The organism is Mycobacterium sp. MAA66 (assembly GCF_041261665.1).
In the GTDB taxonomy this organism is placed as follows: domain Bacteria; phylum Actinomycetota; class Actinomycetes; order Mycobacteriales; family Mycobacteriaceae; genus Mycobacterium.
Window position 1 is genome coordinate 1 of sequence record NZ_JBGCCC010000008.1, and the last position, 115343, is coordinate 115343.

Genomic DNA, 115343 nt, shown 5'->3' on the forward strand with positions numbered 1-115343 from the left:
TACTGGACGTCGGCCAACCCCGCACCAACCAATACCACCACCCCACCCTCTACCCGATAGAAGGCAACGACGATGACGAAACAGACAGTCCCACAGGGTAATTCGGTCAGTCGTGCGTTGGAGTGTCGGCGTCTGCGTCGAGCACCTGACATCTGTCGCGGCGGTTACGGCAACTGATGTAGCGGCACTACGTCGGTCCCATGGCTACGCTGCACGCGTGCTGATCGCAATCGAAGGCGTCGACGGCGCGGGCAAGAACACCCTGACCCAGGGGTTGCGCACGCACCTTGAAGGACAGGGCAAGTCCACTGCCACGTTGGCCTTCCCGCGCTATCACCAGTCGTTCGAGGCCGACATCGCTGCTGAGGCGTTGCACGGCCAACACGGCGACCTGTCGGAGTCGGTGTACGCGATGGCGATGCTGTTCGCGCTCGACCGTGCAGGCGCCAAGGCCGACATCGCCGCGCTGCAGGCCGAACACGACATAGTGATCCTGGATCGCTACGTCGCCTCGAATGCCGCCTACAGCGCCGCCCGCTTGCACCAGGGCGCGGACGGCGCGGTGGTCGCCTGGGTGCGTCAGCTGGAGTTCGAACGGCTCGCGTTGCCGGTGCCGGATTGGCAGCTTTATCTGAACGTGCCCACCGAACTGGCGGCGCAGCGGGCCGCTCAACGTGAGCAGCACGACGCTGCCCGGTCCCGCGACGCCTATGAACGTGACGGCGGTCTGCAGCGCCGCACCGGGCAGGTGTACAGCGCGCTGGCGGCCGAAAATTGGGCTGGCCGTTGGGCTCTGGTGGCGCCGGACGTCCAACCGGCCGAGTTGGCCGCCCGACTGCTGGCGTGAATCCGGCGAGCCGCTGAACGGCGAGTTGTGACGGATGTGCAAAACACCCAGTCGAGATCACGGGTTTATCGCGATCTGGTGACACGATGGATGCCATGAGGCAACGCATTCTGGTCGTTGACGACGACCCATCGCTGGCCGAGATGCTCACCATCGTGTTGCGTGGTGAGGGTTTCGACACCGCTGTCATCGGTGACGGCAGCCAGGCGCTGACTGCGGTCCGTGAATTGCGGCCGGATTTGGTGCTGCTCGACCTCATGTTGCCCGGGATGAATGGCATCGACGTGTGCCGGGTGCTGCGGGCCGACTCAGGCGTGCCGATCGTCATGCTGACCGCCAAGACCGACACTGTCGACGTGGTGCTCGGCCTGGAATCCGGCGCCGACGACTATGTGATGAAGCCGTTCAAGCCCAAGGAGCTGGTGGCCCGGGTTCGCGCCCGACTGCGCCGCAACGACGATGAGCCCGCAGAGATGCTGTCCATCGCCGACATCGATATCGATGTGCCGGCCCACAAGGTGACTCGCGGCGGTGAGCAGATCTCGCTCACGCCACTGGAATTCGATCTGCTGGTCGCGCTGGCCCGCAAGCCGCGGCAGGTATTTACTCGTGATGTGCTGCTCGAACAGGTGTGGGGCTACCGGCATCCGGCCGACACCCGGTTGGTGAATGTGCATGTTCAGCGGCTGCGGGCCAAGGTTGAGAAAGACCCGGAGAACCCGCAGGTGGTCCTGACCGTTCGAGGAGTGGGATACAAGGCCGGACCCCCGTGATCGGCAGTGACGGCGACTGCAGGCGGCGCCGGTGATCTTTGGTACGAGGCGGCGTCTGCGTAGCCGTTTCGGTTCGGCCCCGATGTTGCGGGGTCTGGGTGCGATCGGCCGTGTCGTCGGTTACGCATGGCGTCGTTCCCTGCAGTTGCGAGTGGTCTCGTTGACACTCGGTCTGTCGCTGGCCGTCATCTTGGTGCTCGGCTTTGTGCTGACCAGCCAGGTCACGGACCGCATCCTGGAGTCGAAGGTGCGTGCCGCCACCGAAGAGATCGAGCGAGCCCGAAATGCGGTGAGCGGCATCGTCGGCGGCGAGGAGACACGCTCGCTGGACAGCAGCCTGCAGCTGGCCCGCAACACCCTGATCGACCGTAAGGCCAACACCGGCGCGGGGCTGGCCGGCGCCTTCGATGCGGTGCTGGTGGTGCCGGGCGACGGGCCACGTGCGGCGACCGCGGCCGGTCCGGTCAGTGAAGTTCCGAACACCTTGCGCGATTTCGTCAAGGCCGGCCAGGTCAGTTACCAGTACGCCACCGTGCACACCGATGGTTACTCCGGCCCAGCATTGGTGGTCGGCAGCCCGACGTCCTCGCAGGTCACCAATCTTGAGCTCTACCTGATCTTTCCGCTGACCAACGAGGAAAGCACCATCACCCTGGTCCGCGGCACCATGGCCACCGGCGGCGTGGTGCTCCTGGGTCTGCTCGCGGCGATCGCTCTGCTGGTGGCTCGGCAGATCGTGCTGCCGGTCCGATCCGCCTCGCGTATCGCGGAACGGTTCGCCGAGGGGCATCTGACCGAACGCATGCCGGTCCGCGGTGAGGACGACATGGCGCGGCTGGCGGTGTCGTTCAACGATATGGCCGAGAGTCTGCACCGGCAGATCACCCAGCTCGAAGAGTTCGGAAATCTGCAGCGGCGCTTCACTTCTGATGTCAGTCATGAACTACGCACCCCGCTGACCACGGTGCGGATGGCGGCCGATCTCATCTACGACCACAGTGAGGAACTGGAACCGGCACTACGCCGCTCCACCGAGCTGATGGTCAACGAACTCGACCGGTTCGAGGGACTGCTCAACGACCTACTGGAGATCTCCCGGCACGACGCCGGCGTGGCCGAGTTGTCGGTGGAATCGGTGGATCTGCGCGACACGGTCCGCAGCGCTCTGGACAACGTCGGGCATCTGGCCGACGACGCCCACATCGATCTGGAAGTGGAACTTCCCGGCGATGCGGTGATCGCCGAGGTCGACCCGCGCCGAGTGGAACGAATTCTGCGTAACCTCATCGCCAACGCCATCGATCACGCCGAGAAGAAGCCGGTACAGATCCGGATGGCCGCCGACGAGGACACCGTGGCCGTGACCGTGCGCGACTTTGGTGTCGGGTTGCGACCGGGGGAGGAGAAGCTGGTATTCAGCCGGTTCTGGCGGTCCGATCCGTCGCGCGTGCGACGCTCGGGCGGCACCGGCCTGGGCCTGGCCATCAGCATCGAGGACGCTCGGCTGCACCAGGGCCGGTTGGAGGCCTGGGGCGAACCGGGCAACGGAGCCTGTTTCCGGATGACCCTGCCGCTGGTCCGTGGCCACAAGGTCACCACCAGTCCGCTTCCGCTGAAACCTGTTGCGCCCGAACGTTCGCCGCGAGAGCCGCAGCCCGCCGGGGACAGCACATGACCCGTGTCCTACTGGCCTGCTGGGTGGTGCTGACGTTGGCCGTCGCCGGTTGTGCGGGGGTGCCCAGTTCATCGGCGCCACAGGCGGTCGGTACCGTCGAGCGGTCGGCTCCGCCCAGTCTGCCCACCCCGACGCCGGGCATGGATCCGGACGTGCTGCTGCGCGAATTCCTCAAGGCCACCGCCGATCCGGCGAACCGGCACCTGGCCGCGCGGCAGTTTCTCACCGAGTCCGCGTCGCGGGCCTGGGACGACGCCGGTAGCGCGCTGTTGATCGACCGGGTCGTCTTCGTGGAAACCCGTGGTGCCGAACGGGTTTCGGTGACCATGCACGCCGACATCCTGGGGTCGCTGTCGGATATCGGGGTGTTCGAGACCGGTGAAGGTGCGCTGCCCGATCCGGGTCCGATCGAGCTCGTCAAGACCACCGGCGGTTGGCGCATCGACAAGTTGCCCAATGGGGTTTTCCTGGACTGGCAGCAGTTCCAGGACACTTACAAGCGCGACACCCTGTACTTCGTGGACCCCACCGGTAAGACCGTGGTGCCCGATCCGCGCTATGTCGCAGTGGCCGACTCCGACCAGCTGGCCACCGAACTCGTGAGCAAGCTGGTGTCCGGTCCGCGGCCGGAAATGGCCAACACGGTGCGCAATCTGCTCGGTCCGCCGCTGCGGCTGCGCGGTCCGGTGACCCGGGCGGACGGCGGTAAGACCGGGGTGGGCAAGGGCTACGGCGGTGCCCGGATCGACCTGGAGAATCTCTCGACCACCGATCCACACAGTCGGCAAATGCTTGCCGCACAGATCATCTGGACCCTGTCGCGGGCCGGGGTCAACGGCCCGTACGTGATCAATGCCGACGGTGGGGCCCTGGACGATCGATTCGCCGAGGGGTGGAACACCTCCGACGTGGCGGCCACCGACCCAGGCGCCGATCCGGGGGCGGCGGCCGGGCTGCACGCGCTGGTCGGTGGGTCGCTGGTGACGTTTGACGGCGGCAACGCGCCTCGGGTGCCGGGGGCATTCGGGCAGCTGCCGGGCCAGGTGTCGGCGGCCCTGTCGCGCAGTGGCCAGGAAGCGGCGTCTGTGGTGACCGTCCGTCCCGGAGCCCCGGACATGTCATCGTCGCTCTGGGTCGGCCCGGTCAACGGCGACGCCTCGCAGGCCCTCGACGGACACACCCTGACTCGGCCCAGTTGGTCGCTGGACGATGCGATCTGGATCGTGGTGGACGGCAACAGCGTGGTGCGCGTCATCCAGGAGGCGGCGTCCGGGCAGCCGGCTCGGATCCCAGTGGATTCCACCGCGGTGGCCACCAGATTCCCCGGCCCGATTTCCGAACTGCAGTTGTCCCGCGACGCCACCCGCGCGGTGATGGTGATCAATGGCCAGGTGATCCTGGCCGGCGTCGAACAGACCCAGGGTGGCCAGTACGCACTGACTTATCCGCGCCGGCTGGGTTTCGGGCTGGGCAGTACCGCAGTGTCGTTGTCCTGGCGCACCGGCGACGACATCGTGGTGACGCGCACCGATCCGCAGAGTCCGGTGTCGTATGTGAACCTCGACGGCGTCAACTCCGACGGACCGACGCGCAACCTGACCGGTCCGGTGACGACCGTGGCGGCCAATCCGTCGACGGTGTACATCGCCGACCAGCGGGGTGTGATGCAGCTGTCCGGGTCGGCCCCCGACGGTGACCTGATGTGGGTTGACGTGCGGCCGCTGATCATCGCCGGCGCCCTCCCGGTACTGCCCGGCTGATCCGATCTCCCACGCGCGTGCGGGTCCGCACGCCGCCACGCCGGCTGTCGTACCCACCGGGCAGGCTGGCCACATGCTCGACCTGGTCCTGCCCCTCGCGTGCGGTGGCTGTGGCGCGCCGAAGACCCCGTGGTGCGATGCCTGCGCTGCTGAACTGACGGTGCGCCCGGATCACCCGCATCTCATCACGCCGCGACGCGACCCTGGTGTGCCGGTCTTCGCGCTCGGTCGTTACGCGGGCGCCCGACGGCAGGCGATCCTGGCGCTCAAGGAGCATGGCCGTACCGATCTGATGGCGCCGTTGGCACAGGCACTCTCCGAGTCGTTGGCGCACCTGCTCAGGTGGGGCGTGATCGTCGCGCCGATCACCGTGGTGCCCGCACCGACGCGGTTCTGGTCCGCGCGCCGTCGCGGCGGTGATCCGGTGGCCAGGATCGCCGCCGCGGCCGCGCCGGAACACGTCGCGGTGGTCAGAGCGCTGACCATGCGCGCGTTTGCTCGCGACTCGGTCGGCCTGTCCAGTGCACAACGTCAACGCAACGTCGAGGGTCGGATCCGGCAGCGTGCGGCCGTCGCCGACGAGGTCGTGTTGTTCGACGACATCGTCACCACCGGCGCCACCGCTACCGAGTCGGTGCGGGTCTTACGAGAGTCGGGTGTGCGCGTCGCGGCGGTTCTCGTGCTGGCGCATGCCTGAGCAATTCGCATGTATGACAAGCAATTCGGCATGCCGAGATCAAATCGACGTGAAGATCTCAAAACAGGTCTGCGAAATCGGTGGCACATGTGGGTGAACTCGGACTACCGTCGGCAGCAACCATCCGTGAAGCCTCACGGCGGCGCCACTGCATACTCCGGCGCCAATCGCTGACAGCGATAGGAGGTGAGTACTCGACACCTTGCGCTGTGTGCGGCGAACATCGCTCCTGCCCGCTCGGCGCTCTGTCCCAGAAAGACCCGCGCACGCACTGTGCGCGCGATGCGAAGAGAAACGAGTTGCATTCCATGTCAACCCATTCTGTGGAAACTGCCCGATCGACCATGGTTGTCGACACCGACGAGCCGATCCTGACCAACCAAGCCGACGTCGTAGTCAAGGGCCATAACGTCGAGGTCCCCGAACACTTCCGCATCTACGTCGCGGAGAAGCTCTCCCGCTTGGAGCGCTTCGACCGCACCATCTATATGTTCGACGTCGAACTCGACCACGAGAAGAATCGGCGACAACGCAAGAACTGCCAGCACGTCGAAATCACTGCCCGCGGCCGTGGCCCGGTAGTGCGCGGCGAGGCTTGCGCAGACAGTTTTTATGCGGCCCTGGAGGCCGCTGTCGCCAAGCTGGAGAACCGGCTGCGTCGCAGCAAGGACCGCCGCAAGATCCACTACGGCGACAAGACCCCGGTCGGGCTGGCCGAAGCGACGGCCATCCTGCCGCCGCCGGAGGCTGCGGCGACCGCTGACGAGTCTTCGATGGTCGACGACCACGTTCCCGGCCAGGTGGTGCGCGTCAAGGAACACGCGGCCAACCCGATGACCGTCGATGACGCCCTTTACGAGATGGAGCTGGTCGGGCACGACTTCTTCCTGTTCCACGACAAGGAGAGCGACCGCCCGACGGTGGTCTATCGTCGCCACGCCTATGACTACGGGCTGATCAGGCTCAACTGAGCCATCCGACTGATCCGGCTGGACTGAACCAACCCCCAATGAGCCCTCGGCGAGAACCGCCGAGGGCTCATTCGACCAGCGGTGTTTCGCGTTCCCCTACGATGGGTCACGTCTAACCAGCTGACGTGTATCCGTTCCAAACCCACAGGGGAATTAGCGTGCTGTCGAAGTTGCTCCGTCTCGGTGAAGGCCGCATGGTCAAGCGCCTGCAAAAGGTCGCCGAGTACGTCGAGTCCTTGTCCGCCGAAATGGAGAAGCTCACCGACGACGAGCTGCGGGGCAAGACCGCCGAATTCCAGCAGCGTGTGGCTGACGGAGCCGACATCGACGACCTGTTGCCCGAGGCTTTCGCGGTGGCCCGCGAGGCGGCCTGGCGCGTGCTCGGCCAGAAGCACTTCGAAGTGCAGGTCATGGGCGGAGCGGCCCTGCACTACGGAAACGTCGCCGAGATGAAGACCGGTGAGGGCAAGACTCTGACCGCCGTGCTGCCGGCCTATCTCAACGCGCTGGCCGGCAAGGGCGTGCACGTCGTCACCGTCAACGACTACCTGGCCCGACGCGACAGCGAGCAGATGGGCCGTGTGCACCGGTTCCTGGGCCTGGAAGTCGGGGTGATCCTGTCCCAGATGACCCCGGACGAACGCCGGGCCGCCTACGCCGCGGACATCACCTACGGCACCAACAACGAATTCGGCTTCGATTACCTGCGCGACAACATGGCGCACTCGGACGAAGAGATGGTGCAGCGGGGCCACAACTTCGCCATCGTCGACGAGGTCGACTCGATTCTGATCGACGAGGCCCGTACGCCGCTGATCATCTCCGGCCCGGCCGATGCCGCCTCGAACTGGTACACCGAATTCGCCCGCATCATCCCGCTGATGGAAAAGGACGTCCACTACGAGGTGGACATCAAGAAGCGCACCATCGGCGTGCATGAGCTGGGCGTGGAGTTCGTCGAGGACCAGCTGGGCATCGAGAACCTGTACGAGGCGGCCAACTCGCCCCTGGTCAGTTACCTGAACAACGCCATCAAGGCCCAGGAGCTGTTCCACCGCGACAAGGACTACATCGTTCGCGACGGCGAGGTCATCATCGTCGACGAGTTCACCGGCCGCGTGCTGGTGGGCCGGCGCTACAACGAGGGCATGCACCAGGCCATCGAGGCCAAGGAGCACGTCGAGATCAAGGCCGAGAACCAGACGCTGGCCACCATCACGCTGCAGAACTACTTCCGGCTCTACGACAAGCTGTCCGGCATGACCGGTACGGCCCAGACCGAGGCAGCCGAGCTACACGAGATCTACAAGCTCGGTGTGGTGCCGATCCCGACCAACCGGCCGATGGTTCGCACCGACCAGTCCGACCTGATCTACAAGACCGAAGAGGCCAAGTACATCGCGGTCGTCGACGATGTGGCCGAACGTTATGAGAAGGGCCAGCCGGTCCTGATCGGTACCACCAGCGTGGAACGTTCGGAGTACCTGTCCCGCCAGTTCACCAAGCGCAAGATCCCGCACAACGTGCTCAACGCCAAGTACCACGAGCAGGAGGCGAACATCGTCGCCGAGGCCGGCCGGCTCGGCGCGATCACCGTCGCCACCAACATGGCCGGTCGTGGTACCGACATCGTGCTCGGCGGTAACGTCGAGTTCCTGGCCGACACCCGGCTGCGCAGGCGCGGCCTGGATCCGGTGGAGACGCCGGAGGAGTACGAGGCAGCCTGGGAGCAGACGGTCACCGAGATCAAGGCCGAGGCCAAGAAGGAAGCCGAGGACGTGGTCGCATCCGGCGGTCTGTACGTGCTGGGTACCGAGCGGCACGAGTCGCGCCGGATCGACAACCAGCTGCGTGGTCGCTCCGGCCGGCAGGGTGACCCGGGTGAATCGCGGTTCTACCTGTCGCTGGCCGACGAGCTGATGCGCCGGTTCAACGGTGCGACCCTCGAAGCGTTGCTCACCCGGCTGAACCTGCCCGAGGACGTGCCGATCGAGGCCAAGATGGTCACCCGTGCCATCAAGAGCGCGCAGACCCAGGTCGAGCAGCAGAACTTCGAGATCCGCAAGAACGTGCTCAAGTACGACGAGGTGATGAACCAGCAGCGCAAGGTCATCTATAAAGAGCGCCGGATGATCATGGAGGGTGAGAACCTCCAGGAGCAGGCTCACCAGATGCTGGTCGACGTGATCACCGCCTACGTCGACGGTGCCACCGCCGAGGGTTACTCGGAGGACTGGGACCTGGCCAAGCTGTGGGACGCGCTCAAGACGCTGTACCCCGTGGGCATCGACTACCACGATCTGGTGCACACGGATACGGTCGGAGAGCCCGGCGAGCTGACCCGCGACGAGCTGCACGCGGCGTTGCTCGATGATGCCGAAAAGGCTTACGCCAAGCGGGAAGCCGACCTGGAGGGGATCGCCGGGCCGGGTGCCATGCGGCAGCTGGAGCGCAGCGTGCTGCTCAACGTCGTCGACCGCAAGTGGCGCGAGCACCTCTACGAGATGGACTATCTCAAGGAGGGCATCGGCCTGCGTGCCATGGCTCAGCGTGACCCGTTGGTCGAATACCAGCGCGAGGGTTACGACATGTTCACCGCCATGCTCGACGGCATGAAGGAGGAGTCCGTCGGGTTCCTGTTCAATGTGCAGGTCGAGGCTCAGCAGGCGCCCCAGGTCGCGACGATGGCGGCTCCGCAAGGGCTGGCCCAGTTCGCCGCTGACGCCGCTGCTGCGGCCGAGTCCGGCGAGGCTCCCCGCGAGCAGATACCCGCCGCGCCGGCGGCGACGTTGCACGCCAAGGGAATTGACGAGAAGGCGCCGGCGCTCACCTACACCGGCCCGTCCGAGGACGGTAGCGCCGAGGTTCGTCGCGAAGGTGGCCGCCATGCCGCACCGACCTCGCGCCGCGAGCGTCGGGAGGCTGCCCGTCGCCAGAAGCGCGGCTAGCCTCGGCTTCGGCGCGGCCGGTCAGCCCAGCTGCAACGCCACCAATTGCCAACGCCCACCGGTGTTTTCGATGCGACCGGCGGCCGCGCGGACTCGCTGTCCGCGGGTGAAGGTGGCGAACAGCTCGGCGGCGGTGGCGCGTCCAGCGGTGTGCTGTGCGGTTCGGAGCCGGACTCGCCGCAGCACGGCGCAGCCATCGGGCTGCCCGTCGCGGGCCAGTACGGCGATGGCGTCCAGTAGCGCGGGTGCGACCAGTGACCGCAACTGGCCGGACGGACGGCGCCGATCGGCCACCTCGAGCACCCGGCGCAGTGTGGTGTCGGCGAATATCAGTGCGTCCCGTGGTGGCGCGATGTCCGGCCGGGGCGCGGGGGCCGGTACCGCGTGCAACCGGCGTACTGGGACGGCATGTACCGCTGAATTCAGCGGTGGCGGTTCGTAATCGAAGATCGGACGGGTGATCGCCGCGGCGGAGATCGCCGAGGTGCAGGTCGAAATTGATGCGGTCACAACGTCTCCAGCGGTCGGTCAACACGGGCGTCGTCTGCTGGAGAGGCGCGGACCTGTTTATGATCCCACGGCTGGGTGACGCCGCCTGACGCCAATGCTGCGGGGTGCCCGGGTTGGCGACTACGGTGACGGGGTCGTAAGAAGCAAAGGGGAGACATCTTCATGGTGACCCGGTTGTCGGCGTCTGATGCGTCGTTCTACCGCTTGGAGAATTCCTCCACCCCGATGTATGTCGGCACGCTGTCGATCTTGCGCCGCCCGCGCACGGGCTTGAGTTACGAGACGCTGTTGCGGGCGGTGGAGGCCCGATTACCGCAGATCCCGCGCTATCGGCAGAAGGTGCGTGAGGTCACCCTGGGTCTGGCCCGGCCGGTATGGGTCGACGACCGCGACTTCGACATCACGTACCACGTCAGGCGTTCGGCGCTGCCGTCCCCGGGCAGCGATGCCCAGTTGCACGACCTGGTGGCGCGGCTGGGTTCGCGGCCGCTCGACAAGACCCGGCCACTGTGGGAGATGTGCCTGGTCGAAGGGCTGTCGAAGAACCGGGTCGCGATCTACACCAAGACCCACCAGGCCCTGGTCAACGGGATGTCGGCACTGGAGATCGGGCACGTCATCGCCGATCGGACGCCCAAACCGCCGGAGTTCGGCGAGGACATCTGGATTCCCGGTCGTGAACCCAGCGACACCAGGCTGCTGCTGGGCGCGGTGGGTGAGTGGATCACCCGGCCGACCGTCCAGCTGGCCGCGGTACGGTCCGCCGCCGTCGACATGATCACCAGCACCGAGCAGCTGGTCGACGCCGGTCGCCGCGTCATCGACATGGCCCGCACGTTCGCCCGCGGCACCGCGCCGAGCAGTCCACTGAACACCACGGTGTCGCGCAACCGGCGCTTTACGGTGGCCGTGCACGACCTGGAGGACTATCGGCGGCTGCGGTCCCGCTTCGACTGCGATGTCAACGACGTGGTGCTGGCCGTGATCGCCGGCGCGCTGCGAAACTGGCTGTTGTCCCGCGGTGAGCCGGCGGCGTCGGGGTCGATGGTCCGGGCCATGGCGCCGGTGTCGGTGTATCCCGACGCCGAGCTCGACGGCGCCGGCCCGGGTCAGGCCATCAGCGAGGTGTCACCGTTCCTGGTCGACCTGCCGGTTGGCGAGGGCAACGCGGTGGTCCGGCTGTCGCAGATCGCGCATGCCACCGAAACCCAGGCCACCGCGGCCAGCCTGGTGGACGCTCGCACCATCGTGACGCTGTCCGGGTTCGCGCCGCCGACGTTGCACGCCATGGGAACTCGAGTCGCCACCAGTTTTCCGGCTCGCCAGTTCAATCTGTTGATCACCAATGTGCCGGGCGCGCAGCGGCAGATGTATGTCGCCGGAACCAAGCTGCTCGACACCTACGCGGTGCCACCGCTGCTGAACAACCAGGTGCTGGCGCTCGGTGTCACGTCCTACAACGGCATGCTGTATTTCGGCATCAATGCCGACCGCGAGGCGATGAGCGATGTCGAGGTCCTGCCGAGTCTGCTGCGTGAATCGCTCGACGAGCTAATCGAGGCCGCCAAGTAGCGCGTTGCTGATGGCCCGGCCGACCGGCCGCCGCTACAGTCGCTCCCGTGCGCGTCTACATCCCGGCGACCTTGGCCATGCTGACCCAGCTTGTGGCCGACGGATCGATGCCTGCGCGCAGCGGCACCGCCTTCGCGGTGACCCCGGCGTTGCGGGAGGCCTATTCGCACGGCGACGAGGACGAGCTGTCCGAGATCGCCCTGCGAGAGGCGGCTCTGGCTTCGCTGCGGTTGCTGTCGGGGGAGGCATCCGAATTGCCGCCGCGGCGGGCGGTGCTGGTCGCCGAGGCCGAGTCGGCCACGGTGCGTCCGGATCTGGACGACGCGGTGGTCCGGTTGGACGGGCACATCTCGTTGCGCGATGTCATCGCCGTATACGTCGACAATGCCGCCGCCGAGTCGGCGGTGCTCGCCGCCGTAGGGGTGGTCGACGAAGCCGACCTGGGCGATGAGGATGCCGAGCTCACCGTCGGTGATGCCCAGGATCACGATCTGGCCTGGTACGCGCCGTCGGAGCTGCCGTTCCTGCTGGAGCTGCTCTGACCGGGCGGCAGAGAATAGTCGGTACGGGGGCGTAAGTTACGGTACCGTAGGTAAGCGACGCGCCGGTTGAAACTGATCGGCGGTGCCTACCTAAGCGGGAGTCCACGTGGCCAAGAACCACATCAAGATCGCGGCCAACGTCGCCGATACGGTGCGGCCGACCGTTGCCGGCGCCAAGGAGCGTCCGGGCTGGCACGCCCTGCGCCAGCTCGCCACCCGGATCACCACGCCGTTGCTGCCCGACGACTATCTCAAGCTGGCCAACCCGCTGTGGTCGGCCCGCGAGCTGCGGGGCCGGGTGGTCGACGTACGTCGCGAGACCGAGGATTCGGCCACTCTGGTGATCAAGCCCGGCTGGGGTTTCTCATTCGACTATCGCCCCGGCCAATACGTCGGTATCGGTGTGTTGGTGGACGGTCGCTGGCGCTGGCGCTCCTATTCGCTGACCTCCAGCCCGGTGCAATCGGACGTCGACAAGACCATCACCATCACGGTCAAGGCGATGCCCGAGGGTTTTCTGTCCACCCATCTGGTCGGTGGTGTGGCGCCCGGAACCATCGTGCGGTTGGCCGCGCCGCAGGGCGAGTTCGTCATGTCGGACCCGGCGCCGGCGTCGGTGCTGTTCATCACCGCGGGATCGGGCATCACGCCGATCATGTCCATGCTGCGCACGCTGGCGCGTCGTGAGCAGATCACCGACATCGTCCACCTGCACTCGGCACCAACTGAGTCCGACGTGATCTTCGCCGAGGAGCTGGCCACGTTCGAGCGCAACCACCCTGGTTACCGGCTCCAGCTGCGCACCACCCGCACCGAAGGGCGGCTGGACCTGAACCGGCTCGACGACGTCGTCGCCGACTGGCGTCAGCGTCAGGTGTGGGCATGTGGTCCCGAAGCGATGCTCGGCGACGCCGAGCGGCTGTTCACCAGCGCGGGTCTTCGGGATCAGCTGCACCTGGAGCGGTTCGCCGCTTCGCGTGCGGCCGCGCGCGGTACCGGCGGTGTCATCACCTTCGAGCGCACCGGCAAGAGCGTCACCGCAGATGCCGCGACATCGCTGATGGAGGCCGGCGAGCAGGCCGGCGTCCAGATGCCGTTCGGTTGCCGGATGGGGATCTGTCAGTCCTGTGTAGTGGGCCTGGTCGGCGGCCACGTGCGGGATCTGCGGACCGGAGAAGAACGTGAGCCGGGCAGTCGGGTGCAAACATGTATTTCCGCTGCGGCAGGCGACTGCGTGCTGGATGCTTGACGTTCGGGAAAATTTGGCGAAGTTTTCAAAATTAGCTTCGGCGTAACCTACGATCGCGTAGGTTACGCTACCGTAGGTAGAAGGAAGGAGGTCGGCAGATGGCAGTGACTGACGTACCGGTGTTCGCTCATCTCTCCGATGCGGACATCGAAGCTCTCGGTATCGAGCTGGACGCCATCCGGCAGGATATCGAGGATTCCCGCGGCGAGCGCGATGCGCGCTACATCCGCCGCACCATCGCCGCTCAGCGCACGCTGGAACTCTCCAGCCGGTTGATCCTGGCTGCCAGCTCCCGGCGCTGGGCCTGGTGGACCGGCAGCGCAGCACTCGGCGTGGCCAAGATCATCGAGAACATGGAGATCGGCCACAACGTCATGCACGGCCAGTGGGACTGGATGAACGATCCCGAGATTCACTCCTCGACGTGGGAGTGGGATATGAGCGGGGCGTCCAAGCACTGGCGGTTCACCCACAACTTCATGCATCACAAGTACACCAACATCCTGGGCATGGACGACGACGTGGGCTACGGCGTCATCCGGGTCACCCGCGATGCGCGATGGCGGCCGTTCAATCTCTACGGCAATCTGCTCTTCAACACGCTTCTGGCGGTCGGTTTCGAGTGGGGCGTCGGTCTGCAGCACCTGGAACTCGGCAAGATCTTCAAGGGCCGAGACAATCGCGCTGCCACGCTGGTCAGGGTGCGGGAATTCGCCACCAAGGCCGCACACCAGCTGACCAAGGACTATGTCGCGTACCCCGCGATCACGTCATTGTCGCCCGGTGCCACCTTCTCCTCGACGCTCAAGGCCAACGCGCTGGCTAACGTCATTCGCAACGTGTGGTCGAACGCGGTGATCTTCTGCGGCCATTTCCCCGACGGCGCAGAGAAATTCACCAAGACCGACATGGTTGGTGAGTCGCGCGGGCAGTGGTACCTGCGGCAGATGCTGGGTAGTGCCAACTTCAACTCGGGCCCGGCGCTGCGCTTCATGAGCGGCAACCTGAGCCATCAGATCGAGCATCACCTGTTCCCGGACCTGCCGAGCAACCGGTACGCCGAGATCTCGATCCGGGTGCGCGCACTGTGCGAGAAGTACGACCTGCCTTACACCACCGGGCCGTTCCTGGTGCAGTACGGCAAGACCTGGCGCACCATCGCCAAGCTGTCGTTGCCGGACAAGTTCCTGTCCGGCACTGTCGATGACGCTCCGGAGACTCGTAGCGAGCGGATGTTCGACGAGTTGCCGGTGGATTCGCGACGCGGTCTCAAGTCGTCCATCGCCGCGGTGCGGGCCAAGCGTCGCCTCAAGCGGGCGGTCGAGGCCTAACTGTTCTCTCGCGAGCAGAGGTAATACTGCCCCTTTTCCAGTGGAAGAGGGGCAGTTTTGCTGGGGCCACCGCCCACTGAAGGGCCTGCTCGCCAACAGGATTCAGTACGCCGGCTCGCCCAGCACCGCGAGCAACCGCCGCGCGGCGGCCACCCGGTCCATTGCCGGACCGGTCAATGCGTCCAGTGCACATTCGGGGTCGGCCGGCGGGCCCATGTGCCCGCACCCGCGGGGGCAGTCCTCGATCGCCTCGGCGAGGTCCGAAAATGCCAGCAGCACATCGTCGGGCTTGATATGGGCCAGCCCGAACGAGCGGATGCCAGGCGTGTCGATCACCCAGCCGTCGTCCAAAGACAGTGCCACCGACTGGGTCGAGGTGTGCTTGCCCTTTCCGACGCCGGACACCTCTCCGATGGCCCGATCAGCCAGCGGCACAAGGCGATTGACCAACGTGGATTTGCCGACGCCGGAGTGGCCGAGCAGCACTGTCACCTGACCGGCCAATAGCGGCGCCACTGCGTCGAGCGGATCGTCGCGGCCGGCGGTCACGATCGTCAGGTCCAGGCCGGCGAACTCGGCGGCAAATGGCTCGGCCGGCGCCAGATCGGTCTTGGTCAGACACAGGACCGGCCGCAGCCCGCCGACGTAGGCGGCGATCAGGGCCCGCTGCACCAAACCGGCCCGCGGCGGGGGATCGGCCAGGGCCACCACCATGAGCAATTGGTCGGCGTTGGCCACCACCACCCGTTCGGTGGGGTCGGTGTCATCGGCGGTGCGGCGCAACACCGTTCGGCGGTCCTCCCGCCGGACGATCCTGGCCAGCGAGTCGGGCCGGCCGGACAGATCGCCGACGATGCCGACCGAATCGCCGACGACGATGGGGGTGCGGCCCAGTTCCCGGGCCCGCATGGCGGTGACGATGTGTCCGGGATCGCCGTTCAGTGCGCAACCCCACCGGCCGCGGTCGACGGTGACCACCATCGCCTCGAGGGCATCTGCGTGGGTGGGCCGGTTCTTGGTGCGCGGCCGCGAACCCTTGCCCGAGCGCACTCGGACATCGGATTCGTCATACTCGCGCAAGCTATTTCCCTGCCAGCATGTCGGCCCACATGCCGGGGAAGTCGGGCAGGGTCTTGGCCGTGGTGCCGATGTCCTCCACCTGCACGCCGGACACCCGAAGTCCGATTATGGCGCCCGCGGTGGCCATCCGATGGTCGGCGTAGGAGTGCCAAACCCCTTGGTGCAGAGGACAGGCAGTGATCAAGAGCCCGTCGTCGGTCTCTGCGCATTGGCCGCCCAGGCCGTTGATCTCGGCGGTCAGCGCGGCCAGTCGGTCGGTCTCGTGTCCGCGCAGGTGCGCGATGCCGGAAAGTCTGGATACCGAACCGGGGGCGGCCAGGGTCGCGAGCGCGGCCATCGACGGCGCCAGCTCGCCGACCTCGTTGAGGTCGACATCGAACCCGTCGAAACCGGCTGGGCCCTGCACCACAAGGTACGAATCCTCGATGCGGACAGTGCAATTCACCTTGCCCAGCAGCTCCAGAATGGTGCCGGACGGCTGCACGCTGTGCTGCGGCCAGTGCGCCAACCGTACGGTACCGCCGGTCACCGCGGCCGCCGCCAGGAACGGCACCGAATTGGACAGGTCGGGCTCGATGGCCCAGTGTAGTGCGGCCACCGGACCGGGGGCCACGGTCCATCGGTTGGATTGCGAATCATCAACGGCCACGCCGGCATCACGCAGCATGGACACCGTCATCGCGATGTGCGGCGCCGACGGCACCGATTCGCCGGTGTGCACCACCGTCAGTCCGGACCGAAAAGTGGCGCCCGACAACAACAGTCCGGACACGAACTGCGATGATGCCGACGCGTCGATGTGCACCTCACCGCCGGCCACCCCGCCGGTCCCGTGCACGGTGAAGGGCATGCCGGCGCCGTCGATGCCGACGCCCAGCCCGCGCATGGCATCGAGCAGCGGAGTGATGGGCCGGGCCTTGGCCTGCTCGTCGCCGTCAAAGGTGACCAGACGCGCGCCGAGGGCTGCCAATGGCGGCACGAACCGCAGCACGGTACCGGCCAGGCCGCAGTCGATCCGCACATCGCCGGCCGGCGAGAGCACGCCGCCGACCGTCAGGTCGGTGCCTGCGCCGTCGATGCGGACGCCGAGCGCCTGCAGCGCCGCGATCATCAGGTTGGTGTCCCGGCTGCGCAGCGCGCCGCCGACTGTGGATACGCCCTGCGCAGTGCCCAGCGCCGCCAGGATCAGCGCACGGTTGGTCTGCGATTTCGAGCCGGGCACGGTGACAGTGGCCTGCACCGGGCCGGTCGCCGAGGGTGCGGGCCAGGATTCCATACCCCTATCCTGCCTGGTATGTGTGGGCGATTTGCAGTGACCACCGACCCGGCGCTGCTGGCTTCGAAAATCGAGGCGCTGAATGAGGCCGAGCGGTCGCGGGAGTTCGAGGCCAACTACAACGTCGCGCCGACCACAACGGTCAGCACCGTGGTCAAACGGCACGACCATTCCCGCTCGCCCGCTGCTGATTCCCCGTCGCTTCGCTCGCCCGACGCTGATTCCCCGTCGCTTCGCTCGCCCGACGCCGAACCCGATGACGAGTCCACTCGCCGAGTCCGCTCGATGCGCTGGGGCCTGATCCCGCCCTGGGTCAAGACCACCGTCGACGGAACCCCGGACACCAAGGGGCCGCTGCTGATCAACGCCCGCGCTGAAACTCTGACCACCTCACCGGCGTTTCGCGGTTCGGCGAAATCCAAGCGCTGCCTCATCCCGATGGACGGCTGGTACGAGTGGCAGCCACCCGCGACGGCTGACAAAAAGACCAAGACCCCGTTCTTCATGCATGCCGCTGACGGCGAGTTGCTGTTCATGGCGGGGTTGTGGTCGACGTGGCGGCCGAAAGGGGCGAGCGAAGCGACGGGGGAATTGGGAGCCGCTGAGCCTGACAGCGCCCCGCTGGTCAGCTGCACCATCATCACCACCGAATCGGTGGGTCCGCTGGCGGTGATCCATGATCGGATGCCGCTGACCATCAGCGCGCCGGACTGGGATCGATGGCTGGACCCCGATGCCCCGATCGACGAGGGGCTGTTGCGCGGGCACGGCGACCTGGACCGTATTGCCGTCAGAGAGGTGTCCCGACTGGTGAACAGCATCCGCAACAACGGCCCGGAGCTGATCGCACCCGTAGAGAACGAAGAGCCGGAAGCGACACTGTTTTGAGCCCATTGGACGACGCGTTGCTCGATGCGCTTGAGGCAGATCTGCGGTCGGCCGGCTACACCACGGACGGGGTGGCCGAGCTGCTGGGCCCCGACGCCAATGCCGCCCTGGGTAGGGGCGTGTGGTGGCCGGCGCTGCGTGCTACCGGGGAGGACCGGCTCTCGACCCTGATCCGGTTGTTCCTGCTGGGTACCGACGAACCCGCACCGCGCGCGGCGGCCGCGTTTCCTTCCCTGTCCCTGGAGGAGCTGTCCGCTGCCGGTGTGCTGGAGGTGCTCGACACCGTCCGGGCCATACTCGACGTCCGTCCGCACAGCGATGGTGAGCGCGACTTCTACGTGGTCTCCGATCAGGACGCGGCACTGCGTAGCGGACCGGTGCTCCGCGACCACGTGCTCGGTATCGGCGGGGCGTCGATGTCCTTGGCGCGGGCCGTCATTCGCACTCCGGTGCGGCGCGCACTGGATTTGGGTACCGGATGTGGCATCCAGGCCCTGCATCTGAACGCACATTGCGAACAGATCGTCGGCACCGACACCAACCAGCGTGCCCTGGACCTGGCTGCGGCCACGGCCCGGCTGGGCGGCATGTCGTGGGATCTGCGGCGTGGCAGCCTGTTTGAGCCGGTGGCCGGAGAGCGATTCGACCTGATCGTGTCCAATCCGCCGTTCGTGGTGGGCGCGGGCTCGCAGGATTACATCTATCGGGACTCCGGGATGGCCGGGGATGCGCTGTGCCAACACATCATCGAGAACGTCGCCGCTTACCTGAAACCCGGTGGTACCGCGCAGATCATGGCCAACTGGATTGTCCGCAGCGATGATTGGGCCGAGCGGGTGCGGGCTTGGCTCGCCGGCACCGGACTGCACGCCTGGGTGGTGCAGCGTGAGCTGGCCGACCCCGTCAGCTATGTCTCGCTGTGGCTGGCCGATGCGGGGGAGACCGCCGAGCAGACTGCTCGGCGTGGTGCGGCCTGGCTGGATTGGTTCGCCGAACAGGGCATCACCGGAATCGGCATGGGGCTGATCTCACTGCAGGTGCCGAGCGACGGCGAAGAGCCCGAGCAGATGCTGGAGGAGATCACCGACGAGCCGGTCACGGGCATCGAAGTGCAGGCCTTCTTCGCTCGACGCCGCTACCTGCGCAACACGTCCGACGAGACGTTGCTCGCCGCGCGGCTGTCGACGGCACCGGTGTTCTTGGAGGAACAGTGGTTGCCCGGCTCGGACGGCTGGCAGCAGATCGGGGCCGCTGTCCGGCGGCCGGGTGGTCCGGCCGCGGTTCTTGGCGTCGATGAGGTGATGCGCGCACTGCTGGCGGGTTGCCGGGGTGAGGTGCCACTGGGTGCGCTGATCCAGCTGCTCGCCGCCCATCACGGGGTCGACGCCGACGCGCTGGCGCAGGCCGCTCTGCCCGAGGTCCGGGACGCCATCGGCCGCGGAATCCTCTATCAGGCAACCTGATTCAGCGCCGTCGCGCGGTGATGATGGCGTAGGGTGCATCGAAGACCACAGTGCCGTCGGAACCCAGGTGCGCAGCCATCGCGTCGGTGAACGCGCCGACCAATCGGGCGCGGGTGTCGTCATCCAGATAGCTCAATGTGGTGACGTGCATCGGCGACTCGTCGGTGATGAATCGCACTGCGGCAGCCAGGGATTCGAATCGCCAGGTGAACATGCCTGGCTCGGATCGGAGGTCGTCGAAGGCGCCGGCGAACCGCGCGTTCACGGTGTTCGGTTCGCCCCACTGGTCCGGGCTCCAGGCGGCCGCCACGGGTGCACCCAGAACCTGCACCACCGGTGTGAAGAACGGGTTGTCCCCGGCCCGTACCCAGGTCGAAAAAGCCAGCACACCACCGGATTTGACCAGGCGGGCCAATTCGGCGACCATCGCCGCCGGCTCCACGAAGATGATCCCCATGTTCGACACCACCGTGTCGAATCCGGCGTCGGGCAGACCGGTGGCCGAAGCGTCCGCCGCCAGCCAGGTCACCTCGGCGCCGCCGGCCTTGGCCGCCGCGATGGCCAGCAGCTCGGGAGTGAGATCCACACCGGTCACCTGTGCGCCGGTCGCGGCGGCGGCCAAAGCGGCGTTGCCGGTGCCGCACGCCAGGTCGGCCAGCGTGGTGCCGGCGCGGGGCGCTGCCGCGGTGATCACCTCGGCAGCGATGGGGGCGATGAGCTGGGCGACGGCCTCGTACCGGCCCACTGACCACGATGTCATCGGGCCAGCCTAGCGCTGCGGCTGTCGCGGCCACGCCCACGAACCGCGAACTTCCAGGAATGCGGCCTAACATATTGCGCGACACAAGATTTCGATGTACGCGCGGTTGCGTCGGCAGAGCTTTCTTGACGAAATCGGCTGCCGTGCCCCCGAACCGCGTTACCGTGGGGTCGATATGACCGACAGGGAAAGCCAGGCGCCGGATGTCATGGGCGTGGCGCGCAAGGTGCTCAGTTTCGAGATGACCATCGCCGAGTGGATCGGGACCGCGTTGATCGTCGCGGCGCCGTACCTGCTTATCGGCTTGATCTGGGCGCTCTCCCACAGTGCTGATCGCGCGGCCGCACACGGAATCGGGTGGCTACTGTTGTTCGTCCGGGCGATCATCGCCTGGCCGGTGCTGCTGTTGGCGAATGTGTGCGTGTCATGACCGCAGCGCCGCTGCAAGACTGTCGAATCCAGATCCGCCGGCGGACCTCCCGCTGGGACGACGGCCCGGTCACCGCATCGGGTGCCTTCGACTTCTGGGTCGGTGCGGCCGGCGCCGCGAACGTGATCATGCAGCTGTCCCGACCGGGTGTCGGCTACGGGGTGGTGGAGAGCAAGGTCGACTCGGGCAATCTGCTCAAACATCCGTGGAAGCGGTTGCGCACCACCACGCAATACCTTGCGGTGGCAGTCCTGGGCAATGACGACGACCGCGCCGCCTACCGGGCAGCGGTCGACGGCGCGCACCGCCAGGTGCGCTCGGGCCCTGACAGCCCAGTGCAGTACAACGCCTTTGACCGCGACCTGCAAATGTGGGTCGCAGCCTGCCTGTTCGTGGGGCTGGAGGACGGCTATCAATTGTTACGCGGCCAGATGACCGCAGAACAGGCCGAGCAGTTCTATCGGTCGGCGCACACGCTGGGCACCACTTTGCAGGTGACCGAGGACCAGTGGCCGGCGACCCGGGTCGACTTCGACGCCTATTGGACGCAGGCCTGCGCGCAGCTCTCCATGGACGACCCGGTCCGTCGCCACCTGCTCGATCTGGTCCACCTGCGGATGATCAATCCTGTTGTGGCGCTGCCTTTTCGGCCACTACTGAAATTCCTGACCGGTGGCTTTCTGGCCCCGGTGTTCCGGGACGCGATGGGGATGAGGTGGAGCGGCGTCCGGCAATGGTGTTTTGAAAGCCTGTTCCTACTGGTGGCTGTCGTCAATCGGTTTCTGCCGGTCTTCATCCGCCAGGGCGGCAGTTACCTGTTGCTGGCTGACGTCCGCCGTCGGGTGCGTAAGCACGCGGCGTTGATCTGAGGGGAGTCCGATGCGCCGGTTTCTCAGCCGCAAGGTCAGCGTCGCGGCGATGATGGAATTCGCTCTATGGCTGGCGATCCCGTATGTCGTGGCCGGTCTGGTGTGGACTTTTCTGCATCCGGCCGACCTGCGGCGCATCGGCTATCAGTGGGACCGGGTGGTGCCGGCGGGTTCGCAGATCGTCGCGCTGGTCGAGATGACCGCGGTGTGGCCGGTCCTGGCCACGGGTGTCGAGATCTGTCCGGCGCAGGAGTGGACGCCGGTGGGCAACTGAATCGTCGCCCACCGGTCGATTCGACTACGGGCCGGTGTATCCCGGCGGGTTCGGGGTGTCGACCCACAGGTCCACGCCGAGTTCGCCGTCCTGGGAGCAGTTGTAGACGGACAGGTCGGTGACGCCGGAGGCGAGCAGCACGTCCTCACACAGCAGTGATTGACCGGTGTATTCGCGGGCCGGTTTGAGGAAAATCGCGTATGCGGCATCGGAGTACACCTCGGGGCGACGCGCCTTGGCCATCGCCTCGTCGCCGCCGAGCAGGTTTTGCACGGCGGCCGTGGCCACCAGGGTGCGCGGCCACAGGGTATTGGAGGCGATACCGGCGTCCCGCATCTCCTCAGCAATGCCCAATGCGCACAACGTCATTCCGTATTTGGCCATCGTGTAGGCGGTCGGCTTGAGCCACTTGGGCTCCAGCCGCAACGGCGGCGACAGGGTCAGGATGTGCGGGTTCTCCCGGCCTTTCATGTGTGGGATACAGGCCTGCGTCACCGCGTAGGTGCCGCGGACCTGGATGCCGTTCATCAAGTCGAAGCGCTTCATCGGAACTTCCTCGACCGAACCGAGATTGATCGCCGAGGCATTGTTGACGCAGATGTCGATGCCGCCGAACTGCGCCACCGCCTGGTCCACCGCGGCGCTCACCGAGTCGGGGTCGCGAACGTCGCCGACTATCGGCAGCGCCTGTCCGCCGGCGGCCTCAATTTCCTTCGCGGCGGTATAGACGGTGCCCTCGAGTTTGGGATGCGGCTCGGCGGTTTTGGCGACCAGCGCGATATTGGCGCCGTCGGCCGCCACTTTTTTGGCGATGGCCAGGCCGATGCCGCGGCTCGCTCCGGAGATGAACATGGTTTTGCCGGCGAAGGATGACATGGCGCCAACCCTATGACGCGGACGGTCGGCCCGTCGAGAGATGGTCAGACGGCGCAGATGTCGGCGATCACCGCGCCGGTGGCCTTGATCAGATCCGCGGGCGCCAGCGCGACCTCCACGCCGCGCCTGCCGGCGCTGCACAGCACCCGGTCCCACAGCAGCGCCTTCTCGTCGATGACCGTCGGCAGTGATTTACGTTGTCCCAGTGGGGAAATACCGCCGAGCACATACCCGGTGGAACGTTGCGCCGCTGCGGGATCGGCCATCGCGGCCTTCGGTGCGCCCAACGCGCCGGCCGCGGCCTTCAGCGACAGCTTGTTGGGCACTGGCAGCACCGCGACCGCGAGGCCGTCGGGGATCGCGATCACCAGGGTCTTGAAGATCTGCTCGGGCGAATACCCGACAGCGGCGAGCTGCGCCGCCGCATGGTCGCCGAACGAGGTCTCGCGCGGATCGTGCTGGAAGTGCAGCACGTCGTGGGCAATACCCGCGCTCAGCAGGACCTTGATCGCCGGAGTGGCAGCACTGGCCATGGCACCGAAGCGTAGCCGGGAACAACTCCGCCGCTACCGGCTGTTGTTGGGGTCGAAGCAGGCTGGAGCGATTGTCGGTCGCAGCCTCTAGGATCGCATGGAAGGGGAACATCAGGTGCCCACGGCATTTCTGGAACGTCCGGTCGAGTTGCCGGAGCTGTTGGGTGGCGCCGCAACAGAAGGGACGGGCTCGATCAGGATGACCGATGTCTACGGATCAGTCCCAGAAGTGCTGTCCGACCAGGAAGCTGGCCCGGCTGTGCACACCGAGGAGAGCGACGCCGAGCTGACGGCGCGATTCGAGCGGGATGCCATTCCGCTGCTCGACCAGCTCTACGGTGGTGCCTTGCGCATGACGCGCAACCCTGCCGACGCGGAGGATCTGGTGCAGGAAACCATGGTCAAGGCCTATTCAGCCTTCCATTCGTTCCGCGCGGGCACCAACCTCAAGGCCTGGCTGTACCGGATCATGACCAACACCTACATCAACAGCTACCGCAAGAAGCAGCGCCAGCCGGCCGAGTACCCGACGGACGAGATCACCGATTGGCAGCTGGCGGCCAACGCCGAGCACTCGTCCACCGGGCTGCGCTCGGCCGAGGTCGAGGCGCTCGAAGCGCTGCCCGACACCGAGATCAAGGCCGCGTTGCAGGCGCTGCCCGAAGAGTTCCGGATGGCGGTGTACTACGCCGACGTCGAGGGCTTCCCGTACAAGGAGATCGCCGAAATCATGGATACCCCGATCGGGACGGTGATGTCCCGTCTGCACCGCGGCCGCAAGCAGCTGCGCGAACTGTTGTCCGATGTCGCACGGGATCGCGGGTTCTTGCGAGGCGAAAGCCTCGACACTCAGGAGGTGTCGTCATGAGCGACGAATTCACCCGTCCCGAGGGGCACACGTTCACGCCGCCGATCGGTCCTGTCGACCCGGATCATCCGGAGTGCGCCGCGGTGATCGCCGAGGTGTGGACCCTGCTCGACGGTGAATGCACGACGGAGACGCGCGACAAGCTGCGCTTTCACCTGGAGGAGTGCCCGACCTGCCTGCGCCAGTACGGCGTCGAGGAGCGCGTGAAGGCGCTGATCGCCACCAAGTGCAGCGGCGAGAAGGCTCCGGACAGCCTGCGCGCCCGGCTACGGCTGGAGATCAGCCGCACCACCATCATCCGGGGCTGACGCGCTGGCGGGACCGCCAGACACCAAAAAGGGGCTGAGCCAGGCGAATGCCGGCTCAGCCCCTTTGGCTGGGTTCGGAGCGAAGCTCCGGAGCGGTCAGCGAACCGACTTCGAACCGGCGTTGGGCCGCTTGCCGTGGTTGGCCTTCGAGTGCTTACGGTCACGCTTCTTGCGGCCACGCTTGGCCATGATGGTCCTCCAAAAGGTCAATTGATTGCTCTCCAGTGTCGCACGGCCACGCCACCCAATTGCAAACCGAGGTGTTGTGGTGCAATAGACGGCGCAGGCAGTGCCTGTGTGTCGAAGCGCCCCGGGTCTTTCCTGGGTGCCTCCTGAAGACGAGTGGAGTGAAGATGGCCGAGGATGTTCGCGCCGAGATCGTGGCCAGCGTGCTCGAGGTTGTGGTTCGCGAGGGCGATCAGATCGGCGAGGGGGACACTCTCGTGCTGTTGGAATCCATGAAGATGGAGATCCCGGTACTCGCTGAGGTCGCCGGCACCATCACCTCCGTCAATGTCGCGGTCGGCGACGTCATCCAGGCCGGCGATCTGATCGCCGTCATCGGCTAGGTAGCGACTCTCCAGAATGCGCGGATAGCGCGTCATGTCGACACTCGGTGACCTACTCGCCGAGCACACCGTATTGCCCGGCAACGCCGTCGATCACCTGCACGCCGTGGTGGGTGAGTGGCAGCTGTTGGCCGACTTGTCGTTCGCCGACTACCTGATGTGGGTGCGCCGCGACGACGGCGCATTGGTGTGTGTGGCTCAGATCCGGCCCAACACCGCGTTGACGGTGTTGACCGCCGACGTGGTCGGGACCATCAACGCCGGGACCGACCTGCCGGTGGTCGTGGACGCTTTCGAATCCGGCCATATCGGCCGGGGAAGTGATGCGGCACAAGACAATTCGCTAGGTGATACCCGACTGAAGTTCGAGGCGGTGCCGATCCGGTACCGCGGCAATGTGGTCGCCGTGCTGACCCACCAGCCGTCGCAGGGCGACCGGCGCAAGGCCAGTCCATTGGAGCGGGCGTACCTGGACTGTGCCCGCGACCTGCTGCGGATGCTGGCCGAGGGCACGTTCCCCAATGTCGGTGACGTGCCGATGTCGCGGTCCAGCCCCCGGGTGGGGGACGGTATGGTCCGTTTGGACGTCGACGGCTCGGTGAAATACGCCAGCCCCAACGCCATCTCGGCCTATCACCGCATGGGGCTGGTATCCGAACTCGGGGGCCAGGATCTGGTCAGTGTCACCAGGCCACTGATCTCCGACCCGTTCGACGCCCAGGAATTGGCCAACCACATCCGTGACTCGCTGGCGGGTGGGTCGAGCATGCGCATGGAGGTCGATGCCGGCGGCGCGGCGGTGTTGCTGCGGACGATCCCGCTGGTGGTCGGGGGCAAGGCCCTGGGGGCCGCATTGCTGATTCGCGACGTCACCGAGATCAAACGACGCGACCGGGCGCTGCTGTCCAAGGACGCCACGATCCGTGAGATCCACCACCGGGTGAAGAACAACCTGCAGACGGTGGCCGCGCTGCTGCGGCTGCAGTCCCGCCGGATGAACAACGCGGAGGCCCGCGAGGCGCTGATGGATTCGGTCCGCCGGGTGTCGTCCATCGCGCTGGTGCACGATGCCCTGTCGTTGTCGGTGGACGAGGAGGTCAACCTCGACGAGGTGATCGACCGGATCCTGCCGATGATGAATGACCTGGCGTCGGTGGCCACGCCGGTGCGGGTCCGACGTGACGGCGACCTTGGGGTGCTGGACGCCGATCGGGCGCATGCCCTGATCATGGTCGTCACCGAACTGGTCCAGAACGCTATCGAGCATGCCTTCGACATCAACACGCCGCAGGGCTCGGTGACGATTCGCGCCGACCGCTCGGCGCGGTGGCTCGATGTGGTGATCCACGACGACGGTCGGGGACTACCGGAGGGCTTCAACTTGGAGAAGTCCGACCGGTTGGGGCTGCAGATCGTGCGGACCCAGGTGTCATCGGTGCTCGACGGCTCGATGGAGATGTCCGCCGCTGGTGATGGCGGCACCGATGTGGTGTTGCGGGTGCCGATCGGCAGACGGACCCGGGTCGCGCATTAGCTGCCCCGAGGGGATGAGCACCCGAAAAAGCAAACCCCGGAAGGGTATTCGCTCACCAGGGCAAAGAGAACGGCCCCAGGTTTCCCCGGGGCCGCCTTGATGCTTGGAAGCGGTTAGACGCCGGTGCGGGTCTTGGTCCGGGCGTTGCGGCGCTTGAGCGCGCGACGCTCGTCCTCGCTCATGCCGCCCCAGACGCCTGCGTCCTGGCCGGACTCCAGCGCCCAGCTAAGGCACTCGGTGGTAACCGGGCAGCGGTTGCACACGAGCTTCGCGTCAGCAATCTGCGCGAGCGCCGGACCGCTGTTCCCGACGGGGAAGAACAGCTCCGGATCCTCGTCGCGACAGACCGCCTTGTGGCGCCAATCCATGATCCCTACTCCTTACTGAGTGCGCGTTGAAGCAACACGAACTTTTCGTTGTCTGTTAACGCGTGCACACGAAATGTTTCAGCACTGTTGCATTTGATGTTTTCACAGGCTGAACAGATGTCAATAGCGACGCGATAACACGTGGGCAATGTCACTGCGGACCCGGCTACCGGGTCCCTTAATCCTTTGTACTACACTTGGGCTACTTGCGCCTTAAATAAGGCAAAATCCGGCAAATTTTCCTGGTCAACGGGATTTCGCAGGTGGGGCGACCACGCTCAGAGCCCCTGGAACGGCTGTGAACGTCATGGTTCGCCGCAACCCGATGAAATCTCCGTCGATCTGGCACGCGGCCGGTGTGTCACTGGTCACCCGTAGCCACGGCAGATCGTCTTCGCGGATCAGTTGCGCGGCTCGCAAATGTGGTGTGGGCGACAGCATTTGGCGCGCCAGCTTCAGATTGGCCCAGACATTCATGCTCGTGGTCGCGAATACACCGAGCCCGGTCTCGAAGGTCGTCGTCGGGTTGGTCCACACCGGCCGGTCGTTGGCATAAGTCCACGGGCTGGAGTTGGACACGAACGCGAAATGCACACCGGGGATCGGCTCGGAGTCGGGCAGCTGCAGGGTCAGAGTGGGTGGCTTGCGGGCATTGGCCAGCGCCTCGCGCACCGCCACCCGGATATAGCGTGCGGCAGAGACCTTCTTGCCCTTGGCCCGCTGCGCCTCCACCGCGGCCACCACGTCACCGTCGACGCCCAGGCCGGCGGTGAACACCGCCCAGCGCTCGCCACAGTCCATCAGCCCGATGCGCCGCCACGGCACGCCACGGCGGTGATCTCCGGCATCTCCCGTCGCTCCGCTCGCCCCGGTGATATCTCCCGTCGCTCCGCTCGCCCCGGCGAGCAGGTCGACGAGTTGGTTGGTGGCCTCCAGCGGGTCGGCGCTGATGCCCAACGACCGGGCGAAGACATTGGCCGAACCGCCGGGCACCACCCCGACCGCGGTGCTGGCCCGAGTCCCGTTGCTGTGCCCGAGGATGCCGTTGACCACCTCGTTCACCGTGCCGTCGCCGCCGTGCACGATCACCACGTCGGTGCCGTCGGCGGCCGCCTGTTGGCCGATCTCGATGGCATGGCCGCGATGGTCGGTGTGCACCACGGTCAGGTCCACCCGGCTTTCCAGCGCGTGGGCCAGCAGATCGCGCCCGGCCGGGGTGGTCGATGTGGCATTCGGATTGACGATCAGCACGGCACGCACGGGTGCCCAGCCTATCGAGGCTGACCCGAGGGGCAACCCGAGCGCGTGGCGCACCCTGGCAGCGTCAGCGCGGGGTGGTCATTCGACGAAGACGCCGTCCAGGTAAACCCAGTCGCCACGGTTGTCGCGCACGAACCTGCTGCGCTCGTGCAGGATGTGCCGGCTGCCGTCGCGCTGGTACTGGGCGCGGAACTGCACCATGCCGGTGACGTCGTTCTCGGTACCGGCCTCGGTGTCGACGATCTGCAGGCGGCGCCAGGTGGTGTCCTCGTCAAGGCTCAGGGTTGCCGGTCGGTGGCGTCGATCCCAAGTGGCCAACAGGTAGTCGGTGTCACCCACGGCGAAGGCACAGAACCGTGAACGCATCAGCGCGACGGCGGTCGTTGCGGTGCGCTCGCGACGGTGCAACGGTCCGCAACAGTCGTCGTACAGCTCGCCGGATCCACAGCGACACGGTTCGTTGATCGTCGGCACCGGGCAATTGTGCCTGTTTGGAGCGGCTACCGTAACAAGGTGACCGAACGCCGACTGCTGCTCCTGAACGGGCCGAACCTGAACCTGCTGGGTACCCGCCAGCCGGAGATCTATGGGTCGACCACCTTGGCTCAGATCGAACACGCGGTCACCGAACTTGCTGCGCAGTTCGGTTTCGTCGTGCGGGCGATCCAGAGCAACCATGAAGGCGATCTCGTCGACGCCATCCAGGAGGCCCGGAACGACTGCGTGGGCATCATCATCAATCCGGCCGCCTACAGCCACACCTCGGTGGCCCTTGCCGATGCTCTCATCGCCGCCGAATTGCCGGTGGCCGAAGTGCATTTGAGCAATATCCACAAGCGCGAAGCGTTCCGGCACCACTCGTATGTGTCCGCGGTGGCCGAGACCGTGATCGCCGGCGCCGGACCCCTGGGTTACCAATTCGCAGTGCAGTATTTCGCGGAACGGTTGTCCCGGTGATCCATCCGCCCGCGGTTCGCTACGCCGGATTTCTGGTTGCCGCAGAAGGATTGGTCGGTTTGATCGTGGCGGTGGTCTTTGTGGTGCGCGGGCTGGCAGGTGCCGATCAGCACATCGTCAGCGGTTACGGCAACGCGATCTGGTTGGTGTTCATCGGCGGAGCGGTGCTGGCCGCCGGCTGGGCGCTGATCAACGGCCGCCGCTGGGGCCGGGGTATCGGAGTGTTTGCCAACCTGCTGCTGCTCGGAATCGCTTGGTACGTCTTTGAGTCCGGCCGACTGCAGTACTCCATCGGCGTCGGGCTGGCCGCGGTGGTCGCACTGGGACTGTTGTTCAGTCCGTCGACCGTGCAGTGGATGTCCGGGCGCGACTGACGGTTTCCGGGCTCCGGCCCAGGGGTGCTAGTCGTCGGTGTGTGCGGTCAGTGCTCGCCGGGCGCGGGCCCGGCGGTCTTCGATGGCGCGACCGAACTCCTGCAGCAGCACCGGATTTCGCTGCACCACCCTCGCGATGTATTCCCGATCGACCTGTACCACCGTGACCTCGTCGATCGCATGCGCGTAACCCATCACCGGCTGTCGGGTCAGGGTGCTCTGGCCGAGATACCCGCCCTCGTCCAGGATTCCGATCAACGGCCCCGGTTCATCGGCGGTGCCCGCGGTCAGCTGGACGCGGCCGGACAGGATGAAGGTCATCCGGTCCGGCACCTCGCCGGCGCGCTGGATCGTCTCGTCGATTCCGTAGCGTTCCAGGGTCGCTGCTGCTGCGAGCTCGCGCTGTTGCTCCTCGTCGAGCTGTAACGTCGGCGCCACCACTTTGGCGACTGCCGCTGCCAGCCGTTCGGGCGTCGAGAAGTCGTCTTCGGCTTCGTCCAGGTGCAGGCCCGCGCGCCGGGATGCGTACCAGACCCATTGCAAGAAAAGTGTTTTCGTGTCCCCATCGTCTGCGGGGGAGTTCAGTGGAATGCTGGTCTGATATTCCAGGCCGCCCGTGGGGGTCACCTTTGCGGTGCCGTTGCGTCGCCGCAGCGGTAAGTCGGTGGCCAGTCGAGTCAGCATGGCGCACACCTGGTTTGGTGGATCATCGAGCGAAAAGATGGTCTTGACGGTGATCTTGTGTTTGTTGTCCGGGCGACTCAGATTGGTGAACGAAGCCCCGGCCAGGACCGAGTTCGGGGTGATCTGCAGTCCGGTGCTGGTCTCCAGGTGCACTGCGCGCCAGTTGACTTCCACAACCCGTCCCCGGGCCGCGGCGGTATCGAGCCAGTCGCCGATCTGGAACGGCTGCTCGAACAGCATCAGCAGACCGGAGATGATCTGGCCGACCGAGTTCTGCAACGTGAGGCCGATGACGATCGAGGTGATCCCGAGCGCGGTGAACAGGCCTCGGACGTTCGCGCCCCAGATGTACGAGAAGATCAGCGCGAGGCCGACGGCGATGAGGACGAACCGGGCGACGTCGACGAAGATCGTCGGCACACGCTTGCGCCAGGTTCCGGCGGGGGCGCCCTGGAACAGGGTGGCGTTCACCCCGGACAACAGCAAGATGAGCACGACGAAGGCGACGAGGGTGGCCACGGTCCGCACCGATGTGGCGCCCGCCGGTACCTGCCTGGCTTCGGTCAGCAGGAGTAGCAGCGCAGCCAGCGGCAGCAGGTAATTGCGCAGCAGCGTCACCGGTCGCAGCAGAAAGCTCTGCTTGCGACGCAGTGCGTGTTGCCACTCGGTGAGTACCACCAGTCCGATCGGCAAGCCGACCGCGATGCCCACGGCCCAGTAGAACCAGGACGAGGTGAAGACGTTGGTGATCACCGCGGTTCGACCAATCGCCAGATCGGCTCTTCGTGCCCGTCGACGGTGACGGTGCCGACAGACGTGAAATTCACGGTTGCCCGCAACGCCTGATAGACCCTGTCGGTGACATCGATTCCGGGCTGCGGCGAGCCACTCTTGATCTGGTAGGCGACATTCACCGCCGCGCCCCACATGTCGTACACGACCGCGTGCCGACCACCGAGGCCGCTGCTGACGGTGCCTGTGTCGATACCTGCCCGCAGACTCAGGTTGTTGTTCGTCTCGGTGTTGAACCGATCGATGATCCGCTGGCACTCCAGCGCGAAATCGACGGTCCGTCGCACGTTGTCGAGCCGTGGCACGTTCAGACCGCAGCTGCCCAGATAGCCGTTGCGGATCGCGCGGCCGCGTTCGATGCCGAGACTGGATGCCGCAGCATCGAATTGGCGCTCGATCTCGTTGGCGACCGCGAGTGATCCCTGCGAGGTCAGTTCGGCCTGCAGCCGGTCCAGCCCGATGATTTCGGTGAATATCACCGTGACGTTCTGGTGCTCTTCGGTGAGGATCTCCTCACCCTGCTGGTAGCGTTCGGCCACCGGTTCGGGCATCAGCAGCGCCAACAATTTGGCGTTCTCCGCGCGCTGCTCGACCAGAAGTTCCTCTTTGACGGTCAGGCTTCTGCTCATCTCGTTGAAAGCCTCTGTCAGATCTCCGATTTCGTCGCGCGTCACCACGGGGATGGCGATGTCATAGTCGCCGGCGCTGATCCGCTGCGCGCCCGTCTCGAGGCGGCGGATGGGCCGTACGAACAGCTGGGCAAGAAATACCGCGGCCACGCACACGGCGAAAATGATGCCGACGGTCGTCAGCACCATCGTCTTGGTGAACGACGCCTCCCTTTCGAAGGCCTCCGCGGTGTTGACCTTCGCGATGATGGACCAATGTAGTTCGGCGCCGGGTATGTCCACTGGGGCGTACGCCTGCAACGACTCGCGGCCGAGGTAGCCGATGGCGATCTGGGTGCCGGACTCACCGCGTAAGGAGTTGTGGGTGGTCTCGGGTGGAACGGGCTGCACCAGCGTCGTGCCGCCCAGCCTGATTGCCCGGTCCGCGACGTCGACCGGCGTACCCGCCTCGACGACATCGCGTTTGTATGCCTGCGGATCTTCCAGGAACAGCCGAGAATCCGAGCGCATCAGGTTGTCGGGCCCGACCAGGTAGACCTCACCGGTCGTGCCCAGACCCGACGAGGCCCAGTGCTTGTCGAATGTCATCAGCCGGTTGATCTTCGAGGCCGGGAACTGCAGGGCCAACACCCCCACCGCACGCCCGTCGGTGACGATCGGTGTGACCATCCAGGCCGTCGGATCGTTCTCGGCCGGCTGGTAGATCTCGAAGTCGGTGAATCCCACGTAGTCCAGGGCATTGGACGACAGCGCCTTTTCATACGCGGCACGGAGTTTGGAACCGCTGTAGGGACCGGTCAGGATGTTGGTGCCCAGGTCGACGTCCTTGAATGCGGTGTACACCATGTTGCCCCTGGTATCGAGCAGCATGGCGTCTTCGAACTCGAATCGGGTCACGATCTCGCGAAAGAAATCCTGGTAGCGCGCGTTGGCCGCGGACCAGACGCTGCCGTCGTGGGCATCGTCGATCTTCACGGCGGTGTCGTCGTTCTGTCGCAACGCGGTGTAGTTGGCCTGCAGGTACCGCTGCGCATTGCCCTTCGGAACCAGCTGGTCGACATCCAGCTTGTCGCCGCTGGACTGCTCTACCTGCTTGAGATAGGTGTTGTTGTAGTAGTCGGTGATCGACTGCGACTGCGCCGGACTGATGGGCTTGTCCTGCAGCGCGTCGAAGCCGGCGGTGAAGTCCGACAGGGCATTTCGGGTGGTGGCTCCGCGCGCGTAGATGATCATCGAGTTCTTCAGATCCGTCAGTTGGTCCTGTAGCGCGCGGGACTGCGACTGCCGTAATTCGGTGAGCCGGTTGAAGACCGAATCGCGAAGCGACGCACGGCCGGCCTGAAAGCCGATGACACCGACCACCGTGGCCGCCACGATGGTGCACAGCACCATCATCACGACGAGCTTCGATTGGATGCTCACTTTGGACAGCAGACGATGACGCTGGAATCGATCGCGGCGGGACAGTGTCTCCTGCGCTGCCGCCGGCACTTCAGGGGTCTGGTCGGCCCCCGCATCCGCGGCAGTTTCCTGCTCCGATACTTCGACCATCGGGCATCCCTTCGCCGGACCGGCCAGCACGGCCTGGCGGCAGATTAACACCGATGTGACAGAGGAGGTTCCCGTGTTGAGGGGGATTCGGGAAGAAATTTACGCAGACGTCGAAGTGGTGGGCGGGAAGCGTCTGAACTGGGGGAGGTTTCTGCTCCGCTCAGCCCTGAGCCAACGCGGTCAATTCCGGCCCGGACACGCGGTAGGTGGTCCACTCGGACTGCGGCTTGCCGCCGACTTCCTCATACAGCGCGATGGCGTTGACGTTCCAGTTGAGCACCGCCCACTGCAGCCGCGAATAACCCCGTGTGGTGCACTCGGAGGCCAGTGTGGACAACAACTTTCGGGCCAGGCCGCGGCGCCTGAAGTCGGGACGGACGAACAGGTCTTCCAAATAGATACCGGCAACGCCGTCCCAGGTGGAGAAGTTCAGGAACCACAGGGCTACCGCCGCCGGCTGCCCGTCCACCTCGATCAGATGGCCGTACACTGTCGGAGTCGGGCCGAAAAGTGCGGTGTGCATCTGGGTTTCGGTGACGATGCAGTCGTCGGCGGCGCGTTCGAATGCGGCCAACTCATGGATCATTGCGGTGATCTCGGCTTCGTCGCCGGGCTGGACCCGCCGGATGTTCACGGTCATCGGTCTACTCCCAGTGCCGACAGCATGGTTCGGAATTTCGTTGTGGTCTCGGCGACCTCGTCGTCGGGATCGGACTCGGCGACGATACCGCCGCCCGAGCGCGCCTCGACGGTGCGCCGGTCGGCGGACAACTGCCCACAGCGGATCGACACCACCCAGCGGCCGTCGCCGTCGGCATTGCACCAGCCGACCGCGCCCGCATAGAAGCCGCGGTCGCCTTCCAACTCATTGATGAGTGTTGCCGCGGCTGCGGTGGGGACCCCGCCGACGGCCGGGGTCGGATGTAGTGCCAGGGCGAGATCCAGTGCCGTGGTGGATGATTCACGCAATCTACCGATGATCGGGGTGCTCAGATGCCACACCGCCGAGGTGGCGGACACCTGTGGTTCGTCGGCGATCTGCAGCTCGGAGCACAACGGCTCGAGTGCCTCGCGCATGATGTCGACGACCAGTTGGTGTTCGTGGCGATTCTTGGCCGACGCGGCGAGTGCGGCACCATTGGCCGCGTCGATATCCGGGTCGGCTGCGCGCGGGGCCGACCCGGCAAATGGTTTGCAGGTGACGACGTCACCGCGGCGGGCCACCAGTAGTTCGGGACTGGCACCGACCAGGGCGCATCCGGAGTACGGCGGCCCGGCCGCGCTCAGATCGGTGAAAAATACGGTGGCCGAGTGATCTTCGGCCAGCCGGGAGATCAGGGTCGCGGGGTCCAGAGGTGCGTCGGCGGTCAGCTGCAGGGCCCGCGCCAGCACCACCTTGTGCAGGCCGGCCGCCGGGTCGCGCAGTGCTTCGATGGCGGCGGTGACCCGGGCACGGTGTTCGCCGGCGGATGGCAAGCTCGCCGAAATCTCCACCCGGGGAAGGGGCGTGCGTGGCCAGGACGGCAGCACGTCGGTGAAAGTGACTTCGGCGGGGGACATCAGCGCTACCGGGCCGGACAGGTCAAAAGGCAAGGCGCCCAATAGGATCGGTACGTCGTGATGCGTCAGCGCGGCCCGCGCGGAGGTCAGGTCGGAGAACGGCCGGACCGGGCCGTCGGCCAGCACCGCGCCGTCGGGCCCGGCCAGCGCAAAAACTGGGGTCACGCCGGCAGGCACGGGTTGGGATGGCCGGTCAACCCGAGCGCGACCAGCTGACGCTCACCGTGCTCGAACCCACACACCGCGATCGAGGCCTCGACCATTGAGATCCGGATGCCATCGGACACCGGCAGTTTCATCCAGCGGGCGATGACGCACCGCGAGAACTGGCCGTGCCCGACGAACACCACGTCGCGCTCGGCCAGGTGCTCCAAGGCAAGGGCGACGGCACGGTCGGCTCGCACGGTGACGTCGGCGACGCTCTCGCCGCCGGGGCTGCCGTGCGTCCAGACCAGCCAGTCGGGCACCTGTTCGCGGATTTGTTGGGTGGTGATGCCCTCGTAGTCGCCGTAGTCCCATTCGGCCAGCAGCTCGGTGGTTTCGGCGACGTGCAGACCGGCCAGCTCGGCGGTGACCAGCGCGCGATGACGTGGGCTGCTGATGACCAGGGGGTCTTCGAGTTTGAGTTCGGCGATCGCGTCGGCGGCCAGCCGGGCTTGATCGCGGCCGGTGTCGGTCAGGTCAAGATCGGTGCGGCCGGTGTGGCGGCCGAGCTTCGACCACTCGGTTTGGCCGTGCCGAAGCAGCAGCAATCGGTGTGCCAGCCCATCCGCCCGGGTACCCACGCCCGCGATTCTGCCCCACGGCCTGCGGACTGACTCGAGCACGTGCCAGGATGAACACCGTGACGCGGGTACTTGCGGTCGCCAATCAAAAGGGTGGGGTCGCCAAAACGACGACAGTGGCATCGCTGGGCGCAGCATTGTCTGCGGAGGGACAACGGGTTCTGCTCGTCGACCTCGATCCTCAGGGGTGTTTGACGTTCTCGCTTGGCCAGGACCCGGACAAGTTGCCGGTGTCGGTGCACGAGGTGCTGCTCGGCGACGTCGAACCGGACGCTGCGCTGGTGACCACCGACGAGGGCATGACCCTGCTACCGGCGAACATCGACCTGGCCGGGGCCGAGGCCATGCTCTTGATGCGGGCCGGGCGCGAATACGCCCTGAAACGGGCGCTGGCCAAGCTCGACGGTTTTGATGTGGTCATCATCGACTGTCCGCCGTCCCTGGGCGTGCTGACGCTCAACGGCCTGACCGCAGCCAGCGATGTGATCGTGCCGCTGCAGTGCGAGACGCTGGCACACCGCGGAGTGGGGCAGTTCCTGCGAACCGTCAACGACGTCCAGCAGATCACCAACCCGGACCTGCGGATGCTCGGCGCGCTGCCGACGCTGTACGACGCCCGCACCACGCACAGCCGCGACGTGCTGCTGGACGTCGCCGACCGTTACGACCTGGTGGTGCTGGGCCCACCGATTCCGCGGACAGTGCGCTTCGCCGAGGCCAGCGCATCCGGGTCGTCTGTGTTGGCGGGCCGAAAGAACAAGGGCGCGTTGGCCTATCGGGAGTTGGCGGCCTCGCTGCTCAAGCACTGGAAGAAGAACAAGGCACTCACGGTCTTCACGCCCGACGGGTGATCTCGGCCGCCGACTTCGGCGAGACCGCGCGCACGCCGGGCGCTACCGAGCCGGTTCGGCGCTGCCCCCGACGTGTTCGTCGACGCAACCGATGAACGCGCGGCACGGCGCGGAACGAAGGTCCGGTCGCGGCATGACGAGATGGACCTGGCGATGCATGTCCACCCCGGTAACCGGGCGCAGTGCCAGCGTGGGGTCGGCGCGAGCGCGTGCCACCGACTCCGGTAACAGCGCTACGCCGAGATTCGCGCGGACGAAGTGGATCACCTCGTCGACACGCGTGACTTCGAAGGCGACCCGTCGCTGAATTCCGGCGAAACCACGTTCGGTTTCGTGGCGCAGACCGTAGCCGGGCGGGAAATCGATGAACGGCATGGCCGCCAGGTCGGTCACCGAGATGGTCGCGCCGGCGGTGAGCCGATGATCGGCGGGCAGCACTGCGATCAGTGCTTCGGTGAACAGGTGGGTGTACGTGAGGGGATCGTCGGCTCGTGGTGCGTTGAAGCCGACCACGGCGACATCGAGTTTGCGGTCACGAACCGCCTCGACGAGGACGTCGCTGCCGCCGCTGCGCAGGGTGACGCTGACGTCCGGATACCGCGAGTGGAATGTTGCCATCAGCGTCGCGACATCGAGACTCTCCGACGGGACTTCCATCATCCCCACGTTGAGCCAGCCGGCAACCGTGCCGCTGAGGGCCTGCGCGTCGATCTTGATCTGCTCGACACCGGCCACCACCCGCTGCAGCAGCGGGAGCAACGCCTGGCCTGCGGCCGTGAGTGACACCGATCGGGTGGTCCGGTCGAACAGCGCTATGCCCAGTTCATCCTCGAAGCGGCGAACCTGCTGACTCAGCGCGGACTGGACCACGAACATCGCCTCGGCAGCCTTGGTGAAACTGCGCGTATCGGCCAGGGCGACGACATAGCGCAGTTGTTGCAGGTTCATCCGATTGATCACTTTCAACGATTAATTCGATCATATCTATTTACTGGACGCCTAGGTTGTCAGCGGAAATGATGTGGCAATGGGAACGTCTGCGAACGCGATCGGCAATGCGCCGACTGCACGCCTCGCCGTGCGTTCGCAACCGGCGCTGCTGACCAACGACTGCTCGGATGTGCAACTGCGCGATCAGATCACCGCTGAGGTGGACGCGATGCCGTTTCTCGGGGAGTTGCGCTGCTCGCACTCCCGGCTCGTGGCCGGCGATATCGACGAAGTGGTGTTCACCTACACGGTCGGCGCGTCGGGCATCGCCGACAGCGGCTGGTTGAAGCTGTGCTTTCGCTACTACTCCGATTGGGATCTGCAGACGGTCGATCCCGCTGGTCGCGATTTCGCCACGGCGACGCTGGTGCACCGGTCTCTGGACGGCGGCGCATCGGAACACGGCGCGGCCACCGTACGGACCCTGACGACACGTTATGACGTCAAAGGCGGTGAGCGGCCGTTCCAGAAGGCATTACTGGTGCACGTGACCGACGGCTACCTGCGGCCGGGTGACGTCATCGAAATCCGGTTCGGCGATCGGCGATACGGCGGTCCCGGAACGCGCGTCCAAACCTTTGTCGAGGACGCCTTCGAGCTGCAGTTGTTCGTCGACCCGCTGGGGACCTCGCGGATGGCTCGGGCCGGCGGGCTGCAGATCGCCGTGGTGCCCGGTGAGCCGTACACCGTCGTCGCGCACGGACCCCGGGTGGTGCGTGACGGCGCGCAGGGCGTCGTTCTGCGCACGCACGTGCAGGACCGGTGGGGCAACACCTGCTCGGGTATCGCGACCGGGATGCGAGCCGTCGTGGACGGAGTGACCGTGGCCCGGGCCGACACCCCGGCCACGGGCTGGGTCAGCGCGGCCCTCTCGGTGCCGGCCGTGAGCGGGCGAATCGAGGTGGTCGCCGAGACCGGCAGTGACGTGCAGCTAAGGACGGAAACGCTCGTCGACGTCGTCGACGATTTCCCTTCTCCGCGGGCCTATTTCGCCGACCTGCACGTGCACTCCAACGACACCGTCGGCACGGGAAACACCGACTGGAATCTGCGGTATGGCCGCGATATCGGTGCGCTCGATGTGTTGGGCTATACCGCCAATGACTTCCAGATCACCGACGAAGCATGGGCCGATGTGGTGCAGGCATGCCGAGAGGTGGCCGCAGACGGCGAATTCGTGTGCTTCCCGGGCGTCGAGTGGTGCGGCACAGCCGGTGTGGGCGGTGACCACAACGTGGTGTTTCTCGGCGAAGACACCACCGTCGCGCGATCGCTCGAATGGCACAGTGGGATGGCGAGTACCCGGCCCACGCCACAGACCTGGCCGATCACCCGGTTGTACGCGGCCTACGACAAGGACCCGGATTCGTATCTGCTCATTCCGCACGTGGGTGGGCGCCGGGCGATCTTGGACTGGCACCACCCGGAGCTGGAACGGCTGATCGAGGTGCACTCGACGTGGGGAGCCAGCCCGTGGTTCTACGAGGACGCGCTCGCGCGCGGGCTTCGTCTCGGCGTCAGCGCGGCCAGTGACGAGCATCGTGGACGGCCCGGCGGCGGTGCCCCGGGCGCGAACATCTTCGGTGGATTCGGCGGGCTGACCGGTGTGCTGGCTCCGGCGCTCACCGCCATCGACGTCGGTCGCGGACTGCGGGCCCGGCGCACCTGGGCCACCACCGGCGCCCGGGCGGTGGCCCTGCTTCGCAGCGCTGACCATTGGATGGGCGACGACATCGAGACCACGGCCCCGCACCTCGGTGCACAGTACGGTGTTTACGGGACTACCGGCTGGGACGAAATCGCGCTCTACGACAGTGCGGGCCTGCTGTTTCGCCGCAACCTGCATGACGAAGTGGGGTTGTCCTCGCAGCTGGTGCGTATCCGTTGGGGCGGGGCACGGCACCGTGACCGCTACCGCTGGGCAACTTGGTCGGGTCGGCTGCGCGTCTCCGGGTCGTCGATATTGGATGTAACACCTTGGGCCGCAACTCATCCCGAACAGCGAATCGACGTCGGTGGGGACACTGTCGACTGGAGTACCACCACGTTCGGAGCCGACATCGGGGTCGTCGTGCGGGTTGCCGATCTCGCTGACGCCCGCTTCGAGATCGACGCGGCCGTCCGCGAGGATGCGTTGACCGCCAACCTCACGGTCACCGGAACCGAACTGCTGAACGCCGGTTATCGCGACGCAGAGGTGGGCGGCCTGAACCTGCGTATCAGGCTGGAGCGCATCGCCGAACCGGCGGAATTGCCCGCCACCGTCACCGGAGAAGTCGACCTTGCCCTTCCCGTCGGCACCAGTTCGACGTATCTACGGGCCCGGCAGTTCGACGGTCACCAGGTGTGGACGAGTCCACTGTTCGTCACCCGGTCCGGAGCGAATCCGTGATGAAGCACCGTCGGCTCTACCTGACCCGGCGGCTGCATGTTGATCTGCAGCGTGTCACCTGTGCGTCCTGTCCGGCGTCAATCGCCCACGCCTGAATTCGCTTCTCCCGCTTCGATGTCCGCCGACACATGTCGGCGTTTTCGACATCGGACCGATCTCGACCTGAATCCCGAGGAAAAACGTGCCATCTCATCGATTCATCACCGAGGCCCTTGCGGCTTGCGCCGCCGTGGCGGCCGCTGTCGCCTTGGTCGGCTGCTCGCATCCGTTCGCCGCGACCACCACGGCCGCAACGCCTTTGCGGCTGGGCTACCTCACCCGTATCACCCATGCTTCGGCGCTGGTCGGGATAGCCGACGGGTTGTTCGCGCAGAAACTCGGACCGGCGGTGAAGCTGACCGCCCAGCCGTTCAGTCAGGGCACCGAAGAGGTGACAGCGCTGCTCTCCGGCCAGCTGGACGCCGCCTACGTGGGCCCCAATCCGGCGTTCAACGCATGGCAGAAGTCCGGTGGAACGGCCATCAAGATCGTCTCCGGCTCGGCAAGCGGTGGGACGTCCATGGTGGTCAAACCCGACATCCATTCCGCTGAGGATCTCAGAGGCAAGACCGTTGCGGACCCGGCGCTGGGCGGTACTCAGGACGTCAGTGTCCGGGATTGGTTGGCGCACAACGGGTTGAAGACCAACACTCAGGGCGGCGGAGATGTCTCGGTCAAGCCGACCAACCCTGAATCGGCAATTGTTCAGCAGTTCCTGACCAACCAGATAGCCGGTGCCATCGACTCCGCGCCGTTCGATGTGCAGATGATCAAGGCCGGCGGTGTTCGGCTGTGGACGGACCCGAACACGATCGCCGTGCTCGTGGTGCGGCAGGACTTCCTCGCCGCGCATCCCGACGTGGTGTCGGCGTTGGTCGCCGGTCAAGTCGAAGCCAACAACAAGATCGCCCGGGATCCGGCCGGGGCCGCGAAATCGGCCAACCGCGCATTGGCCGACGCGCTCGGCAAGGGACTGGACGCCGATGTGCTCAGCGCTTCGTTCCAGGAGACCAGGTTCACCAACGACCCCGGCATGTCCTCGCTACGTGGCCAGGTCAACAAGGCCGTCGCGATCGGGCTGCTCAAACCCCTCGACATCACCGGCCTGTTCGACCCGGGCCCACTCAACCGGGTGCTTTCCGCATCGGGCCAACCCGAGATCGCGCCGTGAGTTCACCCAGCGGACACGGTCAGCTCCTCATGACGCCGGTGCCTTCGACGGTCGCCGAGCCCGCGGTATCGCTCGACGCCGTCACCAAGCGGTATCGAACCAGCGCCGGGGTGATCACCGCACTCGATCCGGTGTCGCTGACGGTCGGGATCGGCGAATTCGTCAGCATCGTAGGAACTTCGGGATGCGGTAAGAGCACTCTGCTCAACTTGATCGCCGGGCTCGAGCGACCGTCGGGCGGCGAACTGAACATCCGCGGGCGGCGCGTCGCGCTGATGTTTCAGGAACCGGCGCTCTTTCCTTGGTTGACCGCGCGCGGAAACATCGAGTTGGCATTGCGGGCGCGAGGTGTGGCCCGCAAGCAGAGGGTCGCGGAGGCCGGTCGCCTGCTGGTGACCGTGGGCCTGGCCGACTTCGCGGACGCGCGTCCGCACCAGCTTTCCGGCGGGATGCGCCAGCGTGTCGCGCTGGCGCGGGCCCTGGCTCAGGACTCCGATGTGCTGCTGATGGACGAACCTTTCGCAGCATTGGATGCGATGACCCGAGATCGTCTGCACGAGGAACTTGAGCGGATCGTTGAAAAGCGTGGTCTCACTGTCATTTTCGTGACCCACAATGTCCGCGAAGCGGTCCGCCTCGCGGACCGGGTCGTGGTGCTCAGCGCTCGCCCGGGCCGCGTCGTCGAAGAGTTCCCGATCGCCGCCGCACGCCCACGTGCCATCGACACTGCCGAGGTGGCCGAACTCGCCGCCCGCATCACTGCCCGTCTGCATATTCAAGGAGGTGCTCACGATGGTCGTCGGTGACCTCGCCGCGCCGGACTTTCGGGTCGACACCACAGCCGCTTCGTGGCGAGCCGCACGAGGACTGCGCGGCGCGTTGGCGTCGTTGGGCGCCAAGTCTCTCGCCGTGGTTCTCGTCGTCGGTGCGTGGCAACTGCTCTATTTCAGTGGCTGGAAGCCCTCGTTTGTCCTGCCCAGCCCGGCCACGGTAGCGGCGAACCTATGGCAGCAGCTCGCCGATCCACTGTTGTGGGATGCGATCGCGACCACCATGGGCCGGGCGATCACCGGTTTCGGCCTGGCGGTGATCATCGGCGCCGTCGCTGGCGCGGTGATATCCCGAAAAGTATTGCTGCGAAATGCTTTTGGACCGATCATCACCGGTCTGCAGACCATGCCTGCCATTGCCTGGTTCCCGTTCGCCATCATCTTCTTCGGTCTGCACAATTCGGCCATCCTGTTCGTCATCGTGATCGGTGCGGCCCCGTCGGTCGCGATCGGCGTTATCGCTGGGGCAGACCATATTTCGCCGTTGCTGTTGCGGGCAGCGGACAACATGGGACTGCGGTCGGTGGCGTTGTATCGCCACGTCGTCCTGCCGGCTTCACTGCCCATGTTCGTCAGCGGACTTCGCCAGGGTTGGGCTTTTGCCTGGCGGAGCCTGATGGCCGGCGAGCTGGTGGTCCTGGTCACCAACACCGCGTCCATCGGGGTGCTGCTGGAGAATGCCCAGAATCTCAGCGACATGCCTTCGGCGATGGCGATCATGATGGTGATCCTGGCGATCGGGGTCGTCGTCGATGCGGTGTTCGGTTTCGCCGACCGACGCATCCGGCTGCGTTGGGGCCTGCTGGAGACCACCGAACGGTGAGCCCGCACAAGCCCTTTCGGGTGTGGGCCTTCGGGGACGCGCACGTCGGAACCGACAAGCAGCATGGGCGTGACAGCCTGTCCGAGGCGTTTTCGCAGTCGGAGTTCGGGGGCACCGAGGGTGGCCCGGCGTTCGACTGGGACATCGCCGTCGATGCCGGAGACATGTCCGGCGCACACCACAAACTGCCCGACGACGCCGAGGGCCTGGAGATCCGGCGTCAGTTCGCCACCTTGCGCAAGCACCGTCGCGAAGACGTCTACAGCGTGTGCGGCAATCACGACCGCAGCGGGCTCGATGAACCAGAGGCCTGGTGGTGGCAGAAGTGGATCGACCCACTGGGACAGCACCCGGCATTCTCCGGTGTGGATTCCGGCGCGCGGCCGTACCCGGTGGTGGGGCAGTGGTCGCACTACGCGTTCCGCACGGGAAATCTGTTGTTCCTCATGCTCAGTGACCGCAACGAGCCCAGTCAGACCGTGGGACGGGGAACCCTCGGGGGAAATCCCGGTGGTGTCGTCACCGGCGAGACCTTCCGGTGGTGGAAGCAGATGGTGCTCAGTCATCCGGACGACATCATCATCACGGTTCACCATTACGTGCTCAAGGACACCACCGTGGCTTCCGGGGAATGGGAAGGAGTGCAGCGAGGCGGCGACGGCCGACTGCTCGAGCACTATCACCGGCCGTTCGAGCAGGGCACGCCGAACGCGGCCTCCTACTTGTATTGGGTGGACGGCGAACCTGATTCAGGCGCGTTCGAGACCTTCCTGGCCGCACATCCAGGACGCGTGCAGCTGTGGATCGGCGGGCACACCCACACCAACCCCGACGACCATCACGGGGGCAAGACTCACATCGAAAAGCGCTGGGGAACTTGGTTTCTCAACGTGGCATCGCTGAGCCGTCATCACATGCCGATCACCACGTTGCCGATCAGCAGGGTGCTCACGTTTACTCCGGGGAGCCGCGACGTGCGGGTCCAGTGCTATCTGCACACCAGCCAGCACGCGAGCCAAGGTTGGTATCCCCGCGCCGAGAAATCCATCTCGCTGAACACCACCTACCGCCCCTAACGGTGCAAATCACTGGCCCAACGCGACGAGTTGACTGCCGCGCTGCTCCAGGATCGTCGATCCCGCGACGGCCGGCATCACCGCACCGTTCAGCGGCGGGCGAGACAGGGCGATGTGCGCCCGGGGGGCTCCGGTCTGTGCGTCGAAGGTGTCGTAGCCGCTGGTGACCGGTACCAGTAGCTGACCAGCCATCACGGTGGCCGGCCCGATCGGCGCCTGGTTGCCCTGCGGGCTGACGGTGTACTTGTAGTGCAGGCTGTCGGCATCCAGCACCACCACGCTGTCGCCGGTGTACCAGGTGACCAGGTCACCGGCCCGGGTCATCGCGGTCACCGGTGTCGCCGGACGGGGCAGTGCGGTGCTGGCCACCGTCGATCCGGTCTCGTCGACGACGTTCACCGCCGGGCGCGGGGTCGGCACGTATACCGCGACCTTGGTGTCGGACACCGCGATCACCTGGGCATCGGAATCCACACTGACGCCGGGCTGGGACACCCGCTTGATATCGGGTTGGTCCTCTTCTTTGGCCGGCTTGAGCAACGTCAGCTGCATGTCGGATTTCTTCGGGCAGGCCTCCATCACCGCGACCGAGGCCGGGCTGGCGGCGGCCGACACCAGTCGGCACAGGGGAGAGGCCGGCACACCCGGCTTGATCGGGGCGTCCAGATAGCCGTAGCTGATCATCCGGACCATGTCCGACCGCCACTGCTCGAGGCGACTGTCGCCGTAGGACAACACCGTGCTGCCGTCGGTGGACAGCTTCACTTCCTCGTCGGCCAGCGCGGTGCGCGCCGGTCCGCGACGGCCCGAGATGGCATCGACGGTGCTGATCTGACCGCAGCCGCGCTCATCGGGGTAGGCCGCGACCGCGTACTGGTACACGGAGGTGACCCCGCACAGATCCTTGCCTCGCGAGAAGCTCCACAGCGACTTGCCGGTGGCTGGTTCGCGGCCGTCGATCTGACGCCCGTCACCGGTGACAACTACGCCGCCGACAACCACCGGTTGGGTGGTCTTGACGCTCGCTTCGTGCCACAGCTCGTGCAGTGCAGTCGGTGCCGATCGCGCCGAGTGCAACTGCGGGACGAGGCGTTCGGCGGGCCGGCTGGTGGTCGCGCGGGCGTCGCTGTTCCACCAGATCAGCGTGGCGCCCAATGCCACGGCCATCACAATGGCCGCAGCGGCGATCAGATCGGTCTTGGTGCGTTGTTCCGGTTTGACCATCGGGTGCGGTGCGTGTGCTACTCGGCCGCTGCCGCCGGGGCGGCCTTGCGCGGACGACGTCGCCGACGTCGAGCCGCGGGTGCGGCCTCGCCGGTGGCGGCCTCGTCGGCTGCGTCGGTGGCCAGCGCTTCGACGGACGCGACGTCGGTGCCTTCGACGTGGCCAGTCGCCATCTCACCGGCGCGGGTGCGACGACGCGACCGGCTGCGGGCACGGGCCGGGCGGTCCTTGTCGGTGCTGGACTCGCGCTTGACCTCGGGGTCGACGGACTTCTTGGCGGGCTTGGCCCGCGAAGTGCCCACCGAACCGGTGACATCGGTGGGGATGTTCAGCTCCTCGTACAGGTGCGGGGAGCGCGAGTACGTCTCGGCCGGGTCGGGGCAGTCCAGGCCCAGTGCACGGTTGATCATCGACCAGCGATCCAGCTCGTCCCAGTCGACCAGGGTGACGGCGATACCCGTCTTGCCGGCACGCCCGGTACGTCCGATGCGGTGTACGTAGGCCTGCTCGTCATCGGGGATCTGGAAGTTGATGACGTGGGTGATGTCGTCGATATCGATGCCACGGGCCGCGACGTCGGTGGCAACCAGCACGTCGACAGTGCCTTCGCGGAAGGACTTGAGGGCCTTCTCGCGAGCGATCTGGCCCAGGTCGCCGTGGACCGCGCCGACCTTGAAGCCACGCTCGGCCAGTTCGTCGGCCACCTTCTGCGCAGTGCGCTTGGTCCGGGTGAAGATCATGGTGGCGCCGCGGCCGGTGGCCTGCAGGATCCGGCTGACCGTCTCGACCTTGTCCAGCGCGTGGGCGCGGTACACGAACTGCTCGGTGGACTCGTGGGTGGCGTTGGCGTGCGGGTCCTCGGCGCGGATGTGCGTCGGCTGGTTCATGAAGGTCCGGGCCAGGGTGATGATCGGGTCCGGCATGGTCGCCGAGAACAGCATTGCCTGGCGCGAATCCGGGGTCAGCCGCAGGATTCGCTCGATGTCGGGTAGGAAGCCCAGGTCCAGCATCTCGTCGGCTTCGTCGAGAACCAGGACGGAAAGCCCGCCGAGCTGCAGATGACCCTGCTGGGCCAGGTCGAGAAGCCGGCCCGGGGTGCCGACGACGACGTCGACGCCCTTGCGCAGGGACTCGATCTGAGGCTCGTACGGACGGCCGCCGTAGATGGCCTCGACGCTGAATTTGCGGTCGTCGGCGGTCAAATATTTGCTGGCTATCAGCAGGTCGCTATGCACCTGGATGCACAGCTCGCGGGTCGGGACGACGATCAGGGCGCGGGGGGTACCGGTCAGCGGGCGGGTCTGATCGGTGGAGACCCGGTTCAGCAGCGGTACGCCGAAGGCCAGGGTCTTGCCCATGCCGGTGCGGGCCTGACCGATCAGGTCGTCGCCGGCCAGCGCCAACGGCATGGTCAGTTCCTGGATGGCGAACGGGCTGTGCTTGCCGTCTTCGGCGAGGGCACGCACTATCTCCTCGCGAACGCCGAGGTCAGCGAATGTTTTTTCGGTTGTGGTCTTGGTTGTTAGTGCGGTCATGGTGGGGTGTGGATGCCTTCCAAAGTCATCGGAGTCAATGCTCGCAGTTAGTTCACGCGCGCACGAGTCTGACGAAAAAGCACTGGGGTCTTGGGGGCGATTCTCCAACTGAATCGCCGGCCGCTGAGGTCGCGGCGGTAGACGGCCCAACACGTGCACGCACATATCTACGGTCGCGGCCGGTAGCAACAAACTTCACTGAACTGGCCGCAGCCAGCCACTATTGTAGCTGGTCGGTTCGTCGATCGGTCGCCATTGCCGTTGCGGTCTACAGTTGTGCCCATGCCTTCGACGTCCCACGCTGAGCCTGAACAGACGGCAGATCCGGTAAATCCGGCAGCGGTTGATGAGCATCCCGGCGTCACCGAGCTGTTCGCGCTGCTGGCCTATGGCGAGGTTGCGGCGTTCTACCGGTTGACCGAAGAAGCCCGGATGGCGCCGAATCTGGCTGGCCGGATCAACCTGGCGCGTATGGCCGCCGCCGAGATGGGTCACTTCGATGTGCTCGGTGACGCCTTGGCGCGTCGCGGTGTCGACGTCGTCTCGGCGATGACGAAATACGCACCGGCCCTTGAGAATTATCACCGCCTGACCACCCCGAGCACCTGGCTGGAGGCGTTGGTCAAGACCTACATCGGCGACGCCTTGGCGGCCGATTTCTATTTGGAGATCGCCGACTCGCTGCCCGCTGACGCCGGCGATGTCGTGCGTGCGGTGCTCTCGGAGACCGGCCACTCGCAGTTCGTTGTCGCCGAGGTGCAGGCCGCGGTCCGGTCCAGCGACCGCCAGCGTCACCGGTTGGCACTGTGGTCGCGCCGGCTGTTGGGGGAGGCCATCACCCAGGCGCAATTCGTGCTGGCCGAGCGTGACGATCTGGTCGATCTGGTGATGTCCAGCGGGGATGGGCTGACCAAGATGACCGAGTTCTTCGGGCGCCTGCAGGAGACCCATGCCACCCGGGTCCGCGAGCTCGGATTGGGCTGAAACTCGGGATTCACACCCCAGGAATCAAAAAGCGGCGAGGAAATCCTCGCCGCTTTTTTGGTGCTGCCGCTTACTTGGTGCAGGAAGCGATCATCGCGTTGTTGTTCTGCGCGGCGAGCGGGGTTCCCGACCCGTCGGTGATCGCGCAGTTGAGCTGGGCACCGACGCTGGTGGCCGTCACCGAGCTGAGGCTGACGCCGGGGTTGAGCGTGATCGACTTGGTCCAGGGCAGCGCCACGTTGACGTCGGTCTGCAGTGCGCCCTGCCCGTCGGTGTAGATGACGGTGACCAGATCCAGCAGCTGCCGGTTGCCGGTGACCTGGTAGGTCACCGTGGGCCCGGCCGCCGCGGTCGGGGCGGCGGCCAGCGGAGGTGCGACTTCAGCCGGGGTTGCCGCCGCGGTCGGGGTCGGTGACGGTGTCACGGTGGTGACGGTCTCGGGTGCCAGGGCCGCGCTCGGCGGTACCGGGGACGGGGCCACCCGCGTCGGAAGGACCGCGGACGGCGTCGTGGGTGCGGCTGCGCTTGTGGTCGGGGCAGACGGGGTGACCGTCGCGGTGACCGGTCCGCTGTCGCCGCCACCCAGGATCACCACCGTGCAGATCACTGCAACCAGCAGGATGGCGCCGGCGATTCCGGCCACCCAGATCCAGCGCCGGTCGATCGGCTCGTCGTACTCGTAGTAGCCCTCGTCCGAGTACTCGGGGTAGGCGTCGTCGGCGTACTCGGCTTCGGCATCCTCTGGCCGGTCGGCAACGCTGGTGGCGCCGGTGCTGTAGGTGCTGGCGTAGCGCGTGCTGCTGCTGTACGAGCCTTGGGAAGGCCGGTAACCGGCGCCGCCGTAGGACCCGTCACCGGTGCCCTCGTCGGTTACCGGGTCGCCGTACCCACGGTTGGTTCCATAGGTCGGGCGGCTGCCGTTTGCCCACGGTGCCCCGGCTGGTGTTTCTGGCTCGTATGGCCTGCTCATGTGACTGTCCCCACTCCAGTAGTCAGTTACCGGCCTGATGCTAATGGGGCTTGTGTGACAGCTGAGGTTGACGCGCGGGAGTTCAGATAACGGTCGGGACTCGGATTTGTGGGGCGAGCGGAGCGACGGGATTGGTGGTCAGGAGGGGGCGAGCGGAGCGACGGGATTGGGTATTTATCGGGGCGAGCGGAGCTGATTCGCGAAGGGCGAACGTCCTGCGGCCCACCATGGCGGCCGGTCGCCCCGGGAGTCCACTAGCCTTCATGTCGTCGTCGAAAACTAATTGAAAGGGGTCGGCGTGGAGGTCAAGATCGGTGTCACCGACAGCCCGCGTGAACTGTTCCTCAACAGTGGGCAGTCACCCGAAGAGGTGGAGAAGTTGGTCACCGACGCGCTCGGCAAGGATGCCGGTGTGCTTGCGCTGACCGACGAGAAAGGTCGTCGATTCCTGGTGCAGACCGCCAAGATCGCCTATGTCGAGATCGGTGCCGCCGACGTGCGCCGGGTGGGCTTCGGCGTGGCGGCCGGCGAGTCCTAAGCCGTCAGGAGCGGGTGAGCGGGACGTGTGACAGTCCGCCCCAGGCGAAATGCACCGTCCCCTCGACCGCGGCTTCCTTGGAGATCGGCCGCTCGTTGTCGAGCCAGTAGCGGGCGCAATCCACGCTGAGCGCCACCAGGCCGACGGCAATCATGCGCGCGCGGTGCGCTTCCAGGCCCGAGTCACTGCTGATCAGTTCGAACACCGCGTCGGTACACGAATCGGTGGCGACCTTCACCTGCGCGGACACCTGCGGCTCGGTGACGTAGTCGTTTTCGAAGATCAAGCGGTAGCCCTGGCTGTCGTGTTCGACGAAGTCGAAGAATGCCCCGACCGCGGCGGTCACCCGAGCGTGGTTGTTCGTGGTGGTCCGCAGCGCCTGGCGCACGCCTGACACCAGGTTCTCCACGTGCCGCTGCAGCACCGCCAGGTACAGCTCGAGTTTCGATGAAAAGTGTTGGTACAGAACGGGTTTACTGACGCCGGCGCGATCCGCGATCTCGTCCATGCCGGCGGCGTGGTAGCCGCGGTCGACGAAGACGTCACTGGCAGCGATCAGTAGCTGGCCGCGGCGCTCGTCGCGGGGCAGTCGGTTGCCGCGACGGTTCAGGTTGGTCGCACTTTGCGAACTGTCGCCGCCGGCCGATTGCGCGTCTCCGCGGGCTGGGGTGTTGGCGACCTCGCTCATTGCGTCCTCGATCCGGATTCGTCTGGCACACCGACCGGAGTCGGCCGGCCGCGGCACCGGCTGGCCGGTCAGCGGCATTAGTTAGGTGATCGTCATTTCATGACGGTCGACCCGGCAGTTTATCCGGACGAGACTACTACCGGACATGGGTGGCGGATCGACTGATGTCCTCAGTGTGATCACGACGTAATCGCGAACGCGACCGGTGGCGTGCCCTTACCTGCGTCGGCGCTGCTCTGTGCCATTCTGGTGCGGTGACCTACGACCCGGGGCGAGGTGGCGGCCGCGTCCCCGTGGTGCGCAACGAATGGCGTGAGCCCTTGCGCGCTCAGCGCGACCCCGTCACAGAGGATTTCGGTCAGGCTCGGGCCAACCGCAATGACCGTCCGCAGTGGCGCAAACAGTCCCGGCTGGGCCGATTCATCTCGACCTACGGCTGGCGTGCGTACGCGTTGCCGGTGCTGGCCGCCATCACGGCGGTCGTGGTCTACCAAGCTGCCATCGGGGTCCGGCCGACCGGCCACGTGCAGGCGCAGGGCCCACTGGTGGGGCAACCGACCATGGACACGGCGAGCACCGCGATCGTCGGAGCCCCGCCGAAGGGTTTGACGTCGTTCGATGTCAACCTGCCGACGGGAGTGTTGCCCGACGGGGGAACGGTCACCGAGGAGGGTGCCAAGACCTGGCACGTGGTGCCGGGGACCAGCCCGAAGGTGGGGCAGGGGACCTTGCGGTCCTTCACGTACACCGTGGAGATCGAGGACGGCGTGGACACCACCGGCTTCGGCGGCGATGACGCCTTCGCACGGATGGTCACCGAGACGCTGTCCAATCCGAAGAGTTGGACGCATGATCCGCGGTTCGCGCTCACCCGGGTCGACGCGAGCTCGCCGGAGAAGCCGGATTTCCGGGTGTCGCTGACCTCGCCGATGACGGTCCGCGAGGGCTGCGGATATGACATTGCACTCGAATCCTCTTGCTACAACCCGTCGTACCACCCGGACGGCGGCGGTAAGCCGCAGGCTCGGGTGTTCATCAACGAGGCCCGTTGGGTCCGCGGCGCGGTGCCGTTCCAGGGCGATATCGGGTCGTATCGGCAGTACCTCATCAACCACGAGGTCGGCCATGCGATCGGCTACTACCAGCACGAACCGTGCGGTGAGAACGGTGGCTTGGCGCCGGTCATGATGCAGCAGACGTTTTCGACCAGCAACAATGACGATGCGAAGTTCGACCCGGAGTCGGTCAAGCCCGATGGTAAGACCTGCCGGTTCAACTCCTGGCCGTACCCCATCGCCTGAGCCGGGTGTCTTTTCCCGCGAAAGGGCCGGGAGTGTTCGGGGGCCGATTGCCGTTGAATGCGGTAGCTGATGACAATGGCGGTACCTGTTGAGATTGGTGACAGCCGGATCATCGTCGAAGGAGACTGGCGTGTCGACACCGTTGCCGCCGCTGGTGCAACCAGCGGCCGAGTTGACTCACGATGAAGTGGCCCGTTACAGCCGCCACTTGATCATTCCGAACCTGGGGGTCGACGGGCAGAAGCGGCTGAAGAACGCTCGCGTGCTGGTGATCGGCGCCGGTGGCCTGGGCGCGCCGACGCTGATGTACCTGGCTGCTGCCGGCGTCGGGACCATCGGCATCGTGGAGTTCGACGTCGTCGACGAATCGAACCTGCAACGCCAGATCATCCACGGCCAGTCCGACATCGGCCGGTCCAAGGCGCAGAGTGCCAAAGACTCCATCGCCGAGATCAACCCGCTGGTCACGGTCAACCTGCACGAGTTCCGGCTGGACGCCGACAATGCCGTCGGCCTGTTCGAGCAGTACGACCTGGTCCTGGACGGCACCGATAACTTCGCTACGCGATACCTGGTCAACGATGCCGCGGTGCTGGCCCGCAAGCCGTACGTCTGGGGCTCGATCTACCGCTTCGAGGGCCAGGTGTCGGTGTTCTGGGAGGACGCCCCCGATGGCCGGGGCCTGAACTATCGCGACCTGTACCCGGAGCCACCGCCACCGGGCACGGTGCCGTCGTGCGCGGAAGGCGGGGTGCTCGGCATCCTGTGCGCCTCGATTGCGTCGGTGATGGGTACCGAGGCCATCAAGCTGATCACCGGCATCGGCGAGACGCTGTTGGGCCGGCTGATGATGTACGACGCACTGGGGATGACCTACCGCACCATCGGGATTCGCAAGGATCCGGCGGCCCCGGCAGTTACCGAGCTGATCGACTACGAGTCGTTCTGCGGCGCAGTGTCCGACGAAGCTGCCGTCGCGGCGTCGGACAGCGCGGTGACGCCGGTCGAACTGCGGGACATGCTCGCCTCTGGAAATCCCATCGCGCTGATCGACGTCCGCGAGCCGGTCGAGTGGGAGATCAACCACATTTCCGGCGCCGAACTGATCCCGATGTCCACGCTCGAATCCGGGGCCGGACTGGCCCGTGTGCCGTCCGATCGCACCCCGGTGCTGTACTGCAAAACCGGTGTTCGGTCGGCTGAGGCGCTGGCTTTGCTGAAGAAAGCCGGGTTCAGTGACGCGCTGCATTTGCAGGGCGGAATTGTGGCGTGGGCGCGGCGACTCGAACCCGACATGGCGATGTACTGACGTCGAGTCGGCCGAGGCACGCCTTAGGCTGTGCGCTGTGACCGTCGACCGTCCCCCCGACCATGTGCTGACGGCGTTCGGCCTCAGCGGGCTTCGGCCGGTTCCGCTCGGATCGAGCTGGGAGGGAGGCTGGCGCTGCGGCGAGGTGGTGCTCTCCATGGCGGCCGATCCCGCCCGTGCAGCATGGTCGGCCAAGGTGCGCGAGACGCTGTTCGTAGACGGGGTCCGGTTGGCTCGGCCGGTGCGATCGACCGATGGTCGTTACGTGGTCGCGGGCTGGCGTGCGGACACTTTCGTCACCGGCACCCCCGAGCCCCGGCATGACGAGATCGTCTCGGCGGCCGTGCGACTGCACGAGGCGACGGCCAAGTTGGAGCGGCCGCGGTTCCTGACCCAACCGCCGGCCGTGCCGTGGAGTGACGTCGACGTGTTCATCGCCGCGGACCGCGCGGCCTGGGAGGACCGGCCGCTGCACACGCTGCCGCCCGGCGCCCAGGTGTCGTCCGGTACCACCGATGGCCAGCGTTCGGTCGAGCTCATCAATCAACTTGCCGCACTGCGTAAGCCAACCCGCAATCCGAGCCAGCTGGTGCACGGAGATCTCTACGGCACAGTGCTTTTCGCGGGTACAGCCGCACCGGGAATCACCGACATCACGCCGTATTGGCGGCCGGCGACCTGGGCGGCGGGAGTCGTCGTCGTCGACGCGCTGTCCTGGGGCGAGGCCGACGACGGCCTCATCGAGCGCTGGGCGTCGCTGCCGGAGTGGCCGCAGATGTTGTTGCGTGCGTTGATGTTCCGGCTTGCCGTGCACGCGCTGCATCCGCGGTCGACGGCCTCCTCGTTCCCCGGTCTGGCCCGCACCGCCGCGCTGGTTCGCTTGGTTCTCTAGCTCGCAATCAGAACTGGTGGCGCACGGAATCATTGCCGCGCAATGGAACCCGGCCGTCAACGGCCAGCACCCCCTCGGCGCGCAACCGCTCCAGCTGCCGCGTCGCCAGATGCGGCGCCGGCCGGCCGGACGCGCCGATCACCCGGTGCCACGGCAGGTCTGACGAGTCGGTCCGCATGATCCAGCCGACGATCCGCGGGCTGGAAAGCCCTGCGGCATCGGCGATATCGCCGTAGGTCGACACCCGGCCAGGCGGTATCGAGGCGACCAGTGCCCGCACCGTCTCCACTTGTTCGTCGGTTACCGCGGCCATGATCAGACCAGATGGCTTCGGATCACCGCGGCGGTCTCGGCGGGCATCGCCAGATTCACCATGTGATCGCAGTCGAATTCGGTCAACACGAAGTCGGCGCCGAGGCGCGATTGCAAGCCGGACAACAACTCCGGCGTCACGTACGCCGGCCGGGTCCGTTTCGCCAGCACCAACGTCGTCGGAGTTCCCTGCGGCGGCAACGCGATCGGTCGCGCCAGTTCGCTCCAGTAGGACATCATCGCCGGCATGCTGATCCGCCAACTGAACCGGCCGGACGGCAGCGCGATCAGATGCTGGTCGAGTTCTCGATCGATCACCTCGGCACCGAGCTCACCCCAGGAGCCGTGCACCTTCTCGTCGCGGGCCTGCTGAGGATCCGGATAGTCCGGCGAGCCGAACATCCCGTCGGCGATCTGCCGCATCCAGGCTCCGTCCAGTCCGGTCGCCGGATCCAGCAGCACCAGTGCCGCCACCAATTCCGGATGTGCCTCAGCAAGATTCAAAGCGACGGCACAACCGAACGAATGACCGACCACCACTACCGGACCGCCTGCCTGGGCCTGCAGCAGTGCGGCCAATTCGGCCACGTTCGCGTCGATGTTCCACGGCGCATCCCAGGATGACCGGCCGTGCCCCAGCAGATCGGGCGCCAGCATGGCGTACTCGGGCAGATGGGCGCTCGACAGTGGTTCCCACCGTTGGCCGTGCCCGGTCAGGCCGTGGATCGCCAGAATCTGTGCCGGCCGCTGTGGACCGTACCGATATACCTGCAAGCTCACCCCCCAAATGCTGCCAGCAGTGCGCACGACCGAACTTGTCGGACCCCCGTGATTGCATTCCGAGCATGGCCGCCCCGCACTCCGCACTCGCCGCGCCCGGCTCGGTTAATGCCCTGACCGAACCCGGGCAGCGCGGTGTGGTGCGGGTGCTGGGCGGCCCCGGAACCGGCAAGACCGAGCTGCTGATCCGCACCGCCGCAACACATATCGAGGCCGGTACCGACCCGGAATCAGTGCTCTTGCTGACGGGTTCGGCGCGGTTGGGCAGTCGGGTACGGGGCGCGGTCACGTCGGCGTTGTTGGGCGATTCCGGCCAGGTCACCCGCGAACCGCTGGTGCGTACCCTGCACTCTTACGCGTTCGCGGTGCTGCGGCTGGCCGCCCAGCGCGCCGGTGACCCGCCGCCCCGATTGATCACCAGCGCAGAGCAGGACGGCATCATCCGCGAGTTGCTCGCCGGTGATCTGGAGGACGGTGACGCCGCCGGCGTGGCCTGGCCGGTGCAGCTGCGTCCGGCGCTGGCCACCGCGGGGTTCGCCACTGAACTGCGAGACCTGTTGGCCCGCTGCACCGAACGCGGAGTCGACGCCGCAGACCTGCGCCGTATCGGCCGCAAAGCCGGCCGTCCGGAATGGGTGGCCGCGGGCCGGTTCGCGCAGGTGTATGAGCAAGTGATGCTGCTGCGCAGCGCCGTCGGTATGGCCGCGCCGCAGGCCACCGTGCCGGCGCTGGGGGCAGCCGAACTGGTCGGTGCCGCGCTGGATGCGTTCGCGCTGGACCCCGAGTTACTTGCCGCCGAGCGCTCGCGCATCCGGCTGCTGCTGGTCGACGATGCTCAGCACCTCGATCCGCAGGCCGCCCTGCTGGTGCGGGTGCTGGCAGCGGGCGCGCAGCTGACGGTCATCGCCGGTGACCCGAGCCAGACGGTCTTCGGATACCGAGGCGCTGACCCGACGCTGCTGTACGGCCCTGAGGATCAGCCCTCGGTGGTCCTGACCGCGTCCCATCGGTGCGCACCCGCCGTGGCCGGTGCGGTCGCCGCCGTGGCAGGGCGGCTGCCCGGCGTGGACGCCTCCCGGGCGCTGGTCGCTGCCGACACCGCGCAGGCCGGGTCGCTTGCGGTACGCATCGCCGGTTCGCCGCACGCCGAGTCCGCGCTCATCGCCGACGCCTTGCGCCGGGCGCACCTGGTCGATGGTGTGCCGTGGTCTCAAATGGCTGTCATCGTGCGGTCGGTGCCGCAGGCTGGGACGGCGCTGGCCCGGGCCCTGACCTCGGCTGGCGTTCCGGTGCGGCAGCAAGCCGGCACGGCGCCTCCGGCCCAGCATCCGGCGGTGGCCGCCCTGCTCACGGTGCTCGATTGCGTAGCAGACCGGTTGACCGGTGACCGGGCGCTGGCGCTGCTCACCGGTCCTATCGGCCGGGTCGACCCCGTGTCGTTGCGTCAGTTGCGCCGTGCCCTGCGTCGGGCGGACAGCAGCGGACGTGAGTTCGGTGAGCTGCTCACCGAGGCGTTGGGTGCCGGCACTGTGCTGCAGCTGCCCGACCAGCTGTCCCGGCCGGTACGTCGCGTGCATGCGGTGCTCGACGCGGCACGCCGGTCGGCCGCCGCGGGCCAGGATCCGCGCTTCGTCTTATGGCAGGCCTGGCAGCACAGTGGGCTGTCGCGCCGGTGGCTGGCCGCCGCCGGGCGTCCCGGTGCCGCCGGAGCGGCCGCCGGTGCCGACCTGGACGCGGTCACCGCACTGTTCGATACCGCCGAGCAGTATGTGGCGCGTACCGCCGCCGCTTCGCTCACGGGCATGGTGGACCACGTCCGCGCGCTGTCCTGGTCGGGTTCGACCTTCGAACGCGCCGAGGCCGACGAAGTCGCGGTGCTCAGCGTGCATGCCGCGCTCGGCCGTGAATGGGACTTCGTGGTCATCGCGGGTCTGCAGGAAGGGTTGTGGCCCAACACGGTTCCGCGTGGTGGTGTCCTGGGCACCCAGCAGCTGCTCGACGTGGTCGACGGTGTCGGCGACGTTCGCGGCATGTCGGCCACCGCACCGCTGTTGGCCGAGGAACGGCGGCTGTTGGTGGCCGCGCTGGGTCGAGCCCGCAGCCGGGTACTGGTGACGGCGGTGGACAGTGACAGCGGTGACGAAGCGCTGTTGCCGTCGACCTTCTGCGAGGAGCTCGCGGGGTTGGCCGGCGGCGTGGATACCGCCGGCGAGTTGGTCCATGCCCCTGCGGTTCTGTCGCCGTCGGCCCTGGTCGGCCGGTTGCGTTCGGTGACGTGCGCCCCGGACGGTGCCGTCGACGAGGATGACCGGCGCTGTGCGGCAGCACAATTGGCCCGGCTGGCCGAGGCCGGCGTGCCCGGCGCCGACCCGGCTCAGTGGTATGCCAGCACCCCACTGTCCACAGCCGAGCCACTGTGGTCCGGCGACGGGCACACCGTCACGCTGTCACCGTCAACCGTGCAGACCCTGACGGACTGCCCACTGCGCTGGATGCTGGAGCGCCACGGCGGCAATGACGGCCGCGACTTGCGTTCGGCACTGGGATCGCTGGTACATGCCCTGGTCGCGGACTCGGGCCGCAGCGAGTCCCAGCTGGAGATTGAATTGGAAAAGGTATGGCAGCAACTGCCTTTCGATTCGAACTGGTACGCGGACAACGAACTGGACCGGTACCGAGAGATGTTGGCCACGTTCACGACGTGGCGTCAGCAGAGCCGCGCCGAGCTGACCGAGGTCGGTACCGAGCTCGAGGTCACCGGCGTGATCGCCGACGCATCGGACGGGCCCCAGGTGCAGGTGCGGGGACGTATCGACCGGCTGGAACGCGACCGCGACGGCCGTTTGGTGGTGGTAGATGTCAAGACCGGCAAGAGCCCGGTCACCAAGGCCGATGCCCAGCAGCACGCGCAACTCGCGCTGTACCAGCTGGCCATCGCGGAAGGTGTTGTGCCAGAGGGTGATCAGCCGGGTGGCGGCCGGCTGATCTATCCGGCCAAGCCGGCGCGCAGCGGCGCCACCGAGCGCGAGCAGGACCCGATGGGTGAGTCCGCCCGCGATGAATGGCGGCAACGGGTCACCGAGGCTGCGTCGGCCACGGCGGGCCCGCAGTTCGTTGCCCGGCCGGGCAACGGCTGTGCCAGCTGCCCGGTGCGGGCCATGTGCCCGGCGCAGGGTACGAAGGGGGGATGCGCATGATGTACAGCCCCGTAGACCTGGCAGACGCGCTCGGGCTGTTCGCTCCCACCGACGAGCAGGCGGCCGTCATCGCCGCTCCGCCCGGGCCTTTGGTGGTGATCGCCGGTGCCGGCGCAGGGAAGACTGAGACCATGGCGGCTCGGGTGGTGTGGCTGGTGGCCAACGGCTTTGCCACCCCGTCGCAGGTACTGGGGCTGACCTTCACGCGGAAGGCGGCCGGGCAATTGTTACGTCGGGTGCGGACCCGGCTGGCGCGCCTCGCCGGGTCGGGGCTGCTGCCCGGCGCCCCGCTGGCCGACGAGCACGCCACGGTCAGCACCTACCACGCGTTCGCCGGCACCTTGCTGCGCGAGCACGGACTGCTGTTGCCGATCGAGCCCGCGACCCGGCTGGTGACCGAAACCGAGTTGTGGCAGTTGGCCTTTCGAGTCGTATCCGATTTCCCGGGGCAGCTGCAGACCGACAAGACGCCGGCTGCGGTTACCCAGTCGGTGCTGCGGCTCGCCGGCCAGCTGTCCGAGCACCTGGTCGACACCGGTGCGGTGCGCGACACCCACCACGAGCTGGAGCGGCTGATCCACGCGTTGCCGGCCGGGCCGGGCCAGCGCGGCGGACCCAATCAGTGGCTGCTGAACCTGCTGGCGACCCAGACCGAGCGGGCGGAGTTGGTACCGCTGATCGACGCGGTGCATCAGCGGATGCGGGATGCGCAGGTGATGGACTTCGGCGCCCAGATGTCCGCCGCGGCACAGTTGGCATCGCGCTTCCCGCAAGTAGGCGCGCAGCTGCGGCAGCGGTATCGGGTGGTGCTGCTCGACGAATATCAGGACACCGGACACGCTCAGCGCGTCGCCCTGTCGTCGTTGTTCGGCGGCGGCGTCGATGACGGACTGGCCCTGACCGCCGTGGGCGATCCGATCCAGTCCATCTACGGCTGGCGCGGTGCCTCGGCGACCAACCTGCCGCGGTTCACCACCGACTTCCGGCTGTCGGACGGAACGGCGGCGCCGACGCTGGAGCTGCGGACCAGTTGGCGCAACCCACCCCGGGCGCTGAAGCTGGCCAACGAGGTATCCGCCGAGGCGCGCCGCCGCAGCGTGAGCGTGCGCGAACTACTGCCGCGGCCGGGCGCCGAGCGTGGCACCATCCAGTGCGCCCTGTTGAACGATGTTGTCGCCGAACGTGATTGGGTAGCCGATCGGCTGGCGCGTAGGTACCACGGTGCGGTTGCTGCCGGTGAACAGGCGCCGACGGCCGCTGTTCTGGTGCGTCGCAACGCCGATGCGGCATCGATCGCCGAGGCGCTGACTGCGCGTGGCGTACCGGTCGAGGTGGTCGGCCTGGCCGGGTTATTGGCGATCCCCGAGGTTGCGGACGTCGTCGCGATGTTGCGACTGGTGGCCGAACCCACTTCAGGGGTCGCCGCGATGCGGGTGCTGACCGGCGCGCGATGGCGGCTCGGCGCCGCAGACCTGGCCGCGCTGTGGCGGCGCGCCTCGGAATTGGACCTGCCGGACGCCTCGCGTACCTCCGGGTCCGCCGCCGAGCAGGCAGTCGCTCAGGTCGCCCCCGACGCCGACCATGCCTGCCTGGCCGATGCGGTCAGCGATCCGGGCCCGGCCGACCGTTACTCGCCAGAGGGTCACCGCCGGCTGCTGGCGCTGGCCGCCGAGCTCAGCCAGCTGCGCGCACACCTGCATCAGCCGCTGCCGGACCTGGTCGCAGAAGTTCGGCGGGTCCTGGGCATCGACGCCGAAACCCGTGCCATCAGTGGGGTTTCCGATGGTTGGCGGGGGACCGAGCATCTCGACGCGTTCGCCGACGTGGTCGCCGCGTATGCCGCGCGGCCGGGTGGCGACCCCGACGGAATCGCGCCCGTCGTCGGGCTACTGGCCTACCTGACCGCGGCCGCCGACGTGGAGAACGGGCTGGCGCCGGCGCAGGTGACGGTGGCATCGGATCGGGTCCAGATTCTCACCGTGCACGCGGCCAAGGGTCTGGAGTGGCAGATCGTCGCGGTGCCGCATCTGGTCGCCCGGGTGTTTCCGTCCACGGCGTCGCAGCGGACCTGGCTGACCGACCCGGGCGATCTGCCACCGCTGCTGCGCGGTGATCGCGCCGAGCTGTCCGAGCACGGGGTGCCGATGCTCGACACCTCGGACGTCTACGACCGGAAGGTGTTGGCGGACAAGATCGCCGACCACAAGGCCAAGCTCGATCAGCGGCGCACCGATGAGGAACGGCGCCTGCTCTACGTCGCGCTGACCCGCGCCGAGGACACCCTGTTGCTCTCCGGCCATCATTGGGGCACGACTGCGTCCAAGCCGGCAGGACCGTCCGAGTTCCTGCTCGAGATCCGCGACATCATCGAACGCGCCGATGCGGCGGGAGACCCCTGCGGAGAGATCGAACAATGGGCGCTCGAACCGGCTGAGGGCACCGTGAACCCGTTGCGCGACAACGTGGTCGAGTGTGCCTGGCCGATTGATCCGGCCGGTGCCCGCCGGGCCGATGTCGACCGGGGGGCGGCACTGGTCACCGGAGCATTGGCTACCAGGGTCGCGGACCACGACCCCGATGATCGGCACGGTTGGGCCGCCGACGTCGATGCGCTGTTGGCCGAACGCGAGCGGTTCGCCGATCGTGGCCCGATCGAGCTGCCGCCTCAGCTGTCGGTCAGCACCTTGGTCGACCTGGGTCGCGACCGCGCCGGTGCCCTGCAACGGATGCAGCGTCGAATGCCCAGCCGGCCCGACCCGCAGGCACTGTTGGGCACCGCATTTCACGACTGGGTGCAGCGGTACTTCTCGGCCGAGCGACTGTTCGACCTCGACGATCTGCCGGGCGCGGTCGATGCCGAACTCGGTCAGGCGGTCTCGGACGAATTGGCCGACCTACAGGCCTCGTTCGCGGTGTCGGAGTGGGCGGCCCGAACCCCGATCGACGTCGAGGTGCCGTTCGACATGGTGATCGGCGACCGTGTGGTCCGCGGCCGCATCGACGCCGTGTTCGCTGACCCAGACGGCGGCTTCACCGTGCTGGACTGGAAGACCGGCGATCCACCGACCGCCCCTGATGCCTTGCGCAACAAGGCCATTCAGCTGGCCGTGTACCGACTGGCGTGGGCGGCTATCCAAGGGGTGCCGACCGACTCGGTGCGGGCGGTGTTCCACTACGTCCGCGCCGGGCAGACGGTGGCACCCGCCGAGCTACCCGACGTCGACGAGCTCGCGGAGTTAGTGCGCGCCGGGTGAGTTGCGGTACGCCTTGAGCGCCTGGGTCACCATCGGTACCTGCAGCGGCAGCCGGGCCAGCGCGATGATGCGGGCGGGCCAGCCCTTCGGCCACCACAGTCGGACCATGTTGACGTTGGCGGGGAACACCCCGATGAACAACGCGACAGCCGCCAGCGCACCCAGCTTGCGGGTGCGCGGAACCAGCAACGCAGCGCCGGTGGCGACTTCGACGACGCCCGAGGCGTACGTGTACAGCCGGGGGCTGCCGGGTAGTTCTTCCGGAATGATGCCGTCGAACGGCTTGGGGGCGACGAAGTGCAGGGTTCCGATTCCGAGGAGCATTCCTGCCAATCGATATGCGGTGGCCTGGCTGGGGGTGGTGTTCCCCGCGGTATTGGTGACGGTCATGGTTACATAGTGCTGTGCGGAGCCTTCGACAGATAGTGGGTCCCCATGGCTCGGGTTAGATTGGCGCGGCGGATGGCCGTGATCGAGCAGAATCTGACTAGCCGGCAGAATGCGGATTTGGTTGAAATCCTGCGGATTCCAGAGCGGTTCGTGAGCCCTGGCCGGCGGATTGCCCGCCGAGTCATCTACGCCCTACTGGTGCTCGCCGCGGCAGTCCTCGTCGTGTATCTCGACCGAGACGGCTACCGGGACGTTCAGGAGAACCGGATGTCGCTCCTGGACTGCGTCTATTACGCGACGGTGTCGCTGTCGACCACCGGCTACGGCGACATCACGCCGTTCACCCCGAGCGCGCGATTGGTGAACGTGCTGGTGATCACGCCGATGCGGATCGCGTTCCTGATCGTGCTGATCGGCACGACCGTCGAGACCCTCACCACGCAGTCGCGTCAGGCCTTGAAGATTCAGCGATGGAGGAGCACTGTGCGCAACCACACCATCGTCGTCGGCTATGGAACCAAGGGCCGCACCGCGGTCGCTGCCATGGTCGGTGACGAGGTCGCACCCGGAGACATCGTCGTAGTCGACGAGAGCCCGGCGGCCTTGGATCGGGCGCGGGCCGCCGGACTGGTCACCGTGGTCGGCGACGCCACCAAGTCGGAGGTGCTGCGCCTGGCGGGAGCCCAGCACGCGAAGTCCATCGTGGTGGCGACCGACAAGGACGCCACCGCGGTGCTGGTCACGCTCACCGCCCGCGAAGTGGCGCCCAAAGCCAAGATCATCGCCTCGGCCCGGGAAGCCGAGAATCAGCATCTGCTGCGGCAGTCGGGTGCGGATTCGACCGTGGTGTCGTCGGAGACGGCCGGCCGCCTGTTGGGCATCGCGACCCAGACCCCGAGCGTGGTCGAGATGGTGGAGGATCTGCTGACGCCGGATGCCGGATTCGCGATCTCCGAACGTGAGGTGGAGGCCAAGGAACTCGGTGGCTCACCGCGACATCTGTCGGACATCGTGCTTGGGGTGGTGCGGGACGGTCATCTGCTCCGCGTCGACGCGCCCGAGGTGGACGCACTGACCGCCGGGGACCGGTTGCTCTACATCCGCAACGCCGAAGTCGAACGATGAGCGACTTCACCCTTCGTAACGTTCCACTGCTGTCCCGGGTCGGCGCCGACCGGGCGGATGCGCTGCGCACCGATGTCGATGCCGCGATCGCGGGGTGGAAGGACGCCTTGCTGCTGCGGGTGGACCGGCGCAATCAGGTGCTGATCTCCGATGGGAAGGTGGTGCTCGGCAGCGCCGCCAAGCTGGGCGACAAGCCCGACGAACACGCGGTGTTCCTCGGGCGGTTGCCCGACGGACGGCACGTGTGGGCGGTACGCGCGGCGCTTGAGAGCCCCGATGATGCCGAGGCCGAGGTGCTTGACTTGCGCCGGGCCGGAACGATTTTCGACGACGCCAGCGCTCAATTGGTGTCCACTGCGACCGCGCTGCTGAACTGGCATGACAACGCCCGGTTCAGCGCGATCGACGGAGCGCCGACCAAGTCGATCAGAGGCGGCTGGGCCCGAGCGAACGTACTGGGCGGCCACGAAGAATTTCCGCGCATCGACCCGGCGATCATCTGCCTGGTGCACGACGGGCACGACCGGGCGGTGCTGGCTCGCCAGACGAATTGGCCCGAGCGGTTGTTCTCCCTGCTGGCCGGGTTCGTGGAAGCCGGCGAGTCGTTCGAGACCTGTGTGCAGCGCGAGATCGCCGAGGAAATCGGGCTGGCCGTCACCGACGTCAAGTATCTGGGCAGTCAGCCCTGGCCGTTCCCGCGCTCGTTGATGGTCGGGTTCCATGCCATCGGCGATCCCGAGCAGCCGTTCGCATTCAACGACGGCGAGATCGCCGAGGCCGAGTGGTTCACGCGGGCCGAAGTGCGTGAGGCGCTGGAGCACGGCGACTGGAACAGCCAGTCGGACTCCCGGCTGCTGCTGCCCGGCTCGATCTCGATCGCCCGCGAGATCATCGAGTCGTGGGCCGCCCTGGACTGAGTCTCGGCCCGAACGGACCAACGGGCCGCAAAGCGCGAGTAGAACCGGCCATTTCGTCGATCTCGGCGACGCCTGCCTAAGCCAGCTTGGCTTTGACCTGCTTGATGCTCGGGTTGGTCAGGGCGGTGCCGTCCGGGAACTTCACCGTGGGCACGGTCTGGTTGCCGCCGTTGACCGACATCACGAACTTCGCCGCGGCCGGGTCCAGCTCGATGTCGACCTCGGTGTAGGAGATGCCCTCGGACTTCAGCGCGGTCTTGAGCCGCGAGCAGTAGCCGCACCAGGTTGTGGAGTACATGATCAGGTCACTCATAACGCAACTCAACGTATCCGATCCGCGGGCCATACCGCTGCGAGGTGCGCGGTGTGTCACATGGTCGGGGGTGCCGACGGGGTCACGTGGTCGGGGGTGCCGACGGGGCCACGTGGTCGGCGGTGCCCACGGTGTCAGACCGCCCTGTCATGATGGGCACCATGCCAGCCGGGGCCCCACCGACGGTTCTCCTCGAGGACCTCGACGACGAACAGCGCGAGGCGGTGCTCGCCCCTCGTGGCCCGGTCTGTGTGCTGGCCGGCGCCGGAACTGGTAAGACCAGGACCATCACCCGCCGTATCGCCTATCTGGTGGCCGCCGGTCACGTCGCGCCCGGCCAGGTGCTGGCCGTGACCTTCACCCAGCGGGCCGCCGGCGAGATGCGCGGGCGGCTACGCGCCCTGGACAACGATGTCGACGGCGCCGCCGGCACCGGCGCCGTGCAGGCCGTGACTTTTCACGCCGCCGCATTGCGCCAGCTGCGGTATTTCTGGCCGCGGGTGGTCGGTGATACCGGGTGGGAGCTGCTGGACAGCAAGTTCGCCGTCGTCGCGCAGGCCGCCAACCGGGCGCAGATCCAGGCCAGTACCGACGACGTGCGCGACCTGGCCGGCGAAATCGAATGGGCCAAGTCGTCGCTGATCAGCCCCGAGCAATACGCCCAGCAGGTTGCCGAGTCCAGTAGGGACATCCCGTTGGACGCGGCCAAGGTCGCCGCGGTTTATGCCGGCTACGAGAAGCTCAAGGCCCGCCGTGACGGCAGCGCCCTGCTGGATTTCGACGATCTGCTGCTGCATACCGCCGCCGCGATCGAGAACGATGCCGCGGTGGCCGGCGAGTTTCGGGACCGCTACCGGTGTTTCGTGGTGGACGAGTACCAAGACGTCACCCCATTGCAGCAGCGGGTGCTCAACGCCTGGCTGGGGGAGCGAGACGATCTGACGGTGGTCGGCGACGCCAACCAGACCATCTATTCGTTCACCGGTGCCACGCCGCAGTATCTGCTCGACTTCTCCCGTCGGTTTCCCGATGCGGCGCTGGTCCGGCTGGAGCGCGACTACCGGTCCACCCCGCAGGTGGTGTCCCTGGCCAATCGGGTCATCGAGGTGGCCAAGGGCCGGATGGCGGGCAGTCGCCTGCACCTGGTGGGTCAGCGCGATCCCGGGCCGGCGCCGGTGTTCCGGGAGCACCCCGATGAAGTGGCCGAGGCCAATGCGGTCGCCGCCGCCATCAAGAAACTCATTGAAAGCGGTACGGCCGCTTCGGAAATCGCGGTGCTCTACCGGATCAATGCACAGTCCGAGGTGTACGAGGAGGCTTTGACCGCGGCCGGGGTGGCCTTCCAGGTGCGCGGCGGCGAGGGGTTCTTCAGCCGGCAGGAGATCCGGCAGGGCATGTTGGCGTTGCAGCGGGCCGCCGAGCGTGATGCCGAAACGGTCGGTGCCGAACTGCCGACGCTGGTGCGCGAGTTGCTGGAGCCACTCGGTCTGACCGGTGAGCCGCCGGCCGGTACCAAGGCTCGGGAACGCTGGGATGCGTTGTTGGCCTTGGTCGAGTTGGTCGAGCAGGAAGTCGCGCTGCGGCCGGATTTGGACCTGCGCGCGCTGGTGGCCGAGTTACGTCAGCGCGCCGACTCCCGGCATCCGCCGGTGGTACAGGGCGTGACGCTGGCGTCGCTGCATGCGGCCAAGGGCCTGGAGTGGGATGCGGTGTTCCTGGTTGGCCTGGTCGACGGCACGCTGCCCATCTCGCATGCACTGTCGCACGGCGCGGACAGTGAGCCGGTGGAGGAGGAGCGTCGGCTCTTCTATGTCGGAATCACCAGGGCCCGTGTGCATCTGACCATCTCGTGGGCGCTGGCGCGGGCACCGGGAGGACGGCAGGGGCGTAAACCGTCCCGGTTCCTCAATGGCCTGACCCCGCAGACCCAGCGTGAGCCCGCGTCAAAGCAGCAGCAGCGCAAGCGCGGCCCGGCCCCGCGATGCCGGGTGTGCAACTCGGCATTGACCACCTCGACGGCAATCCTGTTGCGCCGCTGCGAATCCTGCCCATCGAATCTGGATGAGGAGTTGCTCGCCGAGCTCAAGGAGTGGCGGCTGCGCACCTCGCAGGAAATGAAGGTGCCCGCATACGTGGTGTTCACCGACAACACCCTGATCGCGATCGCGGAAGCCATGCCGGCTGACGACGCGGCGCTGGTGGCGATCCCGGGGATCGGGGCCCGCAAGCTCGAGCAGTTCGGGCCGGACGTATTGGCCTTGGTCAAGGCGCGCCGCTAACGCCCCTATCGCGGTGGTCGTTGCGGCAAAACCGCTGGTCAAAAAATCGCTTGTCGGTTTGCAGTGGTAGCCTCTAACCTCAGAACCGCAAAAAAATCCGAGCATCCACCACGCGTGGATGCACGACTGAGCGCCGAGGAGGTGGCCCGAGATGATCAGTTTTGACGCGTACCCAGGCGCCGCCGTCGGCGGCGCCCGCAGTGCTGTTGTCGGCCGTGCTGACGTATCCCGTGCTGCTTTGGGTTGGCACCGTCCCGCCGCAATTGCCGCCGCCGCTATGTCGGCGGCACGTCCCGCGACGGCCGGACATGTCGCCGACCTCCCGCAGCACAAGCGCATTGCGAAGAACTTCGCGTCCGTGAATCGGGGCACTACCTAGGTAGAGCCCACGACAGCCACCTTGGCCACGGACCCGAAACTACCGGATCCGTGGCCAAAGTTTTTGGGGCACAACCAAAAACCACCACCTGGTCGCAGATCCATCAGCAACAGATGGCCCTACCGACGACAACGACCAGGAAGCAGGTGATTCGGACATGACTAGCCAGACTTGCCGACAGAGGCTGGCGGTGCCATGTCATGTCGGCGACCCCGACATGTGGTTCGCCGACAACCCCGTCGACCTTGAACAGGCCAAAGCGCTGTGCGCCGACTGCCCGATCCAGCGTGAGTGCCTGACCGCCGCGCTGGAACGTCAAGAGCCGTGGGGTGTTTGGGGTGGCGAGATCCTCGACCGGGGTGCCGTCATCGCCCGCAAGCGTCCGCGCGGGCGTCCCCGCAAGGACACCGTCGCCGCCTGAACCTCCCCGTGACTCCCGCGAGCGTGCGGGCCTGCACACCGACACGCGGTGTCTAAGTGTGCATGTCACGCACGCTCGTCGGGCGCCGACCGTATCGACGCCTACCGCGATGGCGTGTACAACGGGGCCAAGGCCCGCCTCAACCGGTGATCGGCTAGGCGGTGAAGCCCGGAACCAGTTCCACCGCCATAGCTTTCACCGGAATGTGCGCGTCCAGCTGGCAGCAGATCGCCACCGTCGAGGCGATGACGCGCAGCGGGATGGCCAGGCCCGGCGGCAGGTCGAGCTGGCGGGCTGTCTTGATCTGAGCCACCGTGTTGTCCATCTGGCCGGCCGCCATCCGCTGGATCCAGCGACGGGTGAAGTGGAAGACGTCGACCTTGATCGGCTCGACGTACTGGCGAAGCATGTCGTCGATCTCTTCGGCCGAAACCTGTTCGCCCTTCTGGATGAAACCGGCTGCTTCCATCGTGGGCAGCAGGTCGTGGTAGTTCTTGTCCCTGGCCAACGCGGTCATTCGGCCGAGTGCCTCGGGCAGACCGCCCGGCAGCGGGGCCACCGCGCCGAAGTCGATGACGCCCATCCGGCCGTCGGCTAGCAGCATGAAGTTCCCGGGATGGGTGTCCCCGTGCATGATCTGCAGTCGGGCCGGCGCGTCGAAAGTGAGCTCGTACAACCGGGTGCCCATCAGATCGCGCTGTTCGACGGTGCCGTCGCGGATGATCGCCGACATCGGGATGCCGTCCATCCACTCGGCGATGACGACCTTCGGCGCGCTGGCCACGACGGCCGGCACCTTGAAGTGGGGGTGGCCCTCGTAGGCCTTCGCGAACGCCCGCTGGTTGTCGGCCTCGAGCCGGTAGTCCAGTTCCATCTCGGTGCGCTCGATCAGCTCGTCGACCACGCCCTGGACATCGGCGCCCGGCGCAAGCTGCTTGAACACGCTGACCAGACGCTGGATGGTCTTCAGATCGGCCCGCAGCGCTTCGTCGGCGCCGGGGTACTGAATCTTGACGGCGACCTCGCGGCCGTCGGACCAGACCGCCTTGTGCACCTGGCCGATGCTGGCCGAGGCCACCGGCTTGTCATCGAACGAGGTGAACCGATCGCGCCACTTGGTGCCTAGTTGCGCATCGAGTACCCGGTGCACCTTCGCTGCCGGCAGCGGGGGAGCGTCCTTCTGCAGCTTGGTCAGGGCCTCGCGGTAGGGCTTGCCGTACTGCTCGGGGATCGCGGCTTCCATCACCGACAGTGCCTGGCCGACCTTCATGGCGCCGCCCTTGAGTTCACCCAGGACCGTGAACAGTTGATTGGCGGCTTTGTCCATGAGTTCGGCGGTGACCTCGTCCTTGGACTTGCCGGCCAACCGCTTGCCCAGACCCAGTGCCGCCCGCCCAGCCATGCCGCCGGCCAGTCCGGCCAGCTTGGCGTTCCGTGCGACACCGCCGCGTTTGATATCCGTCACGAGACCATCATCCATGACGAAAGCCAAAGGTCGACAACGAAGTGGCAACGACTGTTGTCATCGGCAGCTGCAGCGTGGATGCGGGCTCCACCGCCGGACCGTGGTGGTGCGGGTGCGGACGTCGAACTCAAGCGTGGCGTTCAGGGTGGCTGGCGGTTCGTCGCCTCGTTTGTTGCCGCGTACTGCGTCGATGACCCGGTTCACCTGATCGAGCGCGACGGCCGCCGTGGCCAGTACGGTCGCGCGGTCGGCGGTTCCGACCGCACCCTGCAACTGGGTGGCCACCGCGGGCCAGGCCGCGTCGCGGTCGCCGCGGTGCAGGTCGGCGCAGTTCAGGCAGGAGGTGACTCCCGGTAGCACCAGCGGGCCGATCAGCCCCACGCCATCGCGGATCCGCACCGGCAGGTGCGGCACCTTGGCCGCCTGCAGATCCTGGACCATCCGCGGGTCGGCCACCAGGAAATCTGACAGCACGACCAAGTCGACGGTCGCGTTGGCCACCGCAGCGTGGCCGAGCCGGGTGCTGGCGACCCGACTACCCGAACAGCGCAGCGCGCTGGACAGTAGGTCCGACAGCGGACCGCGGCCATGGATGCGTATCGATGCCGAGCGGTGCGCACGACCCGGCGAAGTGGTCTGCAGGACACCGGCGGCGCTCAGCGCGGCGGTCAATGCATCGATGTCGGTAAGGCCACGCGCCGACGCCAGCGCGTGCAGGTCCGCGGCACTGACGCCGTCCTGCATGGCCCGTAACAGCTCGGCCAGTACGGAGGCGGTCAGTCCGTCGGGAGGCCGGACCACCACGGCGCGCCGCGGATCCCAGCCCACCTGAACGGTGCCGTCGGGGCGCAGTAGCACCGGCATCGCGGGATTGAGTGTGTGGCACACCATGTCTCGACTGTGCCAACGCGACGCCGATTCGGCGAATCAGTTATCCACAGGCCCGTCTGAGGGTTTGTCACCCGGCTTGTCGCCGGTGCCGGAATTCAGGTCCCTCTCCAGATCGGCCAGGGCCTGGTCGATACCGCTGCTGTCTCCGCCGAGCGCCCGGTCGATGAATGCCGCCGGCTCGTCGAGATCCGCGGCACCGGGCAGCAGGTCGGGGTGCTGCCAGACCCCGTCGCGCTGGTCGGCACCGACCGCCTCGGTCAGGCGCTCCCACAAGGCAGCGGCCTCGCGCATCTTGCGTGGGCGAAGCTCCAGGCCCACCAGGGTGGCGAAGGTCTGCTCGGCCGGGCCGCCGGTGGCCCGGCGACGACGCAGCGTCTCGCTCAGGGCTGAGGTGCCCGGCAGTCGGTCGCCCAGCGCCGCGGTGACCACTGTTTGCACCCAGCCTTCGATCAATGCCAACAGCGTCTCCAGCCGCTCCAGCGCGGCGGTCTGCTCGGGGGTGGCCTTGGGCTCGAACATCCCCTGGCTCATCAGCTTTTCCAGCGTCGCGGGATCTGCCAGGGACATCGGGTCGAGGCCCTGTGCCATCTCCTCGAAGCCACTCAGGTCGACTTTCATGCCCTTGGCGAAGGCCTCGACCGCACTGAGCAACTGGCTCGACAGCCACGGCACATGCGAAAACAACCGGTGGTGGGCGGCCTCACGGGCGGCCAGGAACGTCAGCACCTCGCTGCGCGGCTGCTCCAGGCCCTCGCCGAAGGCGTCGATCGCCTCCGGCATGAGGGCGGCCACCCCGGATGGTCCCAGTGGCAGCCCAATGTCGGTGGAGGTCAACACTTCTCGTGACAGTGTGCCCAGGGCCTGGCCGAGCTGCGAGCCGAACGTCATGCCGCTCATCTGGGACAGCATCGACAGCAGCGGCCCGGCCATGGCCTTGGCCTCGTCGGGCAGTGCCGATACCCATACGCTCGAAAGTTGTTCGGCCACAGGGTCACACAGCCGCTTCCAGGTGCCCAGAGTGTTGTCCACCCAGTCACTGGGGGTCCAGGCGAGGGCTTTGGTGGTACCGGCCGGCAGCGGGGTCACGCCGTCGAGCCAGGTCTCGGCCAGTCGCACCGCGTCGGCGATCGCGCTGGCTGTCTGCTCGGGCACCGGCTTGACGAATCCGATCGAGTTCGACGCCAGCTGCCGGGCCAGGTCGTAGTTGACCGGGCCGCCGCCGGACGTGCCGGAACCGGCGCCGCTGAACATCTGGCCGAGCTGGGTGAAGATCTGGCCGAGGTTGGCCATGTCGAAGCTGCCGCCGCCGGCGGTGAAGCCGAACGGGTCACCCGGATCCGGGTCCTTGTTGGCCTTGTCGTGGTCGGGGTCGTCTCCGGACGAGAAGCCGAAGGGCAGGTCAGCCATACCGTCAACGGTACTGCCCCCCGTCTGTTTGGGTGGCCGGGCGGGTCACGCTGAGAGTGAACCGGGTGCAGAGCCCTACTCTGGGCGGTGTGAACAGGCGGATTTTGACGCTGGTCGTCGCGGTGGTGCCGATCATCGTGTTCGGCGTGCTGGTGTCGGCAGTGACTGTGCCGTTCGTGGCGTTGGGACCCGGGCCGACGTTCAACACCCTCGGTGAGGTGGATGGCAAGCAGGTCGTCGACATCAAGGGCACCGACATCAAGCCCACGTCGGGCAACCTGAACATGACGACGGTGGCCCAAAGCGACGGCCTGACCCTGGGCCAGGCGCTGGCGCTGTGGATGTCGGGACGCGAGCAGATGGTGCCGCGTGACCTGGTGTACCCGCCGAACAAGTCCAAGTCCGAAGTCGACAAGGCCAACAACACCGACTTCAAGAATTCCGAGAAGGACGCCGAATTCGCGGCGCTGTCGTATTTGAAGTACCCGCAGGCCGTCACCGTCGAGTCGGTGAGCAATCCGGGCCCATCGGCCGGCAAGCTGCAACCGGGCGATGCCATCGACATGGTCAACGGGATCGAGGTGGCCGACGTCGCGCAGTTCACCGATCTGCTCAAGAAGACCAAGCCGGGCGACCAGATCGTGATCGACTACCGCCGGAAGAATCAGCCGATCGGCACGGTGACGATCACGTTGGGCACCAACAAGGATCGCGACTACGGCTATCTGGGCACCGCCGTGCTCAACGCGCCGTGGGCCCCGTTCACCGTCGACTTCAACCTGGCCAACATCGGCGGTCCGTCGGCGGGTCTGATGTTCAGCCTGGCCGTGGTCGACAAACTCACCACCGGTGATCTCAACAACGGCAAGTTCGTCGCGGGCACCGGAACGATCGGTGCGGACGGCAAGGTCGGGCCGATCGGCGGCATCACACACAAGATGGTGGCCGCCAAGGAGGCCGGCGCGACGGTGTTCCTGGTGCCCGCCGGCAACTGCGCGGAGGCCGCCGCGGCGCCCGAGGACGGTCTGCGGCTGATCAAGGTCGACACCTTGGACAGCGCCGTCGATGCGTTGCACACTCTGTCCGCCGGTGGCGAACCTCCGCATTGCTGAGCGTGCGCTGCCAGCGCAATGCGTAGAGTTTGAGCTGACCGATCGACCTACAACAGACGGAGCTGACGAGTGGGGATGCGGCCGGCGGCAAGGATGCCGAAGCTGACGCGACGTAGCCGAGTCCTGGTGAGTGTCGCGCTGTTATTCGTCGGGTTGTTGTTGGTCGGCCCGCGACTGATCGACACCTACGTGGACTGGCTGTGGTTCGGCGAACTCGGCTACCGCTCGGTGTTCAATACCGTGGTGCTGACTCGCGTCGCGGTATTCGTGGTCGCGGCGGCGTTCATCGGGCTGGCGGTGTTCGCGGCGCTGGCGCTGGCCTATCGGACACGGCCGGTGTTCGTGCCGACGTCGGGACCAAACGATCCCGTGGCGCGCTACCGCACCACGGTGCTGGCGCGACTGCGGCTGTTCTCCATCGGCGTACCGGGATTCATCGGGCTGCTCGCCGGCTTCGTCGCGCAGACGTACTGGGTTCGGGTGCAGCTGTTCCTGAACGGCGGCTCGTTCGGCATCACCGATCCCGAATTCGGCAAGGACTTGGGTTTCTACGCGTTCGAGTTGCCGTTCTACCGGTTGGTGCTGAGCTATCTGTTTGTCGCGGTGTTCCTGGCACTGGTGGGGAACCTGTTGGGCCATTACGTGTTCGGTGGCATCCGACTGTCGGGGCGGACCGGCGCGGTCAGTCGGGCGGCCCGCATCCAGTTGGTGTCGCTGGTGGGAACGCTGGTGGTGCTCAAGGCAGTTGCGTACTGGCTCGACCGTTACGAGCTGCTCAGCCACACCCGTGGGGGCAAGCCGTTCACCGGTGCGGGTTACACGGACATCAACGCGGTGCTGCCGGCCAAGCTGATCCTGATGGCGATCGCGTTGATCTGCGCGGTGGCGGTGTTCTCCGCGCTGGTGTTGCGCGATCTGCGGATCCCGGCGATCGGTGTGGTGCTGCTGCTGTTGAGCTCGGTGATCATCGGCGCGGGCTGGCCCATGGTGGTCGAGCAGTTCAATGTCAAACCCAATGCGGCGCAGAAGGAACGCGACTACATCGCCCGCAGCATCACCGCGACCCGGCAGGCCTACGGGTTGACCGACGCCAATGTGACCTACCGTGACTACAGCGGTAACACGCCGACGTCGGCGCAGCAGGTCGCCTCCGACCGGGCGACCACGTCGAATATCCGGTTGCTCGACCCGACCATCGTCGGCCCGGCGTTCACCCAGTTCCAGCAGGGCAAGAACTTCTACAGCTTTCCCGACCAGCTGTCCATCGATCGGTACGACGGACCGGACGGCAAGCTGCGAGATTTCGTGGTGGCCGCGCGTGAACTCAACCCCGATCGGTTGATCGACAATCAGCGTGACTGGATCAACCGGCACACGGTGTATACCCACGGCAACGGATTCATCGCCTCGCCCGCCAACACCGTGCGCGGTATTGCCAACGACCCCAACCAGAATGGCGGGTACCCGGAGTTCCTGGCGAGCGTGGTGGGCGCCAACGGAGCGGCGATCTCACCGGGTCCGGCGCCGCTGGACCAGCCGCGGATCTACTACGGGCCGATCATCGCCAGCGCCGCTTCTGACTATGCGATCGTCGGCCACAACGGTGCGGATCGTGAATACGACTACGAGACCAATACCGAGACCAAGAACTACACCTATGGCGGCGACGGTGGTGTGCCGATCGGGGGCTGGCTGTCCCGTACGTTGTTCGCGGCCAAGTTCGCCGAACGAAACTTCTTGTTCTCCAATGTGATCGGACCGAACAGCAAGATCCTGTTCAACCGTGACCCGGCCAAGCGGGTCGAGGCGGTGGCGCCATGGCTGACCACTGATTCGACGGTGTATCCGGCGATCGTCAACAAGCGCATGGTGTGGATCATCGACGGCTACACGACGCTGGAGAACTACCCGTATTCGGAGTCGACGTCGCTGTCGAGTGCGACCGCTGACTCCAATGAGGTTGCGGTGAACCGGATGCTGCCGGACAAGCAGGTGTCCTACATCCGGAACTCGGTGAAGGCCACCGTCGATGCGTACGACGGCACGGTGACGCTCTACGAGCAGGATGAGCACGACCCGGTGCTGCAGGCGTGGATGAAGGTGTTCCCCGGCACGGTGAAGCCGAAGTCGGAGATCAGCCCGGATCTGGCTGCGCACCTGCGTTATCCGGAGGACCTGTTCAAGGTGCAACGGATGTTGTTGGCGCGCTACCACGTTGACGATCCGGTGACGTTCTTCTCGACGTCGGACTTCTGGGACGTGCCGCTGGATCCGAACCCGACCGCGAGCAGCTACCAGCCGCCGTACTACATCGTGGCCAAAGATCTTGCCACTGGCGGTGATTCGGCCTCGTTCCAGTTGACGACGGCGATGAACCGGTTCCGCCGGGATTTCCTGGCGGCGTATATCAGCGCCAGTTCCGATCCGGCGACCTACGGCAAGATCACGGTCTTGACCATTCCCGGTCAGGTCAACGGACCAAAGTTGGCGTTCAACGCGATCAGTACCGATACGGCGGTCAGTCAAGATCTCGGTGTGATCGGCCGGGACAACCAGAACCGGATCCGGTGGGGCAATCTGCTGACCCTGCCGGTGGGTCAGGGCGGATTGCTGTACGTCTCGCCGATTTATGCCTCGCCCGGGGCAGGGGATGCGGCGTCGTCGTATCCGCGGCTCATCCGGGTGGCGATGATGTACAACGACAAGGTCGGGTATGGCCCCACCGTGCGTGATGCGCTGAACGGCATTTTCGGGCCCGGCGCGGGGGCTACGGCCACCGGCCCGGCGCCGACGGACCTGCCTGCCGGAGCCCCGCCTCCTGCGGCAGCACCCGGGGCGCCGGCTGGTGCTCCCGTTCCGGTGCCTGCCATCGCGGCCCCACCGGGTGGGGTGGGTGTGCCCGAGACGTTGTCGCCGGCGAAATCGGCTGCCCTGCAAGACGTCAACACGGCGCTGGACGCGGTGCGTCAAGCGCAGCAGGGCGGCAATTTTGCGCAGTATGGCGATGCGCTGCAGAAGCTCGACGATGCGATGTCCCGCTACCGCAGCACCAAATAGCCGAGCGGGGGTCACCTTCCTCCGAGAGCAGACGCAAATGCCCCCGCATGCACGGTGTGTCGGGGGCATTTGTGTCCGCTCGGCAGGGGCTTGTCGACGTGTAAAACCGGTGCTGAGCAGTCGATTTGGTTCATACGGCAGCGTTGGGTAACGTTGTGTTCACCAACGCGGGGTGGAGCAGCTCGGTAGCTCGCTGGGCTCATAACCCAGAGGTCGCAGGTTCGAATCCTGTCCCCGCTACTAGGTAAGACGGCCCCCGGAGATTTCTCCGGGGGCCGTCTTCATGCCCAATGGGAACACGATTGGGAACATTCGCAACGCTAATGACCTCGAGAACGGATCGGGCGGCCGCGACGAGGCAGCGCGATGAAGGTCGAGCTCGTGACCCCGCCGAGGGTGCCAGGGCCTCGATGCAGCGACGTGCAGGTGCAAACGACGCATCAAACCGGTGCCCCGCACCGACATCGTGGGTCCCACGGAAATGTCGCGCGACGTTGAGCCTCGACAGGCAGGGACGGTGACCCTGTGCGCCGAATACGGTTAACCGCGCTGCCATGTGTGGAGCCGCAAAACGATGATCGAGTTCACCCTCACCCGCTCGTCCACGGCCCCAATCGCCGCCGTGTACTCGAAACCCAACGCGCCCATTCGACCGGACTTTGCCCTAGATGGGTTGCGGGTAGTTGCGCTCGAATGCGCCTCAGTCTGTTCGCCGGGTCGGCGGCACGCCGTCGGCAGCCGCGGAGTGTTCCCTCGGGGCGTGGTCTCCCTGGATGTCGGGATCGAGGGTGTCGGCACGTTGGAATTGTTGGTTCACTTCACTTCGGGCGGTCGCGGCGGCGGTGCGACGCTCCTCGGCCTGATGCGCCAGTCCCCGGGCGCGCGCGGACTGGGCGTCGGCTTCGGCCTCCGCGGCTCGGGCTCTGGCCGCCGTCTCGTCGGCGAGGGCTTCGCGCCGGCCCACCGTGTGGGCTCGTTCGGCGGCGTCGTCGCGGATCTCGCCTGCCTGCACGCGGCGCTGTTCGGCGCGCTTGTGGCGCGCCACGACGCCCAGTGCGATGAGGACTGCGATGACGACGACCGCTGCGAGGATGATTTCGATGATGGTGTGCGTAGCCATTGTTGGCTCCTTGAATTGGTCTGGGTGTGTGGGCTATTCGGCAAATGTCGGTATTGATAGCGGTGGGGCCGGTGGCTGGTGCGATCGCGGTGTCCGGACGAGTCCAACAGTGTGAGGTCCGGGCCGATAATGAAGAGGATGGCCTGAGGGCCCACAGCAGGGAGATCTTGAGCAGGAACTCGGCCAGGAGACGAACAATTCCGCGGATTATCTTGGTGTACAACACCTTTCGGTGCCTAGAGCATAGTTGTATGGCGTGAGTATCGGTCGCCGCGATACCGCAGGCGTCAACCGGGCCGCGGGCTCACTGCATAGCGCAGTCCGTGTCGGTGAGCACCCATATGCCTACGGGTAGTCAAGGCAGTAGCGGCCCGGTAATCGCCGGGGCCGCAGCGGGATTGGCTCAGTGCGACATACCAGCAGGCCGTAACAGCAGGTGACGTGGTCATGGTGATCCCACCATGGGGCAATGACGAATGTGTCGGGTTACGGGGGGCGATCGCTTCTGGAGTTCTGCGGCGGACAGCCGAACTCATTCCCGACCAGCTGACATGCTCAGCCACCTCTGACGCTACACCCGTTTGACCGACTTCCCCGGTGAGAGGTGGTTTTGCCGGTCGACCCTGCAGAAGTTAGGAACCCGGCGAGAGAGCCCGGCGGGGCGTTGGACAGGTAAGCTGAGTCCATACCCAGGCGCGGCTGCGCTGCGGGACAAAATCGTCACACTCCCGGCGTTACCAAGGGGTTGGCGGGATAGCGGGCGCGGTACCGACGATGATCGAATTCACCGAAAACGGCGACGGCACAACGAAAAGACCATTGACCGCCGAGCAAGTCATTTCCGATGCCGCCGACTTGCAGGCCGGGATCGGTGCCTTGGCCGGCCTGGTTTCTGACAGTCTGGGGCTGCCGGCGTTACTGGCGGAGGTGGCCACGTTCGCGGTGCGCGCGATCCCAGGCGCCGAGGGTGCCGGGGTGACCTTATTGCACGTTGACCGGCCTGAGAACATGGTCGAGGCGTTGGCGGCCAGTGCGCCGTTTGTCGCCGAAATCGACAACATCCAGTACGTGACTCTCAACGAGGGGCCATGCATCACTGCGGCACTGCAACGGCGTACGGTGCGCTCGGGGTCGTTGGGCGGGGAGAAGCTGTGGCCACGGTTCGGTCCTCGGGTGGGCCGATTGGGCGTACACAGTGCGCTCTCGTTACCGCTGCTGCTGCCTGACCAGGTGGTCGGCGCCATCAACGTCTACGCCCACGACAAAGACGTGTTCGATGAGCACGCCGCCGAACTGGGCGAATTGTTCGCCAAACCCGCTGCAGTAGCGGTGCGCAACGCCCAGATCCTCGCCCAGGCGATGACACTGGCCACCCAGTTGCAGACCGCGCTCGCGACCCGACCGGTGATCGATCAAGCGATCGGCATACTGCGGGGACGCACCGGGCGCAGTGTCGAGGACGCGTTCGCTCAGCTGCGGGCGATCAGCCAAAGCGAACACCGCAAATTGGCCGACGTCGCCCAGCATCTCGTCGATGAAGCGGTGCGCCGGGCCCGGGCCCGGCGCAAGTCGACCTGAACTACAGCCCCCGCGTACCCGCCATGGCGGGTACGTTGGGAACCGAGGACAACAGTCTCGGGACGGGTCCTGGCCCGCGTCCCCAATGTCCGCACCGTGCAGGGCAACTCGCCCCTGTCCGGCCTTTGGCAGGATCGATCAGCGCTCGGGAGCGCCCGGCGGAGCACCCACCTCGTGAACATCACCGCGGCCCTGGCTGCCGATCTGCGTCTGCTCACTGCAGCGCTGGATGAAACCGGCACTGACATCGCGGCAACCCTGCACCAGCTGGCAGCCGACACCATAGCGGGCGTGCCCAGCTTCCTTGGTCTGAGCGTCATGGTGAGTCGCAGCGATCCGCTATTCGCCTCCACTTACCTAGTCGACGGTGCAGGCGCGGGGGACGTGCGCACCTCGCTGCGGCTGCGGCTGCCAGGTCTCGGTGAGCACCGGAGCCTGTCAACTGTGGCGATCATTCTGTACGCGGGCGCGCCGGGAACGTTTGTCGACCTCGCCGCGGATCTGGCATGGCTCACCGCACGACCACTGGCCGACTTCATCCTCGATCGGCACCTCACCATCCCCGCCGGGTCGATCACCGGCGGACAGCTGCGTGCCGCCTCGACCATCAATCAAGCCATCGGCATCCTCATCGGCCGCGGCCACACTCCCCAACAAGCCAATTGGGAACTCGACATCCAAGCCAGACATGCACGTACCGACCGCCTGGGCGCCGCCCGCCACATCCTGGCCCTCCTCACCGCTGACGTCGGCGATCAAGATCAGCCCATTCACTGAAGACTAACTCCATGCAACCGCCGCTAACCCCCTAACGCCGCTATCGGACTGATGTTGCGCCAAGTCGGTGAGGCGAACTCGTCAGTACCGCGGACTCCGAAGCCGAGCAGTCACGGTTGCCGACGACGGGCCAGGCCGGGCCTGCGCGCCGGGGAGAGCACCATTCGGTAACCGGATCCTCATGAAGGACGCTCTTCGGGACGGCGGGTTCAGCGGATCTGCCACAAGAGGTGACGGCGCAACAGAAGTTGTTCAAGTCCCCATCTCATCGAGACCGCCTTCGGCACAGCGTGATTCATCTGCCGACCTTCAGCACTTTGTGCGTGCGGTGATGAAATAGGCGTCGGCTGCGGTGGTTTCGCAGTGCACTGGCCAGACCGCGCCGTGGCGCAGCGATGTTGACACTGCGTTCCAGGTCCGGGCATATGGCGCGCTTGGCGAATTTGACTTCAGAGGCGGTTTCGGGGGCGTCGTCTGCAGTGGCGGACAGGAACCGGTCGGGCAGTGCAAGCTTGAAGACCGTCCGTAGGGTCAGCAGGTACTGCTTGGCCAACGGGCCGGTGGTGTAGGGCAGGTCGTACTTTGCACACAGCGTCTGCACCCGCCCTGCGATCTCGGCATACCGGTTGCTGGGTAGATCCGGGTAGAGGTGATGTTCGATCTGATAGCAGAGGTTTCCGCTCAGCAGCGCCATCACCGGCCCGGCGCGAAAATTGGCGCTGCCCAGCATTTGTCGCAGATACCATTGCGGCTTCGTCTCACCCTCGAGAATGGCCGGGGTGAATTTCTCGGCGCCGTCGACGAAGTGCCCGCAGCAGATCACCAGATAGGCCCACACGTTGCGAGCCAGGTTGGCAACGATGTTCGCGGACAGCACGCGCCGCCACCGGCGTCCGCCGAGTGCGGGAAGCAGCAGGTAGTCTTTGCCGGCCTGGCGCGCGATCTTGCTGAGCAGCGCGCGGGACTGAGCGGATTTCTCCTGCTGCGTGGCCATGCTGTCCCGCGCCGCATCAAGGCCCTGCAGGGCGATGCCCCATTCAAAGGTGGCTGCCAGCAACAGATGTCGCAGCGGCTGCAGCACGGTACTGGGCCGCCAGGGCTGGTCGCGGGTGACCCGTAACACGCCGTAGCCGAGATCGTCGTCCATGCCGATGACGTTGGTGAACACGTGGTGGCGGTAGTTGTGCGTGTACCGCCACTGCGAGGACAGACCCACCATGTCCCACTCCCAAGTGGCGGAGTGGATTTCGCGGTCGTTCATCCAATCCCATTGGCCGTGGCCGATGTTGTGGCCCAGTTCCATGTTCTCGATGCTCTTGGCCGCGGCCAGGGCGAGCGTCCCGAGCACCCACCCGCTCTTGCTGCGACTGGCACCGAGCACCAGCCGGGCGGCGATGTCGAGGCCACGCTGAAAAGCGATGGTGCGCTGGATGTATTCGCGGTCCTGTTCGCCGAGCGACCCCTCGACCTCGCGGCGAATCGCTTCCAATTCCGCGGCCAACGCCGCGATGTCGACGGTGCTCAGGTGTGCATATTCGGCGATGTGCGCGATAGCCATGCGTACCTCGATTCAGGTGCTGGTGGGCAGCGGCGCGCCGGCAGTTTCCGCGTAGCGCGGATGTCCGCCATTGCCCGGGTGCGGGCGGATTAGTTGCTGCACCCAGCGGTCCTCGCGATAGCGGAACGGCTGGGTCGCGGAGAGGAATGTTTGCATCGCCGAGAGCACTTGTTCCGGGGCGGTTTCGTGGGGGTAATGCCCGGCGCCGGCGATCTCTACGGTCACGGCGTGGGAGACCTGGGTGGCCAGAGCGTGGTGGTGTGCCGGGGGAATGGTTTTGTCGTCGGCCCCCCACGCGACCAGAAGTGGGACGTCGCGCAGCAAGCCTAGTTGGCGGGTGGCGCTGACTGTCTGTCCGCGCCAATCTATTACGGTGCGCGCGGTCCGCAGGAACGCTCGTCGTTGTTGCTCGTCGGTCAACCCGCGCAGCACCTCAGCCAGGACCCGTCTGTCGGAGTGTCCGATGAGGGCGGGGAGCAGATCGAATAGCCGCTGGGTCAGCGCGGCCGGGAGGGCACTCAGGGCGGCGACCACCGGGTCGGCGCCGGGCAGGGTGGCGGCACACAGGATGGGGGTGACTTCGGCGCCCAGTCCGCCGCTGCTGATCAGCACGATGCGTTCGGTGCGCTCCGGGAACTGGTAGGCGGTCTGCAGCGCGACGCCACCGCCGAGGCTGTGACCGACGATGGTGGCTCGGTGATGGCCCAGCGTGAGCAGCAGATCACGCATCGCGCAGGCATGCGCCCCTAGCGAGTAGTCCCCGGCCGGCGGGTCCGACTGGCCGTGTCCGGGCAGGTCGGGCGCGATCACCGTGTGAGTGAGCCCAAGGGGGGTGAGCAGGTGCCGCCAGGTGCGACGGGTGCCCCCCAGACCATGAATGAGCAGCACTACTGGGCCAGTCCCGGCTTTGGTGTAGGCGATGGCGCCCCCAGCCAGCGGCATCCGGCCTTCCACCACCGATACCACTGACGGTGCCCGGCCCGTGCGGGCGTTCGGCCGCGCGGCTTGCTGGTGGATGGTTCGACAGGACGGTGGTGCGGGCATGGTGAACGGTTTCACGAGAGGATCACCGAAATGCACGGTTGCGAGCGAGGGCTCTGCACACTGTCACCGGAGGGACAGGGTTTCCGATCTGGCTGAAACGCCCAACCACAGACAACACTACGCGGTATTCCCGTCCTGCTCTGGTCGTGCGTGTTTGTTCTCAACCGATTCCACGCTTCTAAGGGCGGGCACCGACCAGGCGCGGTGTATCGGTTTGCTCAGCACCAGCTGGCAGCCGACAAGAATGCCGCATGCTCTTGAGCAGCACGTACAGACCGGGACGGGTCCGGTCGCCCCGACACGGGCCTATTACGGCCGTGGATGGGCGCCGTAGCCGCAATCCGCGCCGTGGGCGGGTGGGTATGAGTGACTGCGCTGGAACACCTCACAAGGCGTGTACGGCGTGGCAGCGCGAGCGTCCTTAACTGTCGTGTTCGTGCACGCTGGGCGGGAATCTGCGATCGAGTGCGTCGATGAGGTGGTGAGCCTGGTAGAGCTCGGCGCGCATTTGGCGGCTGTGGCGATGGCTCCAGTCGGACAGTCGGCGTTCTCGACGTTCGGTCTTCTCCAGGCGCTCGGAGATCTCCTCGACATGGCGCCAGAGCTCGGCTCGAAAATGAGCGGCCTGGGCGATGTCGTGAGCGTCGGGCACGCCTGACATGGTCGCATGCCTTCGCGGCGCCCGTGTGCTGTCGGGGGAGTAAATTTTGGTGGCTCGCATAGCGCAAGTACCGGACACGACCCGGCGGTCTCAGGTCTACCGCGTCAAGCAGCAGGGACTCGTAGGTGATTCACAGGGCATTGTCGACGCGGCCTGGATGTCGGCGTCGGCACGGCCGCTGCGCCCATCGGACGAGGTGAGTGATTGAGGGCCACGACACCGATCATCGTGGCGCCCGATCTGCCCGCAGATTTTGGGACAAGGATGAGCGAAACTGCCCAAAATCGGTCCAACGTGTCGCTCCCGGCCGGCTGTTTCATGCCCGCTGACCTGCATACTCAGGGCCAACCGCAGCCGGCAACAGGCCGCGTTGCCATCTCGGCGCCCGCAGCACGCGGGTCGGATCGTGTACCTGCCATCAGCAAGCGGCTGCCGGAGAATTCACCGACGGCCGCATTCGTCAACTGCCCAAAATCGCCGCAGAAAATTTGCCCGGGGTCCTGTTATCGCTGGGCGCGGAGGTGGCGCACCGACCGCGCTGCGTAGTCCATCCGCAGGTCACAGGGGTTTGCCATTTCCCGGATGCAGGTAGGATTCGGACATGGTTTTTCACCGTGTACGTAGCTGTCGGGTAGTCGGCGCGAGGGCAGCGCTTCGTTGGGCCGGCCTTGGTGCTTCGGCACTGCTCACTGCCACGGCCCCGCTCGTCGTCCCGGCGGTGGCTCCAGTGGCATCCGCCGACGACTGCCCCGACGCCGAGGTCATTTTCGCGCGCGGCACCGACGAGCCAGACGGTATGGGCCGTGTCGGTGATGCCCTTGTCGATTCGCTCCGTCAGCAGGCCAGCGGCTTGAATATCCGGGCCTATGCGGTCAACTACAAAGCCACCATCACGCAGCGGCACGGCGGCGATGGCGCCAAAGACGCGATTTCCCATATCAAATCCACTGTGTCCTCCTGCCCCAACACCAAGATCGTCTTGGGCGGCTATTCGCAAGGTGCGAGTGTGATCAATATCGTGGCCGGTTTCTCCGGTATCAACTGGGGCGATCCTCTGCCAGCGCAGTACATGAACAATGTCGCGGCGGTCGCTACTTTCGGCAACCAGGCCGACCGCACCGACGGTGCGCCACCGACCCAGAATTCGCCGCTCAGCGCCAAAGCGATCGACCTGTGTAATCCCGCCGACCCGATTTGTCACGCGGGTCCGGGCAACGCCTGGAGCGGACACACGCAGGGCTACGTTCCCGAATACACCAACCAGGCGGCGGCGTTCGTTGCGGCTGCGCTACTGGGCGCGTCAAGCCGGATGGTGCCCGGATACGGCTCGCAGACGCCGGGATATGGCCCGCAGTCGGAATATGGCCCGCAGTCGGGCTATGGCTTGCCGCCCGGCCCGCAGTCGGCGTATGGCTCGGGGGCACCAGATTCTGGCTCGCAGCAACCTGGGTCTGCGCCGTGGGCATATGGGTCTACTTCGTCGTCTCCTGACCTCGGATTTATCTCGGGCATTCATTGACGGTGTCGCACGCAGCGCGTCTGGACTGAATCAACTCAGGATTGCTCACAAAGGGCACTCTGGAGCGGTCCCGAGAATCATGGTCGAGCAATCAAGCCCGAAGGCTCGGGGTGTGCCGAGCCATGGTTATCCCGTTGCGGACCAATGATATTCGCCAGGTGATCGCCATGTGTGTTCTCGGTCGGTCACCAAACACGTTGCGGTGCAGAAGCATTGCTCTAAGTGTCGTCTGTCGGTGGCATGCGGTCAGGCACCGCAAGGGGGCGCACAACACGATCTGCCAGGTCCATGGCATACCTGCGTCGGTTGCATCCCGGTCAAGGTTGTAGTCGCAGCCTGATGCGGTGCGACGGCCAAGTCGAGCTGCTTTCGGTCTGCCAATCAGTGACTTTCGGCCGTAGTAGTCGACCGAGCGGGTCCATACCGTGATGGGCATCGGATAGACACTTCATCGGAGGACATCGTGAGCGAACTATCTCCCCGCCCTTACATCTTGGTCGGAATCGACGGATCGACCTCGGCGCTTCACGCCCTTAATTGGGCCGTTCGCGAAGCGCAGCTGCGCAACCTGCCGCTGCGACTGGCACACGCCGTGGACTTCGGAAGTTTTGCCATGGGATTCAACCCGGGCGCCTCGGAAAGCTTCTTCAAGTATCTGGAACAGAAGGGGCAGGCCTCCTTGGACGAAGCTGCCGACCACGTCCAGATCACGAATTCTGATGTCGAGGTGTCGCTGGCCCGGGTGTCGGGTCGTCCTCAGCGGGTACTGAGCGATCTTTCGAAGAACGCGTTTCTTACGGTCGTCGGCTCAAGTGGTCTCAACGGGTTTACCGGTCTACTCGCCGGGTCGGTCGCGGTCGAACTCACCGCACATGGGCACAGTCCGGTTGTCGTGGTCCGGGCCCCGGGTCTGCCGGTGAATGGCCCTGTTGTAGTGGGGATCAGCGGTGCTCCAGAGAGTGAGGATGCGATCGGCTGGGCGTTCGAGGAAGCCTCCATGCGTGGCACCGAACTCGTCGCCATTCTCGTATCGAGTTATCTGCCAGCCTACTTCTACTACAGTGAGCCGCCCTGGGAGGATCTGTCCGGTCAGGCTGGTGAAGAGCAGCAGCGCATGCTGTTGGCCGAGCGCCTGGCTGGGTGGCAGGAGAAGTTCCCCGACGTCGTGGTGCGCCGCATCGTCGTTACTGGCAATCCGGGCCAAGTGCTTTTGAGTCATACGCAGCACGCCCAATTGATCGTCGCCGGCAGTCGCGGACGCGGCGACGCAGGCGGGTTCTTTCTCGGTTCCACCAGCCATCGGCTGATCCACCACGCGGCCTGCCCGGTGCTCGTCGCACGACCTCACGCCCACGAGTCCGGTCGATGACAACGGCAACGGGTGAGTTCACTGGGACACTGACGGCAGCACGGCTGCGATCGGTCGATGCGTATTGGCGAGCGGCGAACTATCTCACGGCGGGTCAGATTTACCTGATGGACAACCCGCTGCTGAGCGCACCATTGGATCGACAACACATCAAGCCTCGACCATTGGGACACTGGGGAACCTCGCCGGGCCTGAATTTCATCTACGCGCACATGAATCGCGCGATCATCGATCACGATCTCGACGCGATGTATGTCATCGGACCGGGCCACGGTGGGCCGGCCTTGTTCGCGAACTCCTGGTTGGAGGGCAGCTACAGCCGGAGCCGTCCGGACGTTACTCGCGATGGCGACGGCATGCGTATCTTGTTCCGCGAGTTCTCTTTTCCCGGTGGAGTTCCCAGCCATGTGGCGCCAGAGGTTCCCGGTTCGATCCACGAGGGTGGCGAGCTCGGTTACTCACTCGCACACGCATACGGAGCTGTGCTGGACAATCCGAATCTGTTGGTGGCGTGCGTGGTCGGCGACGGTGAAGCTGAGACGGGTCCGTTGGCGGCCAGTTGGCATTCCAACAAGTTCATCAATCCCGCGACCGACGGTGCCGTGTTGCCGATTCTGCACCTCAACGGGTACAAGATCGCGAACCCAACGGTGCTGGCGCGAATCACGGACGATGAACTCGATTGCCTGCTGCGTGGATACGGGCACCACCCGCTATACGTCACTGGTGATGATCCAGAGCAGCTGCATGAGGAGATGGCGGCCGCGATCGACCGCGCGGTGGCGACGATCGCCGAGATTCATCGCGCGGCTCGCACAGCTTCGCCGGCGCCGTCACGCCCACGGTGGCCGATGATCGTGTTGCGCACGCCGAAAGGTTGGACTGGACCCCGGTGGGTCGACGGCGTGCCGGTGGAGGGGACCTGGCGGGCGCACCAGGTGCCGATACCCGATGTCCGAACCGATCCCGAGCACCGGCGGCAGTTCGTCGAATGGTTGCGTTCCTATCGGCCTGACGAACTGTTCGACGAAATCGGCAGTCCGACAACGCTGGTCACCGACAATGTGCCGGCCGCGCACCGCCAGATGGGGATGAACCCCAATGCAAACGGGGGTTTGCTGCTGACGCCGCTGCATTTGCCCGACCCGAAGGAATTCGCGGTGGCAACCGTCCAGCCGGGTGATACCACGTCGGCTCCAACTCAGGTGCTCGGTGATTACCTGCGGGAGGTGATGGTGCGCAACGCCTGTCAGCGAAACTTCAGGTTGTTCGGCCCCGATGAGACCGCGTCGAATCGACTCGGCGCAGTCTACGAAGTTACCGACAAGCAGTGGAACGCCGCAGTACTTCCGACCGATGAGCATTTGTCCAACGACGGACGCGTGCTGGAAGTCTTGTCAGAGCACATGTGCCAGGGCTGGTTGGAGGGTTATCTCCTGACCGGCCGTCACGGCCTGCTCAGCAGTTATGAGGCCTTTGCTCATGTCGTCGACTCGATGGTGAATCAGCACGCCAAATGGCTCAAGACAAGTCGTCAGCTGCCATGGCGCGAACCGATCGCGTCGTTGAATTACCTCATCACGTCGCACGTGTGGCGCCAGGACCACAACGGCTTCTCCCACCAGGACCCCGGTTTCATCGACCATGTTGCCAACAAGCGCGCGGAAATCGCTCGTATCTATCTTCCGCCGGATACCAATACCCTGCTGTCGGTGGCTGCGCATTGCCTGGCCAGCCGCGATTACATCAACGTGATCGTGGCGGGCAAGAACGATGCTCCGGTGTGGCTGAACGCCGAGCAGGCTGCGGTGCACTGCGCTCGCGGCGCGGACATCTTCGAATGGGCGAGTAACGACGCGGGTTCAGTCCCCGATGTGGTGATGGCTTGCGCTGGTGACGTTCCCACCACGGAGGTACTGGCTGCGGTGTCGATCCTGCGAGATCGTCTGCCCAAACTCAAGATACGTGTCGTCAACGTCGTTGACCTCTTTCGTCTGCAGTCGGATAGTCAGCATCCGCATGGCATGACGGACGTGGAGTACGACACGCTGTTCACCACGGATCGGCCGGTGATCTTTGCCTACCATGGCTATCCGTCCTTGATCCACCTGCTGACCTATCGTCGCGCGAATCATGAGCACATGCATGTGCATGGATATCTCGAAGAGGGCACCACCACAACACCTTTCGACATGCTGGTGCTGAACAAGATGGACCGATTCCAGCTGGTGATCGACGTGGTCGATCGGACGGCCGGACTGTCTGGGCCAGCCGTGGACGCGTTGCGTTCAGACATGATGGCGGCTCACCAGCGCCACCGTGAATGGATCTACGCCCGTGGTGAGGATCTGCCGGAGGTACGGAACTGGCGTTGGAACAAACATCCAAATGAGCAAACCCGATGATTGGCTGATCGACCGTCAACAGCAATCTTCTCCTCGCCAGGACTTCATGCCCTCCCATATGGCCAGTCCGGAAATGAACAGTGCTACAACGGGATCCAACCACCACCAGGCCAGGAAAGTGTTCGCCAGTAGCCCGATAAGCACTCCCGCGGCCAGATATGCACACAGCAGATTCTGAGCGCCCTCTCCAGCCGTGGCGCCCGAACCCAGGCGCACGCCGAGACGCTTTTTGGCGATCCCCAGAATTGGCATCACGATCAGGCTGCTGATCGACAACCCGATCCCTACCCAACTCGTTGCGGCGCGCTCCCGGGCCACGAGGGTGACGATCGCGTCATAGGCGATGTAGGGAGCCAACAGGAAGAACGTCACCGCCACCGCCTTCTGTGCAACGGCCTCGGCAGACTCGGACAGGGTCCTGCTTCCTGTGAACCGCCATACGATGGTCGCGCTGGCCAGGCCCTCGATGACCGAATCGAGCCCAAAACCCAACAACGCCACCGAGCCTGCGACGACTGCAGCGATCACCGCGACCGTGCCTTCTAGGCCCATATACGCGAGAGACAACCACGACAACAGCCGCGCTCGGCCCGCGGCGCGCCGCCACCCCGGATCAATCACCGCGCCTGCCGCAGGTTCGGCGCAGCTTCCGCCACTGGCACAGCAGCCTTGCTGTGCCAACCTCGACTGTTCATCGGGTTCCGGGCGGCCGCTCATCAGCACGTCTCTTCACTGGCGCCGGCAACACCATAGGTGGGGCACAGCGCGACACGGGCACCGGTGGCGGCCAGCAACGTCTCGGCTGCGGCCAGAACATTCAGCAGCGCTGGTTCGGCCAGCCGGAACAACGATGCGCGACCAACCGGTTCTGACGCCACCAGGCCGCAATCACGCATACACGCAAGGTGTTTGGAGACTGTGGACTGTGCCAGCCCCGTCATCTCCACGAGGTTGACCACCCGCGCCGGGCCCACCGCCAACTGCCGAGCGATCGCCAACCGGGCCGGATCTCCCAGGGATCGGAACAACGCCGCCGCCGGCGCCAGCTCGTCGCGATCCACCATTCCACCTATCATCGCCATTCGACGATGATATCGCCCGCTGTCAGCCGTCGGGGGAGTGGATCGCCCAACCATCCGATGCCGTTGGCGAATCGGTCAGCTTTTGATGAGATTTCGGGAGTCGTCCTCGATGTCCGACGGTGCGGGTAGGTGATCCCGGTCGATGAACACGATCAGTTGGTGCGCGGCGGTTTTGCTGCGGTTCAGCAGACTTGAAGGACGGCCGCGCCCGAAATACGCCCTGCAGCAAGATCGCTCAATGCATCCTGGGCCCGGTCCAGGGCATAGGTCGGGGCGGTGATCTGGATGTGATGGCTGCCGGCGAACGCGAGGAACTCGCGAGCGTCCGCGCGGGTGTTGGAGGTTACTGATCGCACCTGACGTTCCTGAAAGAGGTGGCGCTGGTAGTTGAGCACGGGAATGTCGGTGAGGTGGATACCGGCGATGGCCAGCGTGCCGGCACGGTCGAGGGCTTCGAGCGCAGGCAACACCAAATCCCCCACGGGGGCAAATAAAATCGCAGCGTCGAGCGGTACCGGCGGTGGGTCAGCGGGGCCTTGCGCGGAGGCAGCCCCCAACTCCAGAGCCAACCGCTGGGCAGCATCGCCACGGGTCATGACGTGCACCTCGGCACCGTAGGCCAGCGCCACCTGGGCAGTGATATGGGCACTACCACCGAAACCGTAGATGCCGAGGCGACCGCCGGCGGGGAGATCGGTGCGCATCAAGGACCGGTAACCGATGATGCCGGCGCAGAGCAGCGGAGCGAGTTCGGCATCCGAATAGCCACTGGGCAACCGATGGACGTAATCTGCTGGCGCCGTCAGGAATTCCGCGTAGCCACCGTTTGCGTCCCAGCCGGTATAGCTGGACTGCGGACAGAGATTCTCGGCTCCACGGATGCAGAACCGGCAGCGGCCGCAGGTGTGTCTGAGCCAAGCGACACCGACGAGGTCTCCGACGGTGAGGTCGTTCTCTGTCCGGTCGCCGATGGCCACCACCTCACCGACCACCTCGTGACCAGGTGTGACGTGCGGACGATGAACCGGCAGGTCTCCTTCGGCGACATGCAGATCGGTCCGACAGACACCGCAGGCCCGGACGGCAATGAGCACTTCGTCGTCGGCAGGTTCTGGAACGGCTGTGGTGCCGAATTCGAGCGGATGTGTGTCGATCGGCCCGGGGGTTCGCACCTGCCAACCGCGCATGATCGAGGAAGCCATATTACGTACTACCACTTCCGAGTACCGTTCGTCGTCCGCTGCCCCGATCGGACGATCAGCCGGTTGCATCGATGTCCGCGATCCATTTGCGGGCCTGCTCGACCTGGCCCGCCGGGAACTGACGGATCTGGGCTGCGACAAAATGCGATACCAAGTGCTGTGCGACAGCAGCGACCGGTGAATCGGTGACGACTGCGATTTTCTTTACGTGTTTGTGGTGATCGTGCACGAATCGGATGTGGGTCACCAGTGCCCCGAAACTGTCCCAACCTGGAAATTGCGGAGCGTCGATGATTAGGCCGGCGAGATCACCGCTCTGCTTGATCTTAGGGTCGACCGTCTGTGCGAGTTCGGTGAAGTCGGTTGTTTCCAAAGGTGATTCGGGTCTCACCGTGAGAATCGAGTTGGCGTCGTCCCATTGATGATCAATCATTTCTGCTCCTGAAGTGACGGTGTGCCACCATCATCGGTTCGTGATGCGCACCCCGGCAATGGACCAAAGTCACCAACCATCCGAGCCTTAGGTTCCGTCCCGAGGTGTTCGTCGAACGAATGCTGAGCCCGGTCCGCGTGTCGATGGCAGGGCTAATCGGACACAGTCTCTGGGACTTTCGGCACCGGTCGCGGGCTCGCCACGTCGGGTTGGGACTTGCGGCCCTATCGCTCGTGGAGGGTAAGCGATGGAATCGACGCGTAAGCCCGCCATCGGTAACCGACCTGAGGAGCATCGTGGCCGAAGCTGTCACCCCGAGAACGAGCACAACGTTTGGGCTCTTCGGATCGACGAACCGTGCCACACTGAGCACCAGCGGTGTGGCCCGCCGGCCTTGGCTCAATTGGCTATTGGCCGTTTTGACAATTCCCGTCGCCATGTTCGTCACGCTCTGCGCCTTCGGCGCAGTGATGGGTCTCGCGCGTTGCGCCGATTATCCCTGCCGGCACTACGGTCCGACCGCATTCTGGTTTGGTGTTACGGCATACGGCCCATTGGTCGCCGCCGGACTGGCCATCGCGCTGTCGTTCTTCACTGCGACGCGCAAACACGGGATTTGGGTGCCGCTGGGTGTTCACGCACTGTTGTTGACGGACCTGGCCGTTCTGCTGTTCACGTTCCGCCCATAAACGCCTGACCGTCGCCGCGAGATGGGATATGCGATGTTGCTAGACAAGTCGTCAGCACGCAAAGCAGTCCGTATATGTCGAGCCTCCGTCCTGGCAGTGCAGCCCAGGGTGGCCTCGGCGTGGCGAGTTCTAGGCCCAGGGTTTGTCACCGGGGCATCCGACGACGATCCATCTGGCATTCAGACGTACAGTCAGACCGGAGCGCAATTCGGGTATGCGCAGTTGTGGTTGGCGGCTTGGACTTATCCGTTCATGGCCGCGATCCAGGAAATCTCGGGGCGAGTCGGGATGGTTACCGGCCGAGGATTGGCGGCAGTGCTGCGCGAGCATTACTCGCGCAGAGTGCTTATCGTCGCCGTCTCGCTGCTCTTGGTCGCCAACACGGTCAATGTCGGGGCAGACCTCGGTGCAATGGCTGCGACCGGACAGATGCTGGTGCATGTGCCATTCCTCGTTTGGCTGGCGGTGATCGTCGGGATCTCCCTGCTCTTGCAGGTGTTCGTTCCCTATCCGGCCTACGCGCGATTTCTCAAGTACATCTGTCTGGTGCTGCTGGCTTATGTGGCTGCGGCGGTCGTCGTCCACCACCCGTGGTGGCCCACTGTTGCGGTGAATACCATTGTCCCGCACCTGCAATGGTCCCGCGACTACATACTCAACATCGTGGCGGTGTTGGGGACCACCATCACTCCGTACTGCTTCTTCTGGCAGGCTGATCAAGAAGCGGAAGAGGACTTTGCCCGCGGCAGGATGGTGTATTACGGCAAAGGTGTGCCGGTGTTGTCGCGCCACGATATTGGCAACATGCGTGTCGATACTGCAGTCGGGATGGGCTTTTCGAACATCGTGCAGTTCTTCATCATCCTGACGTGTGCGTCGACACTGCACCAGGCGGGTGTGCTGACGGTGGATACGCCGGATCAAGCGGCGGCCGCGCTACGTCCGCTGGCTGGTGATCTCGCGTTTCTGCTGTTCGCGATCGGTATCGTGGGAGTGGGCTTCCTGGCAGTACCCACGCTGGCGGGGTCTGCCTCGTATGCATTGTCCGAAGCGTTGGGCTGGAAGGCCGGTCTGGGGTACACGTTTCGTGAGGCCCGGGCTTTCTATCTGGTCATAGCCCTGGCCACCATCGCTGGAGTGGCCTTGAATTTCGTTGGAATACCGCCCTTTCGGATGCTCTATTACGCCGCGGCGCTCAACGGTGTGCTGGCGCCGCCGTTGATGGCGATGATCACGTTGGTCGGCAACAACAAGTCGATCATGGGTGATCGCGTCAACAACACCTTTGCCAACGTGATGGGCTGGGCGATCGTGGCGATCATGGGTGTCTGCGCGGTGGCGTTGATCGGCTCGCTCATCTCGGGTGTGTGATCACTGAGGTCGCGCCGTCGCCGTGCCTGCCCAATCGTGCCCAGACAGAATTCGGTCAGGTGGTTGCATCCTCTTGCTGCTTCCCTATGTGCCCACGCGCGCTGGTCGATCTGCGGAACCGGTGGAGCTATCGTCCCGCGAACAAACCCGTGCACCAATCAAATTCACCGCGATGGAGCCTAGAGGGCATCGGCTGCCGCGGTCCCGGACTCAGCGGTGCGACGATTCGGGATCCAGCCGACAATGGTGAGGTACAACCCGACAAGCACCATGATGATGACGCTGATCTGCCACCAAGGTGCCGCTCCAACGGCGTCTTGCCCCGTCAACAGGTAGGTACGGGGGAACGTCATCAGGGCAACTCCCTTGAATACGGTCATCCACCCGAGTGTCGAAATGGTGGCCGCGGCCGCACCCCGCCAATAGGGGTGCAATGCAATCACGACCAGTCCCATCGGCAAGACGAACGCTCCGGTGATCCAGGGCCACACCGTGTTTGCTTCGAATCCGCGCACCAGAGCGCTGGCGTATGAAGGGCGAGCCACCAGGGTGGCGGCCGAGATGAGAAGGTACGGGCCGAGCACCCGGGCGAACATGCGGGTGCGGTTCCGGATCTGCGGTGACGAGCTCATGATGGGAACCTCATACTGGTCGGGATATCGTGGGTTCTTTTGCAGGAGAGGGCCATTGACCAATCGGGTCGGTTGCATGCCGCGGTCGTCAGGTGAATGCCGTTCCGTCGATCCAGGACACCACGTCTGCTAACGGTCGCCGTGGAGTTGATGGCAAGGGGTCGGCATTGAGAGGTGCCCAACCGATGCGGACGAGCATCTGGGGAAACAACTCATTGCCGAAGACATCCGATCGAACCATGTCTCGGCATTGCGGATTTTCGAGCGCCTCGGTGACCGGGCAAGTGGCCAGTCCTTGAGCCGTTGCGGTAAGCAGTACTGCGCTGGTGGCTTCCCCGGCTCGGAGTCTGTCGGTCGGTGAGTCGGTCGAGGTGCCCAGTGCCACCAATGATCCGTTGTCATCGGTGACGATCGCCCCGGCCGGTTGGCCGAGTGCAGGCCCCGCGAAGATTCGGCCGGGGATGGTGGCGGTCTGGTCTGGTACCGGGGTGCTACGCGCCGGGACCCCGGCGACGGACGCGTAGCGGCCACTCCAGGTGGTCAGTTCGGTGAGGTATTCCAAGTCTTGAGCGTGTTGGTAAACCGCTTGCCGCAGTGCGGTTCTGAGAACATCGTTGGGCGATACTCGGCGCAGTCCGACACCAACGCGGGCGGCGCGCGCGGTCATGAGCGCGATATCCCCGAGCGCGACCGGCCATCCGCTGAAGTATCGGCGATCGGTTCGGCGTCGAGGAATCGCCGCGGCAAGTGTGATGTCAGCGTGCTGCGGAGTGCACGGAACCACTTCGATCACGGCAAGATGGTTGGGTTCTGCCGGGTTGGGGAACCTGCGCACCGTTGATTGCCATCCGAGCGAGCAGAGCGCTACAACAGCGTGGTGCAATGCCACTCCGCAACTGACGAGCAGGTCGCGTCCATCAGGATCAGTGTGAATCAGATGAAGTGACGGTTCGGCGTGCAAGTGCACACTGTGCTCGCCGATCCGCCACCGCCACGGTTGGGTGTTGTGCACCGACGGCGCGCGCGTGGCCAATGCCATTGCGGCGCGTATCGTCTCGCGGTCCGGGAATGTATGGGACATCGGATTCACCTCGCTGGGTATCCGGCAGATAGCGGGTCCATCTATCCATGCTGCGGTTTGAAGACGCGTGTCCAACAGAGCAATAGGTCACTTGGTGTTCCGATGGAGTTCAGATGGGCCGTCGCCAGTCATATTCGATGGCCATCGTCATTGGCGACTCGACCGTAAACGGTATGCCGCGTGGGCCACCGAATGGCAGGTGTTCGACCATGACGACGCAGGACGACGAGATCACTTCTCGCGGTAATCGATTGTGCCGCATGACCTGTTACGGTAGCGGCGCCCACCACCGCAGCACCGTGCCGCGATCGTTCGCCGGTTCCACAGTCATGTCACCGCCACTCTCATGCGCCCGATGGCGGAGGTTGGCCAGGCCGCTCTCGGTGATTCCGTCCGACAGCCCTTCGCCGTTGTCGGTTACTTCGATGCTCAGATCGTTGTGAACACTGACGGTAATGGTGATGGCGGTGGCGTGGCCGTGGCGGACGGCGTTGCTCACCGCCTCGCGCACAACCGCTTCGGCGTGGTCGGCGAGTTCAGGTTCGATCACCGACAGCGGGCCGTCGTAGCGGACGGCGGTGTGTAGTTCGCTGCTGGAGAACGCGGCGACGGCAGCATCGATTCGTTGGCGGAGCCGCGTGTTGCCGGCCGCGTTGCTGTGAAGATCGAAAATAGTCGTGCGGATTTCGGTGATGACGTCCTGTAGCTGATCAACGCATTCGGTGATGCGCCGCTGCACGTCGCTGGATCGTGCCCGGGGGATCGCGCCCTGCAGTGTCAGGCCGACGGCGAACAGCCGCTGGATGACATGGTCGTGCAGGTCGCGGGCAATGCGGTCACGATCGGCGAGAACGTCGAGTTCGCGCATTTGCCGTTGGGTGGCGGCAAGTTGCCAGGCCAGCGCGGCCTGGTCGGCGAACGCCGCCATCATGTCCAGCTGGTCGTCGGTGAATGGCTGCCGTTCGGTACGCCGGAGCAGGACCAAAACTCCGAGGACCGTCTCGGTGGTGCGTAGCGGCAGCGCCAGGACATGCTCCATATCGGGCGCGATGGCAGTGGCGAGGTCCGCGGCCGCGCAGCGCGACGGTATTCGTTGATGAAACGCGTTTCCGATCGGCCCGTCGGTGACAGCGATCTGCAGTGACGTCGTTCGTACGTCGCCGACGATGTCGACGATCTGCAACTCGGTGACCTCGTCGCTCGGCGCGTCATCCTCATCTGGCACTGCGACCAGCGCCGCGTTCGCATCGGTCAGGGAGCGTGCTTGCTCAGCGATAAGTCGGAATACCAGCGCAGGTTCGGTCCCTGACAGCAGCGCGGTGCCGATGTCACGGGTGGACTCGATCCAAGCGCGGCGTCGTTGCGACTGGTCGTAGAGGCGTGCATTCTCGATGGCGATGCTGGCCGCGGCGGCCAGCGCTTGAGCCAGGACCTCGTCGTCCTCGCTGAACGGTTGTCCGGAGACCTTTTCGGACAGATACAGATTGCCGAAAACCTCATCGCGGATCCGGACCGGTACACCGAGGAAGGTACGCATGGGCGGATGATTGTCCGGAAATCCCACGGAGGCCGGGTGGGTCCGAATATCTTCCAGCCGAATGGGTTTCGGCTCGTCGATCAATAGGCCGAGGACGCCGTGTCCTTGGGGGAGCGGGCCGATCTTTTGTCGGGTGACTTCATCGATGCCTTCGTAGATGAACTCGACGAGTTCATGCTCGGAGCCGCGGACTCCAAGTGCTCCATACCGCGCGTCGATCAACTCGATCGCGGTGTGCACGATGGTCCGCAGAGTTTCGTCGAGTTCCAGACCAGACGTGACCGTGAGCATCGCCTCGACGAGACCGTCGAGACGATCGCGGCCTTCGATGATCTGTTCAACCCGCTGCTGGACCTCGCTGAGCAGCTCGCGCAGTCGCAGTCCGGGCAACGGTGCCCGCAGTGGATGCTCACCGCCGTCTTCGTTCAACAAACGACCGGTCACGGACGCGATTGTGTCATCGTCAGCGCGGCTCGGCGAGGTTTGTGCGAATTGAGGGTCAGCGTTCGGACTGCTGTGGGCGGCCCAGTTTTGACACGAAGACGGCGGCTTGGGTCCGGCGTTCCATGCCGAGTTTGGCCAGCAGGCGGGAGACGTAGTTCTTTACCGTCTTCTCGGCCAGAAACATCCGTGCGGCAATCTGCTTGTTGGTCAATCCTTCACCGAGCAGATCGAGCAGCACTCGCTCCTGATCGGTCAGGCCTGACAGGGGATCCGATCGTTCGGCTTCATTGCGCAGCTTTGCCATCAATGCGGCGGCGGCACGGTTGTCCAGCAGTGACCGACCCGCGCCGACCGTCTTGATCGCTTCGGCCAGTTCCATTCCCTTGATGTCCTTGATGACGTAGCCGCTGGCTCCGGCCAGGACCGCATCGAGCATGGCCTCGTCAGAGGTGAACGACGTCAGCATGAGACACCGCAAATCCGGCAGACGCGACAGCAGATCGCGGCAGAGTTCGATGCCGTTGCCGTCTGGCAGGCGCACATCGAGGACCGCGACATCGGGTCTGAGCGCAGGGATTTGGGCCATGGCGTGAGCCACCGTCCCTGCTTCACCGATGACCTCTAGTTCAGGGTCGGCGCTGAGCAGGTCGATGAGGCCGCGACGCACCACTTCGTGATCGTCGACCAGAAACACTGTGACCATGTGTGTGCCCTCCGGATGTTTGATTGCGCCCTTCCACGACGATAGGCCAGGAATTGATCAGAGACGGTGATGATGCTGGCAAATCAGCACGGAGCAGCCGATCGGGTGCGCAGTCGTGTGTGCTGACCCGACAATTTCTCCCAAACCGCAACGCCGGCTTCGGCCCACGATGAGCAGCTGGATCGAATCAGCGTGACGGTCAAGGTAATTCATCGTCGTCCCGCGGACTGCGACAGGATTGAACTCGACCTCCGGATTAGCCAGGCGGTACCGGGCGAGGCGCTTTTCCAATCGTGCACAGGCTTTTTCGTCCTTCCCGCTTTCCTGGATATCGTCGAGCTCGGACTGCCAGGTAGCCAGGATCGTGAGCGGTGCGCCGCGCAACCGCGCTTCGCTGATCCCAGCGTCGAGAATGTCGGCGCTGTCCGGACTTTCGTCGATTTCGGCGACGACGTGTCGCGGCTGGGTTGACCAACGTTGCTCGCTTCGGACGATGGCAACGGGGCATTGCGCCGACGTTGACAGCGCGGTTGCGGTGGAACCTAGACGCCGTCCGGTCGAATGTGCAATGCCCAGCGAGCCGACGCACACCAGATCTGCGGATCTAGCTGCAGTCAGCAGGACGCGGGTCGGCTCTCCCTGGAGTACTTCCCATTCGATCTTGACCGGCTTCTCTGTGGACTCCACCGCGACCAGAATCCGGCGCACGGACACATCGGCGCATGCCAGGTCGCGGGCGGCCTGCTCTGTGTCGAACGCGCCATGTGCGCGTGGCTCGACCACGTAAAGCAGGCGCAGCGGCACATCACGACCGATCGCCTCATCAGTCGCCCACAAGGCGGCATCCACGGACCACCGCGATCCGTCGACACCGACCACGACAGCCGGAGACGGTGAAGCTGATCTGTACATGATTTGCACTCTCCTGAACGCGCCGATCTGGATGTTCATGACGCTAGGTGAGGGGGCACGACCCGCAGCAGGGGCATTGGTCCCTACTGCCTGGTCGCAGTGGCCTTCAGTGGTGGGACCCTTGGCCGTGACATTGGGGCTGTGTGCCCTAGTGCCATCCCTGTGCGGCCGCAATCGTGGACGTCATGAACAAGCATCTGTTGACCGGCGCATTGCTGGCATCTGCGTTGTACGGGACTCGTCGGGTCTTCCGGAACTGGGGCGCCACAAAGGAGGAGTCCCGGTCGAAAATGCCTGGCGACACCATGGTTTCCAAACCTGTATTTCAAACCACGGCGGCGATCACGGTGCAGGCCGAGCCCTGCGCTGTGTGGGCCTCGCTGACCGCTGAACTGACTGACAGTGACGATGTCAGCGGGCGAACCGGGCGCCTACTTCCTGGTGACAGCGTCCGATTTCCGCCGTTGGTGGACGTCGGCTTTGTCTGCACTGCAGCAGCCGTCGTCGACGTTGATCCAGAACGATCGCTGGTGCTGCGGGCGGGCCCGGACACCGCGCCGACCGTTTGTTCGGTTGTCATCGCTGCGCGATGGACCGGTTCGACGCGCCTGATCTTGCGTATGCGGAGCGGGCTGCGCCATCCGGGGCAGGTCTTTGTCCGGGAACTGGAGGCGCCGCTCATCGGACTCTCGGTCCACTCCATGCTCGGCGCCATCAAGGCCAGTGCCGAAAAAACCGCGATGGTGCTGACGGATAAGACCATTGCATGACGACGCGGGGCTCAGGATTCGGCACGCGTGCTGGCATCGGTCCGGTAGTGAAGAACATCGGATAACAGGCGGCGCGGCGTCGGCGGCGGAACTTGATCCAGAACAGGGGCGACCCCGATGCGCACCAGTACCTGCGGCAGCTGGTGTCCGGTGAGCGTGCTGATGATGCCGCGAGTGGCCGGGTGCTCGGTCATATGGGTAAGGGTGCAACTGGCCAGCCCAGCCATGGTGGCCTCGAGTAGCACCGCAGAGAGCGCCTCGCCGCATTCCAGGATGTCCCTACCGGTGTCGTCGAATGCTGAGATCACCACCACCGTTGCTTGGTCATCGTCGATTTCGTGGCGCCGCTCCCGGTTGTGGGTCACCGGGAACGAGCGTCCGATGTCGACGCGGTCGCTTTCTGGCGCGGACACCAGTGCACTGTGCGGAATTCCGGTCACTGCGCCGAACGGTGATGTCCACCAAGATAATTCGGAATGGTAAGCGGCGTCGTACATCCGTAGGACATCGGCGAGATGAGAGGCTTCGGCCAGTTCAGTACGTTGCCGGGCAGCCAGGACGTCAACGTGGACGGGGCGGGTGTCCACCGAGAGCCGCAGCAGTTGTTCGAACGCCGGCCAGTCCTCGACTTTCTCGAACGGCAACCGGTCGGTTCTTCGGCACAGAATAGCGTCGGCGGCTCGGCGTTGTGCCGCCGTGACACCCGCTGCTGGGCTGAAGTCGATGTCGGCAAGGTAGTGCCGATCGTTGGGATTGGGAAAGCGGTCGACGTTGGTGGACCAACCACGTGCTGCCATAGCCACTCGAAGATGGTCCAAAGCAGCGCCACAACTCAACAACGCCTGCCGTCCGGAGCGGTCCGAGCCGACCAGCTGATCGGTATCGAGAAACAGCCGCAGGGAGCCGGATTCGAAAACCCAGCGCCATGGCTGACTGTTGTGGAATGACGGGGCGCGGCAGGCCAGGTGTACCGCGTCCTGGATGTCCTGAACCGTGATGGAGGTCTTGGTCATGGTGTGTCCTTCTCGCCGTCGATGACGTTCGGTCTCCACGGTGCCGCGATTGGCGGTGGTGCGGACAGGGCCGGAAGTCACCATTGCTCGCGCGTGTGACTTTTGGCGTTGAGCAGAGGCCAGATGACCGCAGCACCGGGGTGCAGTTGCCGCGAGGATTTCTGTCATGAATCTTGTTGCCACATCAGGTGTCCGCAAAGACCACGAGGTTCCGACGCAACGGATCGAAGTGTGCGAAACGCACACCGGCGTAGTGGTATTGGCCGGGGACCGCGCCTACAAGTCGAAGAAGCCAGTGATCACCGACTTTCTGGATTTCAGTACACGTCTGAGCCGAGAACATGCTTGCCGAAGGGAGATCGAATTGAACTGCCGGCTGTCCGCGGACAGCTATATCGGTCTGGCGCACCTCGTCGGCCCCGAAGGTGGTCCGGGTGAACCCGTGATCGAGATGCGCCGGTACCCAGACGACGAACGCCTTTCCACGATCGTGGGTCGTGCGTTGTGGGCAGGCGGCCATCTCGATGCCATCGCACAGAAGTTGGCCCGATTGCATGCGGAGTCCCCACGTGGCAGGGAGATCAACGCCGCTGGACGCCGCACGGCGATCGTTGCGCGGTGGGAGCAGAATCTCGTAGAACTCGTCCGCCGGGCCACGCGCCTCGACATCGGCAAGTCCATCGCCCAGATCGACCACCTGTTCCGGCAGTATGTCGACGGTCGCGCAATGTTGTTTGCGCAGCGGATCGATCGGCGCAGGATCGTCGATGGACATGGTGACCTGCAGGCTGCGGACATCTTCTGTACCGCCGGTGGCCCGGTCATATTGGACTGCTTGGAATTTGACGACCAACTGCGCTATGTCGACGGTATGGACGACGCATCGTTTCTGGCAATGGATCTGCAATTTCTGAGTGCCGACGAACTTGCCGACAGCTTTCTCGCCAGCTACCGTGGCGCCGCCGAAGAGGATGCGCCGTTCTCCCTGGCCTACTTCTACTGTGCCTACCGGGCCGTCGTGCGCGCGAAAGTCGACTGTGTGCGCATGGAACAAGGCGATGGCTTGGCCCACGCGGACGCGCTGCGGCATCTGGAACTGGCGATCGACAATCTGCAGCGTGCGACCGTTCGTCTGGTCCTCGTGGGCGGTGGCCCAGGAGCCGGAAAATCCACGCTGTCAAGCGCTTTGGGAGGTGCACTGGCCGCACAGGTGATATCGACCGACGACGTTCGCGAAGAACTCCGAGCGGCGGGACAGCTGGATGGTCCTGCCGGACACTACGATACCGGACGCTACAGCCCGCACAACGTCCATGCGGTATACAAAGCGATGCTGCACCGGGCAGGATCACTTCTTGCGCAGGGGCAGTCGGTGATCTTGGACGGCACCTGGCGTGATGCCGAAGCGCGTGAGTGTGCCCGCGCAATTGGTCATGAAAACAGCTGTCCGGTGGTCGAATTGTGCTGTACAGCACCTCTTTACATCGCTCAGAACCGGATTGCCGGTCGATGCGTCGGTGCGTCCGAAGTCACACCGGAGATAGCTGCTGCCATGGCGCAGGAAACTGAGATCTGGCCCGAGGCGCTCGGTATCGACACTTCTCAGCCCGTCGCCGCGTCGGTCGAGGACGCCATCGAGATGTGCCGCTCTGCGCTGTGAGTGGCACAGCGCACAGCACCGCTACTCGCGGCCATGGTTGGAGGGACCAAGTACCCGAAGCATGGGACCTTGGGCAGTATTCCGGCGCCAGGCGGACTCGTAGGGTGGCAATCACGGACAACCAGTACGAGGCAAGGACGGACCATGAACGAAACAGTTGACGCAGAACCTGTTGTCGTCGGCATCGATGGTTCGAAACCGGCACTGCGGGCGGCGCGGTGGGCCGCAGTCGAGGCGGCGAGCCGAGACGCTACGTTGCGCCTGGTTTACGTCATTGAATCCGATGAATCCCAACGGCAGGAAAGCATCGACCGAGCACAGCACGCGTTGCACAAAGCCTGGGTTGCAATCTCAGACAGCAACATCGATGTCAAAGTCGAATCCGAAATCGCATCCGGACGCCCGGCTGACTGCCTGGTCGAAGAATCCCGGCACGCGTCGATGGTCTGTATGGGTCACCGGGGAACCCATGACTCGCCAGACGGTCCGCGGGGTTCCACCGCTGCAGAGGTCGCTCAAAAAGCGGTCGGATCGGTCGCGATCGTGCACGCGCCACATACCAAGCGGGCATTCGACCGCCATAAGTGGATCATCGTGGTCCTCGACGAATCAGACTCGGCCACAGCGGCATTGAAGGTGGCGCAGAACGAGGCCGTATGGCGCCATTCCCCGATCCTGGTGTTGGAATCGTGGTCACATTCGAACGAGGCGAATGATCCTCGACATCCGGTGCGCGCCGCACTGAATCGCTTGCTCAAGGAAGCAGGTAACAGCGATGTGCAATCGGTCACGCTACCCAGGCCGAGCCATATGACCGATTTCTTGCAGCAGAGCGCCTCCATCGATCAGCTCGTCATCGTCGCCGGCGATCACGCCGGCTTGGTCGAGGAGCTGACCAACGGCCAGACCCGCAAGGTCCTCGACGATTCCGACTGCTCGCTGCTGTTTGCCCGATGACGTGAAAGACCTTTTACACAAATAACTTTCGTTGATGGAAATAGATCATGACTCAGGCTTTGTCCGCCCCAGCCAATGGCACTGCCACGACAACCATGCGTGCCGCAGTCGTCACCGCCTATGGCGCACCACTGGAAATAACTGAACTCGAAGTGCCCTCGCCGGGTTATGGGGAGGCCCTGGTCCATCTCGACGCGTCTGGCATCTGCCATACGGATTTGCATGCGGCGCGGGGTGATTGGCCGGTCAAGCCGGAGCTTCCATTCGTGCCCGGCCACGAAGGGATCGGCACTGTGGTTTCTCTCGGTGGAGGCGTTCGCGACCTTGAGATCGGCGACAAAGTCGGCAACGCGTGGTTGTGGTCGGCATGCGGGCGGTGCGAGTACTGCCGCAGCGGCCGGGAGACCCTGTGCGAGCACCAAAGTAACGGTGGATACACCGTGAACGGGAGCTTTGGAACCTACATGCTGGTCAATGCGGACTACGCTGCCCGGATCCCGCACGGCGCTGACCCGGTCGAAGTCGCTCCGATCTTGTGTGCCGGCGTGACGGTGTACAAGGGCCTCAAGGTCAGCGGGGCCCTGCCGGGGCAATGGGTGGCGATCTCCGGGATCGGTGGACTCGGACACATCGCTGTTCAATACGCGCATGCGATGGGCCTTCGGGTTGTCGCTGTCGACGTCGATGTGGCGAAGCTGACTCTGGCCAAGAGCCTTGGCGCCGAGGTGGTGGTCAACGCTCGGGCGGGCGATGCCGCGGAGGCTGTCCAGCACGCCACTGGCGGTGCACACGGTGTTCTGGTCACCGCAGTGCAACCGCAGGCTTTTCGCCAGGCGATCGGTATGGCGCGGCGTGGCGGCACCATAGTGTTAATCGGACTGCCGCCAGGGGACTTTCCGGCACCGATCTTCGACATTGTGTTGAAGGGCTTGACCATTCGCGGGTCGATAGTGGGAACTCGACAGGATCTGGCTGAAGCGCTGGACTTCTATGCCCGCGGATTGATCAAGCCGACCGTCACTCGTGCACATCTCGGTGAGATCAATTCTGTGCTCACCGAGATGGAACAGGGGCGGATCCAGGGCAGGGTGGTCATCGATCATCGGACTCCCTACCGCGCGGACGTCGGTGCCTGAATGCGGGCACTGTCGGCAGGGGAAGGGGTGAGGTTGGGGTCGGGCTATCGGTGTGAGTCGGGGGGCGCGGCGCGGCCGGGTGTCGTCGTAACCAGTCTGCGTAGCGGGGTCTTGCTGACGAGATCAAGCAGGGGGCGCAAGAGCGGCCGGCTGAGGAAGTATCCGGCCAGGCTGACCACAATGCCCAGCGCGAGGCCGGCCAGCACGTCGCGCGGGTAGTGCGCACCCACGTAGACGCGTGCGAAGGCCATCAAGGCCGCGGCCACTGCCGCAACGGTGCCAAGGCGTCGGTTCACCAGCCACAGCGCAGCGACCACACCCAGCGGAGCCCACACCGCCGCCACCATTGCTGTCGGATCTACGCGCTTGCGGGCGAGCCACCATCCGGCCACCAGTAGTGCCACAAATAGGACAACCCCGTCGTTGGCGTACCAGGCCATGAGCGGACGCAACCACGGGGTGTCTCGGGCGATCGCGTTGATGGCGTAGAAGGTTCGTGTGTCAAGGTCCATCGCCGGTGCCTTCGGTTCGCTGGTTGCGTTCGGTGTCGGGGTCAATACTGGTCCAGCGCAGTGACGGGAGAACGACCGACCCGCATCTGTATCTGCACGTCGTCCCGCCCGCCGAGAGGCGAATTGCGGAGGCGCCTTCCGTGTGATCGGTGCCCGTTGTCCGCTGCGACGGTGGCGTCGTGCGCTCCTTGATAGCTCGCCGTGCCGGATTCCGCCGCAATCTCCGTGTCGATAGCTGTTGTCCTCAAGCGGGATATCCGAGGAGGATGAGTGAGGTGACTGAACCGCACGAGATCCGATTCGAGGGTGTCAGGGTCCGCCTCGACAGCGACAAGACATACGAGGAGTTGGTCGCCGCGCTGCTGGCGGATATCGGTGCCGATCCTCCTGCGATAAGTGATTTTGCTGCAACGACTTTGAGTGACTGGGAGTCGTTCTCGGGGGAGGTCTCGCGGCACTTGGGGCCCAGCGACTTCATGCTGATGCACCTCATCGACCACGGTGGGTGGTTGCCGTCGGCCGGGATCAACCGCAAGGCGTTGCGGGTCATCCTCGGCAACCCCTTGATCGCGATCACGATGATCCGGCACGACCTGGCGGCTGGATTGTTCGCGCCAGTCGAGCTGCTGATCGCCGACGAAGCCGGTGGTCGAAGTAGCCTGACCTATGTGAAACCGAGCTCGCTCATGGTCATCGAGGACAATCCGTCGCTGCGAGAGGCGGCTCTGGCGCTGGACGGCAAACTCGCCGCGTTAGCCATCAAAGTCGCGGCGACGGAAGTTAACTGAATCCGCGGCAACGCCTACGTCATCGGCGCGTCGCAGCCAAGTGATCGAGCCGGTTCAGCCGACATTCCCACGGTGCTCGGGCGGAGCCGGCGTGAAGGCGGGGCCACCGGGGTTGATGCTCTTTTCGGTAGGCGTCACCGAAGTCGTGGTGGTGGTAGTTGTGGTTGTGCTCGTCGTCGGGGTCGTCGGTTGACCGCCGTTGCTACAACCGGCCAGCAGGGCACCTGAGGTGATCAGCGCACCTGAACCGATGATGACGCCCAGGCGTCGAATTGTCAGTGAACTCATAGCGGCTGATCCTAACCGCGTTTGTCCAGAGTTTCAGTGGATAGAACGAGTTTCAGAAGGATGGAAAGCGCGCTATTTGAGCAGCTTATGACCGCGATCGTCGATCGGTATCGGCAGCGCCGTCTCGGAATTCTTGGAAAGGTCTGACCGACGTTAAAAATGTTGTGGCGCAGCTGATATCGGTGCACGGCGCGGCGTCAGCCCAGTCCGTCGGCGGCACCGCAGCCGGCCGCGTCGGGTGGGACGAAGCCGGTGCCGGCGACCCGGCTGGGGCGCTATACCTCCAGAGAGGGCGTCACTATGCCTCTAGAGAGGGCAGAGTGGGAATCCGAGCAAGGGAGCGGACATGACGGCGATCGGGCACGCGTTGTCGCTGACGGGGTCGATGACGTGGGAGATCCTCTGGGCTTTGATACTCGGTTTCCTGCTGTCGGCGGTGGTTCAGGCGGTCGTTCAACGTGCCGCTGTGGTGCGACTACTCGGCAGCGATTCGCCCCGTACGTTGGCGATCGCGACGGGCCTGGGCATTGCCTCGTCCTCGTGTTCTTATGCGGCAGTGGCGCTGGCGCGGTCACTGTTTCGCAAGGGCGCCACCTTCACTGCCGCGATGGTGTTCGAAATCGCCTCCACCAACCTGGTGATCGAGCTGGGCATCATCCTGGCCCTGTTGATGGGCTGGCAGTTCACCCTCGCCGAGTTCCTCGGCGGTCCGATCATCATCATCGGTGTTGCGCTGATATTTCGAATTGTGTTGCGTCAAAACCTAATACGTGAGGCAGCGGCGCAGGCCGACAAGGGCGTGGCCGGATCGATGGAAGGGCATGCGGCGATGGACATGTCCATCGCCGGTACCGGCAGCTTCTGGACGCGGCTGCTATCGGCCGAGGGACTCACCTCGGTGGCGCATGTCTTCGTGATGGAGTGGGCCGCGATCTGGCGCGACCTGGTAGCCGGGCTCTTGATCGCCGGCGCCATCGGGGCCTGGGTGCCGAACTCGTTCTGGCAGGGCCTGTTCATCGACGGTCATCCCACCGCCTCGGCGGTGTGGGGTCCGATCATCGGTCCTCTGGTGGCCGTGGTCAGCTTCGTCTGCTCGATCGGCAATGTGCCGCTGGCGGTGGTGCTGTGGAGCGGCGGCATCAGCTTTGGTGGGGTCGTCGCGTTCATCTTCGCCGACCTGTTGATCCTGCCGATTCTCAACATCTACCGCCGCTACTACGGCCTCCGCATGACGGTCGTGATCGCCACGGTGTTCTATCTGTCCATGGTCCTCGCCGGTTACTTCGTCGAGATCTTGTTCACCGCTACCGGTTTGGTGCCCGACCGGCAGAGCGCCCAGATGCCCGACGAAGGCATCTCCTGGAACTACACCACTTGGCTCAACCTGGTGTTCCTCGGCCTCGGGGCCGTGCTGGTGTGGCGGTTCGTGCGTACCGGTGGCGTGGCGATGCTCAAGATGATGAACGGCGCACCCGAGATGGACCACACCATGGGCGAGCAGCCGCACCACCACACCAGCACGCATGAGGGCCACAGCGATCCGGATGCACCGACCGGGCCCGCACGCGGACACGAGATGTAAGGATCGCTCAGTGTCTGGTGACCGGCGGACTGAACCCATGACGACTACGCGTGGCCGCCACCATGTCGTGTTCGTCGTGTTCGACGGTGCCAAGACGCTGGATGTGGCGGGGCCGGCCGAGGTCTTCGCCGAGGCCAACCTGTTCGGAGCCGAATACACCCTCAGTTATGTATCGCCTTCCGGGGCAACGGTTCTGACCTCTACCGGAATTCAGCTGCCGGTCGAGGCTGCGGCCGCCGACGTGCTGGAGCCTGACACGGTCATCATCTCCGGCGGTGACGTCCTGGTCGGACAGCCCATTGCGCCAGATCTGATCGATGCGGTGCGCGGCCTCGTCCCTCGGGCCAAGCGATTGGTGTCCATTTGCACCGGATCGTTCGTTCTCGCTGCGGCGGGGGCGTTGGCCGGCCGCCGCGCAACCACGCACTGGCGGCACGCCGAACTGCTTGCGCGCGCCTATCCCGATATCGAGGTCCAGCCCGACGCGCTGTTCGTGGTGGACGGCGACACCTTCACCTCGGCGGGGGTATCGGCCGGAATCGACCTTGCACTCGCGCTCGTCGAACACGATCACGGTCCTGACCTCGCGCGTGCGGTCGCGCGCAGCCTCGTGGTGTTCATGCAACGGCCGGGCGGGCAATCTCAGTACTCTACGTATCTGGATGTCCGCCCGCCTCGCGTGCCGACCCTGCGGACAGTGGTCGACCTGATTTGTGCGCAGCCTGACCTGGACCACAGTACGAGCAAGTTGGCGGCCCGGGTCGGTGTCAGTTCCCGCCACCTGACTCGGCTGTTCGCATCCGAACTCGACACCACCCCCGCGAAATTCGTCGAACGGGTGCGACTGGACCACGCCAAGGCCCTCATGGAAGGCGGGCACAGTGTCGAACGGGCTGCCCGGGCCGCCGGGTTCGGCAGTGCCGAAACGATGCGGCGGACGTTCGTTGCGCGTCTTGGTATTTCGCCTAGGCAGTATCGCGATCGGTTCACCACCACGGCGCGGTAACGGTCGGCCAATGGGGTGTTCAGTTGAATACCGCGGGCAGCGATCCAAATATCGAAAGATTTGATCGACAGCCAGAAAGGACGAGGGTTAGACCGGAGCCGGGCCGGCGCCGGGTGCCCCGCGAAAAACTGTCTTGCCGCAATCGAAGCACTCCCACCGCCGCCCGCTGCCGGCCTTGACGGGAGGTAGCGGGTACATGCCGGCGCAGCCGCACCGGGGGCATTTTGGCGCCATCGGTGGAGTCTACGGCCAGCGGGTCAGGCGCGTGCTGATTCGAGTGGTCGGGCGCCATGAAGTGCAGGTTCAGCGTAAGGTGGGTAGCGGAGATGTCTTTTAGCGGCCAGCGGTTCGCCCGAACGCAGGCGCTTCGGCTGCGTTAAGTCCTCCGTTTCGCCCCGCGTGGGGTGGTCGCTGTTTCGACCGTGAGGGGTCTCCGTGAAGCACATCGGCGCGTCCACATATTCGGCATCTGAGTAATGGCGTACGTCATGCCGAAGCCACGTTCTGGCAAGCCGGTCCGGCTCTCGTTGGCGTATGACCTCGGCCATGAGATCGACGGGGGATGGTGGCCCTACACGGCCGCGATTGCCGACGAACTTGCTGATCTGGTTGCGGCGCTCGACTCGCGATTGGGAAAAGTTGCCGAAATAGACATCAATTGGGCGCCAATGCACAATCCACCCAACCTGAACTGGAAGGATTGGCAGACCAGACCCCAGCACATCATGGCCATCAAGGGTGACCAGGCTCGGGCGAACGTGCTGGTCGTGCCATGCACGACGAGCAGCAATCTGGCTGCGATGGTTTTGCGCCGCGCTGCTGGGCTGCCCGTAGTCCCCGCACGTAACGAAGACGGCACGCTCAACACCGCTGAAGAGATATTGAAAGCTGCACGGAAACAATGTATTTAGTGGCTTGACCAGACAACTTGGAGTGCGATTTTCCGATCGGCGCCGTCGGCGACGAGCCCACGCCGATCACTCCCGCGCTGTCCGGGGTGAGCGCGGCTGCTGTCCGCCTGAGCGTCAAAAGTGACACTCACGTCCAATTGAATTGAACCTGCCGGGGCTGGCGAACGTGGCACTTATGTCACCACCGAGGCAAGGGGTCACTATGCAACGCTTACGCGTCCACGCTGCAACTGTCGGGATCGCCACGATGAGTATCACCGCGGCGGTCGCCGCGCCGCTGGCCCCGATCACCCAGTCGCCACCGACAACGGTGCAGCAGGTCCGACTCGCCGCCACGACCGTTCCGCCGGGTGGCCTGATCACCAGCTTTCTGCACAACCAGACTGTCTACTGCTCATTGATCTGCCCGCTGTTGGTGCAGACCGGCGTCACGGCCGTCTCGACCATGCTGCAGGTGCCCGGCACCCTGTTCGCCGCGCTGCAGTCGCACAACCTCTTGCAAGCGATCGGAGTCGCGGCCGAATCGGTGACCGGCCCGACCGATACCGCGATCGAAAAGGCCATCGCCGTCGATGCGGCCATACCCGCACAGCGCGCTCTGAATGCATTCGAGGTCGGGGTGGTCGGATTGCTCAACATCATCCCGGCCGTTACCGGTGGTCCATCGGCGATCCTGGCTGCCATCGGGCAGGCGCGCCTGGACACCTTCAACGCGCTGAACGCACCCTTCGTGCCGAATCCCACGCCCACGGTCATGCCTCACGGCGTCGTCGAGGTCGCGGTGGTGCAGGCCATCAATGTCGTTGCGGCCGTGATCTTCCCGGCGTTCAACGACGTGCTGGCCGGCGCATTCCAGGTCCCCAACGCGGTGGCGAAGGAATTGGCCGCGACGGGCAACCCGGTCCAGGCACTCCTTGCAGGTATACGCACCGCGGCTGGCGTCGTGACTGCAGCCGGCACCGTCATCGCCAATGCGATCGGTACCGCGATCAACACCGTCCGGAATGCGGCAGCGGCGTCGGTACCCGTCACGGTTGCCGGGGTGACGCCGAAGGTCGCGGCCGCGGCTCCGGTGCCGGGCCCGAAGGTGTCCGCACTGTCGGCGACAGCGGGCACATCCCCGAAGACGCTCGGACTGTTGAGCTCTGGCGGCAAGTCAACGGACCACGGGACGCCTGCCGGTGCACTGCGGACTTCTACGACGAACGTGTCGCCCAAAGGCGGGCAGTTCGACGCGCCGGTCCAGACCGGCACTCACGTGACAGGTACGACGAGCTCCGGCGCTCACCCCAATGATCGTGGTTCCCACGTCGGAAAGCCGTCGCGACCAGCTTTCCGTGCCAATCGATGATTTCGCCCGCGGAGCAGCCGAAGCTGCAGCGCCGACTCGGTCCAGAACGCCCAGCGCGGCGCAGATGTCCAGGTCGAGTGGAACAGTTTTTTGGTGGCCGCCAACGCATCTGGTGACCGTTCGATCAGTTGGGCGGCCAGTTCCTCGGCCGCCGCAACCGGATCGTCGGCGACCGAGGTCACCAGCCCGTACCGCAAGGCGTCGGTCGCGGGGAAGATCTCTGCGGTCATGGTCAGCCGCTTGGCCACGTCCATCGGAAGCAGCTCACGCAGCGTCACGCTGCCGGTCATGTCCGGTATCAGTCCCCACCGCGCCTCCATGATCGACACCTTGCAGTCCGGTGTCGCGATCCGGAAGTCGGCCGCCAGGGCGAGTTGCATCCCGCCGCCGTAACAGTGGCCGTGCAACGAGGCGATCACCGGTACCGGAAGCTCGCGCCAGGCCCAGCACGCCTTCTGGAACAGATTGGTCGTCTGGCCGGGCAGCTTGCCGAAGTTGCGTATCGCGGCGAGCCCCGACAGCTTGGCGCCGGCGAAATCCAGCCCAGTGCAGAACGCCCGCCCGTCACCGCGCAGGATCACCACTCGCACCGATCGATCTCGCGCCAGTTGAGCGGGGACAGAGGCGAGTGCCTCAAGCATTGGTAGGTCGAGGCTGTTCATCTTGTCCGCTCGGTTCAGCGTCGCGTAAGCGATGCCGTCTCGAACATCAACGGTGATGCGGTCCTGAGCCATCGCGTCAGGATAAATGGCGGGGATTGCCTGAGGCGTGGACCGTGTGCATTCGATGTGAATGGCGGGAATCGCCCACGACGTCAGCTGGGGCGTCCTACGCTGCTGCGACAGCCAGCTGGCACTCGCGTGGGCAAACCGAATGAGACCGGATTACCTACACGCGCGACAATTGATTCCGTTTTGCGAATACTGGGTCTGTTTACGGAATCATTCCGCTATGGTTCGCGGTGTGACTGGGGAGGCGCGCACCAAGATGGCGGACCGCCAGCGCGCCAGGCGCGCCGAGCTGGTGCGTGAAGAGGTGATCGACGCAGCGCTGGCGGAGTTCGCCGAGCGCGGCTATCACCAGACGTCGATCAGCCATATCGCCAAGAGGCTCGGGTCCGGGCATTCGATGTTCTACCGGTACTTCGAGAACAAGCGGGACATCTTCGACCACGCCGTGCGGCAGGTGAATGCCCGACTGGTGGCCGCGATCGGTCAGTGTTCATCCGATGGTTTTGCGTCCATCGAGGAATTCAGCGCGTACACCAACTCTATCGGGATGGCGTATACCGACTTGCTCGCCGAAGATCCGCGGCTGCTGCAGTTGATCGTTATCCAGGCCGCCGGCGTCGATCAGCAGATGACCGAAGAGTTCCACCGCATGTTCGACGGCGGAGTGCGCAGGCTGTCGATGTTGTTGCGGGACGGCATGAACCGCGGCTACATCCGATCCGACGTCGACCCGTACGCGACCGCCCAGTCGATCGTCGCGATCCCCTTCGGCATCGCCCTGCGCTATGGGCAGAAGCCGGACCGCAACGTCCTGGTGGCCCAGACCCGTGCCACCACTGATCTGGTCTGCCGTGGACTTGCCACCGAATGGCTGGCTCCGCAAAACGAGGAGTCCGCCCGATGACCGACCAAGCGCAGAATTCCGATGCGATCGGCGAAGCCGTCGGTTGGGTCCGCCGCTATCTGCTGAACCACCCGATTGCGTCGCTGAGCACCGCAGGCGGCCAGATCGTGCTAGGGCTGCGCACGCTGCAGTACCTGTTCCTGGATATCGTGAAATGGCGATTCAACGTCCGCGAGTTCCTGGATCAGGCCGCATTCATGGCCGGAACCGCTTTCACTCCAACGGTTTTGGTGACCATCCCGATCAGCGTGACGTTGTCGATCCAATTCGCGCTGCTGGCCGGCCAGGTCGGCGCCTCGTCGTTGTCCGGCGCGGCCACCGGCCTCGTGGTGATCCGCCAGGGTGCGCCCCTGGTCGCTTCGCTGTTGCTGGCCACCGCGGTCGGCTCGGCGGTTTGCGCCGACCTGGGCTCGCGCACCATGCGCGAGGAGATCCAGGCGATGGAGGTGATGGGGGTGTCACCGATCCAGCGGCTGGTGGTCCCACGCCTGGCCGCACTCGTACTGATCGGCGTGCTCTTGACCGGCGTCACCAGCTTCGTCGGCTATCTGGCCAGCTACTTGTTCAACGTGTACATGCAGAACGGCACGCCCGGATCTTTCATCGCGACTTTCTCGTCGTTCTCCACCGTCGGCGATCTGGCGTTGGCGATGGTCAAGGCGATCGTGTTCGGTGTGATCGTGGCGGTGATCAGCTGCCACAAGGGCCTCGACACCCGTGGCGGCCCGGCCGGCGTGGCCAACTCCGTCAACGCCGCCGTGGTGGAGTCGGTGTTGCTGATGATGATCGTCAACGTCGTGATGAGTCAGCTCTACGTGATCATCTTCCCGAAGACGACGATCTGACATGGCCGCACCGTCAACATTCACCCCGGGACTGTTGCGGCCGTTCAGCCGCGTCGGAAACGGTCTGCTCAAAGGTGCCGGCCGCACCGGTCACATGGTCGAGTTTTTCGGCAGGGTCGTCTTGGCGATGCCGACGATGTGGCTGCGTTATCGCAAAGAGCTGCTGCGCCTGTTGTCGGATATCACCTGGGGCAACGGGTCCATCGTGGTGGGCGGCGGCACCCTGAATGTGGCCGGCGTGCTGGGGATTACGGCCGGAGCCCTGGTCGCGGTGGAGGGCTACAACGCGCTGAATCTGTTGGGGCTGGGTTCGGCGACCGGATTGGTCTCCTCGTTCGCCACGACGCGTGAGTTGGCGCCGATCATGATCGCGATGGCGTTCATCGCCCAGGCCGGCTGCCGATTCACCGCACAGCTCGGGGCGATGCGGATCAACGACGAGATCGACGCGCTGGACACTCTCGGTATCAACTCGGTGGCGTATCTGGTGGCCACCCGAGTGGTGGCGTCGATCATCGCGGTGGTGCCGCTCTTCTTGGCGGCGCTGGCCCTGGCCTACTTGGCGTGTCAGGTGGTCAGTGTGGTGGCCGGCCAGTCCACCGGGACCTATCTGCACTACTTCGGGCTGTTCCTGGAGGGTCGGGACGTGTTGTTCGCGACCATCAAAGCCGTTGTGTTCGTGTTCATTTCCTCGACGATGCAGTGCTACTACGGCTACTTCGCCTCCGGTGGCCCGGCGGGTGTGGGTGTCGCGGCCGGCCGCGCGATGCGGGGCAGCGTCACCATGGTGGTGATCGTGAACATGCTGTTGACGATGGCACTGTGGGGCGTCATCAGCGGCGCGAGGTTCGGCGGCTGATGGGCAACTCGTTCGATCACGACCCGCGGGGCTCGACCGACCGCAAGCTGGGTGTCATCGGTCTGTGCTTTGCCGTGGTGGCGGCGTTCATCGCGGTGGTGATGGTTATCAAATCCACTGGCAAGCTCGATGATTTCGTCCGCGTCGACATCAAACTGGTGAACATCGGCGACGGGCTGCCGGAGCGCTCGGATGTCAAGTTCCGCGGCGTCATCGTGGGCATGGTGTCGAGTATCGCGCCGTCGCAACACGGCCAGCCCAATGTGGTGCACGTCGACATCCAGCCGCAGTTCGCGCCGCAGATCCCCGACAACGTGACCGCGCGGGTGGTGCCGGCGAACCTGTTCGCGGTGTCCGCCGTTCAGCTCGTCCAGAACGGCACCGGGGCCCGGCCGATCCGCTCCGGCGATGTCATCGAAGAAGACCAGACCCTGCCCACCGTGCTGTTCCAGAACGTGCTGGCGAAGCTTCGGCAGCTGCTCAAGGCGGTTGGGCAGGCGCCTGATGCCAACAATGTCGGCGTCTTCGCAGCGTTGTCGGAGGCCACCCACGGGCGAGGACAGAAGCTCACCGATGCCGGACACAACCTCAATGAGGTGATGCGCCAACTGAATTCAGTGGTCACTTCGGACGACTCGGGACCGTCGACGTTGTCCGCGCTCAAGGCTGCCGCTGAGAGCCTGCGTACCGTGTCGCCAGATCTGTTCGCCGCGTTGGACAGTTCGGTCAAGCCGATGCGGACCATCGCCGAGAAGCGCAGTCAGTTGACCGAATTCCTTACCGGGGGACTGCACACCAGCGGAATATTGGGTGACGCGTTCGAGCATCAGACCGATCGGATGATTCAAGTCAGTACCGGCCTGACCCCGGGGCTGGGTGTGCTGGCCGACCATGCCGACCAATTTCACGGTATTTCAACCCGATTGCAGACGCTGGCCAACAAGTTCTACGACCAGGCGTGGAACCCGGAGACCAATTTGCTTCAGGTCAAGGTGGTTGTCGCGCTGAACTCGTCGCGGCAGTACACCCGGGCAGACTGCCCGCGGTACGGGGCCTTGGAGGGCCCGAGCTGCCAGACAGCCCCGGAAACGCCCACCGCGCCCGACCTCAAGCCGGGGTTGGCGTCGATGGGTATGGCGCCGCCGCCGTGGGTTCCCGAGAACTATCCCAACATGGCCCCGCCACGGTTCTCGGTGCCGATCGTGCCGGATTTCCCAGGGCCGCCCGATCCCAGTGGACTGCCGGCACCGCAGGGGGTTCCCACGCCGACGGTCCCAGGACCTCCGCCGTTGCCTGCCGAAGCGGGCGCACCTGCGCAGGTGCAGCAGCAGTCCACTCCGGATGCGTCGGCTCCGGCACCGCCGCCGGGCCAGGCGCAGCAGCAGTCCGCACCGTTGTACGGAGGCACCGTGGGACCGGTCGGTAGCCAGACTGAAAAGGACCAGTTGAGCAAGATTGTCGGTGGCCCAGCCACTTCCGCCACCGAACTGCTACTGGGCCCGGTCACCCGGGGCAGTGACGTGCAGATCACTCCCGTGCCGGACGGTGCCCGATGAAACTCAAACGTGTCACCGTCATCGGCCTCACCTTGTTCTTGGTCTTCTCGGTTGCGGTTACCTGGATGGTGTTTGCCACCTTGCAACGCAACGTTTCTGGGCCGACGAGCAGCTACTCGGCGGTTTTCAGCGATGTGTCGGGGCTTGCCGAGGGTGACGATGTTCGGGTGGCCGGGGTGCGGGTCGGCCGGGTCGATGGCATCGAATTGACCGGTGACAACCAGGCCAAGGTCACCTTCCGGGTGCACAGCAATCAGACGCTCTACACCAACACGCTGGCCTCGGTGACCTACCAGAACATCATCGGGCAGCGCTATCTCGGCCTGAGCCAGGGGGAGGGAGAGCGCCACAAACTGCCTGTGGGCGCACAGATTCCGGAGAATCGGACCAACCCGTCGTTCGATATCTCCTACATGCTCAACGGTTTCGAGCCGTTGTTCACCGAGCTTGATCCGCAGCAGGTGGACAACCTGACCAACGCCATCATCGCGGCATTCCAGGGCAATCAAGGTTCCTTGCTGACATTGACCACGCAGGCGTCGGCGCTGACGCAGACCCTCGCGGGTCCGGATGCGGCGCTGGGCGATCTGATCGCCAACCTGGACAAGCTGATGACGACGCTCGCCAAACAGAGCGCCAATCTGGAGACCATGTTGGCGCAGTCGTCGTCGACGTTGTCCGCCTTGTCCGGTCGGCGGGAGGAACTGGTCGCCTCGGTAGGCTCGATCACGGCGAACGTCGGGAGGCTGTCGCAGCTGGTCAGTGCGATCACTCCGGACGTGCAGCAGTTCATCGACCGCAACCCCGGATTCCTGAAATACAGCACCACCGATGGCAAGGCCCGGCTCGGTTACATGATGGCCAATGTGCCGTTGATGCTCAAAGGATTTGCGCGCATCACCCAGGACGGTAGTTATTTGGACGCGTACATCTGCGATCTCGATTTCGGCCTGTGGCGCGGCTTGCTCAACTGGTTCCGCATGTTCGTCATCAGGGCCACTCCGGGCAACGGCAACGAAGTGTGGCATTCGGCGGTGTGCCGATGAGCAATATCTTTGGCGGGCCGCTGCGTCCCCCGAAGCGGCTTGAGGGCGGGCGTCAGCGGGTCCTGGAGGACTACAACAAGTTCTGGCTCGGCGTGATCGGCCTGACGGTGATCGTCGTGCTGGTCGCCGCGGTGGTGCTGGTCAGTGTTCTGGACGTCGGGAAGAAGCAGTACACCGCCGAGTTCGCTCAGGCGGCAGCGATCAAGTCGGGTAACGCGGTGACCATCGCGGGCATTCCGGTCGGTGAGGTGCAGGACGTCACGCTGGCCGGTGACCACGTGGTCGTCACCTTCAAGGCGGACAAGAACGTGCGACTGGGCACCGAGACTCACGCCGCCATCAAGCTCACCACCATCCTGGGTGCGCGTTACCTCGAGCTGCGACCGGCTGGTTCGGGTCAATTGGCTGGTGACAGAATCACATTGAGTCATACCGAGGTGCCGTACGACCTACAGAAGACGTTGGCCGGCGCGACGAGTACCCTCGGCCCGCTCGATGCCGATCGGATCGCCGAGTCGGTGCGGGTGATGACCGGGAGCCTGCAGGGAGTGCCCGATGCGCTACCGCAGGCCCTGACCAACCTGAATTCGTTGGCCGGGGTGATCGCGTCCCGGCGCGACCAACTCGGCACGCTGATCACCAACGCTCACACCATCGCCGAGCTGTTGCATCGGCAGAAAGCGGATCTGGGCGCATTGGTGTTGCAGGGCAACCAGATTCTCGGTGAGATCACCACCCGGCGGGCCGCGATGCAGCGCCTGTTCGACGGAGTGACCCTGCTGGTCGACCGTGCCCGCACCATTCTGGCCGACCAGCCGCAATTGGATGCGCTGATC

Annotated in this window: 107 protein-coding genes and 1 tRNA gene (1 of these 108 running past the window's edge); 64 read left to right on the forward strand and 44 right to left on the reverse strand. The window is 65.4% G+C overall.

Going from position 1 to position 115343, the window contains the following annotated elements; translation table 11 throughout:
- The first annotated feature begins 217 nt into the window (after positions 1-217).
- The 7 genes from ABIA30_RS20160 (at position 218) to secA (ending at position 9671) form a co-directional block, all read left to right on the forward strand.
- Positions 218-847: a dTMP kinase gene (locus tag ABIA30_RS20160; protein WP_370068636.1), complete on the forward strand. Its 630-nt coding sequence runs from the start codon at positions 218-220 to the stop codon at positions 845-847.
- 86 nt (positions 848-933) lie between these two features.
- Positions 934-1620: a two-component system response regulator MtrA gene (gene mtrA, locus ABIA30_RS20165; protein ID WP_370068638.1), complete on the forward strand. Its 687-nt coding sequence runs from the start codon at positions 934-936 to the stop codon at positions 1618-1620.
- Between the two features lie 31 nt (positions 1621-1651).
- Positions 1652-3295, forward strand: a complete 1644-nt coding sequence (mtrB, locus tag ABIA30_RS20170; protein WP_370068640.1) for an MtrAB system histidine kinase MtrB — start codon at positions 1652-1654, stop codon at positions 3293-3295.
- Entirely contained in the window at positions 3292-5055 is a 1764-nt protein-coding gene (gene lpqB / locus ABIA30_RS20175; protein ID WP_370068642.1) for an MtrAB system accessory lipoprotein LpqB, read from the forward strand. The genes mtrB and lpqB overlap by 4 nt, the downstream gene beginning before the upstream one ends.
- Before the next feature lie 73 nt (positions 5056-5128).
- On the forward strand, positions 5129-5752 hold the full coding sequence (locus ABIA30_RS20180) for a ComF family protein (protein ID WP_370068644.1): 624 nt from the start codon (positions 5129-5131) through the stop codon (positions 5750-5752).
- Between the two features lie 344 nt (positions 5753-6096).
- Positions 6097-6723: a ribosome hibernation-promoting factor, HPF/YfiA family gene (gene hpf / locus ABIA30_RS20185; protein WP_370069034.1), complete on the forward strand. Its 627-nt coding sequence runs from the start codon at positions 6097-6099 to the stop codon at positions 6721-6723.
- A 158-nt stretch (positions 6724-6881) separates the two neighbouring features.
- On the forward strand, positions 6882-9671 hold the full coding sequence (gene secA, locus ABIA30_RS20190; RefSeq protein ID WP_370068646.1) for a preprotein translocase subunit SecA: 2790 nt from the start codon (positions 6882-6884) through the stop codon (positions 9669-9671).
- A 21-nt stretch (positions 9672-9692) separates the two neighbouring features.
- On the opposite strand, the gene ABIA30_RS20195 is transcribed toward secA, so the two are convergent.
- Positions 9693-10181: an Rv3235 family protein gene (locus ABIA30_RS20195; protein ID WP_370068648.1), complete on the reverse strand. Its 489-nt coding sequence runs from the start codon at positions 10179-10181 to the stop codon at positions 9693-9695.
- A gap of 162 nt (positions 10182-10343) precedes the next feature.
- On the opposite strand from ABIA30_RS20195, the gene ABIA30_RS20200 reads away from it, so the two are divergent.
- From ABIA30_RS20200 to ABIA30_RS20215, 4 genes are all read left to right on the forward strand, one after another.
- Positions 10344-11753: a wax ester/triacylglycerol synthase family O-acyltransferase gene (locus tag ABIA30_RS20200; RefSeq protein WP_370068650.1), complete on the forward strand. Its 1410-nt coding sequence runs from the start codon at positions 10344-10346 to the stop codon at positions 11751-11753.
- A gap of 47 nt (positions 11754-11800) precedes the next feature.
- On the forward strand, positions 11801-12295 hold the full coding sequence (locus tag ABIA30_RS20205) for a hypothetical protein (protein WP_370068652.1): 495 nt from the start codon (positions 11801-11803) through the stop codon (positions 12293-12295).
- A 106-nt stretch (positions 12296-12401) separates the two neighbouring features.
- Entirely contained in the window at positions 12402-13544 is a 1143-nt protein-coding gene (locus ABIA30_RS20210; protein ID WP_370068654.1) for a ferredoxin reductase, read from the forward strand.
- Positions 13545-13642: 98 nt separating this feature from the next.
- Entirely contained in the window at positions 13643-14875 is a 1233-nt protein-coding gene (locus ABIA30_RS20215; RefSeq protein ID WP_370068656.1) for a fatty acid desaturase, read from the forward strand.
- Between the two features lie 102 nt (positions 14876-14977).
- Here ABIA30_RS20215 and rsgA read toward each other — a convergent pair whose 3' ends face one another.
- Both rsgA and aroA read right to left on the reverse strand, forming a co-directional pair.
- Positions 14978-15955 (reverse strand): ribosome small subunit-dependent GTPase A, encoded by a 978-nt coding sequence (rsgA, locus tag ABIA30_RS20220; protein ID WP_370068658.1) that lies wholly within the window; start codon positions 15953-15955, stop codon positions 14978-14980.
- Position 15956: 1 nt separating this feature from the next.
- Positions 15957-17231, reverse strand: coding sequence for a 3-phosphoshikimate 1-carboxyvinyltransferase (gene aroA, locus ABIA30_RS20225; RefSeq protein ID WP_370068660.1), 1275 nt, complete (start codon positions 17229-17231; stop codon positions 15957-15959).
- Between the two features lie 18 nt (positions 17232-17249).
- Here aroA and ABIA30_RS20230 point away from each other — a divergent pair, with 18 nt between their 5' ends.
- Together ABIA30_RS20230 and ABIA30_RS20235 are read left to right on the forward strand one after the other, a co-directional pair.
- On the forward strand, positions 17250-18119 hold the full coding sequence (locus ABIA30_RS20230) for an SOS response-associated peptidase (protein WP_370068662.1): 870 nt from the start codon (positions 17250-17252) through the stop codon (positions 18117-18119).
- Entirely contained in the window at positions 18116-19582 is a 1467-nt protein-coding gene (locus ABIA30_RS20235) for a methyltransferase (protein WP_370068664.1), read from the forward strand. The genes ABIA30_RS20230 and ABIA30_RS20235 overlap by 4 nt, the downstream gene beginning before the upstream one ends.
- Position 19583: 1 nt before the next feature.
- On the opposite strand, the gene ABIA30_RS20240 is transcribed toward ABIA30_RS20235, so the two are convergent.
- On the reverse strand, positions 19584-20342 hold the full coding sequence (locus ABIA30_RS20240; RefSeq protein ID WP_370068666.1) for a class I SAM-dependent methyltransferase: 759 nt from the start codon (positions 20340-20342) through the stop codon (positions 19584-19586).
- 175 nt (positions 20343-20517) lie between these two features.
- Between ABIA30_RS20240 and ABIA30_RS20245 the strand changes: the two genes are divergently transcribed.
- Genes ABIA30_RS20245 through ABIA30_RS20255 form a run of 3 tightly spaced genes read left to right on the forward strand, consistent with a single transcriptional unit; the run spans position 20518 to position 21915 of the window.
- Positions 20518-20772 carry a hypothetical protein gene (locus ABIA30_RS20245; RefSeq protein WP_370068668.1) on the forward strand — a complete coding sequence of 85 codons (255 nt, stop codon included), beginning with the start codon at positions 20518-20520 and terminating at the stop codon, positions 20770-20772.
- The gene (locus ABIA30_RS20250; RefSeq protein ID WP_370068670.1) at positions 20769-21641 is read left to right on the forward strand and encodes an oxygenase MpaB family protein; all 873 of its coding nucleotides are present in this window, start codon (positions 20769-20771) and stop codon (positions 21639-21641) included. The genes ABIA30_RS20245 and ABIA30_RS20250 overlap by 4 nt, the downstream gene beginning before the upstream one ends.
- A 10-nt stretch (positions 21642-21651) precedes the next feature.
- Positions 21652-21915: a hypothetical protein gene (locus ABIA30_RS20255; RefSeq protein ID WP_370068672.1), complete on the forward strand. Its 264-nt coding sequence runs from the start codon at positions 21652-21654 to the stop codon at positions 21913-21915.
- Between the two features lie 24 nt (positions 21916-21939).
- Here ABIA30_RS20255 and ABIA30_RS20260 read toward each other — a convergent pair whose 3' ends face one another.
- Together ABIA30_RS20260 and ABIA30_RS20265 are read right to left on the reverse strand one after the other, a co-directional pair.
- Positions 21940-22791: an SDR family oxidoreductase gene (locus tag ABIA30_RS20260; RefSeq protein ID WP_370068673.1), complete on the reverse strand. Its 852-nt coding sequence runs from the start codon at positions 22789-22791 to the stop codon at positions 21940-21942.
- Between the two features lie 44 nt (positions 22792-22835).
- Entirely contained in the window at positions 22836-23324 is a 489-nt protein-coding gene (locus ABIA30_RS20265) for an aminoacyl-tRNA deacylase (protein WP_370068675.1), read from the reverse strand.
- Positions 23325-23523: 199 nt separating this feature from the next.
- Between ABIA30_RS20265 and ABIA30_RS20270 the strand changes: the two genes are divergently transcribed.
- Together ABIA30_RS20270 and rsrA are read left to right on the forward strand one after the other, a co-directional pair.
- The gene (locus ABIA30_RS20270) at positions 23524-24192 is read left to right on the forward strand and encodes a sigma-70 family RNA polymerase sigma factor (RefSeq protein WP_370069036.1); all 669 of its coding nucleotides are present in this window, start codon (positions 23524-23526) and stop codon (positions 24190-24192) included.
- Positions 24189-24500, forward strand: a complete 312-nt coding sequence (gene rsrA / locus ABIA30_RS20275) for a mycothiol system anti-sigma-R factor (protein ID WP_370068677.1) — start codon at positions 24189-24191, stop codon at positions 24498-24500. Before ABIA30_RS20270 ends, rsrA begins: the two co-directional genes overlap by 4 nt.
- Positions 24501-24596: 96 nt before the next feature.
- Here the strand turns inward: rsrA and ABIA30_RS20280 are convergent, their stop codons facing one another.
- On the reverse strand, positions 24597-24689 hold the full coding sequence (locus ABIA30_RS20280; RefSeq protein WP_003882799.1) for a 50S ribosomal protein bL37: 93 nt from the start codon (positions 24687-24689) through the stop codon (positions 24597-24599).
- Between the two features lie 164 nt (positions 24690-24853).
- On the opposite strand from ABIA30_RS20280, the gene ABIA30_RS20285 reads away from it, so the two are divergent.
- Positions 24854-25069, forward strand: a complete 216-nt coding sequence (locus ABIA30_RS20285; RefSeq protein WP_370068679.1) for a biotin/lipoyl-binding carrier protein — start codon at positions 24854-24856, stop codon at positions 25067-25069.
- Between the two features lie 34 nt (positions 25070-25103).
- Positions 25104-26603 (forward strand): sensor histidine kinase, encoded by a 1500-nt coding sequence (locus ABIA30_RS20290; RefSeq protein ID WP_370068681.1) that lies wholly within the window; start codon positions 25104-25106, stop codon positions 26601-26603.
- A 113-nt stretch (positions 26604-26716) separates the two neighbouring features.
- Here the strand turns inward: ABIA30_RS20290 and whiB1 are convergent, their stop codons facing one another.
- The 3 genes from whiB1 to ABIA30_RS20305 all read right to left on the reverse strand — a co-directional run bounded on the left by whiB1 (position 26717) and on the right by ABIA30_RS20305 (position 28705).
- Positions 26717-26971, reverse strand: a complete 255-nt coding sequence (gene whiB1, locus ABIA30_RS20295) for a transcriptional regulator WhiB1 (RefSeq protein ID WP_370068683.1) — start codon at positions 26969-26971, stop codon at positions 26717-26719.
- A gap of 246 nt (positions 26972-27217) precedes the next feature.
- Positions 27218-28231 carry a diacylglycerol kinase family protein gene (locus tag ABIA30_RS20300; protein ID WP_370068685.1) on the reverse strand — a complete coding sequence of 338 codons (1014 nt, stop codon included), beginning with the start codon at positions 28229-28231 and terminating at the stop codon, positions 27218-27220.
- A gap of 78 nt (positions 28232-28309) precedes the next feature.
- Positions 28310-28705, reverse strand: coding sequence for a YchJ family protein (locus tag ABIA30_RS20305; RefSeq protein WP_370068687.1), 396 nt, complete (start codon positions 28703-28705; stop codon positions 28310-28312).
- Positions 28706-28744: 39 nt separating this feature from the next.
- Here ABIA30_RS20305 and aroQ point away from each other — a divergent pair, with 39 nt between their 5' ends.
- Positions 28745-29188 (forward strand): type II 3-dehydroquinate dehydratase, encoded by a 444-nt coding sequence (aroQ, locus tag ABIA30_RS20310; protein WP_370068689.1) that lies wholly within the window; start codon positions 28745-28747, stop codon positions 29186-29188.
- Positions 29185-29562, forward strand: a complete 378-nt coding sequence (locus tag ABIA30_RS20315) for a hypothetical protein (protein WP_370068691.1) — start codon at positions 29185-29187, stop codon at positions 29560-29562. Before aroQ ends, ABIA30_RS20315 begins: the two co-directional genes overlap by 4 nt.
- A gap of 27 nt (positions 29563-29589) precedes the next feature.
- Here the strand turns inward: ABIA30_RS20315 and ABIA30_RS20320 are convergent, their stop codons facing one another.
- The 5 genes from ABIA30_RS20320 to ABIA30_RS20340 form a co-directional block, all read right to left on the reverse strand.
- Positions 29590-30996 (reverse strand): mechanosensitive ion channel family protein, encoded by a 1407-nt coding sequence (locus tag ABIA30_RS20320; protein ID WP_370069038.1) that lies wholly within the window; start codon positions 30994-30996, stop codon positions 29590-29592.
- On the reverse strand, positions 30996-33218 hold the full coding sequence (locus ABIA30_RS20325; protein ID WP_370068693.1) for an adenylate/guanylate cyclase domain-containing protein: 2223 nt from the start codon (positions 33216-33218) through the stop codon (positions 30996-30998). Before ABIA30_RS20325 ends, ABIA30_RS20320 begins: the two co-directional genes overlap by 1 nt.
- Before the next feature lie 160 nt (positions 33219-33378).
- Positions 33379-33858, reverse strand: a complete 480-nt coding sequence (locus ABIA30_RS20330; RefSeq protein ID WP_370068694.1) for an N-acetyltransferase family protein — start codon at positions 33856-33858, stop codon at positions 33379-33381.
- Complete coding sequence (locus ABIA30_RS20335) at positions 33855-34943, reverse strand: isochorismate synthase MenF (protein WP_370068695.1); 1089 nt, start codon at positions 34941-34943, stop codon at positions 33855-33857. Before ABIA30_RS20335 ends, ABIA30_RS20330 begins: the two co-directional genes overlap by 4 nt.
- A complete protein-coding gene (locus ABIA30_RS20340) occupies positions 34940-35563 on the reverse strand; it encodes an acid phosphatase (RefSeq protein ID WP_370068696.1) in 624 nt (207 codons plus the stop codon). Before ABIA30_RS20340 ends, ABIA30_RS20335 begins: the two co-directional genes overlap by 4 nt.
- Positions 35564-35613: 50 nt before the next feature.
- On the opposite strand from ABIA30_RS20340, the gene ABIA30_RS20345 reads away from it, so the two are divergent.
- Entirely contained in the window at positions 35614-36414 is an 801-nt protein-coding gene (locus ABIA30_RS20345) for a ParA family protein (protein WP_370068698.1), read from the forward strand.
- A gap of 42 nt (positions 36415-36456) precedes the next feature.
- Here the strand turns inward: ABIA30_RS20345 and ABIA30_RS20350 are convergent, their stop codons facing one another.
- Positions 36457-37374, reverse strand: coding sequence for a LysR family transcriptional regulator (locus ABIA30_RS20350; RefSeq protein WP_370069040.1), 918 nt, complete (start codon positions 37372-37374; stop codon positions 36457-36459).
- A 67-nt stretch (positions 37375-37441) separates the two neighbouring features.
- Between ABIA30_RS20350 and ABIA30_RS20355 the strand changes: the two genes are divergently transcribed.
- The 5 genes from ABIA30_RS20355 to ABIA30_RS20375 all read left to right on the forward strand — a co-directional run bounded on the left by ABIA30_RS20355 (position 37442) and on the right by ABIA30_RS20375 (position 43735).
- Positions 37442-39796, forward strand: coding sequence for a hypothetical protein (locus ABIA30_RS20355; RefSeq protein ID WP_370068700.1), 2355 nt, complete (start codon positions 37442-37444; stop codon positions 39794-39796).
- Positions 39797-39977: 181 nt separating this feature from the next.
- Positions 39978-41006: an ABC transporter substrate-binding protein gene (locus ABIA30_RS20360; RefSeq protein ID WP_370068702.1), complete on the forward strand. Its 1029-nt coding sequence runs from the start codon at positions 39978-39980 to the stop codon at positions 41004-41006.
- A 29-nt stretch (positions 41007-41035) separates the two neighbouring features.
- A complete protein-coding gene (locus ABIA30_RS20365; protein ID WP_370068704.1) occupies positions 41036-41812 on the forward strand; it encodes an ABC transporter ATP-binding protein in 777 nt (258 codons plus the stop codon).
- Entirely contained in the window at positions 41799-42659 is an 861-nt protein-coding gene (locus tag ABIA30_RS20370; RefSeq protein ID WP_370068706.1) for an ABC transporter permease, read from the forward strand. The genes ABIA30_RS20365 and ABIA30_RS20370 overlap by 14 nt, the downstream gene beginning before the upstream one ends.
- Positions 42656-43735: a metallophosphoesterase gene (locus ABIA30_RS20375; protein WP_370068708.1), complete on the forward strand. Its 1080-nt coding sequence runs from the start codon at positions 42656-42658 to the stop codon at positions 43733-43735. The genes ABIA30_RS20370 and ABIA30_RS20375 overlap by 4 nt, the downstream gene beginning before the upstream one ends.
- A 9-nt stretch (positions 43736-43744) precedes the next feature.
- Here the strand turns inward: ABIA30_RS20375 and ABIA30_RS20380 are convergent, their stop codons facing one another.
- Together ABIA30_RS20380 and ABIA30_RS20385 are read right to left on the reverse strand one after the other, a co-directional pair.
- On the reverse strand, positions 43745-44959 hold the full coding sequence (locus tag ABIA30_RS20380) for a hypothetical protein (protein ID WP_370068710.1): 1215 nt from the start codon (positions 44957-44959) through the stop codon (positions 43745-43747).
- Positions 44960-44976: 17 nt separating this feature from the next.
- Positions 44977-46494 carry a DEAD/DEAH box helicase gene (locus tag ABIA30_RS20385; protein WP_370068712.1) on the reverse strand — a complete coding sequence of 506 codons (1518 nt, stop codon included), beginning with the start codon at positions 46492-46494 and terminating at the stop codon, positions 44977-44979.
- A 282-nt stretch (positions 46495-46776) separates the two neighbouring features.
- Here ABIA30_RS20385 and ABIA30_RS20390 point away from each other — a divergent pair, with 282 nt between their 5' ends.
- Complete coding sequence (locus tag ABIA30_RS20390; RefSeq protein ID WP_370068714.1) at positions 46777-47478, forward strand: ferritin-like fold-containing protein; 702 nt, start codon at positions 46777-46779, stop codon at positions 47476-47478.
- 70 nt (positions 47479-47548) lie between these two features.
- Here ABIA30_RS20390 and ABIA30_RS20395 read toward each other — a convergent pair whose 3' ends face one another.
- Positions 47549-48448 (reverse strand): hypothetical protein, encoded by a 900-nt coding sequence (locus ABIA30_RS20395; protein WP_370068716.1) that lies wholly within the window; start codon positions 48446-48448, stop codon positions 47549-47551.
- 298 nt (positions 48449-48746) lie between these two features.
- On the opposite strand from ABIA30_RS20395, the gene ABIA30_RS20400 reads away from it, so the two are divergent.
- On the forward strand, positions 48747-48986 hold the full coding sequence (locus ABIA30_RS20400) for a DUF3107 domain-containing protein (protein WP_370068718.1): 240 nt from the start codon (positions 48747-48749) through the stop codon (positions 48984-48986).
- 4 nt (positions 48987-48990) lie between these two features.
- On the opposite strand, the gene ABIA30_RS20405 is transcribed toward ABIA30_RS20400, so the two are convergent.
- Complete coding sequence (locus ABIA30_RS20405; RefSeq protein ID WP_370068720.1) at positions 48991-49674, reverse strand: TetR/AcrR family transcriptional regulator; 684 nt, start codon at positions 49672-49674, stop codon at positions 48991-48993.
- A 254-nt stretch (positions 49675-49928) separates the two neighbouring features.
- Here ABIA30_RS20405 and ABIA30_RS20410 point away from each other — a divergent pair, with 254 nt between their 5' ends.
- The 3 genes from ABIA30_RS20410 (at position 49929) to ABIA30_RS20420 (ending at position 53176) form a co-directional block, all read left to right on the forward strand.
- Positions 49929-50975, forward strand: coding sequence for a DUF3152 domain-containing protein (locus ABIA30_RS20410; protein ID WP_370068722.1), 1047 nt, complete (start codon positions 49929-49931; stop codon positions 50973-50975).
- A gap of 130 nt (positions 50976-51105) precedes the next feature.
- Positions 51106-52284 carry an adenylyltransferase/sulfurtransferase MoeZ gene (gene moeZ / locus ABIA30_RS20415; RefSeq protein ID WP_370068724.1) on the forward strand — a complete coding sequence of 393 codons (1179 nt, stop codon included), beginning with the start codon at positions 51106-51108 and terminating at the stop codon, positions 52282-52284.
- Between the two features lie 37 nt (positions 52285-52321).
- Positions 52322-53176 carry a TIGR02569 family protein gene (locus tag ABIA30_RS20420; protein WP_370068726.1) on the forward strand — a complete coding sequence of 285 codons (855 nt, stop codon included), beginning with the start codon at positions 52322-52324 and terminating at the stop codon, positions 53174-53176.
- A 7-nt stretch (positions 53177-53183) separates the two neighbouring features.
- On the opposite strand, the gene ABIA30_RS20425 is transcribed toward ABIA30_RS20420, so the two are convergent.
- Positions 53184-53489 (reverse strand): MGMT family protein, encoded by a 306-nt coding sequence (locus ABIA30_RS20425; protein WP_370068728.1) that lies wholly within the window; start codon positions 53487-53489, stop codon positions 53184-53186.
- Positions 53490-53491: 2 nt separating this feature from the next.
- On the reverse strand, positions 53492-54268 hold the full coding sequence (locus tag ABIA30_RS20430; protein WP_370068730.1) for an alpha/beta fold hydrolase: 777 nt from the start codon (positions 54266-54268) through the stop codon (positions 53492-53494).
- Between the two features lie 65 nt (positions 54269-54333).
- Here ABIA30_RS20430 and ABIA30_RS20435 point away from each other — a divergent pair, with 65 nt between their 5' ends.
- Together ABIA30_RS20435 and ABIA30_RS20440 are read left to right on the forward strand one after the other, a co-directional pair.
- Complete coding sequence (locus ABIA30_RS20435; protein WP_370068732.1) at positions 54334-57465, forward strand: ATP-dependent helicase; 3132 nt, start codon at positions 54334-54336, stop codon at positions 57463-57465.
- A complete protein-coding gene (locus ABIA30_RS20440; protein ID WP_370068733.1) occupies positions 57456-60719 on the forward strand; it encodes an ATP-dependent helicase in 3264 nt (1087 codons plus the stop codon). Before ABIA30_RS20435 ends, ABIA30_RS20440 begins: the two co-directional genes overlap by 10 nt.
- Here ABIA30_RS20440 and ABIA30_RS20445 read toward each other — a convergent pair.
- Positions 60702-61109: a hypothetical protein gene (locus tag ABIA30_RS20445; protein WP_370068735.1), complete on the reverse strand. Its 408-nt coding sequence runs from the start codon at positions 61107-61109 to the stop codon at positions 60702-60704. The genes ABIA30_RS20440 and ABIA30_RS20445 overlap by 18 nt on opposite strands.
- A gap of 45 nt (positions 61110-61154) precedes the next feature.
- Between ABIA30_RS20445 and ABIA30_RS20450 the strand changes: the two genes are divergently transcribed.
- Together ABIA30_RS20450 and nudC are read left to right on the forward strand one after the other, a co-directional pair.
- Entirely contained in the window at positions 61155-62234 is a 1080-nt protein-coding gene (locus ABIA30_RS20450; protein WP_370068737.1) for a TrkA family potassium uptake protein, read from the forward strand.
- Positions 62231-63151, forward strand: coding sequence for an NAD(+) diphosphatase (gene nudC, locus ABIA30_RS20455; protein ID WP_370068738.1), 921 nt, complete (start codon positions 62231-62233; stop codon positions 63149-63151). Before ABIA30_RS20450 ends, nudC begins: the two co-directional genes overlap by 4 nt.
- A 76-nt stretch (positions 63152-63227) precedes the next feature.
- On the opposite strand, the gene ABIA30_RS20460 is transcribed toward nudC, so the two are convergent.
- On the reverse strand, positions 63228-63464 hold the full coding sequence (locus ABIA30_RS20460; protein WP_370068740.1) for a mycoredoxin: 237 nt from the start codon (positions 63462-63464) through the stop codon (positions 63228-63230).
- A 161-nt stretch (positions 63465-63625) separates the two neighbouring features.
- Between ABIA30_RS20460 and ABIA30_RS20465 the strand changes: the two genes are divergently transcribed.
- Together ABIA30_RS20465 and ABIA30_RS20470 are read left to right on the forward strand one after the other, a co-directional pair.
- Positions 63626-65743, forward strand: coding sequence for an ATP-dependent DNA helicase UvrD2 (locus ABIA30_RS20465; protein WP_370068742.1), 2118 nt, complete (start codon positions 63626-63628; stop codon positions 65741-65743).
- A gap of 536 nt (positions 65744-66279) precedes the next feature.
- Positions 66280-66543, forward strand: coding sequence for a WhiB family transcriptional regulator (locus ABIA30_RS20470; protein ID WP_370068744.1), 264 nt, complete (start codon positions 66280-66282; stop codon positions 66541-66543).
- Between the two features lie 154 nt (positions 66544-66697).
- Here the strand turns inward: ABIA30_RS20470 and ABIA30_RS20475 are convergent, their stop codons facing one another.
- From ABIA30_RS20475 to ABIA30_RS20485, 3 genes are read right to left on the reverse strand one after another with little or no spacing between them, the layout of a single operon-like run.
- On the reverse strand, positions 66698-68023 hold the full coding sequence (locus ABIA30_RS20475; RefSeq protein WP_370068746.1) for an ABC1 kinase family protein: 1326 nt from the start codon (positions 68021-68023) through the stop codon (positions 66698-66700).
- Positions 68024-68065: 42 nt separating this feature from the next.
- Positions 68066-68899: a TOMM precursor leader peptide-binding protein gene (locus ABIA30_RS20480; RefSeq protein ID WP_370068748.1), complete on the reverse strand. Its 834-nt coding sequence runs from the start codon at positions 68897-68899 to the stop codon at positions 68066-68068.
- A 36-nt stretch (positions 68900-68935) separates the two neighbouring features.
- Positions 68936-70306, reverse strand: a complete 1371-nt coding sequence (locus ABIA30_RS20485; RefSeq protein WP_370068750.1) for a zinc-dependent metalloprotease — start codon at positions 70304-70306, stop codon at positions 68936-68938.
- An 89-nt stretch (positions 70307-70395) separates the two neighbouring features.
- Between ABIA30_RS20485 and ABIA30_RS20490 the strand changes: the two genes are divergently transcribed.
- The 3 genes from ABIA30_RS20490 (at position 70396) to ABIA30_RS20500 (ending at position 74715) form a co-directional block, all read left to right on the forward strand.
- On the forward strand, positions 70396-71418 hold the full coding sequence (locus ABIA30_RS20490; protein WP_370068752.1) for a PDZ domain-containing protein: 1023 nt from the start codon (positions 70396-70398) through the stop codon (positions 71416-71418).
- Between the two features lie 69 nt (positions 71419-71487).
- Positions 71488-74475 (forward strand): UPF0182 family protein, encoded by a 2988-nt coding sequence (locus ABIA30_RS20495; RefSeq protein WP_370068754.1) that lies wholly within the window; start codon positions 71488-71490, stop codon positions 74473-74475.
- 166 nt (positions 74476-74641) lie between these two features.
- A tRNA-Met gene (locus tag ABIA30_RS20500) sits at positions 74642-74715 on the forward strand.
- Between the two features lie 460 nt (positions 74716-75175).
- On the opposite strand, the gene ABIA30_RS20505 is transcribed toward ABIA30_RS20500, so the two are convergent.
- On the reverse strand, positions 75176-75595 hold the full coding sequence (locus tag ABIA30_RS20505; protein ID WP_370068756.1) for a hypothetical protein: 420 nt from the start codon (positions 75593-75595) through the stop codon (positions 75176-75178).
- A gap of 774 nt (positions 75596-76369) precedes the next feature.
- Here ABIA30_RS20505 and ABIA30_RS20510 point away from each other — a divergent pair.
- The gene (locus ABIA30_RS20510; protein WP_370068758.1) at positions 76370-77173 is read left to right on the forward strand and encodes a GAF and ANTAR domain-containing protein; all 804 of its coding nucleotides are present in this window, start codon (positions 76370-76372) and stop codon (positions 77171-77173) included.
- 174 nt (positions 77174-77347) lie between these two features.
- Positions 77348-77950 (forward strand): hypothetical protein, encoded by a 603-nt coding sequence (locus ABIA30_RS20515; RefSeq protein ID WP_370068760.1) that lies wholly within the window; start codon positions 77348-77350, stop codon positions 77948-77950.
- A gap of 295 nt (positions 77951-78245) precedes the next feature.
- On the opposite strand, the gene ABIA30_RS20520 is transcribed toward ABIA30_RS20515, so the two are convergent.
- The 3 genes from ABIA30_RS20520 to ABIA30_RS20530 form a co-directional block, all read right to left on the reverse strand.
- The gene (locus ABIA30_RS20520) at positions 78246-79508 is read right to left on the reverse strand and encodes a fatty acid desaturase (RefSeq protein ID WP_370068762.1); all 1263 of its coding nucleotides are present in this window, start codon (positions 79506-79508) and stop codon (positions 78246-78248) included.
- A 12-nt stretch (positions 79509-79520) separates the two neighbouring features.
- Complete coding sequence (locus ABIA30_RS20525) at positions 79521-80567, reverse strand: alpha/beta fold hydrolase (protein ID WP_370068764.1); 1047 nt, start codon at positions 80565-80567, stop codon at positions 79521-79523.
- Positions 80568-80973: 406 nt separating this feature from the next.
- Positions 80974-81204 (reverse strand): hypothetical protein, encoded by a 231-nt coding sequence (locus ABIA30_RS20530; RefSeq protein ID WP_370068766.1) that lies wholly within the window; start codon positions 81202-81204, stop codon positions 80974-80976.
- Positions 81205-81814: 610 nt separating this feature from the next.
- Between ABIA30_RS20530 and ABIA30_RS20535 the strand changes: the two genes are divergently transcribed.
- From ABIA30_RS20535 to ABIA30_RS20545, 3 genes are all read left to right on the forward strand, one after another.
- The gene (locus tag ABIA30_RS20535) at positions 81815-82732 is read left to right on the forward strand and encodes a cutinase family protein (protein WP_370068768.1); all 918 of its coding nucleotides are present in this window, start codon (positions 81815-81817) and stop codon (positions 82730-82732) included.
- A gap of 463 nt (positions 82733-83195) precedes the next feature.
- The gene (locus ABIA30_RS20540) at positions 83196-84101 is read left to right on the forward strand and encodes a universal stress protein (RefSeq protein WP_370068770.1); all 906 of its coding nucleotides are present in this window, start codon (positions 83196-83198) and stop codon (positions 84099-84101) included.
- Positions 84098-86506, forward strand: a complete 2409-nt coding sequence (locus ABIA30_RS20545) for a phosphoketolase (RefSeq protein ID WP_370068772.1) — start codon at positions 84098-84100, stop codon at positions 86504-86506. Before ABIA30_RS20540 ends, ABIA30_RS20545 begins: the two co-directional genes overlap by 4 nt.
- 15 nt (positions 86507-86521) lie before the next feature.
- Here the strand turns inward: ABIA30_RS20545 and ABIA30_RS20550 are convergent, their stop codons facing one another.
- From ABIA30_RS20550 to ABIA30_RS20565, 4 genes are all read right to left on the reverse strand, one after another.
- Positions 86522-87034 carry a cation transporter gene (locus ABIA30_RS20550; protein ID WP_370068774.1) on the reverse strand — a complete coding sequence of 171 codons (513 nt, stop codon included), beginning with the start codon at positions 87032-87034 and terminating at the stop codon, positions 86522-86524.
- Positions 87035-87222: 188 nt separating this feature from the next.
- Positions 87223-87588, reverse strand: coding sequence for an ArsR/SmtB family transcription factor (locus ABIA30_RS20555; RefSeq protein WP_370068776.1), 366 nt, complete (start codon positions 87586-87588; stop codon positions 87223-87225).
- A gap of 182 nt (positions 87589-87770) precedes the next feature.
- The gene (locus ABIA30_RS20560; protein WP_370068778.1) at positions 87771-88790 is read right to left on the reverse strand and encodes a zinc-binding alcohol dehydrogenase family protein; all 1020 of its coding nucleotides are present in this window, start codon (positions 88788-88790) and stop codon (positions 87771-87773) included.
- 55 nt (positions 88791-88845) lie between these two features.
- The gene (locus tag ABIA30_RS20565) at positions 88846-89223 is read right to left on the reverse strand and encodes an STAS/SEC14 domain-containing protein (RefSeq protein WP_370068780.1); all 378 of its coding nucleotides are present in this window, start codon (positions 89221-89223) and stop codon (positions 88846-88848) included.
- 380 nt (positions 89224-89603) lie between these two features.
- Between ABIA30_RS20565 and ABIA30_RS20570 the strand changes: the two genes are divergently transcribed.
- Both ABIA30_RS20570 and ABIA30_RS20575 read left to right on the forward strand, forming a co-directional pair.
- Positions 89604-89912: a hypothetical protein gene (locus ABIA30_RS20570; protein ID WP_370068782.1), complete on the forward strand. Its 309-nt coding sequence runs from the start codon at positions 89604-89606 to the stop codon at positions 89910-89912.
- A 33-nt stretch (positions 89913-89945) separates the two neighbouring features.
- Positions 89946-91283 carry an NRAMP family divalent metal transporter gene (locus tag ABIA30_RS20575; protein ID WP_370068784.1) on the forward strand — a complete coding sequence of 446 codons (1338 nt, stop codon included), beginning with the start codon at positions 89946-89948 and terminating at the stop codon, positions 91281-91283.
- 179 nt (positions 91284-91462) lie between these two features.
- Here the strand turns inward: ABIA30_RS20575 and ABIA30_RS20580 are convergent, their stop codons facing one another.
- The 5 genes from ABIA30_RS20580 to ABIA30_RS20600 all read right to left on the reverse strand — a co-directional run bounded on the left by ABIA30_RS20580 (position 91463) and on the right by ABIA30_RS20600 (position 96631).
- Entirely contained in the window at positions 91463-91915 is a 453-nt protein-coding gene (locus tag ABIA30_RS20580) for a hypothetical protein (protein WP_370068786.1), read from the reverse strand.
- An 88-nt stretch (positions 91916-92003) separates the two neighbouring features.
- Entirely contained in the window at positions 92004-92996 is a 993-nt protein-coding gene (locus tag ABIA30_RS20585) for an NAD(P)H nitroreductase (RefSeq protein ID WP_370068788.1), read from the reverse strand.
- A gap of 268 nt (positions 92997-93264) precedes the next feature.
- Positions 93265-94977: a GAF domain-containing protein gene (locus ABIA30_RS20590; RefSeq protein ID WP_370068790.1), complete on the reverse strand. Its 1713-nt coding sequence runs from the start codon at positions 94975-94977 to the stop codon at positions 93265-93267.
- 55 nt (positions 94978-95032) lie between these two features.
- Entirely contained in the window at positions 95033-95680 is a 648-nt protein-coding gene (locus ABIA30_RS20595; RefSeq protein WP_370068792.1) for a response regulator, read from the reverse strand.
- 57 nt (positions 95681-95737) lie between these two features.
- Positions 95738-96631, reverse strand: coding sequence for a universal stress protein (locus ABIA30_RS20600; RefSeq protein ID WP_370068794.1), 894 nt, complete (start codon positions 96629-96631; stop codon positions 95738-95740).
- 137 nt (positions 96632-96768) lie between these two features.
- On the opposite strand from ABIA30_RS20600, the gene ABIA30_RS20605 reads away from it, so the two are divergent.
- Positions 96769-97362 carry a hypothetical protein gene (locus ABIA30_RS20605; protein WP_370068796.1) on the forward strand — a complete coding sequence of 198 codons (594 nt, stop codon included), beginning with the start codon at positions 96769-96771 and terminating at the stop codon, positions 97360-97362.
- An 11-nt stretch (positions 97363-97373) separates the two neighbouring features.
- Here ABIA30_RS20605 and ABIA30_RS20610 read toward each other — a convergent pair whose 3' ends face one another.
- On the reverse strand, positions 97374-98375 hold the full coding sequence (locus ABIA30_RS20610) for an NAD(P)H nitroreductase (protein ID WP_370068798.1): 1002 nt from the start codon (positions 98373-98375) through the stop codon (positions 97374-97376).
- 451 nt (positions 98376-98826) lie between these two features.
- On the opposite strand from ABIA30_RS20610, the gene ABIA30_RS20615 reads away from it, so the two are divergent.
- From ABIA30_RS20615 to adhP, 3 genes are all read left to right on the forward strand, one after another.
- Positions 98827-100035, forward strand: a complete 1209-nt coding sequence (locus ABIA30_RS20615) for an AAA family ATPase (protein WP_370069042.1) — start codon at positions 98827-98829, stop codon at positions 100033-100035.
- 144 nt (positions 100036-100179) lie between these two features.
- Positions 100180-100992, forward strand: coding sequence for a universal stress protein (locus tag ABIA30_RS20620; RefSeq protein WP_370068799.1), 813 nt, complete (start codon positions 100180-100182; stop codon positions 100990-100992).
- 47 nt (positions 100993-101039) lie between these two features.
- Positions 101040-102128, forward strand: a complete 1089-nt coding sequence (gene adhP / locus ABIA30_RS20625) for an alcohol dehydrogenase AdhP (RefSeq protein ID WP_370068801.1) — start codon at positions 101040-101042, stop codon at positions 102126-102128.
- Positions 102129-102172: 44 nt separating this feature from the next.
- On the opposite strand, the gene ABIA30_RS20630 is transcribed toward adhP, so the two are convergent.
- Positions 102173-102640 carry a phosphatase PAP2 family protein gene (locus ABIA30_RS20630; RefSeq protein WP_370068802.1) on the reverse strand — a complete coding sequence of 156 codons (468 nt, stop codon included), beginning with the start codon at positions 102638-102640 and terminating at the stop codon, positions 102173-102175.
- Positions 102641-102915: 275 nt separating this feature from the next.
- Between ABIA30_RS20630 and ABIA30_RS20635 the strand changes: the two genes are divergently transcribed.
- Positions 102916-103428 (forward strand): DUF302 domain-containing protein, encoded by a 513-nt coding sequence (locus tag ABIA30_RS20635; protein ID WP_370068803.1) that lies wholly within the window; start codon positions 102916-102918, stop codon positions 103426-103428.
- A gap of 54 nt (positions 103429-103482) precedes the next feature.
- Here ABIA30_RS20635 and ABIA30_RS20640 read toward each other — a convergent pair whose 3' ends face one another.
- Complete coding sequence (locus ABIA30_RS20640) at positions 103483-103716, reverse strand: hypothetical protein (RefSeq protein ID WP_370068805.1); 234 nt, start codon at positions 103714-103716, stop codon at positions 103483-103485.
- Between the two features lie 346 nt (positions 103717-104062).
- On the opposite strand from ABIA30_RS20640, the gene ABIA30_RS20645 reads away from it, so the two are divergent.
- The 4 genes from ABIA30_RS20645 to ABIA30_RS20660 all read left to right on the forward strand — a co-directional run bounded on the left by ABIA30_RS20645 (position 104063) and on the right by ABIA30_RS20660 (position 108566).
- Entirely contained in the window at positions 104063-105298 is a 1236-nt protein-coding gene (locus tag ABIA30_RS20645; RefSeq protein WP_370068807.1) for a permease, read from the forward strand.
- Positions 105299-105335: 37 nt separating this feature from the next.
- Positions 105336-106304 carry a GlxA family transcriptional regulator gene (locus ABIA30_RS20650; protein WP_370068809.1) on the forward strand — a complete coding sequence of 323 codons (969 nt, stop codon included), beginning with the start codon at positions 105336-105338 and terminating at the stop codon, positions 106302-106304.
- 488 nt (positions 106305-106792) lie between these two features.
- Complete coding sequence (locus ABIA30_RS20655) at positions 106793-107215, forward strand: DUF5994 family protein (RefSeq protein WP_370068811.1); 423 nt, start codon at positions 106793-106795, stop codon at positions 107213-107215.
- A 247-nt stretch (positions 107216-107462) separates the two neighbouring features.
- Positions 107463-108566 (forward strand): hypothetical protein, encoded by a 1104-nt coding sequence (locus ABIA30_RS20660; protein ID WP_370068812.1) that lies wholly within the window; start codon positions 107463-107465, stop codon positions 108564-108566.
- Here the strand turns inward: ABIA30_RS20660 and ABIA30_RS20665 are convergent.
- Entirely contained in the window at positions 108500-109300 is an 801-nt protein-coding gene (locus tag ABIA30_RS20665) for a crotonase/enoyl-CoA hydratase family protein (protein WP_370068813.1), read from the reverse strand. The two genes, ABIA30_RS20660 and ABIA30_RS20665, sit on opposite strands and share 67 nt — an antisense overlap.
- A 217-nt stretch (positions 109301-109517) precedes the next feature.
- Here ABIA30_RS20665 and ABIA30_RS20670 point away from each other — a divergent pair, with 217 nt between their 5' ends.
- The 6 genes in view from ABIA30_RS20670 to ABIA30_RS20695 are tightly spaced (at most 1 nt apart) and all read left to right on the forward strand, a layout consistent with a single transcriptional unit that may run on beyond the window.
- Complete coding sequence (locus ABIA30_RS20670; protein WP_370068815.1) at positions 109518-110201, forward strand: TetR/AcrR family transcriptional regulator; 684 nt, start codon at positions 109518-109520, stop codon at positions 110199-110201.
- Positions 110198-111046, forward strand: coding sequence for an MlaE family ABC transporter permease (locus ABIA30_RS20675; RefSeq protein ID WP_370068817.1), 849 nt, complete (start codon positions 110198-110200; stop codon positions 111044-111046). The genes ABIA30_RS20670 and ABIA30_RS20675 overlap by 4 nt, the downstream gene beginning before the upstream one ends.
- A gap of 1 nt (position 111047) precedes the next feature.
- The gene (locus ABIA30_RS20680) at positions 111048-111905 is read left to right on the forward strand and encodes an MlaE family ABC transporter permease (RefSeq protein ID WP_370068818.1); all 858 of its coding nucleotides are present in this window, start codon (positions 111048-111050) and stop codon (positions 111903-111905) included.
- Positions 111905-113461, forward strand: a complete 1557-nt coding sequence (locus ABIA30_RS20685) for an MlaD family protein (RefSeq protein ID WP_370068820.1) — start codon at positions 111905-111907, stop codon at positions 113459-113461. Before ABIA30_RS20680 ends, ABIA30_RS20685 begins: the two co-directional genes overlap by 1 nt.
- Complete coding sequence (locus ABIA30_RS20690; protein WP_370068821.1) at positions 113458-114507, forward strand: MlaD family protein; 1050 nt, start codon at positions 113458-113460, stop codon at positions 114505-114507. The genes ABIA30_RS20685 and ABIA30_RS20690 overlap by 4 nt, the downstream gene beginning before the upstream one ends.
- Positions 114504-115343 carry the 5' portion of an MCE family protein gene (locus ABIA30_RS20695; protein ID WP_370068822.1) on the forward strand. The gene runs 228 nt beyond the window's last position, so only the first 840 of its 1068 coding nucleotides appear in the window; the start codon lies at positions 114504-114506; its stop codon lies off the right edge, out of view. The genes ABIA30_RS20690 and ABIA30_RS20695 overlap by 4 nt, the downstream gene beginning before the upstream one ends.

Coding starts and splice junctions, on each gene's coding strand:
- ABIA30_RS20280 (WP_003882799.1), bottom strand. CDS start 24,689: ATGGCCAAGCGTGGCCGCAAGAAGCGTGACCGTAAGCACTCGAAGGCC.
- ABIA30_RS20425 (WP_370068728.1), bottom strand. CDS start 53,489: ATGGCCGCGGTAACCGACGAACAAGTGGAGACGGTGCGGGCACTGGTC.
- ABIA30_RS20505 (WP_370068756.1), bottom strand. CDS start 75,595: ATGGCTACGCACACCATCATCGAAATCATCCTCGCAGCGGTCGTCGTC.
- ABIA30_RS20250 (WP_370068670.1), top strand. CDS start 20,769: ATGACCGCAGCGCCGCTGCAAGACTGTCGAATCCAGATCCGCCGGCGG.
- ABIA30_RS20230 (WP_370068662.1), top strand. CDS start 17,250: ATGTGTGGGCGATTTGCAGTGACCACCGACCCGGCGCTGCTGGCTTCG.
- mtrA (WP_370068638.1), top strand. CDS start 934: ATGGATGCCATGAGGCAACGCATTCTGGTCGTTGACGACGACCCATCG.
- ABIA30_RS20650 (WP_370068809.1), top strand. CDS start 105,336: ATGACGACTACGCGTGGCCGCCACCATGTCGTGTTCGTCGTGTTCGAC.
- ABIA30_RS20380 (WP_370068710.1), bottom strand. CDS start 44,959: ATGGTCAAACCGGAACAACGCACCAAGACCGATCTGATCGCCGCTGCG.
- ABIA30_RS20655 (WP_370068811.1), top strand. CDS start 106,793: ATGCCGAAGCCACGTTCTGGCAAGCCGGTCCGGCTCTCGTTGGCGTAT.
- rsrA (WP_370068677.1), top strand. CDS start 24,189: ATGAGCGACGAATTCACCCGTCCCGAGGGGCACACGTTCACGCCGCCG.
- ABIA30_RS20630 (WP_370068802.1), bottom strand. CDS start 102,640: ATGGACCTTGACACACGAACCTTCTACGCCATCAACGCGATCGCCCGA.
- lpqB (WP_370068642.1), top strand. CDS start 3,292: ATGACCCGTGTCCTACTGGCCTGCTGGGTGGTGCTGACGTTGGCCGTC.
- ABIA30_RS20520 (WP_370068762.1), bottom strand. CDS start 79,508: ATGGCTATCGCGCACATCGCCGAATATGCACACCTGAGCACCGTCGAC.
- ABIA30_RS20270 (WP_370069036.1), top strand. CDS start 23,524: ATGACCGATGTCTACGGATCAGTCCCAGAAGTGCTGTCCGACCAGGAA.
- ABIA30_RS20685 (WP_370068820.1), top strand. CDS start 111,905: ATGGGCAACTCGTTCGATCACGACCCGCGGGGCTCGACCGACCGCAAG.
- ABIA30_RS20370 (WP_370068706.1), top strand. CDS start 41,799: ATGGTCGTCGGTGACCTCGCCGCGCCGGACTTTCGGGTCGACACCACA.
- ABIA30_RS20330 (WP_370068694.1), bottom strand. CDS start 33,858: ATGACCGTGAACATCCGGCGGGTCCAGCCCGGCGACGAAGCCGAGATC.
- ABIA30_RS20585 (WP_370068788.1), bottom strand. CDS start 92,996: ATGTCCCATACATTCCCGGACCGCGAGACGATACGCGCCGCAATGGCA.
- ABIA30_RS20560 (WP_370068778.1), bottom strand. CDS start 88,790: ATGGCTTCCTCGATCATGCGCGGTTGGCAGGTGCGAACCCCCGGGCCG.
- whiB1 (WP_370068683.1), bottom strand. CDS start 26,971: ATGGATTGGCGCCACAAGGCGGTCTGTCGCGACGAGGATCCGGAGCTG.
- ABIA30_RS20665 (WP_370068813.1), bottom strand. CDS start 109,300: ATGGCTCAGGACCGCATCACCGTTGATGTTCGAGACGGCATCGCTTAC.
- ABIA30_RS20285 (WP_370068679.1), top strand. CDS start 24,854: ATGGCCGAGGATGTTCGCGCCGAGATCGTGGCCAGCGTGCTCGAGGTT.
- ABIA30_RS20345 (WP_370068698.1), top strand. CDS start 35,614: ATGAACACCGTGACGCGGGTACTTGCGGTCGCCAATCAAAAGGGTGGG.
- ABIA30_RS20565 (WP_370068780.1), bottom strand. CDS start 89,223: ATGATTGATCATCAATGGGACGACGCCAACTCGATTCTCACGGTGAGA.
- ABIA30_RS20595 (WP_370068792.1), bottom strand. CDS start 95,680: ATGGTCACAGTGTTTCTGGTCGACGATCACGAAGTGGTGCGTCGCGGC.
- ABIA30_RS20575 (WP_370068784.1), top strand. CDS start 89,946: ATGTTGCTAGACAAGTCGTCAGCACGCAAAGCAGTCCGTATATGTCGA.
- ABIA30_RS20245 (WP_370068668.1), top strand. CDS start 20,518: ATGACCGACAGGGAAAGCCAGGCGCCGGATGTCATGGGCGTGGCGCGC.
- ABIA30_RS20255 (WP_370068672.1), top strand. CDS start 21,652: ATGCGCCGGTTTCTCAGCCGCAAGGTCAGCGTCGCGGCGATGATGGAA.
- ABIA30_RS20470 (WP_370068744.1), top strand. CDS start 66,280: ATGACTAGCCAGACTTGCCGACAGAGGCTGGCGGTGCCATGTCATGTC.
- ABIA30_RS20465 (WP_370068742.1), top strand. CDS start 63,626: ATGCCAGCCGGGGCCCCACCGACGGTTCTCCTCGAGGACCTCGACGAC.
- ABIA30_RS20555 (WP_370068776.1), bottom strand. CDS start 87,588: ATGGCGATGATAGGTGGAATGGTGGATCGCGACGAGCTGGCGCCGGCG.
- ABIA30_RS20690 (WP_370068821.1), top strand. CDS start 113,458: ATGAAACTCAAACGTGTCACCGTCATCGGCCTCACCTTGTTCTTGGTC.
- ABIA30_RS20645 (WP_370068807.1), top strand. CDS start 104,063: ATGACGGCGATCGGGCACGCGTTGTCGCTGACGGGGTCGATGACGTGG.
- ABIA30_RS20435 (WP_370068732.1), top strand. CDS start 54,334: ATGGCCGCCCCGCACTCCGCACTCGCCGCGCCCGGCTCGGTTAATGCC.
- ABIA30_RS20610 (WP_370068798.1), bottom strand. CDS start 98,375: ATGACCAAGACCTCCATCACGGTTCAGGACATCCAGGACGCGGTACAC.
- ABIA30_RS20535 (WP_370068768.1), top strand. CDS start 81,815: ATGGTTTTTCACCGTGTACGTAGCTGTCGGGTAGTCGGCGCGAGGGCA.
- ABIA30_RS20600 (WP_370068794.1), bottom strand. CDS start 96,631: ATGAACATCCAGATCGGCGCGTTCAGGAGAGTGCAAATCATGTACAGA.
- aroA (WP_370068660.1), bottom strand. CDS start 17,231: ATGGAATCCTGGCCCGCACCCTCGGCGACCGGCCCGGTGCAGGCCACT.
- ABIA30_RS20580 (WP_370068786.1), bottom strand. CDS start 91,915: ATGAGCTCGTCACCGCAGATCCGGAACCGCACCCGCATGTTCGCCCGG.
- ABIA30_RS20325 (WP_370068693.1), bottom strand. CDS start 33,218: ATGGTCGAAGTATCGGAGCAGGAAACTGCCGCGGATGCGGGGGCCGAC.
- ABIA30_RS20660 (WP_370068812.1), top strand. CDS start 107,463: ATGAGTATCACCGCGGCGGTCGCCGCGCCGCTGGCCCCGATCACCCAG.
- ABIA30_RS20670 (WP_370068815.1), top strand. CDS start 109,518: ATGGTTCGCGGTGTGACTGGGGAGGCGCGCACCAAGATGGCGGACCGC.
- ABIA30_RS20620 (WP_370068799.1), top strand. CDS start 100,180: ATGAACGAAACAGTTGACGCAGAACCTGTTGTCGTCGGCATCGATGGT.
- ABIA30_RS20180 (WP_370068644.1), top strand. CDS start 5,129: ATGCTCGACCTGGTCCTGCCCCTCGCGTGCGGTGGCTGTGGCGCGCCG.
- ABIA30_RS20390 (WP_370068714.1), top strand. CDS start 46,777: ATGCCTTCGACGTCCCACGCTGAGCCTGAACAGACGGCAGATCCGGTA.
- ABIA30_RS20445 (WP_370068735.1), bottom strand. CDS start 61,109: ATGACCGTCACCAATACCGCGGGGAACACCACCCCCAGCCAGGCCACC.
- ABIA30_RS20640 (WP_370068805.1), bottom strand. CDS start 103,716: ATGAGTTCACTGACAATTCGACGCCTGGGCGTCATCATCGGTTCAGGT.
- ABIA30_RS20290 (WP_370068681.1), top strand. CDS start 25,104: ATGTCGACACTCGGTGACCTACTCGCCGAGCACACCGTATTGCCCGGC.
- adhP (WP_370068801.1), top strand. CDS start 101,040: ATGACTCAGGCTTTGTCCGCCCCAGCCAATGGCACTGCCACGACAACC.
- ABIA30_RS20215 (WP_370068656.1), top strand. CDS start 13,643: ATGGCAGTGACTGACGTACCGGTGTTCGCTCATCTCTCCGATGCGGAC.
- hpf (WP_370069034.1), top strand. CDS start 6,097: ATGGTTGTCGACACCGACGAGCCGATCCTGACCAACCAAGCCGACGTC.
- ABIA30_RS20260 (WP_370068673.1), bottom strand. CDS start 22,791: ATGTCATCCTTCGCCGGCAAAACCATGTTCATCTCCGGAGCGAGCCGC.
- ABIA30_RS20475 (WP_370068746.1), bottom strand. CDS start 68,023: ATGGATGATGGTCTCGTGACGGATATCAAACGCGGCGGTGTCGCACGG.
- ABIA30_RS20355 (WP_370068700.1), top strand. CDS start 37,442: ATGGGAACGTCTGCGAACGCGATCGGCAATGCGCCGACTGCACGCCTC.
- ABIA30_RS20675 (WP_370068817.1), top strand. CDS start 110,198: ATGACCGACCAAGCGCAGAATTCCGATGCGATCGGCGAAGCCGTCGGT.
- ABIA30_RS20385 (WP_370068712.1), bottom strand. CDS start 46,494: ATGACCGCACTAACAACCAAGACCACAACCGAAAAAACATTCGCTGAC.
- ABIA30_RS20200 (WP_370068650.1), top strand. CDS start 10,344: ATGGTGACCCGGTTGTCGGCGTCTGATGCGTCGTTCTACCGCTTGGAG.
- ABIA30_RS20265 (WP_370068675.1), bottom strand. CDS start 23,324: ATGGCCAGTGCTGCCACTCCGGCGATCAAGGTCCTGCTGAGCGCGGGT.
- ABIA30_RS20440 (WP_370068733.1), top strand. CDS start 57,456: ATGCGCATGATGTACAGCCCCGTAGACCTGGCAGACGCGCTCGGGCTG.
- ABIA30_RS20615 (WP_370069042.1), top strand. CDS start 98,827: ATGCGCCGGTACCCAGACGACGAACGCCTTTCCACGATCGTGGGTCGT.
- nudC (WP_370068738.1), top strand. CDS start 62,231: ATGAGCGACTTCACCCTTCGTAACGTTCCACTGCTGTCCCGGGTCGGC.
- ABIA30_RS20480 (WP_370068748.1), bottom strand. CDS start 68,899: ATGGTGTGCCACACACTCAATCCCGCGATGCCGGTGCTACTGCGCCCC.
- ABIA30_RS20545 (WP_370068772.1), top strand. CDS start 84,098: ATGACAACGGCAACGGGTGAGTTCACTGGGACACTGACGGCAGCACGG.
- ABIA30_RS20510 (WP_370068758.1), top strand. CDS start 76,370: ATGATCGAATTCACCGAAAACGGCGACGGCACAACGAAAAGACCATTG.
- ABIA30_RS20485 (WP_370068750.1), bottom strand. CDS start 70,306: ATGGCTGACCTGCCCTTCGGCTTCTCGTCCGGAGACGACCCCGACCAC.
- ABIA30_RS20240 (WP_370068666.1), bottom strand. CDS start 20,342: ATGACATCGTGGTCAGTGGGCCGGTACGAGGCCGTCGCCCAGCTCATC.
- ABIA30_RS20680 (WP_370068818.1), top strand. CDS start 111,048: ATGGCCGCACCGTCAACATTCACCCCGGGACTGTTGCGGCCGTTCAGC.
- ABIA30_RS20460 (WP_370068740.1), bottom strand. CDS start 63,464: ATGAGTGACCTGATCATGTACTCCACAACCTGGTGCGGCTACTGCTCG.
- ABIA30_RS20405 (WP_370068720.1), bottom strand. CDS start 49,674: ATGAGCGAGGTCGCCAACACCCCAGCCCGCGGAGACGCGCAATCGGCC.
- ABIA30_RS20395 (WP_370068716.1), bottom strand. CDS start 48,448: ATGAGCAGGCCATACGAGCCAGAAACACCAGCCGGGGCACCGTGGGCA.
- ABIA30_RS20450 (WP_370068737.1), top strand. CDS start 61,155: ATGGCTCGGGTTAGATTGGCGCGGCGGATGGCCGTGATCGAGCAGAAT.
- ABIA30_RS20365 (WP_370068704.1), top strand. CDS start 41,036: ATGACGCCGGTGCCTTCGACGGTCGCCGAGCCCGCGGTATCGCTCGAC.